Annotated in this window: 82 protein-coding genes, 2 tRNA genes and 1 riboswitch (2 of these 85 running past the window's edge); of the genes, 39 read left to right on the top strand and 45 right to left on the bottom strand. The window is 58.9% G+C overall.

Annotation, left to right across the window (positions count from 1 at the left end):
• The 3 genes in view from C1N62_RS02300 to C1N62_RS02310 are tightly spaced (each overlapping or abutting the next) and all read left to right on the top strand, a layout consistent with a single transcriptional unit that may run on beyond the window.
• A protein-coding gene (locus tag C1N62_RS02300) for a class I SAM-dependent DNA methyltransferase (protein ID WP_137762102.1) crosses the window boundary here: on the top strand, positions 1–1,459 show its 3' portion. 899 nt of this gene lie to the left of the window's left edge; only the last 1,459 of its 2,358 coding nucleotides appear in the window; its start codon lies beyond the left edge, outside the window; its stop codon occupies positions 1,457–1,459.
• Entirely contained in the window at positions 1,459–2,820 is a 1,362-nt protein-coding gene (locus C1N62_RS02305) for a restriction endonuclease subunit S (protein WP_137762103.1), read from the top strand. The genes C1N62_RS02300 and C1N62_RS02305 overlap by 1 nt, the downstream gene beginning before the upstream one ends.
• Positions 2,817–6,065, top strand: coding sequence for a type I restriction endonuclease subunit R (locus C1N62_RS02310; protein ID WP_137762104.1), 3,249 nt, complete (start codon positions 2,817–2,819; stop codon positions 6,063–6,065). Before C1N62_RS02305 ends, C1N62_RS02310 begins: the two co-directional genes overlap by 4 nt.
• A gap of 170 nt (positions 6,066–6,235) precedes the next feature.
• Here C1N62_RS02310 and C1N62_RS02315 read toward each other — a convergent pair.
• Positions 6,236–6,311 (bottom strand) — tRNA-Ile (locus C1N62_RS02315).
• Positions 6,312–6,452: 141 nt separating this feature from the next.
• Between C1N62_RS02315 and mug the strand changes: the two genes are divergently transcribed.
• Positions 6,453–6,953 (top strand): G/U mismatch-specific DNA glycosylase, encoded by a 501-nt coding sequence (mug, locus tag C1N62_RS02320; RefSeq protein ID WP_137762105.1) that lies wholly within the window; start codon positions 6,453–6,455, stop codon positions 6,951–6,953.
• A gap of 67 nt (positions 6,954–7,020) precedes the next feature.
• Here the strand turns inward: mug and rpoD are convergent, their stop codons facing one another.
• The 3 genes from rpoD to rpsU all read right to left on the bottom strand — a co-directional run bounded on the left by rpoD (position 7,021) and on the right by rpsU (position 11,120).
• Entirely contained in the window at positions 7,021–8,862 is a 1,842-nt protein-coding gene (rpoD, locus tag C1N62_RS02325) for an RNA polymerase sigma factor RpoD (protein ID WP_137762106.1), read from the bottom strand.
• Positions 8,863–9,019: 157 nt separating this feature from the next.
• Positions 9,020–10,768, bottom strand: coding sequence for a DNA primase (dnaG, locus tag C1N62_RS02330; RefSeq protein ID WP_137762107.1), 1,749 nt, complete (start codon positions 10,766–10,768; stop codon positions 9,020–9,022).
• A 136-nt stretch (positions 10,769–10,904) separates the two neighbouring features.
• Complete coding sequence (gene rpsU / locus C1N62_RS02335; protein ID WP_001144069.1) at positions 10,905–11,120, bottom strand: 30S ribosomal protein S21; 216 nt, start codon at positions 11,118–11,120, stop codon at positions 10,905–10,907.
• 353 nt (positions 11,121–11,473) lie between these two features.
• On the opposite strand from rpsU, the gene tsaD reads away from it, so the two are divergent.
• Positions 11,474–12,487: a tRNA (adenosine(37)-N6)-threonylcarbamoyltransferase complex transferase subunit TsaD gene (gene tsaD, locus C1N62_RS02340; protein ID WP_137762108.1), complete on the top strand. Its 1,014-nt coding sequence runs from the start codon at positions 11,474–11,476 to the stop codon at positions 12,485–12,487.
• 109 nt (positions 12,488–12,596) lie between these two features.
• On the opposite strand, the gene mqo is transcribed toward tsaD, so the two are convergent.
• From mqo to galB, 5 genes are all read right to left on the bottom strand, one after another.
• Complete coding sequence (mqo, locus tag C1N62_RS02345) at positions 12,597–14,240, bottom strand: malate dehydrogenase (quinone) (RefSeq protein ID WP_137762109.1); 1,644 nt, start codon at positions 14,238–14,240, stop codon at positions 12,597–12,599.
• A gap of 422 nt (positions 14,241–14,662) precedes the next feature.
• A complete protein-coding gene (locus tag C1N62_RS02350) occupies positions 14,663–15,553 on the bottom strand; it encodes an NAD(P)-dependent oxidoreductase (RefSeq protein ID WP_137762110.1) in 891 nt (296 codons plus the stop codon).
• Between the two features lie 2 nt (positions 15,554–15,555).
• Entirely contained in the window at positions 15,556–16,644 is a 1,089-nt protein-coding gene (locus tag C1N62_RS02355) for a 4-oxalomesaconate tautomerase (RefSeq protein ID WP_137762111.1), read from the bottom strand.
• Between the two features lies 1 nt (position 16,645).
• Positions 16,646–17,359: a 4-carboxy-4-hydroxy-2-oxoadipate aldolase/oxaloacetate decarboxylase gene (locus C1N62_RS02360; RefSeq protein WP_137762112.1), complete on the bottom strand. Its 714-nt coding sequence runs from the start codon at positions 17,357–17,359 to the stop codon at positions 16,646–16,648.
• Positions 17,356–18,093: a 4-oxalmesaconate hydratase gene (gene galB, locus C1N62_RS02365; protein ID WP_137762113.1), complete on the bottom strand. Its 738-nt coding sequence runs from the start codon at positions 18,091–18,093 to the stop codon at positions 17,356–17,358. Before galB ends, C1N62_RS02360 begins: the two co-directional genes overlap by 4 nt.
• A gap of 128 nt (positions 18,094–18,221) precedes the next feature.
• Here galB and C1N62_RS02370 point away from each other — a divergent pair, with 128 nt between their 5' ends.
• Complete coding sequence (locus C1N62_RS02370; protein WP_137762114.1) at positions 18,222–19,457, top strand: LysR family transcriptional regulator; 1,236 nt, start codon at positions 18,222–18,224, stop codon at positions 19,455–19,457.
• On the opposite strand, the gene C1N62_RS02375 is transcribed toward C1N62_RS02370, so the two are convergent.
• The 3 genes from C1N62_RS02375 to plsY all read right to left on the bottom strand — a co-directional run bounded on the left by C1N62_RS02375 (position 19,454) and on the right by plsY (position 23,049).
• On the bottom strand, positions 19,454–20,716 hold the full coding sequence (locus tag C1N62_RS02375) for a gallate dioxygenase (RefSeq protein ID WP_137762115.1): 1,263 nt from the start codon (positions 20,714–20,716) through the stop codon (positions 19,454–19,456). The genes C1N62_RS02370 and C1N62_RS02375 overlap by 4 nt on opposite strands.
• Before the next feature lie 14 nt (positions 20,717–20,730).
• Positions 20,731–22,110: an aromatic acid/H+ symport family MFS transporter gene (locus tag C1N62_RS02380; protein ID WP_137762116.1), complete on the bottom strand. Its 1,380-nt coding sequence runs from the start codon at positions 22,108–22,110 to the stop codon at positions 20,731–20,733.
• A 303-nt stretch (positions 22,111–22,413) separates the two neighbouring features.
• On the bottom strand, positions 22,414–23,049 hold the full coding sequence (plsY, locus tag C1N62_RS02385) for a glycerol-3-phosphate 1-O-acyltransferase PlsY (RefSeq protein ID WP_137762117.1): 636 nt from the start codon (positions 23,047–23,049) through the stop codon (positions 22,414–22,416).
• A 107-nt stretch (positions 23,050–23,156) separates the two neighbouring features.
• Between plsY and folB the strand changes: the two genes are divergently transcribed.
• Together folB and bacA are read left to right on the top strand one after the other, a co-directional pair.
• Positions 23,157–23,516, top strand: coding sequence for a bifunctional dihydroneopterin aldolase/7,8-dihydroneopterin epimerase (folB, locus tag C1N62_RS02390; RefSeq protein ID WP_137762118.1), 360 nt, complete (start codon positions 23,157–23,159; stop codon positions 23,514–23,516).
• Between the two features lie 132 nt (positions 23,517–23,648).
• Positions 23,649–24,470: an undecaprenyl-diphosphate phosphatase gene (bacA, locus tag C1N62_RS02395; RefSeq protein ID WP_137762119.1), complete on the top strand. Its 822-nt coding sequence runs from the start codon at positions 23,649–23,651 to the stop codon at positions 24,468–24,470.
• Between the two features lie 57 nt (positions 24,471–24,527).
• On the opposite strand, the gene C1N62_RS02400 is transcribed toward bacA, so the two are convergent.
• Together C1N62_RS02400 and C1N62_RS02405 are read right to left on the bottom strand one after the other, a co-directional pair.
• Complete coding sequence (locus tag C1N62_RS02400) at positions 24,528–25,769, bottom strand: multifunctional CCA addition/repair protein (RefSeq protein ID WP_137762120.1); 1,242 nt, start codon at positions 25,767–25,769, stop codon at positions 24,528–24,530.
• A 139-nt stretch (positions 25,770–25,908) separates the two neighbouring features.
• Positions 25,909–26,529 (bottom strand): TIGR04211 family SH3 domain-containing protein, encoded by a 621-nt coding sequence (locus C1N62_RS02405; protein ID WP_137762121.1) that lies wholly within the window; start codon positions 26,527–26,529, stop codon positions 25,909–25,911.
• Positions 26,530–26,894: 365 nt separating this feature from the next.
• On the opposite strand from C1N62_RS02405, the gene C1N62_RS02410 reads away from it, so the two are divergent.
• From C1N62_RS02410 to hldE, 3 genes are all read left to right on the top strand, one after another.
• Positions 26,895–28,211, top strand: coding sequence for an inorganic triphosphatase (locus C1N62_RS02410; protein ID WP_137762122.1), 1,317 nt, complete (start codon positions 26,895–26,897; stop codon positions 28,209–28,211).
• Positions 28,212–28,268: 57 nt separating this feature from the next.
• Positions 28,269–31,097: a bifunctional [glutamate--ammonia ligase]-adenylyl-L-tyrosine phosphorylase/[glutamate--ammonia-ligase] adenylyltransferase gene (gene glnE / locus C1N62_RS02415; protein WP_137762123.1), complete on the top strand. Its 2,829-nt coding sequence runs from the start codon at positions 28,269–28,271 to the stop codon at positions 31,095–31,097.
• Positions 31,098–31,243: 146 nt separating this feature from the next.
• A complete protein-coding gene (gene hldE / locus C1N62_RS02420; RefSeq protein ID WP_137762124.1) occupies positions 31,244–32,671 on the top strand; it encodes a bifunctional D-glycero-beta-D-manno-heptose-7-phosphate kinase/D-glycero-beta-D-manno-heptose 1-phosphate adenylyltransferase HldE in 1,428 nt (475 codons plus the stop codon).
• A gap of 49 nt (positions 32,672–32,720) precedes the next feature.
• On the opposite strand, the gene C1N62_RS02425 is transcribed toward hldE, so the two are convergent.
• On the bottom strand, positions 32,721–33,095 hold the full coding sequence (locus tag C1N62_RS02425; RefSeq protein WP_137762125.1) for an accessory factor UbiK family protein: 375 nt from the start codon (positions 33,093–33,095) through the stop codon (positions 32,721–32,723).
• 196 nt (positions 33,096–33,291) lie between these two features.
• A riboswitch (FMN riboswitch) is annotated at positions 33,292–33,458 on the top strand.
• Between the two features lie 119 nt (positions 33,459–33,577).
• Here C1N62_RS02425 and ribB point away from each other — a divergent pair.
• On the top strand, positions 33,578–34,231 hold the full coding sequence (gene ribB, locus C1N62_RS02430; protein ID WP_137762126.1) for a 3,4-dihydroxy-2-butanone-4-phosphate synthase: 654 nt from the start codon (positions 33,578–33,580) through the stop codon (positions 34,229–34,231).
• Positions 34,232–34,285: 54 nt separating this feature from the next.
• On the opposite strand, the gene zupT is transcribed toward ribB, so the two are convergent.
• The gene (gene zupT, locus C1N62_RS02435; RefSeq protein ID WP_137762127.1) at positions 34,286–35,053 is read right to left on the bottom strand and encodes a zinc transporter ZupT; all 768 of its coding nucleotides are present in this window, start codon (positions 35,051–35,053) and stop codon (positions 34,286–34,288) included.
• Between the two features lie 223 nt (positions 35,054–35,276).
• Between zupT and ygiD the strand changes: the two genes are divergently transcribed.
• A complete protein-coding gene (ygiD, locus tag C1N62_RS02440; RefSeq protein WP_137762128.1) occupies positions 35,277–36,062 on the top strand; it encodes a 4,5-DOPA dioxygenase extradiol in 786 nt (261 codons plus the stop codon).
• A gap of 14 nt (positions 36,063–36,076) precedes the next feature.
• Here the strand turns inward: ygiD and C1N62_RS02445 are convergent, their stop codons facing one another.
• From C1N62_RS02445 to tolC, 3 genes are all read right to left on the bottom strand, one after another.
• Positions 36,077–37,237 (bottom strand): glutathionylspermidine synthase family protein, encoded by a 1,161-nt coding sequence (locus tag C1N62_RS02445; protein ID WP_137762129.1) that lies wholly within the window; start codon positions 37,235–37,237, stop codon positions 36,077–36,079.
• Position 37,238: 1 nt separating this feature from the next.
• Positions 37,239–37,880 carry a DUF1190 family protein gene (locus C1N62_RS02450; protein ID WP_137762130.1) on the bottom strand — a complete coding sequence of 214 codons (642 nt, stop codon included), beginning with the start codon at positions 37,878–37,880 and terminating at the stop codon, positions 37,239–37,241.
• 168 nt (positions 37,881–38,048) lie between these two features.
• Positions 38,049–39,521: an outer membrane channel protein TolC gene (gene tolC / locus C1N62_RS02455; RefSeq protein WP_137762131.1), complete on the bottom strand. Its 1,473-nt coding sequence runs from the start codon at positions 39,519–39,521 to the stop codon at positions 38,049–38,051.
• Between the two features lie 229 nt (positions 39,522–39,750).
• On the opposite strand from tolC, the gene nudF reads away from it, so the two are divergent.
• The 6 genes from nudF to C1N62_RS02485 all read left to right on the top strand — a co-directional run bounded on the left by nudF (position 39,751) and on the right by C1N62_RS02485 (position 45,209).
• Positions 39,751–40,392 (top strand): ADP-ribose diphosphatase, encoded by a 642-nt coding sequence (gene nudF, locus C1N62_RS02460; RefSeq protein WP_137762132.1) that lies wholly within the window; start codon positions 39,751–39,753, stop codon positions 40,390–40,392.
• Positions 40,385–40,810, top strand: coding sequence for a DUF1249 family protein (locus C1N62_RS02465; protein ID WP_137764880.1), 426 nt, complete (start codon positions 40,385–40,387; stop codon positions 40,808–40,810). Before nudF ends, C1N62_RS02465 begins: the two co-directional genes overlap by 8 nt.
• A gap of 27 nt (positions 40,811–40,837) precedes the next feature.
• Complete coding sequence (cpdA, locus tag C1N62_RS02470; protein ID WP_137762133.1) at positions 40,838–41,665, top strand: 3',5'-cyclic-AMP phosphodiesterase; 828 nt, start codon at positions 40,838–40,840, stop codon at positions 41,663–41,665.
• Positions 41,665–42,246, top strand: a complete 582-nt coding sequence (gene yqiA, locus C1N62_RS02475; RefSeq protein ID WP_137762134.1) for an esterase YqiA — start codon at positions 41,665–41,667, stop codon at positions 42,244–42,246. The genes cpdA and yqiA overlap by 1 nt, the downstream gene beginning before the upstream one ends.
• A 102-nt stretch (positions 42,247–42,348) precedes the next feature.
• Entirely contained in the window at positions 42,349–44,244 is a 1,896-nt protein-coding gene (gene parE / locus C1N62_RS02480) for a DNA topoisomerase IV subunit B (RefSeq protein ID WP_137762135.1), read from the top strand.
• A 68-nt stretch (positions 44,245–44,312) separates the two neighbouring features.
• Positions 44,313–45,209 carry a LysR substrate-binding domain-containing protein gene (locus tag C1N62_RS02485; protein WP_137762136.1) on the top strand — a complete coding sequence of 299 codons (897 nt, stop codon included), beginning with the start codon at positions 44,313–44,315 and terminating at the stop codon, positions 45,207–45,209.
• Positions 45,210–45,254: 45 nt separating this feature from the next.
• Here C1N62_RS02485 and C1N62_RS02490 read toward each other — a convergent pair whose 3' ends face one another.
• Together C1N62_RS02490 and C1N62_RS02495 are read right to left on the bottom strand one after the other, a co-directional pair.
• Entirely contained in the window at positions 45,255–45,560 is a 306-nt protein-coding gene (locus C1N62_RS02490; RefSeq protein WP_137762137.1) for a putative quinol monooxygenase, read from the bottom strand.
• Between the two features lie 110 nt (positions 45,561–45,670).
• Positions 45,671–46,255 (bottom strand): NAD(P)H-dependent oxidoreductase, encoded by a 585-nt coding sequence (locus C1N62_RS02495; RefSeq protein WP_137762138.1) that lies wholly within the window; start codon positions 46,253–46,255, stop codon positions 45,671–45,673.
• Between the two features lie 304 nt (positions 46,256–46,559).
• Between C1N62_RS02495 and parC the strand changes: the two genes are divergently transcribed.
• From parC to C1N62_RS02520, 5 genes are all read left to right on the top strand, one after another.
• On the top strand, positions 46,560–48,836 hold the full coding sequence (gene parC, locus C1N62_RS02500; RefSeq protein WP_137762139.1) for a DNA topoisomerase IV subunit A: 2,277 nt from the start codon (positions 46,560–46,562) through the stop codon (positions 48,834–48,836).
• 294 nt (positions 48,837–49,130) lie between these two features.
• A complete protein-coding gene (locus C1N62_RS02505) occupies positions 49,131–49,874 on the top strand; it encodes a 1-acylglycerol-3-phosphate O-acyltransferase (RefSeq protein WP_137762140.1) in 744 nt (247 codons plus the stop codon).
• Between the two features lie 108 nt (positions 49,875–49,982).
• On the top strand, positions 49,983–51,398 hold the full coding sequence (ftsP, locus tag C1N62_RS02510) for a cell division protein FtsP (RefSeq protein ID WP_137762141.1): 1,416 nt from the start codon (positions 49,983–49,985) through the stop codon (positions 51,396–51,398).
• 128 nt (positions 51,399–51,526) lie between these two features.
• Positions 51,527–53,962 (top strand): DmsA/YnfE/YnfF family dimethyl sulfoxide reductase, encoded by a 2,436-nt coding sequence (locus C1N62_RS02515; protein WP_137762142.1) that lies wholly within the window; start codon positions 51,527–51,529, stop codon positions 53,960–53,962.
• Between the two features lie 341 nt (positions 53,963–54,303).
• Positions 54,304–55,635 (top strand): PTS sugar transporter subunit IIC, encoded by a 1,332-nt coding sequence (locus tag C1N62_RS02520; RefSeq protein ID WP_137762143.1) that lies wholly within the window; start codon positions 54,304–54,306, stop codon positions 55,633–55,635.
• Between the two features lie 45 nt (positions 55,636–55,680).
• Here the strand turns inward: C1N62_RS02520 and dkgA are convergent, their stop codons facing one another.
• The 7 genes from dkgA to C1N62_RS02555 all read right to left on the bottom strand — a co-directional run bounded on the left by dkgA (position 55,681) and on the right by C1N62_RS02555 (position 63,405).
• Entirely contained in the window at positions 55,681–56,514 is an 834-nt protein-coding gene (gene dkgA, locus C1N62_RS02525; RefSeq protein WP_137762144.1) for a 2,5-didehydrogluconate reductase DkgA, read from the bottom strand.
• Positions 56,515–56,909: 395 nt separating this feature from the next.
• On the bottom strand, positions 56,910–58,112 hold the full coding sequence (locus tag C1N62_RS02530; protein WP_168195795.1) for a porin: 1,203 nt from the start codon (positions 58,110–58,112) through the stop codon (positions 56,910–56,912).
• A 301-nt stretch (positions 58,113–58,413) separates the two neighbouring features.
• A complete protein-coding gene (locus C1N62_RS02535) occupies positions 58,414–59,076 on the bottom strand; it encodes a DedA family protein (protein ID WP_137762146.1) in 663 nt (220 codons plus the stop codon).
• Positions 59,077–59,171: 95 nt separating this feature from the next.
• On the bottom strand, positions 59,172–60,365 hold the full coding sequence (metC, locus tag C1N62_RS02540) for a cystathionine beta-lyase (RefSeq protein ID WP_137762147.1): 1,194 nt from the start codon (positions 60,363–60,365) through the stop codon (positions 59,172–59,174).
• A 193-nt stretch (positions 60,366–60,558) separates the two neighbouring features.
• Entirely contained in the window at positions 60,559–61,848 is a 1,290-nt protein-coding gene (locus C1N62_RS02545; protein ID WP_137762148.1) for a TRAP transporter large permease, read from the bottom strand.
• A gap of 15 nt (positions 61,849–61,863) precedes the next feature.
• On the bottom strand, positions 61,864–62,376 hold the full coding sequence (locus tag C1N62_RS02550) for a TRAP transporter small permease (RefSeq protein ID WP_137762149.1): 513 nt from the start codon (positions 62,374–62,376) through the stop codon (positions 61,864–61,866).
• Positions 62,377–62,427: 51 nt separating this feature from the next.
• On the bottom strand, positions 62,428–63,405 hold the full coding sequence (locus tag C1N62_RS02555; RefSeq protein ID WP_137762150.1) for a TRAP transporter substrate-binding protein: 978 nt from the start codon (positions 63,403–63,405) through the stop codon (positions 62,428–62,430).
• A gap of 485 nt (positions 63,406–63,890) precedes the next feature.
• Here C1N62_RS02555 and exbB point away from each other — a divergent pair, with 485 nt between their 5' ends.
• From exbB to C1N62_RS02575, 4 genes are all read left to right on the top strand, one after another.
• Positions 63,891–64,838 carry a tol-pal system-associated acyl-CoA thioesterase gene (exbB, locus tag C1N62_RS02560; RefSeq protein WP_370465592.1) on the top strand — a complete coding sequence of 316 codons (948 nt, stop codon included), beginning with the start codon at positions 63,891–63,893 and terminating at the stop codon, positions 64,836–64,838.
• Positions 64,839–64,844: 6 nt separating this feature from the next.
• Positions 64,845–65,270, top strand: a complete 426-nt coding sequence (gene exbD / locus C1N62_RS02565; RefSeq protein ID WP_137762152.1) for a TonB system transport protein ExbD — start codon at positions 64,845–64,847, stop codon at positions 65,268–65,270.
• A 141-nt stretch (positions 65,271–65,411) separates the two neighbouring features.
• Positions 65,412–65,891 (top strand): cold-shock protein, encoded by a 480-nt coding sequence (locus C1N62_RS02570; protein ID WP_137764881.1) that lies wholly within the window; start codon positions 65,412–65,414, stop codon positions 65,889–65,891.
• 190 nt (positions 65,892–66,081) lie between these two features.
• Positions 66,082–67,116, top strand: a complete 1,035-nt coding sequence (locus C1N62_RS02575) for a TerC/Alx family metal homeostasis membrane protein (RefSeq protein WP_137762153.1) — start codon at positions 66,082–66,084, stop codon at positions 67,114–67,116.
• Between the two features lie 94 nt (positions 67,117–67,210).
• On the opposite strand, the gene C1N62_RS02580 is transcribed toward C1N62_RS02575, so the two are convergent.
• The 6 genes from C1N62_RS02580 to C1N62_RS02605 are packed head-to-tail and all read right to left on the bottom strand — an operon-like array spanning position 67,211 to position 74,716.
• On the bottom strand, positions 67,211–68,644 hold the full coding sequence (locus C1N62_RS02580; protein ID WP_137762154.1) for an amino acid permease: 1,434 nt from the start codon (positions 68,642–68,644) through the stop codon (positions 67,211–67,213).
• Positions 68,645–68,651: 7 nt separating this feature from the next.
• Positions 68,652–69,635 (bottom strand): succinylglutamate desuccinylase, encoded by a 984-nt coding sequence (gene astE / locus C1N62_RS02585; RefSeq protein ID WP_137762155.1) that lies wholly within the window; start codon positions 69,633–69,635, stop codon positions 68,652–68,654.
• A 9-nt stretch (positions 69,636–69,644) separates the two neighbouring features.
• Positions 69,645–70,988, bottom strand: a complete 1,344-nt coding sequence (gene astB, locus C1N62_RS02590; protein WP_137762156.1) for an N-succinylarginine dihydrolase — start codon at positions 70,986–70,988, stop codon at positions 69,645–69,647.
• A 15-nt stretch (positions 70,989–71,003) separates the two neighbouring features.
• Entirely contained in the window at positions 71,004–72,473 is a 1,470-nt protein-coding gene (gene astD / locus C1N62_RS02595; protein ID WP_137762157.1) for a succinylglutamate-semialdehyde dehydrogenase, read from the bottom strand.
• Entirely contained in the window at positions 72,470–73,495 is a 1,026-nt protein-coding gene (gene astA / locus C1N62_RS02600; protein ID WP_240775756.1) for an arginine N-succinyltransferase, read from the bottom strand. The genes astD and astA overlap by 4 nt, the downstream gene beginning before the upstream one ends.
• Before the next feature lie 18 nt (positions 73,496–73,513).
• Entirely contained in the window at positions 73,514–74,716 is a 1,203-nt protein-coding gene (locus tag C1N62_RS02605) for a bifunctional succinylornithine transaminase/acetylornithine transaminase (RefSeq protein ID WP_137762159.1), read from the bottom strand.
• Between the two features lie 556 nt (positions 74,717–75,272).
• Between C1N62_RS02605 and C1N62_RS02610 the strand changes: the two genes are divergently transcribed.
• Entirely contained in the window at positions 75,273–76,547 is a 1,275-nt protein-coding gene (locus tag C1N62_RS02610) for a Glu/Leu/Phe/Val dehydrogenase (RefSeq protein WP_137762160.1), read from the top strand.
• Positions 76,548–76,588: 41 nt separating this feature from the next.
• Here the strand turns inward: C1N62_RS02610 and aldA are convergent, their stop codons facing one another.
• The gene (gene aldA / locus C1N62_RS02615) at positions 76,589–78,028 is read right to left on the bottom strand and encodes an aldehyde dehydrogenase (RefSeq protein ID WP_137762161.1); all 1,440 of its coding nucleotides are present in this window, start codon (positions 78,026–78,028) and stop codon (positions 76,589–76,591) included.
• A 396-nt stretch (positions 78,029–78,424) separates the two neighbouring features.
• On the opposite strand from aldA, the gene C1N62_RS02620 reads away from it, so the two are divergent.
• The 6 genes from C1N62_RS02620 to C1N62_RS02645 all read left to right on the top strand — a co-directional run bounded on the left by C1N62_RS02620 (position 78,425) and on the right by C1N62_RS02645 (position 101,330).
• Positions 78,425–81,313 carry an RHS repeat domain-containing protein gene (locus C1N62_RS02620; RefSeq protein WP_137762162.1) on the top strand — a complete coding sequence of 963 codons (2,889 nt, stop codon included), beginning with the start codon at positions 78,425–78,427 and terminating at the stop codon, positions 81,311–81,313.
• 274 nt (positions 81,314–81,587) lie between these two features.
• Positions 81,588–84,488: an RHS repeat-associated core domain-containing protein gene (locus C1N62_RS02625; protein ID WP_137762163.1), complete on the top strand. Its 2,901-nt coding sequence runs from the start codon at positions 81,588–81,590 to the stop codon at positions 84,486–84,488.
• 239 nt (positions 84,489–84,727) lie between these two features.
• Positions 84,728–89,149, top strand: a complete 4,422-nt coding sequence (locus C1N62_RS02630) for a SpvB/TcaC N-terminal domain-containing protein (RefSeq protein ID WP_240775716.1) — start codon at positions 84,728–84,730, stop codon at positions 89,147–89,149.
• A gap of 279 nt (positions 89,150–89,428) precedes the next feature.
• Positions 89,429–93,685, top strand: coding sequence for a Tc toxin subunit A (locus C1N62_RS02635; RefSeq protein ID WP_137762164.1), 4,257 nt, complete (start codon positions 89,429–89,431; stop codon positions 93,683–93,685).
• Between the two features lie 35 nt (positions 93,686–93,720).
• On the top strand, positions 93,721–98,250 hold the full coding sequence (locus C1N62_RS02640; protein WP_137762165.1) for a neuraminidase-like domain-containing protein: 4,530 nt from the start codon (positions 93,721–93,723) through the stop codon (positions 98,248–98,250).
• Positions 98,251–98,498: 248 nt separating this feature from the next.
• A complete protein-coding gene (locus C1N62_RS02645) occupies positions 98,499–101,330 on the top strand; it encodes an RHS repeat-associated core domain-containing protein (RefSeq protein ID WP_137762166.1) in 2,832 nt (943 codons plus the stop codon).
• A 319-nt stretch (positions 101,331–101,649) separates the two neighbouring features.
• Here C1N62_RS02645 and C1N62_RS02650 read toward each other — a convergent pair whose 3' ends face one another.
• Positions 101,650–102,039, bottom strand: a complete 390-nt coding sequence (locus C1N62_RS02650) for a M15 family metallopeptidase (protein WP_137762167.1) — start codon at positions 102,037–102,039, stop codon at positions 101,650–101,652.
• On the bottom strand, positions 102,032–102,403 hold the full coding sequence (locus tag C1N62_RS23550) for a putative holin (RefSeq protein ID WP_137762168.1): 372 nt from the start codon (positions 102,401–102,403) through the stop codon (positions 102,032–102,034). Before C1N62_RS23550 ends, C1N62_RS02650 begins: the two co-directional genes overlap by 8 nt.
• A 231-nt stretch (positions 102,404–102,634) precedes the next feature.
• Between C1N62_RS23550 and C1N62_RS02660 the strand changes: the two genes are divergently transcribed.
• Entirely contained in the window at positions 102,635–103,480 is an 846-nt protein-coding gene (locus C1N62_RS02660) for a LysR family transcriptional regulator (RefSeq protein ID WP_240775757.1), read from the top strand.
• A gap of 944 nt (positions 103,481–104,424) precedes the next feature.
• On the opposite strand, the gene C1N62_RS02665 is transcribed toward C1N62_RS02660, so the two are convergent.
• A tRNA-Phe gene (locus C1N62_RS02665) sits at positions 104,425–104,500 on the bottom strand.
• A 549-nt stretch (positions 104,501–105,049) separates the two neighbouring features.
• Between C1N62_RS02665 and speF the strand changes: the two genes are divergently transcribed.
• A complete protein-coding gene (speF, locus tag C1N62_RS02670) occupies positions 105,050–107,221 on the top strand; it encodes an ornithine decarboxylase SpeF (RefSeq protein WP_137762170.1) in 2,172 nt (723 codons plus the stop codon).
• Positions 107,222–107,272: 51 nt separating this feature from the next.
• Here the strand turns inward: speF and mltC are convergent, their stop codons facing one another.
• From mltC to mutY, 3 genes are all read right to left on the bottom strand, one after another.
• Entirely contained in the window at positions 107,273–108,355 is a 1,083-nt protein-coding gene (gene mltC / locus C1N62_RS02675) for a membrane-bound lytic murein transglycosylase MltC (RefSeq protein WP_137762171.1), read from the bottom strand.
• 65 nt (positions 108,356–108,420) lie between these two features.
• Positions 108,421–108,693 carry an oxidative damage protection protein gene (locus C1N62_RS02680; protein ID WP_137762172.1) on the bottom strand — a complete coding sequence of 91 codons (273 nt, stop codon included), beginning with the start codon at positions 108,691–108,693 and terminating at the stop codon, positions 108,421–108,423.
• 2 nt (positions 108,694–108,695) lie between these two features.
• Positions 108,696–109,790, bottom strand: a complete 1,095-nt coding sequence (gene mutY, locus C1N62_RS02685; protein ID WP_137762173.1) for an A/G-specific adenine glycosylase — start codon at positions 109,788–109,790, stop codon at positions 108,696–108,698.
• A 189-nt stretch (positions 109,791–109,979) separates the two neighbouring features.
• Between mutY and trmB the strand changes: the two genes are divergently transcribed.
• Positions 109,980–110,699, top strand: coding sequence for a tRNA (guanosine(46)-N7)-methyltransferase TrmB (trmB, locus tag C1N62_RS02690; protein ID WP_137762174.1), 720 nt, complete (start codon positions 109,980–109,982; stop codon positions 110,697–110,699).
• On the top strand, positions 110,699–111,025 hold the full coding sequence (locus C1N62_RS02695) for a YggL family protein (protein ID WP_137762175.1): 327 nt from the start codon (positions 110,699–110,701) through the stop codon (positions 111,023–111,025). The genes trmB and C1N62_RS02695 overlap by 1 nt, the downstream gene beginning before the upstream one ends.
• Positions 111,026–111,072: 47 nt before the next feature.
• On the opposite strand, the gene cysG is transcribed toward C1N62_RS02695, so the two are convergent.
• The 4 genes in view from cysG to nirB are tightly spaced (at most 48 nt apart) and all read right to left on the bottom strand, a layout consistent with a single transcriptional unit that may run on beyond the window.
• On the bottom strand, positions 111,073–112,443 hold the full coding sequence (gene cysG / locus C1N62_RS02700; RefSeq protein ID WP_137762176.1) for a siroheme synthase CysG: 1,371 nt from the start codon (positions 112,441–112,443) through the stop codon (positions 111,073–111,075).
• Between the two features lies 1 nt (position 112,444).
• Positions 112,445–113,245 carry a nitrite transporter NirC gene (nirC, locus tag C1N62_RS02705; protein ID WP_137762177.1) on the bottom strand — a complete coding sequence of 267 codons (801 nt, stop codon included), beginning with the start codon at positions 113,243–113,245 and terminating at the stop codon, positions 112,445–112,447.
• 48 nt (positions 113,246–113,293) lie between these two features.
• Entirely contained in the window at positions 113,294–113,620 is a 327-nt protein-coding gene (nirD, locus tag C1N62_RS02710; RefSeq protein ID WP_137762178.1) for a nitrite reductase small subunit NirD, read from the bottom strand.
• Positions 113,617–115,343, bottom strand: the 3' portion of a protein-coding gene (nirB, locus tag C1N62_RS02715; RefSeq protein ID WP_137762179.1) for a nitrite reductase large subunit NirB. 823 nt of this gene lie beyond the right edge of the window; only the last 1,727 of its 2,550 coding nucleotides appear in the window; the start codon falls outside the window, past its right edge; the stop codon is at positions 113,617–113,619. The genes nirD and nirB overlap by 4 nt, the downstream gene beginning before the upstream one ends.

The raw sequence follows: 115,343 nt of genomic DNA on the forward strand, positions 1-115,343 counted from the left end.
CGAGATCAACGACGAGCACCAACTGAAGGGCCTTAATGGCCGCTTTGGTCCGGGCCTGCCGCGCGTTTCTGATGGCTCGCTGCTGTTTCTGTTGCATCTCATCAGCAAAATGCGCGACAGCCACACGGATGGCGCGGCGAGCGGTGGCGGACGTATCGGGATTATTCTCAACGGCTCCCCACTGTTTACCGGTGGGGCGGGTAGCGGTGAGAGTGAAATCCGCCGCTATATTCTGGAAGCCGACTTGCTGGAGGGCATCGTCGCGCTGCCAACCGATATGTTCTACAACACGGGCATCGCGACCTATGTCTGGATTTTGTCGAACAAAAAATCAGAAGAGCGCAAAGGCAAAGTGCAGCTGATCGATGGCACCAACTTGTACGGGAAAATGCGTAAATCGCTAGGCTCGAAGCGTAACCTGATGGGTGAAGACGATATCAGGCTGATTACGCAGACCTTCGGCGATTTTGAAATGGTTGCTACGACTTCGTTGGAAAAACGTGGACTGGAAAAAGCATCCGAACAGACATCCAACCGTGGCCGCCAGTCTGCCACGACGAAAACTGAAACCTCGAAAACCTTCGCCAGCAAAATCTTCAACACCACCGATTTCGGTTATCGCCGCCTGACCATTGAACGCCCACTGCGGTTATCTGCACAGGTGACGGATGAAGCCATTGCCACCCTACGCTTTGCACCAAAGCCGTTTAATGCGCCGATGGAACGTCTATATGAAGCGTTTTCTGCGCAGTGGCAGAGAGATAACTACGGTGATTTCTCTGAGCTGGAAGTAGAAGCGCGCGCCATTATCAAAGCGGAATTTGCTGAGCTGAAAGATAAGCAAATCAAGGGCCTGTTAGACAGAGAGCTGTGGCGGACACAACGCGCGTTAATGGATAAAGCACAGCAAATTCAGACGGCATTGGGTGCGCAGGCGGGGGGTAAAGCGGTTGTCAGCCATGACTTCAACCAGTTCCAGCTCACGCTCAAAGAAGCGATTAAAACCGCGGGCGTGAAGCTGGATGCCAAAGAGAATAAACAGTTCATTGACGCCATCACCACTAAAAATCCGAATGCCGAACCAGTAATCAAAAAGGTGCTGAAAGAAGCCGCCCAGCCGCTCTACGGCGCATTTGAGTACCAAGGCAAAGTGGTGGAATTTGAGCAGGATGGCGATCTGCGGGATAACGAGAACGTACCGCTAAACCCGGCGGTCTCCACCAGCGACCTGATTGAAAACTATTTCGAGTCTGAGGTACTGCCGCATGTAGCCGATGCGTGGATTAATGCCGATAAGCGTGATGCGAAGGATGGTGAAGTAGGGATTGTTGGTTACGAGATTCCGTTCAACCGGCACTTCTATGTTTACCAGCCGCCACGCCCGCTGGAAGAAATTGATGCCGATCTGGATGCGGTCAGCGCCGAGATTATGAAGCTGCTGCAGGAGGTACATTCGTGATGGCTAAGTATAAGGCGTATCCGGAGTATAAGGATTCTGGGGTGGAGTGGTGTACTGTGCTACCTCGTGGCTGGAAACGGGTTAATTTGAGGTGGTTATCCAATATCTATGCAGGAGGCACTCCTTCCAAAAATATTATGGATTACTGGGAAAATGGCACAGTACCTTGGATTAACTCGGGAGCAGTAAACCAAAGTTATGTAACAGAGCCGTCCACATTTATTTCAAAAGCTGCGTTTGAAAATAGTAGTGCCAAGTGGATACCAAAAGGAGCTCTGGTTGTCGCTTTAGCTGGACAAGGGAAAACTAAAGGTATGGTTGCTCAGCTTGGTATAAATACCACATGCAATCAGTCAATGGCTGCAATCGTATTACACAGTGAGATGCAATCCAGTTATATATTTTGGTGGCTTACATCTAACTATCAAAATATACGCAATATGGCGGGCGGAGATCTAAGAGATGGATTAAACCTTGAACTATTGGGAAATGTACAATGTCCTCAGCCGTCTGATTATGAGTGTACTAAAATTTCCATGTTCCTCGACCACGAAACTGCAAAAATCGATAACCTAATCGAGAAGCAACAGCAACTGATTGAACTGTTGAAAGAAAAACGTCAGGCAGTGATTAGCCATGCCGTTACCAAAGGGCTAAACCCTAATGTGCCGATGAAAGATTCTGGTGTTGAATGGTTGGGGGAAGTTCCGGAGCATTGGAGTTTAAAAAGTTTCCGATATGCTTGCTTAATTTATAGAGGTAAATTTGGCCACCGTCCTCGAAATGACCCTTCTTTATATGATGGTGACTACCCTTTTATTCAAACAGGGGATGTTGCTCGAGCAAGTAAATTCATTGAGACATATTCACAAACACTCAATGAAAAGGGAAAGGCTGTAAGTCAATTATTCCCATCTGGAACGTTGATGATGGCAATTGCTGCAAACATTGGGGATACGGCTATTCTTGGATTTGAGGCATACGCTCCAGACAGCGTTGTTGGATTCAAGCCCTATCAAAACCTTCATCTGGAATTCTTGCGCTACAGTTTTATGGCTGCGTTACCCGCGTTAGAACAAACATCGACACAAAGCACCCAAGCAAATTTGAATATTGATAGAATTGGTGCGGTTAAAGCAGTTTTTCCTTCCTTGGAGGAACAGCTAGATATCATCGATTATTTAGATAATATGTTGTGTTCGTATGATTCAATTGAAGAAAATGCCAACCAAGCCATCCAACTCCTTCAGGAACGCCGCACCGCCCTGATCTCCGCTGCCGTCACCGGAAAAATCGATGTGCGCGATTGGGTTGCCCCGGACACGCAAGAAGTTGAGGAGCCAGAGGAGATCACCGCATGAGCATGGACAGCACCAAGGAACTGATTTTCCAAAATGAGATGATTGCGCAGATGGTTGATCGCGGCTGGATTGTCGGTAAAGCTGACGGCTACGATCGCGAACGCGCGCTCTATTCACAGGATGCGCTGACTTTCGTCCAAACTACGCAGCCGCAGGAGTGGGAGAAATTTACCAAAATCTATCCCACCGACACCGAGCGCCATTTTCTTGATGTGCTGGTTGCACAGCTAAAGAAAGCGGATATCAACGCCACTGATAGGCTGTCGCGCACTTACGGCACGCTCGGTGTATTGCGTCACGGCATCAAGAGCCATAGTGCGCGTTTTTCGTTGTGTCAGTTTAAGCCGGAGCATAACCTCAACCTGGATACGCTGGCGCGCTATAAACAGAACATCTGCCGTATTGTGCCGGAGCTGGTTTACAGCCCGCACGCCTCAACAGCGGCGTTTGAAGAGACGGCGATCAAGGCGAAAAAGTGGCGCATCGATCTGGTGTTATTTGTGAATGGTCTGCCCATTGCGACGCTGGAGCTGAAGTCTGAATTTAAGCAGGCGGTACAAAGCGCCATTACCCAATATAAAAAAACACGTCTGCCAAAAGACCCCGGGACGAATAAAGCAGAACCGCTGCTGACATTCAAACGCGGTGCGTTGGTGCATTTTGCTGTCAGTCAGTATGAAGTCTTTATGACGACCAAACTGGACGGCAATAACACCCTCTTCCTGCCGTTTAACAAAGGCACCAAAGAGGGCGGGGCCGGCAATGACATCCCAGAGAATGAAAACGACTACGCCACCAGTTACCTGTGGAATGAGGTCCTGCTGCCGGACAATCTGCTTAAAATCCTCGCCAGCTTTGTGCATCTGCAAATCGAAGAGAAAGAGGACTGGCAGGGGCTGAAGTATAAAAAAGAGAGCCTGATCTTTCCGCGTTATCACCAGTGGGATGTGGTGAACAAACTGATCACGGCCACGGCAGTGGAAGGCACAGGCAATAAATACCTGATCCAGCACAGCGCGGGTTCAGGAAAATCTAACTCGATTGCCTGGACTGCCCATCAGCTTTCCCGTTTATACGATGAGAAGGGTGAGAAGCAATTTCACTCGGTGATTGTCGTTACCGACCGCACTGTGCTGGACGATCAGCTTCAGGACACCATCTACCAATTTGAGCATCAGGATGGCGTGGTCGGGCGCATCAACAAGAAAGAGGGTGAGGGTTCAAAATCGAAAAAGCTCGCCACTGCCTTGGAAAACGCACAGCCTATTATCATCGTTACCATTCAAACCTTCCCATTTGTGCTCGATGAGATTGAAAACAGCGTCAGCCTCAAGGCGCGTAAATACGCGGTGATTGCTGACGAAGCACACTCTTCCCAAAGCGGCTTAACGGCAAGTCAGCTCAAGAAAGTGTTAATGACCGAAGAGGCTGAGCGCGAGGGCGTGAGTTCATCACAAGATAGGCTGAACGAGAACATTGCGGCACGCAAAGGCAGCGGCAATATCAACTACTACGCATTCACTGCAACACCAAAGGCGAAAACGCTGCAGTTGTTTGGCCGTCGCCCTCATCCGCTTGAGCCTGCCTCCAAAACTAACAAGCCGGAAGCGTTCCACGTTTACTCCATGCGACAGGCTATCGAAGAGGGTTTTATTCTTGATGTCCTGAAGAATTACACCAACTACAAGGTGGCCTACAAGCTGTTGCAAAAGTTGGGCGATCCAGATCGAGAAGTAGACAGTAAAAAGGCGAAAGTCAGGTTGAATCAGTGGGTGGCGCTGCACGACCACAATGTTTCGCAAAAAGTGAAAGTGATTGTGGAGCACTATCGCAAGCATGTGATGCACTTGCTGGGCGGGCAGGCCAAGGCAATGGTGGTGACCAGTTCCCGTAAAGCAGCCGTGCGCTACAAACTCGCCTTCGATAACTATATTGCCGAAAATAAATACAATAAGATCAGCGCAATGGTGGCATTTTCCGGTGAAGTAGAATTCCATGAAAATGACCATAACAGCCTGGCATTACTCAATAAAACCTTTACCGAAATCAATATGAACCCCAGTCTCAAAGGTCGGGATATGCGTAAAGCGTTCGATAGCGATGACTATCAAATCATGCTGGTGGCCAACAAATTCCAGACTGGTTTTGACCAACCCAAGCTCTGTGCCATGTATGTTGATAAAGCGCTAGGGGGCGTGGAGTGCGTGCAAACGCTTTCCCGGCTTAACCGCACTTATCCGGGCAAAGCAGAGTCAGGCACATTCGTGCTCGATTTCTGGAACGATCCAAACGACATTCTCTGTGCTTTCCAACCCTACTACCAAACGGCGGAATTGACCGATGTCAGCGATCCTCAATTGGTATTCGATTTATTTGAAAAACTGCGCACCAGCGGTATTTTCCTGTGGGATGAGGTTGAGCAGTTCTGTGAAGCGTTCTTTATTAAAAACAGATCCGGTGCCGCGATCAGTAATATTTGTAAGCCAGCGGTAGAGCGCTGGAGGCAGCGTTATGCCTCTGCAATTGATGCTTATGCGCTGGCAAAAGAGATGTTTGAGCGGACAAAAAAATGCGGCGACGTAGTGTTGATCACTAATGCAGAAAACAGCTTCAAGGCTTGTAAGCAGGAAAAAGACAAACTGGATATCTTCAAAAAGGATCTTGGCAGCTTTGTTCGCTTTTATGAGTTCATGTCGCAGATTGTCGATTACGATGATAGGAATCTTGAGAAATTGAGCCTGTTCGCCCGCCACCTGCGCCCGCTGCTCCATGAGCAACAAGTGGAAGAGGATGAGGTTGATTTAAGTAATGTGGAGATGAGCCATTACCGGTTATCCAAGCTCCATGAGCAGCACCTGAAATTACAAGAATCCTCTGAAGAATATAAAATAAATCCAGTCAATGACGTAGGTACAGCAAAACCAAAAAATACAAAAGAAGAGTTTTTGTCGCAAATTTTGGCACGTTTAAATGACCTGTTTATCACCGACAATCTTACTGATAAAGACATGATCAACTACGCCTTCACCGTGCGGGATAAATTATCAGAAAACCAGGCGGTAATGACGCAGATTGCCAACAATACGCGCGAGCAGGCGATGCTAGGGGATTTCCCGAAAGCCATTGATGATGCCGTGATGGACAGCAACGATGCGCAACAGGAGATGATGATGCAGTATCTGTCGAATCCGGAGCTTGCCAGAGGCTTTGCCCGCGTGGTGTTTGATATGTTGAAAGGGGCTTAGACAATGAAGGGCTGATAGAACCCTTTTAATCTGCTGTAGGAAAAGCGTTCAGTGTGAATGAATTCTTATATGTGTCATCAAGAGTGAATTTATATAGCCTCATATCTCTCTTACAGCGAATCCAAACGAAAAGGACTTAGCCAGTTTCCTGTCTAAGTCCTTGATAAATTTGGTGGCCCCTGTTGGGTTTGAACCAACGACCAAGCGATTATGAGTCGCCTGCTCTAACCACTGAGCTAAGGGGCCGGGCGGCGTGATTATACGGCAGTTGGGCGCGGCAGGTCTACTGTCCACTGCCCGGATGGCGGTTTTCTGCACAGAATAGCGTGTTGTATTCCCTGCAACTTTTTGCGATAACCGGGGATTATGTCTTACTGTGGGAGCATCATGATGAAGGATATCCTGGACGATCACTTGCAGGTGCTGTTCTGCGGCATCAATCCCGGCCTGTCGACCGCGCACCACGGCTTTCACTTCGCCAATGGCAATAACCGCTTCTGGAAAGTGATTCATCTGGCAGGCTTTACTGAGCGTCAGTTGAAGCCTGAGGAGGAGCAGCATCTGCTGGATACCGGCTGCGGCATCACCCGTCTGGTGGATCGGCCGACGGTCGAGGCCACGGAGCTGTCGCGCGCGGAGCTGCGGCAGGGTGGGGAGGCGTTGCGGGAGAAGGTGATGCGCCACCAGCCGCGGGCGTTGGCGGTGCTGGGCAAGCAGGCTTATGCCAGCGCCTTCGGCGTGCGCAAGGCACCCTGGGGGCGTCAGGAGATTATGCTGGGTGACACGCAAGTGTGGGTGCTGCCCAACCCCAGCGGGTTGAACCGCGCTACGCTGGAGGAGCTGGTAGAGGCCTACCGCGCGCTGAAACAGGCGCTGGCGGAAGCATAAGGCCAGCAGCAGACAGGCATAAAAAAAGCCCCTCGCGGGGCTTTTTTATTGGCGGGGCAGCGGGCGATTAATCGTCCAGGAAGCTGCGCAGCACTTCAGAACGGCTCGGATGACGCAGTTTACGCAGCGCTTTCGCCTCAATCTGGCGAATACGCTCACGGGTTACGTCAAACTGCTTGCCGACCTCTTCCAGCGTGTGGTCGGTGTTCATGTCGATACCGAAACGCATACGCAGGACTTTCGCCTCGCGCGCGGTCAGGCCGGCCAGCACGTCGTGGGTGGCGGAACGCAGGCTCTCTGAGGTAGCAGAGTCCAGCGGCAGCTCCAGCGTGGTGTCCTCAATGAAGTCGCCCAGATGCGAATCTTCATCATCACCGATCGGGGTCTCCATCGAGATCGGCTCTTTGGCGATCTTCAGTACCTTGCGGATCTTGTCTTCCGGCATCAGCATACGTTCAGCCAACTCTTCCGGCGTCGGCTCGCGGCCCATCTCTTGCAGCATCTGGCGTGAAATACGGTTGAGCTTGTTGATGGTCTCAATCATATGCACCGGAATACGGATGGTACGCGCCTGATCGGCGATGGAGCGGGTGATCGCCTGACGGATCCACCAGGTGGCGTAGGTCGAGAACTTGTAACCACGACGGTACTCGAACTTGTCCACCGCCTTCATCAGGCCGATGTTGCCCTCCTGGATCAGATCCAGGAACTGCAAGCCACGGTTGGTGTACTTTTTGGCGATCGAGATAACCAGACGCAAGTTCGCTTCAACCATCTCTTTTTTCGCACGGCGGGCTTTCGCTTCACCGATGGACATACGACGGTTGATGTCCTTGACCTGCTCGATGGTCAGGCCGGTCTCTTCTTCAATCTGACGCAGTTTTTGCAGGCTGCGTTCCACATCTTCGCTGACGTCGCGCAGCTTCTCAGACCACGGCTTGGCCATGGCGATCGCCGCTTCGAACCAGACGTCGCTGGTCTCGTTGCCGGTGAACAGGTTGACGAAGTTCTTCTTCGGCATTTTGCACTGCTCAACGCACAACTTCATGATGATGCGTTCCTGGGTACGGACGCGATCCATCATGGAGCGCATGCTGTTGACCAGGAAATCGAACTGCTTCGGCACCAGACGGAACTGCTTGAAGATCTCGGAGAGCTTCAGGATCTCTTCCGTGGCGGTCGCGTGGCTGCGGCCCTTGGTCTTGATGACGGTGCGGGTGACCTCATACTGCTCGCGCAGTTCGGTGAACTTCTGGCGCGCCAGCTCTGGGTCGATGCTGTTGTCATCGTCCGAGTTGTCGTCATCATCCTCTTCGTCATCATCTTCGTCGTCCAACTCTTCGTTGGGCAGCTCAGAACCGACGTGGGTGGCGGTTGGCGCGATGTCCTCTTCCGCATTCGGGTCAACGAAGCCAGTGATCAGGTCAGAGAGGCGGGTCTCGCCAGCCTCAACGCGATCGTACTGCTCCAGCAGGTAGGTAATGGCTTCCGGGTACTCGGCTACCGAGCACTGTACCTGGTTGATGCCATCCTCAATGCGCTTGGCGATGTCGATTTCGCCTTCGCGCGTCAGCAGTTCAACGGTACCCATTTCGCGCATGTACATGCGCACCGGATCGGTCGTACGACCAATCTCAGACTCAACGCTGGACAACACCTGTGCGGCAGCTTCCGCGGCATCTTCATCGGTGTCGTTGGTGTTTTCGGCCAGCATCAAATCATCGGCGTCCGGTGCTTCTTCCATCACCTGGATGCCCATGTCGTTAATCATCTGGATGATGTCTTCGATCTGGTCGGAGTCGACGATATCTTCCGGCAGATGGTCATTGACCTCAGCATAGGTCAGATAGCCTTGCTCCTTACCACGGGTGACAAGAAGTTTGAGCTGTGACTGCGGGTTTTGCTCCATAAGACGGTATCCACACTTCAGAGTATTGGGGTTGGTGTCGGTCGGCGAAACCGCCAACGATAACATTTGGGGCGTTTTTGTTGTTGCCGCGGCCCGCTATGGCGGCATCGCGCGGGGCGTCGCCCCGCTATATATCGGCACTTAAGCCGTCAGAGATTCACTTTTTTTTCGCCAGCACCTGGTTGAGAGACTGAACTTCTTCCCGCTCTTCGGTGCTCAAACCGTGCGTCCGGGCGCGCGCAATGAGCGTCTCCAGCCGCTGCTCCAGAATGGAGTCATACAAGCTGGCTAACGTATCCACAAATGTTTGCTCAACCATATCCTCTACGATCATGTGGTTCCATGTCGCCAGGATTTCAAGTTGCTGGCTGTACTTATTGTCGCGGTACTGCTCGAGTAACTGGCCAGTGGTCAGGCCCGGCTGCGCCAGACAGGTCTCCACCAGTTCGATAAACAGATCCAGCCCCGCGAGGCCAGCCTGCTCCACGCCCTCAAGGGAGGGGATCAGCGTCGCCAGCCGGGGATTCTGTACCAGTAATCCTATCAGTATACGCATGGTTGTGCGTTTTAGCTGGGGCGCCTGATAGCTATTTGCGCTCTCCGCCTGTTTGGGCAGCAGCTTCTCCAGCTGGCTGTCGTCCAGAATGCCCAGCTTGTGGCCGAGCTGCTGGCGCAGGTAGAGCCGCAGGGTTTCGCCCGGCACTTGCCCAATCAGCGGCAGCGCCAGGGTGCTCAACTTGGCACGCCCGTCAGGGCTGCTCAAGTCCACCTGCGGCAGCAGCGTCTCAAACAGGAAAGTGGAGAGCGGCTGGGCCTGCTCCATACGCTGCTCAAACGCCGCCTTGCCCTCTTTGCGGATCAGGGTGTCCGGGTCTTCGCCATCGGGCAGGAACATAAAGCGCAGCTGGCGGCCATCGTTCAGGTAGGGCAGGGCCGTCTCCAGCGCACGCCAGGCAGCCTCACGGCCCGCGCGGTCACCGTCATAGCAGCAGACCACGTTATCCGTGGCGCGGAACATCAGCTGGATATGGTCGGCGGTGGTGGAGGTGCCAAGCGAGGCCACGGCATAGTCGATGCCGAACTGCGCCAGCGCCACCACGTCCATATACCCCTCGACGACCAGCAGCCGCGACAGGGTCGGGTGGCTCTTCTGCGCCTCATACAGGCCGAACAGCTGGCGGCCCTTATGGAAAATCTCGGTCTCCGGCGAGTTGAGATACTTCGGCATCCCGTCGCCCAGCACCCGGCCGCCAAAGGCAATGACGCGGCCGCGCTTGTCGCGGATCGGGAACATCACCCGCTCGCGGAAACGGTCGTAGGTGCGCCCCTGATCATTCTTGACCAACATGCCAGCGTCATTCAGCGCGGTACGGCTCTCGCTGTCGCGGCCAAAGCGTTTGAGGGCGTTGTCCCAGCCGGCGGGGGCGAAACCGATGGCAAAGTGCTGCACGATCTCCTGGCTCAGGCCGCGCTGTTGCAGGTAGTCGCGTGCGGCTTGCCCGTTGGGCTGGCCCAGAGCGTGCTGGTAGAAGGCGCTCAGCTGCTCCATCAACTGGTAGAGGCTCTGGCGCTGGTGGCGCTCAATCTGGCTTGGGCCGGAGCCGGCCTCGTAGGGCACTTCCAGCCCCTGCATGGTCGCCAGCTCCTCAATGCTCTCGACAAACTCCAGCCTGTCGTAGTTCATCAGGAAGTCGATGGCGTTGCCGTGCGCGCCGCAGCCGAAACAGTGATAGAACTGCTTGTCGCCGTTGACGGTGAAGGAGGGGGTTTTCTCATTGTGGAACGGGCAGCACGCGTGGTAGTTCTTGCCCTGCTTTTTGAGCTTCACCCTGGCATCGATCAGATCGACGATGTCAACGCGCGCCAGCAGGTCATTGATAAATACACGCGGAATTCGTCCAGCCATAAGCCCCTTGCTCACCAGCCTATAAACGAGAACAAGCCGCGCATTCCTTTCGGAAAGCACGGCCTTAAGATACTACTACTCAGTCTGCGCGTTTTTCGTAATGACTAAATCACGCTGGGGAGTGATCCCCAAAAACTTAGTACAGACGAGTACGGCGTGCGTTTTCGCGAGCCAGTTTCTTCGCGTGACGTTTCACAGCAGAAGCTTTAGCGCGTTTACGTTCGGTAGTCGGTTTTTCATAGAACTCACGACGACGAACTTCAGCTAAAACACCCGCTTTTTCGCAGGAACGTTTGAAACGACGCAGAGCTACGTCGAACGGCTCGTTTTCACGTACTTTAATTACCGGCATGTGCCTCTCACCTCAATAAAATCGGTTTGTCGCTGGCCTGTTGGCGCCAGCCATTTTCAAAATGGTGCGGAATTTTACTTCAATGGATGCTGCTTTGTAAAGCACCACAGCAAATTGGAATGGGCCGGGCAGGCCAGCGGATGCGCGCATTTTTGCGCAAGGCGATGATTATATACCAATCAATCCGTAAAGCCCGCGATTAATCGATTTTGGCCGCTGATTTCTGCCGCCCCGGCAGGGCGCTCAGGCGGGGCGGGCAGGGGCTGGCGGGGTGTTGGCGGCGGGCGGATAGTGGTAAACTGCCCGCCGCGCCGCCCGCGTCGGGGCGCCGTACGAAACAGGTGGAAGAGGCAATGCGCGTATTAGGTATCGAAACGTCCTGCGATGAGACCGGCATCGCAATCTATGATGATCAACAGGGCCTGCTGGCCAACCAGTTGTACAGCCAGGTGAAATTGCATGCGGACTACGGCGGCGTGGTGCCGGAGCTGGCTTCGCGTGACCACGTCCGCAAGACGGTGCCGTTGATTCAGGAGGCGCTGCGTGAGGCTGGGCTGGAGGGCCGTGACATTGACGCGGTAGCCTACACCGCCGGGCCGGGGCTGGTGGGCGCGCTGCTGGTTGGGGCGACCGTCGGCCGCTCTCTTGCCTTCGCCTGGAATGTGCCGGCAGTGCCGGTACACCACATGGAGGGCCACCTGCTGGCGCCGATGCTGGAGGATAACCCGCCCTCGTTCCCGTTCGTGGCGCTGCTGGTCTCTGGCGGCCATACCCAGCTTATCAGCGTGACCGGCATTGGCGAGTACCGCCTGCTGGGCGAATCGATTGATGACGCGGCGGGTGAGGCTTTCGACAAGACCGCCAAGCTGCTGGGGCTGGACTACCCCGGTGGGCCGATGCTGTCGAAGATGGCACAGCAGGGCGAAGCGGGGCGCTTCACCTTCCCCCGGCCGATGACCGACCGGCCGGGGCTGGATTTCAGCTTCTCCGGCCTGAAGACCTTTGCCGCCAACACCATCCGTGGCAATGGTAGCGACGACCAGACGCGTGCCGACATCGCCCGCGCCTTTGAGGACGCAGTGGTGGACACCCTGGCGATCAAGTGCAAACGGGCGCTGGATGAGACCGGCTTCTCGCGGCTGGTGATGGCCGGTGGCGTGAGCGCCAACCGCACCCTGCGCGCCAGGCTGGCGGAGATGATGCAGAAACGCCGTGGTGAGGTGTTCTACGCCCGTCCGGAGTTCTGCACTGACAACGGCGCGATGATTGCCTACGCGGGCATGGTGCGCCTGAAGGCGGGCAACACCGGCGGGCTGGGCATCAGCGTGCGCCCACGCTGGCCGCTGGCGGAGCTGCCGCCGGTCTGATTGCCATAAGGTGCCGCCACGTTGGCGGCCGCCCAAAGAAAAAGCGCCGGGCTTTCGCACCGGCGCTTTTTTTATGCCCCAACCGCGTGGGCTGGGGCAGGGGGTTGGCTTACAGCGCCATATCTTTGGCAGCGCTGTCAGGCACTGGCGCGCTGTTGGTCGCCGCGGCCGGGGCAGTTGCCATGCCTTGCGGGATCATCGGCGGCGGATCCAGTTGCAGGGTCTGGCTGGTGTACTGCCACTCCTGCTCGGTCAGCTGCGGGTTACCGTTCAGCTTCTGGCCGTAGGTCGGGATGATCTGGTGCATCTTGGCCTGCCACTCCGGCGTAGCCAGCTTGTCTTTGAAGACGGTTTGCAGCAGTTTCACCATGATCGGCGGAGCAGTGGAGGCACCCGGAGAGGCACCCAGCAGCGCGGCGATGGAGCCATCCTGCGCGCTGACAATCTCGGTGCCCAGACGCAGCACGCCGCCTTTCTCTTCGTCACGCTTGATGATCTGCACACGCTGGCCAGCCTGCCACAGGCGCCAATCTTCTTTGCGCGCTTCCGGGAAGTACTCTTTCAGCGCTTCATAGCGGTCGTCGTCAGAGAGCATCAGCTGGCCCGCCAGGTACTCCACCAGGGAGAACTCGTCGATGCCCACGTGCATCATCGGTACGACGTTATGCATGTTGGTGCTGCGCGCCAGATCCCACAGGGAGCCTTGCTTCAGGAATTTGGTGGAGAAGGTCGCGAACGGCCCGAACAGCAGCACGCGCTTGCCATCCAGCATACGGGTATCCAGGTGCGGAACGGACATCGGCGGGGAGCCAACGGATGCCTTGCCATATACCTTCGCCAGGTGCTTGTTCACCACGTCCGGGTTCTCGGTCACCAGGAAGGAGCCGCCGACCGGGAAGCCCGCGTAGTTCTTGGATTCCGGGATGCCGGATTTTTGCAGCAGCGGCAGGGCCGCGCCGCCGGCACCGATGAAGACGAACTTCGCATCGATCGCGCGCTCTTCGCCGTCATGCTTCAGGTCAGCCACGGTGACGTGCCAGGTGTTATCCGGGTTGCGCTTCAGGTCACGCACTTCGGTGGAGAGGTTCAGCTTAAAGTTCGGCTTCTGCTCCAGATTGTGCACGTACTGACGGGTAATTTCGCCGAAGTTGACGTCGGTGCCGATCGGCATCCAGGTCGCGGCCACTTTCTGTTTCGGGTCGCGGCCATCCATCACCAGCGGGATCCACTTCTGGATCTGAGCCGGATCGTCAGAGTACTGCATGCCCTGGAACAGGGTGCTCTTTTGCAGCGCAAGGTAGCGCTTGTGCAGGTAGTCGACGTTCTCGTCGCCCCAGACAAAGCTCATGTGCGGCGTGGAGTTAATAAAGGAGTGCGGGTTTTTCAGCACGCCCTGCTTAACCTGCCAGGAGAAGAATTGACGGGTGATCTGGAAACCTTCGTTGATCTCGACGGCTTTGGAAATATCGATCTCACCGTTATCTTTTTCCGGTGTGTAGTTCATCTCTGCCAAGGCAGAGTGACCCGTACCGGCGTTGTTCCAGCCATTGGAACTCTCTTGCGCCACGCCATCCAGGCGCTCGACCATGGTCATCGACCAATCTGGCTCCAGCTCATTCAGGAAGGTACCGAGGGTGGCGCTCATAATACCGCCGCCAATCAACAGCACGTCCACTTTCTGAGTTTCAGCTGCCATCAGGCTGCTGCTGAACAGCATGGAGGAACACAATACCGCAACAACTTTTCTTTTCATTACCGCTACCTTGCCAGAACCTATTCAATAAAAAGCTTACTTATCAATAGCATGAAAACGACCCTCAAGGCAGGAGGGGCCTTTTGAAGATATGATAACGACGAAGCAAATGTGTAACTTTTTTACAACGCGGCGGAATATATCATTTAACAGGTGAAGAATTAAAGCGGCTTTGCATTTAAAAAACGCAATAAGTCAATAAACATTCAGTAAATAAGGTTAATTAAGGAAGGGGTATGTCACTTTGATAAGCGAAATAATTAGAACAGAATAGGGCATATAGTGAAAGAGAAGATGAAAATAACGCAGAAATAAAGGTTAACGTTTGCGGCGACTATTTCACCAGTGGCGGCGGCCCGCCAAAATATAGCGTCCGCCGTCAGGTTAATCTAATGTTATTTTAATGTGAAATAATGTTGCGCTTATTTGGGCGGATAGAGGGCGTCGATTGCCTGTTGCCAGGTAAAAGGCAGCAGGGCCGCGTAGTCCAGCCCGCTCTCCGCCAGCGCCTCCACCATGCCGTACTGGGTTTCCGCGGTGGCCGCGCTCATCAGCGGCGGCACGCCAGCGTCCGTCAGGGTTTTCACCACCTCGCGCATCTCTTCGGCACGGCGGCGGCCATGCTCTGCCACCCGGCTGATCAGGTAGTGCGGCAATTCGCCATCCCAGCCCAGTGACGGGAAGCTGGCGTGCAGCGAATCCAACACCGCCTGCTCCACGCCATACTGGCGCGCCGCGCTCAGACACTCGGTGGTCAGCGCCTCCAGCCCCTTGATCATCACGCTGCGGCACATCTTGATGGCGGACGCCTCGCCCACCCGCTGGCTCCAGACGCGGCAGTGAAAGCCGAGGCGGGTCAGCAACGGGCCAATCTCCTCCGCCCGTCGCCCACCCACCAGCAGCGGGGTAGCGAGGCGCTGCGGTGGCACCGGGGCCATCACCGCCACGTCCAGATAGTCCGCGCCGTGGCGCTCCACCTGTGCCGCTGCCGCCTGCTTGGTGTGGGGCGCGACGGAGTTGAGATCCAAAAACACCTGGCCGGGCGACAGCAGCGGGGCGCACTGCGCCGCGACGGCGAAGGCGTTGGCGGCGGTCACGGTGGAGAAGATGAGCGAAGCGCCAGCCAGCGCCTCTGCCAGTGACAGCGCCGGGCGTACGCCAGCACGAGCCGCTTTCGCCAGCATGGGGCCGCGTGCCTCGCCCAGCAGTTTGCTGTCCCAGATGGTGACCTGCACGCCGCGCGCCTGCATCTCCTCAGCCAGAATGCCGCCCGCCTCGCCAAAGCCAATCAGCGTCACGCGTAAAGTTTCCATGGTTATGCTCCTTCAAAGGGCCACAGGGTGGCCGGGATCAACACCTGGCCGTCGAAGATCAAGCGGGCGGTGCGCAGCAGGCCGCAGCCAGCCAGTTGCCCATCCTCGAGGTGCAACAGCACGCTAAATTCGCCGCTGGGGTGCTCAACGCTGATGCGCTGCGGGTTGCGCCCGGCCGCGACCTGCGCCACGCCCTCCGCAATGGAGCCGGGGATCAGGCAGGCGCTGGCGACGCTCACCGCGCCCAGCACGCCAATCGAGGCGTGGCAGCGGTGCGGTATAAAGGTGCGGCTGGCGAGGGTGCCGCCGTGGCGCGGCGGGGAGATCAGCGCCATCTTCGGCACCGTGCGCTGGCTGACATCGCCGAGGTTCATCTTCGGCCCCATCTGCAACCGGATGGACTCCAGCCGCTGCTTCAGCGGCTCGTCAGCGTCGAGTTGCTCGCGGCTCTCATCGCCGCTGCGCCCCAGATCGGCAGCGCGTACCAGCACCACCGGCATCCCGTTGTCGATGCAGGTCACCTCGATGCCATCCACCCGGTCACGCACCGCGCCGGTGGGCAGCAGCGCGCCACAGCTTGAGCCAGCGATATCCTGGAAGGTCAGCACCACTTCGGCCGCGTAGCCCGGCACGCCATCAATGTGTAGATCGCCCTCATAGTTGACCGCGCCATCTGGCGTGGAGACCTGCGCCACCGCCACCTGCCCGGTGTTCTCCATAAAGATGCGCACGGCCGTGACGCCGGGCCGGGCCGCCACCAGCCCGCGCTCAATGGCGAAGGGGCCGACGGCGGCGAGGATGTTGCCGCAGTTCTGGCCGGTGTCCACCACCGCCTTATCGACGTTCACCTGGGCGAACAGGTAGTCAACGTCGGCATCCGGCCGGGTGGAGGGGCGCACGATCGCCACCTTGCTGGTGAGCGGGTCGGCGCCGCCGAGGCCATCAATCTGGCGCGGATCGGGCGAGCCCATCACCGCCAGCAGCACGCGGTCGCGCAGTGCCGGATCATCGGGCAGATCGTCTGCCAGAAAGCAGGCGGCCTTGGAGGTGCCGCCGCGCATCAGCAGGCAAGGAATTCGGCGCTGGCGCATATCACTCCTCCAGTTCATCCAGACTGTTAACGTAGCGCAGCCCCTTCTCCGCCAGACGCGGGCGCATCTGGTAGATGTCCAGCCCCAGCTCGCCAGCGGCCATCCGCGCGCGCTTGCCCTCTTCGGCATCGGCCCGCTGGCGGCTGGCGGCCACCACGGCGGCGGCCTCGGCGTGACGTACCACCACCACGCCATCGTCATCCGCTACCACTACATCACCGGGCATCACCAGCTCGCCGCCGCACACCAGCGGCACGTTAACCGAGCCGAGCGTCTCTTTCACCGTGCCTTGGGCATAGACCGCCCGTGACCAGACGGCAAAGCCCATCTCGCGCAGGGTGCGGGTGTCGCGCACGCCGAGATCCGCCACCAGCCCGCGCACGCCGCGCGCTTGCAGTGAGGTCGCCAGCAGGTCACCAAAATAGCCATCCTGACAGGGGGAGGTGGGCGCGACCACCAGAATGTCGCCCGGCTGGCACTGCTCCACCGCCACGTGAAACATCCAGTTATCGCCGGGGGCCACCAGCACCGTCACCGCACTGCCAGCAATGCCGCGATCCTGCTGGATCGGGCGGATCGCCGGATCCAGCAACCCCTTGCGCCCCTGCGCCTCATGCACGGTGGCGACGCCAAATTCCGACAACGCATCAATCAGTGGGGTATCGGCACGCGGGATGTGGCGCACCACCACGCCTTTTCTGCCAATCAGGCTCATGCCAGATCCTCCGTCACACGCGGGAAGAGGCTCTGGTAGCCCTCGCCATAGGTGATGTCACGCGCCGTGGCGATGCCGACATTGCGTTTGGCCTGCACGCCGCGCTGTTGCGCCACGCGGGTGTAGTACTCCCACAGGTGCTCCTGCCCGGCCATGCACTGGATGGCGCGGTACTTCTTCTCCCAGACGCGGGTGATGTCCAGCAGGACGTCCGGTTTCCAGTCGCACTGCTCCGGCTGGTGCGGCTCAAAGCAGTAGACCGGCGGCGCACCAATGATCGGCTCGCCGGGGCGATAACCCTCCGCCTGCGCGATGATGCGCGCCTCCTGGGCGAGGTGGCTGGCGAGCGGATGGTCGTAGTTGTAAGGGTCGTTCAGGGAGTGGGTCAGCACGAAGTGCGGCTGCACGCGGCGGTAGACATCCGCCAGCCGGAACAGCGCCTCTTGGTCGGCGCGCAGCGGGTAGTCGCCCATGTCGAAGAACTCGACGCTGGCCCCGAGGATCTCGGCGGCGGCCTGAGCCTCGGTGCGGCGCGCCTCTTTCACCTTCTCCTCGGTCATCGCGCCCTTGCGCCATAGCTTGGCGGATTCGCCGCGCTCGCCGAAGGAGAGGCAGACCACATGCACGGCGTAGCCCTGCTCATGGTGCAGGGCGATGGCGCCGCCGGCGCGCCAGACGAAATCGGCGGAGTGGGCGCTGACGACCAGCGCGCTTTTGCTTGGATTGGTGCTCATGGATAACCCTCCTCGGTTTTTTTCCATGCTGTCACGCTGGCCGCCGTGGCGATAATTCATTCGATTGCAGCAGGTATGCGTTTTATTTATATTGCCGATCGGGATCGCGGAATGGGGTGGGGAACGCCATGCAAGAAGAGAGCGGGCAGGAGTGGGTAAACCTGATGCAGATCAGGGCCTTCAGCCAGGTGGTGGAGCAGGGGAGCGTGTCGCGCGCTGCCGAGGAGCTATTCCGTACGCAGTCTGCCGTCACCCGCGCCATCCGCGATCTGGAGCTGCGGCTCGGCGTGCCGCTGTTTGAGCGTCACGCTGGCGGCATGATGCTGACCGACTTTGGCAAGTGCGTGCTGCCTCGCGCGCGGCGGGCGCTGGCGGAGCTGCGGGAGACGCCGCTGCGGCTGGCGCGCCTGCGTGGTCGGCCCGCGCCGCCGCGCGGCGAGGCAGAGCCGCTCTGGCTGTTCAACGTGCGGCGGTTGCAGATCTTCATCACCCTCTGCCAGACGCGCCACATGCAGACCGTGGCCGCGCACCTTGGCCTGAGCCAGCCGGCGGTCAGCGCCGCGCTGAAAGTGCTGGAGAGCGGCGCGGGCATCGCGCTGCTGGAGCGCACGCCGCACGGCATGATGCCGTCGCTGGCCGGGCGCGAGATGGAGCCGGGCATCCGCCGGGCGCTGAATGAGCTGCGCCACATCCCGGCGGACATCGCCGCCCGGCGCGGCGTGCTGACCGGCACCGTGCGCATTGGCGCACTGCCGCTGGGGCGCACCCGGCTGCTGCCGCAGGCGATTATCCTGCTGCTGTCGCGCTACCCGGCGCTGAAGGTGATGACCAACGAGAGCGCCTTCGGCATGTTGGCCTCGGAGATGCGCGCTGGCGACATCGACTTCATCTTTGGCGCGCTGCGCAACAGTGAGGAGGCGGCGGACATCACCCGCGAGACGCTGTTCCGGGAGGATATGGTGCTGCTGGCACGGCGCGGCCACCCGCTGGCGGCGCAGGGCGCGACACTGGCGGATCTGCAACGGGCGCAGTGGGTGCTGCCGCGCGCCGATACACCGGCGCGGCGGCTGCTGGAGGGGTGCTTCCAGTCGATGGGGCTGCCCGCGCCGTCGCCACAGGTGGAGAGCGGCGATCTGGCGCTGGTGCGTGGGCTGCTGCTGCACTCTGACATGCTGGCGGCAGTCTCCGCCCACCAGCTGGAGCATGAGCTGGCGCGCGGGGAGTTGGTGCGGCTGGCGCCAGCGCTAACCGGTACTGGCCGTGACATCGGCCTGACCTGCCGCGCTGGCTGCCTGCACTCACCGGCCGCACAGGCGATGATCGACTGCCTGCGCGAGGTGTGCGCCGCCGCGCCAACCGGCTAGGCCCCTTTTTTGCCCGCCACTGAGTAGAGCACCTGCTGGTTGCGGGTCTTCTGGAACTCCTCCAGCGTCTGGCCGCGCATCGCCGAGTAGATGTGCAGGTTGGAGACGCCGACCACTGCCCCCAGCTTCTCCAGCAGGAAGAAGCTGACGCCGTAGTGAATCAGGCCGCGCCAGTCGCGCGCCTCCAGCAACTGCTGCTCCTCCGCCGTCAGCCCGCCCTCGGCATACAGCGCCTGTGGCTCATGCAGGAAGCGCTCACGCCACGCTGGCTGGATCAGCCGGTGCAGGAAGCGGTTGATGCGGATCGCCTTCAGACTGCGCGCGTGGGTGAAGGGGTAGGTGCCCGGCAGCGACTCCACACCGGCCAGCTGGGCCTGAATCTTGTCGCGCTGGCGCTGGTGGACATCCACCGGTGCCTCGCGGGCGCGGTTCTCCAGAATCAGCGTGGCGATGCCGGTCATGGAGGGGAGGTAGTACGCCTCATGCAGCTTCTCCACGTTGGCCGACAGCGCGCCGCGCATCACCAGCCACATGATCACCTCCGCCCCCTCCAGCCCGCCAAGGGTGGCGTACTCCGCCAGCGTCATCTCAGTCAGCCGCTCCGGGTCATTGACCAGCATGTCGATGAATTGTGCGTCCCACTCCGGGTTGTTGAAGCCGCAGCGCTCACCGTGCACCTGATGGGAGACGCCGCCGGTCGCCACCACCGCCACCTTCAGATCCTCCGGGAAGCTCTCAATCGCCCGGCGCAACGCCTGCCCCAGCCGGTAGCAGCGGCGGGCGGTAGGGATCGGAAACTGCAACACACCAATCTGCAACGGCACCACCGGCACCGGCCACCCCTTCTCCCACGGCAGCAGCGCGGAGAGCGGCGAGAACAGGCCGTGATCCAGCGCCTTGTCCTGGAAGAAGGCCATGTCGAACTCATCGGCCATCAGGCTTGCGCCGATGTGCTGCGACAGCGCCGCGTGGCCCTGAATGGGCGGCAGGTCACGCGGGCCGCCGCCCTCATCCGCCACCTCATAGTGATCGTCAATCCCCAGCACAAAGGTGGAGTAGTGGTCGAAGAAGAAGGAGGTGACGTGGTCATTGAAGATGTAGAGCAGCACGTCGGGCTGCTTCTCCTCCAGCCAGCGCTGCATCGGCGCGAAGCCGTCAAAAATCGGCGCCCAGGCGCTCTCCTGCTGCTTGTGGTGATCGACGGCGAAGCCGATGGTCGGCGTGTGTGACACGGCGAGCCCGCCAATTATCTTTGCCATAGGTGACCTCGTGGTTAGCGGTTGTTCATGGTGCGGGAGAGGGCCGGCAGATCGTCGAGATCAATGCCTTTTACCTGCTCCGGTGGATGGGCCTTCTGGTGCCGGGTGATGGCGATGGCCGCCAGCAGGGCAGGAATGGCCAGGATAATAAAGATGCTGGCCGCGCCGGGGAAGGCGACCAGCAGCACGCCGCCCAGCGAGGAGCTGAGGATCGCGCCGGAGCGGCCGATGCCATGCATCCAACTGACGCCGGTGGCGCGCATCTCGGTGGGGTAGAAGGCCGGGGAGAAGCCCTGCAAGCCATTCTGCGCGCCGTTGATGCAAAAGCCGCTGAAGAACACCAGCACTGCCAGCGCCGTCGGGCCGAAGTCACCCAGCCCCTGTGACAGCAGGCAGGCCGCGCCGACCAGATAGAACAGTCCGATGATATATTTGGCGGCGAAGCGATCCATCAGGTAGCCCACCAGCAGGCCGCCGAGTGGGCCACCCAACTGGAACAGGCCGGAGATCATCGCCGCCCGCTCCAGCGAGAAGCCGCTGGTGCGCATGATGGTCGGCAGCCAGCCATTCAGCAGGTAGATGACGAACAGCCCCATAAAGTAGGTCAGCCACAGCACCAGCGTGCCGCGCGCGTAGCCCTTGCTGAAGAGTTGCAGCACCGGTGCCTGCTTGCGGATCACCGGCGTGTTGAGCACAAAGGTGGTCTCCGGCGCGAAGTGGCCGCCAGCGCGGCGCAGCACCGCGGCAATCTTCTCGCGGCTGACGCGGCGCACCACCATGTACATCGCCGACTCCGGCAGCATCACCATCAGCACCGGCAGTAGCAGCAGCGGCACCAGCCCGCCAAACAGCAGCACCGACTTCCAGCCCCAGTCAGGCAGCAGCCCGGCGGCGATAAACCCGCCCGCGCCGGAGCCAATATTAAAGCCGCTGTACATCAGGGCGATGGTCAGGCCACGCCGCCGCGCTGGCATATACTCCGACACCAACGTCACGCAGTTGGGCATCACCGCGCCCAGCCCCAGCCCGGCGAGGAAGCGCAGCAGCGCCATCTCAAACGGGGTGCGGGCGAAGGCGCACAGCAAACTGAACAGCGCGAAGCCAGCCACCGACACCAGCAGCACACGCTTGCGCCCGAGGCGATCCGACCACGGGCCAGCAATCAGCGCGCCAAGGGCGACGCCAAACATCGCCGCGCCCAGAATCGGCCCCATCTGCGCGCGCGAGATGCCCCAATCCTCAATCAGCGCCGGGGCGATAAAGCCCATCACCGCCGCATCGTAGCCATCAAACATGATGATGATGAAACACAGCGCCAGCACCAGCCACTGGTAACCGGAGATCGGGCGGGCATCGATCCAGCCCTTCACATCGACAATCGGGTGGTTGTTCATCGGGTACGCTCTCTGTTTTTTTTATCAATACGTGATCAGGTTAAAATTTTCAGTGGGCATGGCCCAGCGAAAAGCACGCGGCGGGTGGGTTTTCCGGCGGGCTGTTTTTATTTTTTATAGGTAAATCAGACGATTAATTATGGGTGATTCGGTGGTGCAGCTACCAAGGTAGGGAGGCGGGCAGGGTTTGTCTGCCATAAAATAGTTATGCAGGTATGAGTTTTCTTTATTTGTTGAGCGCGGTCAGAAATTTGGTAGGTGCGGGGAGGGGGGAGCCATGCGCCAGTGGCACATGGCAAAAAGTCAGGGGGCTTTGCGGGCGGCGTCTTTGCGCGCGTCACGTTTCTTGCGCAGCTTGTCCCAGATTTTGGTCTCTTGCCCACGCCACAGGCGCTGGATATTGTCGTGGTGGCGCATCAGGATCAGGCAGGAGAGCATGGCAACCGGGAAGGTGTACTGGGGCTTGAACCACCAGACGTAGAACGGGGCGATCAGCGCACTGACGATGGCGCCAAGCGAGGAGTAGCCACTGAGCAGCATGGTCAGCAGCCAAGTGCCGGTCATCAGGCCGGTTAAGTCCCAGCCGATGGGCGCGATGGCACCGAATGCGGTGGCGACGCCCTTGCCGCCGCGAAAGCGGAAGAAGACCGGGTAGATGTGGCCGAGGCAGGCAGCGATGGCGGTCAGGCCGAGGTAGAAGGGCGCGACGTTGGATTTGTAGGCCAGCCAGACCGGCAGCATCCCTTTCAGCACGTCAAACACCAGCACCGCGGCGGCGGCAACGCGGCCACCGATGCGCAGTACATTGGTGGCACCGGGATTGCCGGAGCCATGCAGGCGCGGGTCGGGCAGGCGGGCCAGGCGGCAGACCAGGATGGCACTGGAAATTGAGCCACATAAATACGCGAGGATGATCATCCCAAGCGCGGTAGCACTCATAACAGGGTTCCGTTCAATAGAGGTCGTGTTAGACGCGGCATCTGTGGATAATACGCACATTCCGCCGGAAGTGGTATCCGGCAGGGCCAAAAACAGAGAATGACGTAATGGACATTGTATTTATAGAACAATTGACGGCGATCACCACCATTGGCGTGTACGACTGGGAGCAGACCATCCAGCAAAAGCTGGTGTTTGACATCGAGATGGCGTGGGACAACCGCCCGGCTGCCGCCAGTGACGACGTAAAAGATTGCCTGAGTTATGCCGATGTCAGCCAGGCGATCCTGCAACACGTTGAAGGTGGGCGCTTTGCGCTGGTGGAGCGGGTGGCAGAGGAAGTATCTGAATTGTTGCTCCAACGCTTCAAATCCCCGTGGGTCCGTATTAAGGTCAGTAAGCCCGGCGCGGTGGCTCAGGCCGCACGGGTTGGGGTGATCATTGAGCGTGGCACGCGCCCGCACTGACCTTACGCGTCAGAATTAATGTCACTGGAATGAAACCAAAGACCGGTAACTTGGTCATACGTAACGAAATGTTAAGCGGCAACTTTTTTGCCGCTTTTTTATGACGTTAATTCTAGGGGTAAGGAACATTTCATGACGGATCTCCATTCGTTAGTGGTTGCGTTTATTCTTGGCGTGGTCGAAGGCTTGACCGAATTTCTGCCGGTATCCTCTACCGGGCATATGATTATCGTGGGCACCTGGCTCGGCTTTACCGATGATAAAGCGAAGTTCTTTGAGGTCATTATCCAGCTCGGCTCCATCCTCGCGGTGGTGGTGATGTTCTGGCGTCGCCTGTTTGGCCTGATTGGCATCCGTTTCGGTGAGGTGCCGCACGAGGGCATTACCACCGGCCGACTGTCGCTGATACACATTTTGCTGGGGATGTTCCCGGCCGTAGTGATTGGCCTGACGCTGCATGAGCAGATCAAGGCGTTGTTTGAGGTGAAAAACGTGGTGTACGCGCTGGTGGTCGGGGGCTTCCTGCTGCTGGCCGCTGAGTGGCTGAAGCCAAAACAGCCGAAATCACCGGGTCTGGATGACCTGACCTACCGTCAGGCGTTCATGATTGGCTGCTTCCAGTGTCTGGCGCTGTGGCCGGGCTTTTCCCGTTCGGGTGCCACCATCTCCGGTGGGATGCTGATGGGCGTCAGCCGCTATGCGGCGTCGGAGTTCTCCTTCCTGCTGGCAGTGCCGATGATGATGGGCGCCAGCGCGCTCGATCTCTATAAAAGCTGGCACTTCCTGAGCCTGTCGGATCTGCCGATGTTCGCCGTGGGCTTCATCACCGCCTTCGTGGTGGCGCTGATCGCCATCAAGACCTTCCTGGCCGTGATCAAACGCTTCTCCTTTGTACCGTTCGCCATTTACCGCTTCATCGTGGCTGGCGTGCTCTACTTTGTCTTCTTTGCCTGATCGTGGCCGAGAAAAAAAGCCCCGCTTCGGCGGGGCTTTTTTATGGGCGAACGCCACTCACTCGACTGGCAGCAGTTGCTGGTGGGCCTTCCACGCCGCCAGCGCCACGGTACGGCGGCGGCGCAGCTCCTCGCGAATCTCCGCGCCCTTGAAGCCTGCGTCCAGCACCTCCTTGATCGACACCCCCAGCGCCGTCTGGTAGGCGGCACGCAGGTAGTCGCCCTGAATGTAGGGGCGATCCTCGAGGCCGGTGCGCCCGCGCGCGTCCGCCTCACTGGTCATGATCATCTGCTCCAGCCGCTCCGGCTTGCGCCAGACGTCAATCGCATCCAGCAGCGCCAGCAGCGCCTCCGGCTGTAGCCGGTTAATGGTGTGGATCAGGTCGTGGTGCTCCGCCACCAGCAGCGCCAGATCGCGCACCGGGTTGGGCACCCGCAGGCGCTGGCACAGTTCCGCCACCAGCGTCACGCCCGCCGGGCCGTGGCCGGGGTGGTGCGGCCACTTCTCACGCGGGGTCAGCCCCTTGCCGAGGTCATGCACCAGCGCCGAGAAGCGCACATCCACCGCCGGGCTGAGCTGGGCGGCGATGCGCAGCGTCATCAGGGTGTGGATGCCGGTGTCGATCTCCGGGTGCCACTTCACCGGCGCGGGCACGCCGAACAGCCGGTCAATCTCCGGGAACAGCACCGCCAGCGCGCCACAGTCGCGCAGCACCTGGAAGTAGACCTGCGGCTGTTGCGTCAGCAGCGCCTTTTCGGTCTCTTTCCAGACGCGCTCCGGCGTCAGGTGCGCCAATTCGCCCCCTTCCGCCATCTCCGCCATCAGGGCCTGCGTCTCTGGTGCGACGGTAAAGCCGAGGTGGGCGAAGCGGGCGGCAAAGCGCGCCACCCGCAGCACCCGCAGCGGATCCTCGCCAAAGGCCGGCGAAACGTGGCGCAACAGGCGGTCATGCAAGTCCTGCACGCCGTGGTAGGGGTCAACCAGCGCGCCGTCGGCGTCACGGGCGATGGCGTTGATGGTCAGGTCACGGCGCAGCAAATCCTGCTCCAGAGTGACGTCCGGGTCGGCATGGCACTCAAAGCCGGTGTAGCCCTGGCCCGATTTGCGCTCGGTGCGCGCCAGCGCGTACTCCTCGCGGCTCACCGGGTGGAGGAAGACCGGGAAATCGCGGCCAACCTGCTGGTAGCCCTGCGCCAGCAGCTGCTCCGGCGTCGCGCCGACCACCACCCAATCCTGTTCGGTGACGGGAAGGTGCAACAAAGAATCACGGACAGCGCCGCCCACCAGATAAATCTTCACGGTTCAACTCCTGAAAAGGGTACTGCCGGACACGGGCAACCCGCGCCGGATAAACACAGACTGTGTTGAGTGTAGCGTGGTGCGCCGGGGAAAGACAAAAGGGCACGGGCGTGCCCTGTGGGAGGCGGGCGGCGGGAAGTTAGCTCATCCAGCGATCTTTTTTCTTGCGGCGCGGCACCAGATGCGGCAACAGCAGGCCCAGCACCAGACCCGCGCCCAGCACGCCACCGCCATACATGAACCACTGCAGAATGATGGTGCGCTGCTTGTCATCCAGCTGCACGTTGACCGCGTTCACCTTCTTGTCCGCCACGATCAGCTGGTCTTTCAGCTTCTGGTTCTCGCTTTTCAGGCCGTTGATGATGCCGTCACTGGCCGCCACTTTCTGCTGCATCTCGGCGGTGCGCTGGTTCCAGCTGTTGTCGATGTTGGTCAGCTTGTCGGTCAGGGTTTTTACCTGCTGCTCCAGATTGGGCACGCGGGTGCGCAGGCTTGGCTGGTCGCTCAGCTGGTCGAGGGGGATCCAGGTGGTGCGCCCTTTGGCGTCGAGGATCTGGCCGTAGTGGGTACTGTCATTGACGCTCAGGAGATTCACTTCGTCGCCGGCGTTCAGCGTGCCAACAATGCGGTATTGATTGCCGGGGCCACTGTGGACGTAGGTGTTGAGTTCGTCAGAGATATAACGCTTTTCGTCAGCGTGGGCGGCCCAGGTCACGCTCAAAGTGAGCAAAGTAAGGGAGATCAGGCGTAATTTCTGCATTATTCCATCGTATTTGGCTAAATTTAGGGGAAAGATACTAATGAGTTAAGTGTGACGGCGCAACGCATAAACCGGAATGAGAACTATCTTACTATCCCGGCCGCGTGCCCGCGCGTCTCCTGCCCGCGAGGGGCAGGGGCGCACCCTCTCTTGCCCTAAGTGAAATCGCCGCGATGTTCATGTGGCTGGCAAGGTGCGTCACCAACAACGTCTGACAGCAGGGAGCGCGGAAAAGTTCGCGAGGCGTGCCGCAAGCTTGCCGCACGGCACAAGACTTCATTGCGGCTATTGCGATACTATTCAGCGCTATAATTGATGGTGCTTATTTCCCGGCAGCGCGCCGGCAAACTTTGGTGTGAAAAACGATGACTGTAGAGATTGAACTGAAATTCATTGCCGCGCCTGCGGCGGTAGCGGCATTACCGGCCAAAGTTTCTTCCCTGAAAAGCCAGCACAGTGCGCCCCAGCACCTGACCAACATTTACTATGAAACCCCGGACAACACCGTGCGCGGCATGGACATGGGGCTGCGCATCCGTGGTTTTGATGGCCGCTATGAGATGACCATCAAGACCGCTGGCAAGGCGATGGGCGGCCTGCACCAGCGCCCGGAGTACAATGTGGAGCTGGAGGAGCCGACGCTCGATCTGGCGCGCTTCCCGGCGGAGATCTGGCCGGAGGGGTGTGACGTGATGGCCCTGCAAGGCGAGCTGCAACCGCTGTTCCAGACCGACTTTATGCGTGAGAAGTGGCTGGTGACCTTCCAGCAGAGCGAGATTGAGATTGCCCTCGACCAAGGCAGCGTCAAGGCTGGCGAGCTGAGCGAACCGCTCTGCGAGATTGAGCTGGAGCTGAAAACCGGCAACACCGACGACCTGCTGGCGCTGGCGGCCTGGCTGGGTGAAGAGGGCGGCCTGCGTCAGGGCGGCCTGAGCAAGGCGGCGCGCGGCTACCATCTGGCGAAGGGCAACGAGCCACGCAAAATCCGCCCAATCCCGGTCTGGACGCCACCGGCCAAGGCCACCGTCGAGCAGGGGATGGCCGGGGTGCTGGAGCTGGCGCTCGGCCACTGGCAGTACCATGAGGAGCTGTGGCTGCGCGGCGACAAGCAGGCGCGCCATGCGGTGATCGAAGCGCTGGTGATGGTGCGACAGGCGCTGGCAATCTTTGGCGGGCTGGTGCCGCGCAAGGCGACCAGCGACCTGCGTAACCTGTTCAACGACCTGGAGCCGCAGATTGCTGACCCGGCCGTCGAGGGGCAAACGCTCTGCTTCAGCCCGGCCTACCTGAAGTGTAAGTTAGCGCTTACTTCTTATCTGGCGACCGCTGGCTGGAACGCGCACGTCGATGCCAAGAGCCGCCAGAAGCTGGATGGCTCCTTCAAGCGTTTCGCTGACATCATGCTGGGCCGCACGGCGGCAGACATCAAGGAGGCGTTCAGCCGCCCGCTGACCGACGAGGGCTACCGCGACCAGCTGCCGCGCCTCAACCGCCAGATTATCGCGCTGCACCTGCTGGCCGGTGCCTACCCGCAGAGCGCGTGGCAGGGCTACATCGAAAACTGGCAGGCGCTGCAACAGTCGATTGTCCAGCAGCAGCAAGCCTGGCTGGAGGCGGCCCGCAAGCACGCGGTGCAGCAACCGGCCTTCTGGCTCAACGGCACGCCCACCAAAAACGCCTGATCCCTGACCCTCATTTAGCCCGCGCTCGCGCGGGCTTTTCTTAATAAGGACCCTGAGATGTTACCACTGCCTCCCCCGCTGCTTGCACAGGCCGATAGCCAGACGAGCCGCCTCGCCCCTGATGCCGACCTGACACAACAGGCGCGCGCGGTACTGGCGCTGAGTGACTTTGTCAGCGACAGTCTGGCGGCCCACCCCGCGTGGTTGGCGGCGTTGCAGGACGCACCGCCGCAGCCCGAGGAGTGGCGGCACTATGCTGACTGGCTGGCGGAGGCGCTGGCGGAGGCCGGGGATGAACCGGCGCTGATGCGCGTGCTGCGCCAGTTCCGTCGCCGCATCATGACGCGCATCGCCTGGGCGCAGGCGATTCAGGCGAGCAGCACCGAGCAGACGCTGCAACAGCTCAGCGTGCTGGCGGAGACGCTGATCGTCGCGGCGCGGGATTGGCTCTACGCGGCCTGCTGCCGCGAGTGGGGCACCCCCTCGGGCGCGGAGGGCACGGCGCAGCCGCTGCTGATCCTCGGCATGGGCAAGCTGGGCGGCGGCGAGCTGAACTTCTCCTCCGATATCGACCTGATCTTTGCCTACCCGGAGAATGGTGAGACGCGCGGCGGGCGGCGGGTGCTGGACAATGCCCAGTTCTTCACCCGGCTGGGGCAGCGGCTGATCAAGGCGCTCGACCAGCCGACGGTGGATGGCTTTGTCTACCGTGTGGACATGCGGCTGCGGCCCTTTGGCGACAGCGGCCCGCTGGTGATGAGCTTCCCGGCGCTGGAGGATTACTATCAGGAGCAGGGGCGCGACTGGGAGCGCTACGCGATGGTCAAGGCGCGGCTGATGGGCGACACCGGCGATGCCTATAGCCGCGAGCTGCACCAGATGCTGAAGCCATTCGTGTTCCGCCGCTACATCGACTTCAGCGTCATTCAGTCGCTGCGCAACATGAAGGGGATGATCGCCCGCGAGGTGCGGCGGCGTGGGCTGACGGACAACATCAAGCTGGGGGCGGGCGGCATCCGCGAAATTGAGTTTATCGTGCAGGTGTTCCAATTGATCCGCGGCGGGCGCGAACCGCAGTTGCAGCAACGGGCGCTGTTGCCGACGCTACGCACGGTGGGCGAACTGGGGCTGCTGCCGCCGGAGCAGGTGGCGCAGCTGGCGGAGGCCTACCTGTTCCTGCGTCGGTTGGAGAACCTGTTGCAGGCGATTGCCGACGAGCAGACCCAGACTTTGCCAGCCGACAGCCTCAACCGCGCGCGGCTGGCGTGGGGCATGGGCTTTGCAGGCTGGACGGCGCTGTCGCAGGCGCTGGAGGCGCAAATGCGTGCGGTGCGTGCGGTGTTCGACCAGCTGATTGGCGACGACACCCCTGAGCCGGGCGAAACCAGCGATCAGGAGCTGTATGTCAGCCTGTGGAACGACGCGCGGGAGGAGGGCGATCTCGCCCCGCTGACGCCGCCGCACCTCTCGCCAGAACAGCAGGCGGAGCTACTGCGCAACCTGCGTGCTTTCCGTCAGGACGTGGATAAACGCACCATTGGCCCACGCGGCCGTGAGATGCTCGACCTGCTGATGCCGCGCCTGCTGGCGGAAGTGTGTGCTCACTCTAAAGCCGAGGTGACGCTGGTGCGCGTGACCGGGCTGCTGCTCGGCATTGTCACCCGTACCACCTACATCGAGCTGCTGGTGGAGTATCCCGGCGCGCTCAAGCAGTTGGTGCGGCTGTGTGACGCCTCGCCGATGGTGGCGGAGCAGCTGGCGCGCTACCCGCTGCTGCTCGATGAACTGCTCGATCCCCAGACCCTCTACCAGCCGATTGCGCTGGACGCCTACCGCGATGAGCTGCGCCAGTACCTGATGCGCGTGCCGGAGGAGGATGAGGAGCAGCAACTGGAGGCGATGCGCCAGTTCAAGCAGGCGCAGCACCTGCGCATTGCCGCGGCGGACATCGCTGGCGTGCTGCCGGTGATGAAAGTGAGCGATCACCTCACCTATCTGGCGGAGGCGATGATTGAGAGCGTGGTGCAGCAGGCGTGGGGGCAGATGGTGCGCCGCTACGGCGAGCCAGCGCATTTGGCCGGGCGCGAGGGGCGCGGCTTCGCGGTGATTGGCTACGGCAAGCTGGGCGGCTGGGAGCTGGGCTATAGCTCCGATCTCGATTTGGTCTTCCTGCTCGACTGCCCGGATGACGTGATGACCACCGGCGAGCGCAGCATCGATGGCCGCCAGTTCTACCTGCGGCTGGCGCAGCGCATCATGCACCTGTTCAGCACCCGCACCTCCTCCGGCATTCTGTATGAGGTGGATGCGCGCCTGCGCCCCTCCGGCGCGGCCGGGATGCTGGTCAGCACCGTCAGCGCCTTCGCCGAGTACCAGCAGCAAGACGCCTGGACTTGGGAGCATCAGGCGCTGGTGCGCGCGCGCATGGTGCACGGCGACCCGCTGATCCGCCAGCAGTTCGACGCCATCCGCCGTGATATTCTGTGCCGCCCGCGTGACGCCGCCACCCTGCAACAGGAGGTGCGTGAGATGCGCCAGAAGATGGTGACGCACCTCGGCAGCAAGCAGGCGGATCGCTTTGACATGAAATCCGACCCCGGCGGCATCACGGATATTGAATTCATCGCCCAATACCTTGTCCTACGCTATGCCGCCCAGCAACCGGCACTGACCCGCTGGTCAGACAATGTGCGGATTTTCGGCCTGATGGCCCAGCACGGCATCATGGAGGAGCAGGAGGCAGCGGCGTTGACCCACGCCTACGTCACCCTGCGTGATGAGATCCACCATCTGGCGTTGCAGACCCTCTCCGGCAAGGTGGCGGGCGAGGCATTCGCGGCGGAGCGCAATCAGGTCACAGAGAGTTGGCGGCGTTGGCTGGGGTAACCCGTCGGCGTCGTACACGGGAATCGCCACGTGCGTGGGGTTCCCGGCAAGGGCGTCAGTAAGAAGCATACGCATGGGTGGGAAGCATTCACGCTTATGATAATATCACGCACAAATTTTCAGTATTTATTAGTCTGGAGTATGGGATGAAAGTAACACTGCCTGATTTTCGCCGCGCCGGCGTACTGGTGGTTGGCGATGTCATGTTGGATCGCTACTGGTATGGGCCGACCAGCCGCATTTCACCGGAAGCCCCGGTGCCGGTAGTAAAAGTCGATACCATTGAGGAGCGGCCCGGCGGTGCGGCAAACGTGGCGATGAACATCGCCTCGCTCGGCGCGGCCTCGCGTCTGGTGGGCCTGACCGGTGAGGACGATGCGGCACGCGCGCTGAACGCCAAGCTGGATGAGGTGAATGTGCAGTGTGACTTCGTGGCCGTGCCGACTCACCCGACCATCACCAAGTTGCGCGTGCTGTCACGCAACCAGCAGCTGATCCGCCTCGATTTCGAGGAGGGGTTTGAGGGCATCGACCCGCAGCCGGTGCTGGAGCGCATCCGCCAGGCACTGCCGACCAGCGGCGCGCTGGTACTCTCCGACTACGCCAAGGGCGCGCTGGCTGACGTGCAGCCGATGATCGCGCTGGCGAAAGCCGCTGGTGTGCCGGTGCTGGTTGACCCGAAGGGTAATGACTTTGAGCGCTACCGTGGCGCGACCCTGCTGACGCCGAACCTCTCCGAGTTTGAGGCGGTGGTCGGCCGCTGCAAAGATGAAGAGCAGCTGGTGGAACGCGGGATGCGCCTGATTGCGGACTTTGATCTCTCTGCGCTGCTGGTGACCCGCTCCGAGCAGGGCATGACGCTGCTTCAACCGGGCAAGGCACCGTTGCACCTGCCGACCGAAGCGCAGGAAGTGTATGACGTGACCGGTGCCGGTGACACGGTGATCGGCGTGCTGGCGGCCTCGCTGGCGGCTGGCAACTCGCTGGAGGAGTCCTGCTTCCTTTCTAACGCTGCCGCAGGCGTGGTGGTGGGCAAGCTCGGCACCTCCACCGTCTCGCCGATGGAGTTGGAGAACGCCATCCACGGCCGCGCCGAGTCCGGCTTTGGCGTGATGACCGAGGCACAGCTCAAGCAGGCAGTGGCCGACGCGCGCAAGCGTGGCGAAAAGGTGGTGATGACCAACGGCGTGTTCGACATCCTCCATGCTGGCCACGTCTCCTATCTGGCGAATGCCCGCAAGCTGGGCGACCGTTTGATTGTGGCGGTCAACAGCGACGCCTCCACCAAGCGCCTGAAGGGCGAGTCGCGCCCGGTCAACCCGGAGACGCAGCGCATGATCGTGCTAAGCGCGCTGGAGGCGGTGGATTGGGTGGTGCTGTTTGAAGAGGACACCCCGCAGCGCCTGATCGCTGGCATCCTGCCTGACCTGCTGGTGAAGGGCGGCGACTACCAGCCGCATGAGATCGCCGGCAGCGAAGAGGTGTGGGCCGCGGGCGGTGACGTACGTGTGCTGAACTTTGAGGATGGCTGCTCCACCACCAACATCATCAACGTGATCAAAAACCGCGGCTAATTGCCGCGGCCAAAGAAAAAGGACACCGCGGTGTCCTTTTTTTATGGGGTTATTGCGCTTCCGGCGGGGTAGTGCTGACCGGCGGCGTAACGGTGCTGGCCGGGGCAGAGGCCGGTGCGGACGCGGAGCCGGTGATCGGGGTGGTCACCGGGTCAGTGATAATGGCCGGGGCAGCGGGGGTCGGCTGGCGGCCCTCCAGCGCTTCCAGACGCTGTTCCAGCAGCGCCATCTTTTCGCGGGTGCGCAGCAGGACTTGGGTCTGCACGTCGAACTCTTCGCGGTTGACCAAATCAAGGCGAGTCAGCTGGGATTGCAGCACCTGGCGGATCTTCTTCTCGATATCTTCCCCGAAGTCGCGGATGCCTTTCGGCATCGACTCATGCACCTGGCGTGCGATCTGTTCTATTTTTTTCGGGTCAATCATGATCTTTCCCTTGTTTGGATAAAAGTTTCTTAAGCGTAGTGTAATCCGAGTTGGGTGTCGTATAAACCCTTGTTGCCGATTCGTGACGGGAATCAGATAAAGAGGGTTTTTTGTACAGCCGGGCGGGCGAAAAAACGGCAAAGCTTAGCCAAAAACGAGAATTGCCCTGCTAACCCATTGGCGCTATAGTAAACACGCTTATTCTCAGGGCGGGGTGAAACTCCCCACCGGCGGTAAACCTCAGGCGCGGCCAACTGGCCCCTGTGGAAGCCCGCGAGCGCTTGGGCCGGCAACGGCGCAAGGTCAGCAGATCCGGTGCAATTCCGGGGCCGACGGTTATAGTCCGGATGGGAGAGAGTAACGGCTTTTGTCGGGCATGACGCCCACATGCGTTATCTTTTGAATTGCGCCCCTTGGGCGTGATGACCTCCTCAAGATCGCCCTGATTCTGGTAATCCATAATTTTAATGAGGTTTTTTACCATGAATCAGACGCTACTTTCCGAATTCGGTACCGCTTTTGAGCGCGTTGAACGCGCACTCGAGGCCCTGCGCAATGGGCGCGGGGTGATGGTGCTGGATGATGAAAACCGCGAAAACGAAGGTGACATGATCTTCGCCGCCGAAACCATGACCGTTGAGCAGATGGCGCTGACCATTCGCCACGGCAGCGGCATCGTCTGCCTCTGCATGACCGAAGAGCGCCGCCAGCAGCTGGAACTGCCGATGATGGTGGAGAACAACTCCAGCCAGTTCCAGACCGCCTTTACCGTGACCATTGAAGCGGCGAAGGGCGTGACCACCGGCGTCTCCGCTGCCGACCGCATCACCACCATCCGCGCTGCCGCCGCCGATGACGCCCGCCCGAGCGACCTGAACCGCCCCGGCCACGTCTTCCCGCTGCGCGCGCAGAATGGCGGCGTGCTGACCCGCCGCGGCCACACCGAAGCAACCATCGATCTGGTGTCGCTGGCGGGCTTCAAGCCGCTGGGCGTGCTCTGCGAGCTGACCAACGATGACGGCACCATGGCCCACGCGCCAGAAGCGATCGTGTTCGCCAAGCAGCACGACATGCCAGTGGTGACGATTGAGGATCTGGTGGCCTACCGCCAGAACGAAACCCGTCAGGCCAGCTGATTGCTGCCATAAAAAAGGGCTGCCGATGGGCAGCCCTTTTTGTTTGCGTCGCCGTCAGCCGACCCCGCCGCTCTGCAACAGCGTCAGGCTGAAGCCCATCACCGACATGCCGCACAGCACGCCGTAGCTGGGATTGTTGTTCGGATCGATCTCTTTCGCCAGCGGCATCAACTCATCCACCGACAGCGCCACCATGATGCCAGCCACCGCCGCCATGATTGAGGCCATCATCACGGGCGACACCAGCGGCCCCAGCAGCGAGAAGGCCAGCAGCCCGCCGAGCACCTCCGCCATGCCGGAGACCCCCGACCAGAGCAGCGCCTTGGACTTGGAGCCGGTGGCGGCGTACACCGGGCCAGCCACCGCCAGCCCCTCAGGAATGTTGTGGATGGCCACCGCCAGCGCGATGCCCAGCCCCAACTCCAGATCGGCGCTGGCCGTGACGAAGGTGGCGATCCCCTCCGGGAAGTTGTGCAGGCTGATGCCCAGCGTCAGCAGCAGCGCGGTGCGCTTCAGGCTACGCGGCGTGAGCTGCCCCTCCATTAAATCCTGCGGGTGGGCGTGCGGCAGCATCCGGTCGAGGGCAAAGTAGCCCAGCAGGCCGAGCATGAACATGCCGTAGCCGAGCAGCGGCGACATGCCTTCGGTATGCAGCGCGGCAGGCAGCATCTCCATCAATGAAATTAACAGCATAATCCCGGCAGCAAAGCCGAGCGCAAAGGCCAGCAGCCGGTTGGAAGGCTTCTGTCCGATGATGCCCAGCAGCGCGCCCAAAAACGTGGCGCCTCCGGCCAACAGGGTAAGGATTAACGGTACTGACATGATGGCTCCTTTCATGTAATTCCATCGACAGCGGGTGGGGTCATACCCGGTAACACGCCTGATGCGCACAGGTGTCCTGACCTGAATATTCAAAATTTCTGAATATCTTCTTCATGGTTATCAGGCTGTCACCTCCTGGGAAAGAGAGTAACGTATTTTATTACCGGCGGCAGGGGCTTTTGCCTTTTGCTGCATTCAAAGTATACCGCAGCAAGGATAAATTATGACCACTTCCCGTATGCCAGCGCTGTTTCTGGGCCACGGCAGCCCGATGAATGTGCTGGAAGAGAACCTCTATACCCGCACCTGGCGCGCGCTGGGTGAAACCCTGCCCCGGCCCAAGGCAATTCTGGCGGTCTCCGCCCACTGGTACACCCGTGGCACCGCAGTGACAGCGATGGCCGCGCCGCGCACCATCCACGATTTTGGCGGCTTCCCGCAGGCGCTGTTTGATACCCGCTACCCGGCGCCCGGTTCACCGGCGCTGGCGGCGCGCGTGCAGCAGTTGCTGGCCCCGACGCCGGTCATCGCCGATCAGGGCGAGTGGGGGCTGGATCACGGCTCATGGGGCGTGCTGATCAAGATGTACCCGGAGGCCGATATCCCGGTGGTGCAACTGAGCATCGACGGCACCCAGCCTGCGGCCTACCACTACCAGCTTGGCCAGAAGCTGGCGGCGCTGCGTGATGAGGGGGTGATGATCGTGGCGAGCGGCAACGTGGTGCACAACCTGCGGCTGGCGAAATGGCAGGGCGGCGGCGAGCCATACCCGTGGGCGACGGCGTTCAATGACTATGTGCGTGAGAACCTGAGCTACCGGGGCGAGCACCATCCGCTGGTGGACTTCATGGCGCATGAGGGCGCGGCGCTCTCCAACCCGTCGGTGGAGCACTACCTGCCGCTGCTCTATGTGCTGGGCAGTTGGGATGGCGAGGAGCCAGTAACGGTGCCGGTGGACGGCATTGAGATGGCGTCGTTGAGTATGCTGTCGGTACAGGTGGGGGGCTGACCCCCACCCGGTATTTAGCCAACAATCACATGCGGGTAGAAGCGTGACAGATCCTGGGTAATCAGCGCCCGATCCTCACGCACGCCCATGCCGCAGGGCTGGTCATCCACCAGCCAACTGCCAATCAGCGCGTAGCTGTCGCCAAATTTCGGCAGTGGGTGGAACTGCTGGACGATCATGCCCTCCTCACCATACGGGCCGTCCACGCGCTCCAGCTCCTGACCATCCTTAATAATGCGGATGTTGGCCCCCTCGCGGGAGAAGAGCGGCTTGACCACGTAGTGATCCAGCGGCGGGTGCGGCGCATCGGCAAAGTAGGCTGGCAGCAGGTTGGGGTGGTTGGGGAACATCTCCCACAGCAGCGGCAACAGCGCCTTGTTGGAGAGAATGCCCTTCCACGCCGGTTCCAGCCAGCGTACCCCGGCATCCTCCAGCTTGGTGGAGAAGACCTCGCGGAACATGAACTCCCACGGGTAGAGCTTGAACAGGTTGCCAATCACCTGATCGTCCAGATCTGTGAACTGCCCGCGCTCGCCAAGGCCAATCTCATCAATGTAGAGGAAACGGCTGGGCAGCCCGGCCTCCTGGGCGCAATCCTGCAAATACTGCACGGTGCCGCGATCCTCATCGCTGTCACGGTAGCAGGTGAAGTGCAGCTGGCTGAAGCCGTGGCGCGCCTTCAGGTCAGCGAAGCGCTCAATCAGCCGCTCCTGCAAACTGTTGAACTGATCCGCGCCCGCTGGCACTTTGCCAGCCGCCAGTTGATCCTCCAGCCACAGCCACTGGAAAAACGCCGCTTCATACAGCGAGGTGGGGGTGTCGGCATTATTCTCCAGCAGCTTCGGCGGGTTGACGCCGTCGTAGGCCAGATCGAGCCGCGAGTAGAGCGACGGCTGGCCGGTGCGCCAGGAACTGCGCACAAACTCCCGGCAGTGCGCCGGAATCTGGCAGCGCGCCAGCAACTCGTCGCTGTTTACCACCCGCTCGACCACCTTGAGGCACATCTGGTGCAGTTCGGCAGTGGCCGCCTCAATCTCCTCCACCTGTTTCAGGGTGAAGGCGTAGCAGGCGTCCTCACACCAGTATGGTTCGCCATACATGGTGTGGTACTGAAAGCCGAACTCTTCCGCTTTGGCGCGCCAGTTGGGGCGCTCCGGCAGGGTAATGCGTCTCATGTTATCCCCCGTACGAGCGGTGGGAGCCGCTGCTCATGCTGCTGCGCTGAGCGGAGTTCTGCTTGGCGACGCTCTCACCAAAGCCGCCACGGGTGATGGTGCTGGTGGTGGCCGGTTTCGGTGCCATTGCGGAGGGCGGCACGTTGACGGTGCGGCCCGGCGTGGCGCTGCCATAGCTGCGGCCACTGGCATCGACAAACTGTCCGTTGGCCGGGCTGGCCGCCGAGCGCGGGGTAAAGAGCGGCTGCTGGCGGTAGCCGCCGCCGCCCATCATCCGGCCCATCATGTAGCCGGCCATCAGTGGCATCCAGAAGCTGCCGCTCTCCTGGGGCGCGGCGCTGGCCTGCGCAGGTGCCTGTGTGCACTGCCCCTCGCCAAACTCGGCGACGCAATCCTCACGGCTGGCGTACTTGGGCGCGGTGCGCGCCGCCTCTTTCTGCGCTTCGTTAAAGGCGGTTTTGCACTGCTCGGCATTGGATGGATTGGCTTTGCTGCAGTCGTCGGCATTTTGGTACATCGAGACCGTTTCATCGGCCTGCTCACAGCCGGCCAGGGCAAAGGCCGCGCCGATCGCCAGCGCCAGCGGTGCCATGCGGCACGACTTGCGGAACGCCGGCAGGTTGATGCTTCTCGTCCGTTTCATTGTGATATCTCCCCTTTTATATAGGGCGGAACGCCCTCCCAGAGGGCATAAGGATAGGCGAAAGCTGATTACGTTTAAAGCAAGCGTACGCCACAATCAGGGTGAACGCCCGCTTATGGGGCCAGAAAGAGAGACGGCGCCACAGGGGCGCCGTCAGGGGGCAGGGGATCAGTGCCGGAACGGGTTGGCCGAGGCTTTCGCTGGCTGGGTGCGGGCCTGATTTTGGCCCTGCATCTGCACTTCGCCGCTCTCTGGCTTCACGCCGCCATCCACCGCCGCATCCTGTGCCGCGTTCTCCGGGGCGACCGCTTCTGGCGTGGTCGGCACCGGCTTGCCCAGTGCGCCGTTCAGCATCTGGAGGTCATTCTCATTCAGCGTGCCGAGGGCTGATTTCACGTTCAACTGGTTGATCAGGTAGTTGTAACGCGCGCTGGAGAGTTGCTGCTTGGCGTTGTAGAGCGTGGTGGTGGCATCCAGCACGTCAACAATGGTGCGCGTCCCCACCTGATAGCCAGCTTCCGTCGCATCCAGCGAGCTTTGCGCCGACACCACTGCCTGTTTGTAGGCGTTGATGCTGCTGATGGAGGCAGAGATATTGTTGAAGGAGGAGCGAACGGTCTGCACCACGCTGCGGTGCGCGCTCTCCAGCTGCTCGCTGGCGCTGACGAAGTTGTACTGCGCCTGCTTGACCTGCGAGGTCACCGCGCCACCGCTGTAGAGCGGCAGGTTGAAGCTCAGGCCAATCTGGTTCTGGCCAGCGTCGGTGTCGCTGTTGAGGTTGCGCGAGCCGCTATATTTGCTGTTGCTGATGCCGGAGGAGGCATTCAGGTCGAGGGTCGGCAGGTGGCCAGACTGGTAGTAGCGGATCTGCTCACGCGCCAGATCCTGCGACAGGCGGGCGGAGAGCAGGTTGAGGTTGCGGCTCTCGGCCTCTTTCAGCAGGCTGCTGACCGGCTGCGGGCGCTGGGTATTGAAGGTGTCGATGTTGAGCGACGACAGCTCCGGGTAGTACTGGCCGGTCACCTGGCGCAGGGACTCCAGCGCGTTGTCCAGGTCGTTGCGGGCTGTGACTTCATTGGCCAGTACGCTATCATATTGGGCGCGGGCGTTCTGGACATCGGTGATCGCCACCAGCCCCACGTTGAAGCGCTGGGTGGTCTGGTCGAGCTGGCGGTAGATCGCCTGTTTCTGCGCTTCAATATAAGAAAGCGTATCAATCGCGCTCAACACATTGAAGTATGCCGTCGCGGTGTTTAAGATCAGGTTCTGCTGCGCCGTCTGGTAGGTGACATCCTGGATGCCTGCCTGCTTCTCCTGCAACGTCAGCGCACGCCATTTGGACATATCAAACAGGGTCTGGGTCAGTTGCAACGCGCCGCTGGTGACATTGCTCTCCGTATCCCGGGCATCCTTGAAGCCGCTGGTATAGGTGTAATCCGCACCCAAACCGAGTTGTGGCAGCAACGGACTGCGAGTCTCATTAATCTTTTCAAAGGCAGCATCGCGCTCTGCGGCAGACTGACGCAGGTCTGGGTTACTTTGGCGCGCCTGCTGATAAACCTGGAGAAGGTTCTCGGCGTGGCCCAGTTGACTCAGGCCAGACAGGCTCAGGCCAATAAGAAAGGGGAGCAGTTTCTTCATTTGCATTCCTTGTAATACAGCAGCGTTGCTTATTATGTATGGGCTGTCGATAACGAAAATTTTGCCGATTCTATCAGAGTATTAGATACAGGCGAGGTGGCTTAACGTGCCATCGCCCTTGAATCCTGTCAATCTACCACAACTATGTCCGAGTATAATTTATGAACATTCACGGTATTGACCTAAAACCGGTCAATAGCGCCATTATACTCACCAGAGAGGGATCATCATGGCTTCATCCAACAACCCGTCGCCCGTCACCTTCACCAAAAATGATGTAGAAATTATTGCACGTGAGACACTCTACAGTGGTTTTTTTTCGCTCACCGCCTATCGTTTCCGTCACCGTCTGTTCAATGGCGAAATGAGTGGTGAAGTGCGGCGTGAGGTGTTTGAGCGCGGCCATGCCGCGGTGCTGTTGCCCTATGATCCCAAGCGCGACGAAGTGGTACTGGTAGAGCAGTTGCGTTTCCCGGCGCTGGAGACCAGCGACACGCCGTGGTTGCTGGAGATGGTGGCCGGCATTATTGAGCCAGGCGAAAGCCCGGAGCAGGTGGCCCGCCGTGAGGCGGTGGAGGAGGCCGGCCTGACGGTCGCGCGTTGCAAGCCGGTGCTGAGCTACCTCGCCAGCCCCGGCGGCACCAGCGAGCGTCTCTCCGTGATGGTCGGCGAAGTGGATGCCAGGACGGCGGAGGGTCTGCATGGACTGGCAGAGGAACATGAGGATATCCGGGTACATGTGGTCAGCCGCGAGCAGGCCTGTCGATGGGTGGAAGAAGGAGCTATTGATAACGCGGCCTCAATCATTGCCCTGCAATGGCTGGCGCTGCACCATGAATCGTTACGAAAAGAGTGGTCAACTGATGATTAAGCGCTATATCCCTGATTTCCCTGAAATGATGCGGCTGTGCGAAACCAATTTCGCGCAATTACGACGGTTGCTGCCGCGCAACGACGCCGCCGGTGAGACAATCAGCTATCAGGTGAATGGCGCCACCTACCGTTTGACGATTGTCGAATCCACGCGCTATACCTCTTTGGTGGAGATCCAGCAGACGGCCCCGGCGGTGAGCTACTGGAGCCTGCCGGCCATGACCGTGCGGCTCTACCACGACGCGATGGTGGCGGAAGTGTGTTCCAGCCAGCAGATCTATCGTTTCAAAGCACGTTATGATTATCCTAATAAAAAGTTGCATCAACGCGATGAAAAGCATCAAATTAACCAGTTTCTTGCTGATTGGTTGCGCTACTGTTTAGCGCATGGAGCGATGGCGGTTCCGGTTTGTTAGACAGAGTGAGATAACAAAGGACACCATTTGGAAAGCCTGTTTACGCTGCCTGTGGCCGGTGACGCCAAGGTCAGGATATTACAAATAACCGATACGCACCTGTTTGCCGGCGAGCACCAGACGCTGCTGGGCGTCAATACGCTCCGCAGTTACCACGCCGTGCTGGATGCGATTGCCGCCGAACAGCGGCCGGTTGACCTTATCGCGGCCACGGGCGATCTGGCGCAGGATCACTCGCTGGCGGCCTACCGCCACTTCACTGCCGGTATCCACCGTTTTCAGGCGCCCTGTCTCTGGCTGCCGGGCAACCACGATTTCCAGCCAGCGATGGTGGATGCGCTGGCCGAGGCGGGCATCGCCCCCTCTAAACAGGCGCTGTTGGGCGATCACTGGCAGGTGGTGCTGCTCGACACCCAGGTGTTCGGCGTGCCGCACGGTGCCCTGAGCGAGTACCAGCTGGAGTGGCTGGAGCGCTGCCTGAAGGCTTACCCTGAGCGCCACACCCTGCTGATGCTGCACCACCACCCGCTGCCCTCCGGCTGCACCTGGCTTGACCAGCACAGCCTGCGCAACGCCCATGAGCTGGCGGCGCTGCTGGCACGTTACCCACAGGTCTCCACACTGCTGTGCGGCCATATCCATCAGGAGATGGACGAGGAGTGGCATGGCCGCCGCCTGCTGGCGACGCCCTCCACCTGCGTCCAGTTCAAGCCGCACTGCACCAACTTCACCATCGACAGCGTGGCGCCCGGCTGGCGCTACCTCGATCTCTGGCCAGATGGCCGGCTGGAGACCGAGGTGTGCCGTCTCACCACGGATGAGTTCAGCCCGGACATGGATTCGGACGGTTATTGATGAACACCTTACTCTACCTGCACGGCTTTAATAGCTCCCCCCGTTCGGCAAAGGCCAGCGCCATGAAGGCCTGGCTGGCGGAACACCACCCGCACATTGAGATGCTGGTGCCGCAGCTGCCGCCCTTCCCGGACGCGGTGGCGGAGCTGCTGGAGAGCGTGGTGATGACGCGCGCTGGCGAGCGCATCGGCATTGTCGGCTCCTCGCTCGGCGGTTACTACGCCACCTGGCTGTCGCAGTGCTTCGCCATTCCGGCGGTGGTGGTCAATCCGGCGGTGCGCCCTCATGAGCTGCTGATCGACTATCTGGGGCAAAATCAGAACCCCTACACCGGCCAGCAATATGTGTTAGAGTCTCGCCACGTCTACGACCTGCGCGTGATGCAGGTCGATCCCCTGGAGTCGCCGGATCTGATCTGGCTGCTGCAACAGACCGGAGATGAGATCCTCGATTACCGCCAGGCCGTGACCTACTACACGCCTTGCCGCCAGACGGTGGAAACGGGCGGCAACCACACCTTCGTCGGTTTCGAACGCTTCTTCTCTCCGATTATCGATTTTCTCGGGCTGGCGTCTGACTGACGCCCTGTGCCACACCGCCCGCCACCAACCGGGCGGTGCGCCGCGCCAACCGGCCGGCGTCCGCCAGCCCACCAACCACTGGCCACGAATAGTAATCAAACGATGAGTCAATCAAGTTATAACGCAGATTCCATTGAGGTACTCAGCGGCCTTGAGCCGGTGCGCCGCCGTCCCGGCATGTACACCGATACCTCGCGCCCCAACCATCTGGGGCAGGAAGTCATTGATAACAGCGTCGATGAGGCGCTGGCTGGCCATGCGCGCCGCGTTGAGGTGATCCTCCATGCCGACCAGTCGCTCGAGGTGATCGACGACGGCCGCGGTATGCCGGTGGACATCCACCCGGAAGAGGGCATCCCGGCGGTGGAGTTGATCTTCTGCCGCCTGCACGCTGGCGGTAAGTTCTCCAACAAGAACTACCAGTTCTCCGGCGGCCTGCACGGCGTGGGGATCTCGGTGGTGAACGCGCTCTCCACCCGCGTGGAGGTGACGGTCAAGCGGGGCGGCAACGTCTATGAGATGGCGTTTGAGAATGGCGAGAAGGTGCAGGATCTGGCGGTCACCGGCAGCTGCGCCAAACGCGTCACCGGCACCCGCGTCCAGTTCTGGCCGGATGGCAGCTTCTTCGACAGCCCGCGCTTCTCCATCAGCCGCCTGTCGCACCTGCTGAAAGCCAAGGCCGTGCTCTGCCCCGGCGTGGAGATCCTGTTCAAGGACAAGCTCAACAACACCGAGCAGCGCTGGTGCTACGAAGATGGCCTCACCGACTACCTGATGGAGTCGGTCAACGGCCTGATCACCCTGCCGGAGAAGCCGTTCGTCGGCTCTTTCGCCGGTGACACCGAGGCAGTGGATTGGGCGCTGCTCTGGCTGCCGGAGGGCGGCGAGCTGCTGGCCGAGAGCTACGTCAACCTGATCCCGACCATGCAGGGCGGCACCCACGTCAACGGCCTGCGTCAGGGGCTGCTGGACGCAATGCGCGAGTTCTGCGAATTCCGCAACATCCTGCCGCGCGGCGTCAAGCTGTCGGCGGAGGATATCTGGGATCGCTGCGCGCATGTGCTGTCGGTCAAGATGCAGGATCCGCAGTTTGCTGGCCAGACCAAAGAGCGCCTCTCCTCGCGCCAGTGCGCGGCCTTCGTCTCCGGCGTGGTGAAAGATGCCTTCAGCCTGTGGCTCAACCAGAACGTGCAAGCCGCCGAGCAGCTCGCGGAGCTGGCCATCTCCAGCGCCCAGCGCCGGATGCGCGCCGCCAAGAAAGTGGTGCGCAAAAAGCTGACCAGCGGCCCGGCACTGCCCGGCAAACTGGCGGATTGCACCTCGCAAGACCTGAGCATGACCGAGCTGTTCCTGGTGGAAGGGGACTCGGCGGGCGGCTCCGCCAAGCAGGCGCGCGACCGCGAGTATCAGGCGATCATGCCGCTCAAGGGCAAGATCCTGAACACCTGGGAGGTCTCCTCCGACGAGGTGCTGGCTTCGCAGGAGGTGCATGACATCTCCGTCGCCATCGGCATGGACCCGGACAGCGAGAACCTCTCCCAGCTGCGCTACGGCAAGATCTGTATCCTCGCGGATGCGGACTCCGATGGCCTGCACATCGCCACGCTGCTCTGCGCGCTGTTCGTACGCCACTTCCGCTCGCTGGTGAAGGGCGGCCACGTCTACGTGGCAATGCCGCCGCTCTACCGCATCGACCTGGGCAAAGAGGTCTACTATGCGCTGGATGAGGAGGAGAAGGCCGGGGTGCTGGATCAGCTCAAACGCAAGAAGGGCAAACCCAACGTCCAGCGCTTCAAGGGGCTGGGCGAGATGAACCCGATGCAGCTGCGTGAGACCACCCTCGACCCGAACACCCGCCGTCTGGTGCAGTTGACCATCAATGACGAGGATGTGGAGCAGACCGTCGCCATGATGGACATGCTGCTGGCCAAGAAGCGGTCGGAAGATCGCCGCAACTGGTTGCAGGACAAGGGCGACAAAGCCGAACTGGCAGTCTGATGTGCTGATGTGATGATACCGGCCGCCCCCAGGGGCGGCCGGATGCGTTTCTGCTGCGGGGGAGATGGATGAAGATCACCTTGGATGAGTTGCTTGCCTTTACCGTCGTCACGGACAGTGGCTCGATTACCGCCGCCGCCGAGCAGCTGGGGCAGACCACTTCGGGCATCAGCCGCGCCCTGAGCCGGTTGGAGAGCAAGCTGGACACCACGCTGTTGCGCCGCACCACCCGTCGGCTGGAGTTGACGGAGGAGGGGGCGCTGTTCCTGAACCACGCCCGGCAGATCGTGCAGTCGGTGGAGCAGGCGGAGGAGCAGATCGCCCTGCGCCGCGAGATGCCAGCCGGGCGGCTGCGGGTCAATGCCGCCGCGCCCTTCATGGAGCATGTGATTGTGCCGCTGGTGGGCGGTTTCCGCCGTCGCTACCCGCAGGTGGAGCTGGAGCTGAACAGCGACAACCAGATTATCGATCTGCTGGAGCGGCGCACGGATGTGGCGATCCGCATCGGCGAGCTGCGCGACTCCTCGATCCACGCCCGGCTGCTGGGGCGCAGCCAGCTACGTATCCTCGCCAGCCCGGCCTATCTGGCACGCCACGGCGAGCCGCAGCAGGTTACGGATCTGGCGCGCCACAGCCTGCTGGGCTTTACCCAGCCGGAGTCACTCAACCAGTGGCCGCTGCGTGCCGCCAACGGCGAACGGCTGACCATCACCCCGGCGCTCAGCGCCTCCAGCGGCGAGACGTTGCGCCACCTGGCGTTGCAGGGCGAGGGGATTGTGCAACTGGCGGATTTCATGACCCGCGAGGATTGCCGACAGGGGCGGCTGGTGCCGGTGCTGGCGGAACTGACCGAGACGGAGACGCAGCCGATCCACGCGGTCTACTACCGCAACACCCAGTTGGTGGCGCGCATCACCTGCTTTTTGGACTACATCAGCGAGCAGATGGCGCACGACTGGCTGTAGCGCGCAGAAAAAAGGCCGCGTCAGCGGCCTCAGGTGGGGGGCGGGTCAGGGCTTCTCAAGGATATGGATCACCACATCCTCGACATCCTGCTTGATCGCCTCCCGGTGGTGATCCATGTGCGCCTGCTGCTGGTGCTGCTCGAGGTGGCTCAGGCTCTCCCACTCCTCATACATAAAGATGGCGTCCGGCGCGGTCTTGCGCCACGGCACCTGCGCGTTGAGGTCAACCAGCGGCTGGTAGCAGCCACAGCCCGCCTCGGCGCGCACCGTCGGCAGCAGCGCCTCGATCTGCGCCAGCACGGCGTCGCGGCGGCCGGGCTTAACCTGGATTTCAGCAATAACAGTGATCATCGTTACCTCGTAGCGTCCATACGGCGGGGAAGGGGCGGCCAGCAGGCGGCCCGGTCAGCCATCAGAGTGTGGCCGCTGGGGCGCCACGGCGCCAGCGGCCATTGTCTGATTTAGCCGTTGAAGACGTTGTCGAGGTGCGCGCGGTAGCGAACGATGTCGTTCTCAATGTCCGGCTGCTTGATCACGTCGTTGCAGATAAAGGTCGGCAGGCCCGCCATGCCCAGGAACTCGTTGGCCTTGTGGAAGTGCATGTAAACGCCATCGACGCCCACGCCGTGGAAGAACTGCTCCTGGTCGGTGAAGGCCTCCAGCGGGGCATTCCAGGTCAGGGAGAGCATGTAGGTCTTGCCCTGCAACAGGCCGCCGGAGCCATATTTTTTCGCCGCGTCGGCGCGGGTGCGGCCATCGCTGGCATATAATTTACCGTGACCCTCGGTAAAGACCTCATCGATGTACTTTTTCATGATCCACGGTTCGCCCATCCACCAGCCCGGCATCTGGTAGATCACGGTGTCTGCCCACAGGTAGTTCTCCACCTCGGCGGGCACCTCATAGCCCTGGTCGATGTTGACCACACGGACGTCATGGCCGCTGTCACGCAGGAAGGAGGCCGCCACTTCAGTCAGGGTGTCGTTCAGTGCGCCTTTGGAGTGGGCAAAGGTTTTTGCCGCATTCAGAATCAGGATGTTGCTCATTTATTATTCGCCCTATCAATAGACATGGTGGGCAGTATAGCGGCGCAACCGGATAGAAAAAATGTGCGATGGCGCACAACACTCTTGACTAAAATGCAACAAAGCAGCGGATTTAGCGAGCCTGCGTCCATATTTCACCCGGATAGCCGGGCCGCCCCGCCTGGCACGCCGGTGGCTGTGACAGTGCCATGCCAGATGTTGTACTATCGCCGCATCATGCGCCCCGCGCCGGGATCTACCCGCCGGCCGTGGGCTGATGCTTCAATGCAGAACAAAACGCTACGGGTGTAAGGATAAACATTTAATGAGCGACATGACTCATGACGGTGCTGAGCGCTTAGCGCTGCACAAGTTTACTGAGAACGCCTACCTCAACTACTCCATGTACGTCATCATGGACCGGGCGCTGCCCTTTATCGGCGATGGCCTGAAGCCAGTGCAGCGCCGCATCGTCTATGCGATGTCAGAGCTGGGCCTGAACGCGAGCGCCAAATTCAAGAAGTCGGCCCGTACCGTCGGCGACGTGCTGGGCAAATACCACCCGCACGGCGACAGCGCCTGCTATGAGGCGATGGTACTGATGGCGCAGCCCTTCTCCTACCGCTACCCGCTGGTGGATGGGCAGGGCAACTGGGGTGCGCCGGACGATCCGAAATCCTTCGCCGCGATGCGTTACACCGAATCCCGCCTGTCAAAATATGCCGAAGTGCTGCTGCGCGAGCTGGGGCAGGGCACGGTGGAGTGGATCCCGAACTTTGACGGCACGCTGGACGAGCCGAAAATGCTGCCAGCGCGCCTGCCCAACATCCTGCTGAACGGTACCACCGGCATCGCGGTGGGCATGGCCACCGACATCCCGCCGCACAACCTGCGTGAAGTGGCCGCCGCCGCCGTGATGCTGCTGGAGAAACCCGCCACCGGGCTGGATGAGCTGCTGACCCACGTGCAGGGGCCGGACTTCCCGACCGAGGCGGAGATCATCACGCCGCGTGACGAGATCCGCAAACTCTACCAAACCGGGCGTGGCTCGGTGCGGATGCGCGCGGTATGGAAAAAGGAAGAGGGCGACGTGGTGATCACCGCGTTGCCGCATCAGGTCTCCGGTGCCAAGGTGCTGGAGCAGATCGCCAGCCAGATGCGCGCCAAGAAGCTGCCGATGGTGGAGGATCTGCGTGACGAGTCAGACCACGAGAACCCGACCCGTCTGGTGGTGGTGCCGCGCTCCAACCGCGTGGACATGGATCAGGTGATGAACCACCTGTTCGCCACCACCGATCTGGAGAAGAGCTACCGCGTCAACATGAACATGATCGGCCTCGACGGCCGACCAATGGTCAAGGGGCTGGTGGAGATCCTGACGGAGTGGCTGGCGTTCCGCCGCAACACCGTGCGCCTGCGCCTCAACCACCGTCTGGAGCGGGTGCTGAAGCGCCTGCACATCCTTGAGGGGTTGCTGACCGCCTTCCTCAATATCGATGACGTGATCCACATCATCCGCAGCGAAGATGAGCCGAAGCCGGTGCTGATGGCACGCTTCGCGCTGAGCGAGACGCAGGCCGAGGCGATCCTTGACCTGAAACTGCGCCACCTCGCCAAGCTGGAAGAGATGAAGATCCGTGGCGAGCAGGATGAGCTGGCCAAGGAGCGCGACCAGATCCAAGCGACGCTGGCCTCCGAGCGCAAGATGAACACGCTGATCCGCAAGGAGATCCAGGCGGATGCCGAAGCCTACGGCGACCCGCGCCGCTCGCCGCTGCATGAGCGCAGCGAAGCCAAGGCGCTGAGCGAAACCGACATCCTGCCCTCTGAGCCAGTGACCGTTGTGCTGTCGCAGATGGGCTGGGTACGCAGCGCCAAGGGGCATGACATCGACCCGACCGGCCTGAGCTACAAGGCCGGGGATAGCTTCCTCGGCGCGGCGCGCGGCAAGAGCAACCAGCCGGTGGTGTTTATCGACTCCACCGGCCGCAGCTACGCCCTTGAGCCGACCACGCTGCCCTCCGCGCGCGGGCAGGGCGAGCCGCTGACCGGCAAGCTGACCCCGCCGCCGGGTGCGGTGGTGGAGCAGGTGCTGATGGCGGCAGACAACCAGAAGCTGCTGATGGCCTCTGACGCTGGCTACGGCTTTGTCTGTACCTTCAACGATTTGGTGGCGCGCAACCGCGCTGGCAAGGCGATGCTGACCCTGCCGGAGAATGCCAAGGCACTGACGCCGCTGGAGATTCATGGCGAGGATGACATGCTGCTCGCCATCACCGCGGCGGGCCGGATGCTGATGTTCCCGGTGGCGGATCTGCCGCAGCTGTCGAAGGGCAAGGGCAACAAGATTGTCTCCATCCCGGCGGCACAGGCCGCGGCGGGTGAGGATCGGCTGGCCTGGCTGTTCGTGCTGCCGCCGCAAACCTCCCTGACGCTGCATATCGGCAAGCGCAAGCTGACGCTGCGCCCGGAAGATTTGCAGAAATACCGCGCCGAGCGTGGCCGCAAAGGCACGCTGCTGCCGCGTGGCCTGCAACGCATCGACCGGGTTGACGTGGATGCACCGGCACGCCCGGAAGCGGCCGCCAGCAGCGACGAGTAACCCAGCCACGGCCCGGTGCCCCGGTGATGCCGGGACGCCGGGCATGGGCGCGGCCGCACAAAAAGTGCCAAGCCTCTCTAATCCGTCGTTTTTCTCGGTGAATATTCACCGTTTGCATTAATATAGCCGTTGTATCACCCGGCCTGAGGATTTCGCAGGACGGGTGAGCAAGGGTGAGCAGGGCACCTTTGTCTCTATAAAACAGCCTGTGAGGGTTTGTCAGGAGCAAGGAGACCGGCGTCGGGGCGGCACAGTGGTGCGCCTGGGGCTGGCGTTTCGCTAACGAGGTTTTTTATGTTGTTGATTTTACGTGCCATCATTGTCACGCTGTTTTCGCTACTGATCTGTATCTTCGGGTCAATTTTCTGTCTCTTCAGCCCGCGTAATCCCCGCCATGTGGCGCGGTTCGGCCACATGTTTGGCCGCCTCTCCAAGGTGTTTGGCCTGAAGGTGGAGCAGCGCATCCCGCCTGAGGCCGCGCACTATGGCAACTGTATCTACATTGCCAACCACCAGAATAACTATGACATGGTTACCGCCGCCAACGTGGTGCAGCCGCGTACCGTGACGGTGGGCAAAAAGAGCCTGCTGTGGATCCCGTTCTTCGGCCCGCTTTACTGGCTGACCGGCAACCTGCTGATTGACCGTGACAACCGCGCCCGTGCGCACGGCACCATTTCGCAGGTGGTGGAGCAGTTCAAAAAGCGCAACATCTCCATCTGGATGTTCCCGGAGGGCACCCGCAGCCGTGGCCGCGGCCTGATGCCTTTCAAAACCGGTGCGTTCCATGCGGCGATTGCCGCGGGCGTGCCGATTGTGCCAATCTGCGTCTCCAACACCCACGGCAAAATCAACCTGAACCGCTGGTCAAATGGTTTGGTGATTGTAGAAATGCTGCCGCCCATCGATACCACAGAGTATGGAAAAGAGCGGGTTCGTGAGCTGGCCGAGCACTGCCGCACGTTGATGCAGGCTAAAATCAACGAGCTGGATGCGGAAGTGGCCGCCCGAGAAGCGGCCGCCAAACGCAAGAAGTAACCGCTTTCCGGCCTGGGATTCAGGCCGCTGCCCGGTGCGCCGGGCCCTTTTCACCCTGCCTCCGGGCGGGGTTTTGCACACAGTCATATTGCTTGTCATGGAGAAGATATGTCACTCAGTCGACGTCAGTTTTTACAGGCATCGGGCATGGCGCTGGCTGCCGGGGCGATGCCGCTGAGGGCAGAGGCGAACGGAACGCAGACCGCCCTCCCGGTTCCGCCGCTGTTGGAGTCGCGCCGTGGGCAACCGCTGTTCCTGACCCTGCAACGCGCCCACTGGTCATTCAACGGTGGCGCGAAGGCCAGCGTCTGGGGCGTCAACGGCCTCTATCTGGGGCCAACGGTGCGCGTCTACAGCGGGGATGACGTCAAACTGATCTACAGCAACCGGCTGAGTGAGCCGGTCGCCATGACCGTCAGTGGCCTGCAAGTGCCGGGTACACTGACCGGCGGGGCAGGGCGCATGATGTCGCCGGGCGTTGACTGGGCGCCGGTACTGCCCATCCGCCAGCCAGCCGCCACCTGCTGGTATCACGCCAACACCCCCAACCGGATGGCCCCGCACCTCTACAACGGGCTGGCCGGGCTGTGGCTGGTGGAGGACAGCGTCAGCAAATCCCTGCCGCTGCCGAGCCACTACGGCGTGGATGACTTCCCGCTAATCCTCCAGGACAAGCGCCTCGACAACTTCGGCACCCCGCAATATGACGCGCCCGCGCAGGGCGGCTTCCTCGGCGACACGCTGCTGGTGAATGGCGTGGAAAGCCCCTACGTCGAGGTGTCACGCGGCTGGGTGCGCCTGCGCCTGCTGAATGCCTCCAACTCGCGCCGCTTCATGCTAAAGATGAGCGACAACCGCCCGTTCCACGTGGTGGCCGCCGATCAGGGCTTCCTGCCCGCGCCGGTGGCGGTGCCGCACCTCTCGCTGGCCCCCGGCGAGCGGCGCGAAATTCTGGTGGATATGTCGCAGGGCGATGAGGTGTCAATCACCGCCGGTGAGGCGGCGGGCATCATGGATCGGCTGCGCGGGCTGTTTGAGCCGTCGAGCATTCTGGTCAACACGCTGGTGCTGACGCTGAAACCCACCGGCCTGCTGCCACTGGTGACGGATAACCTGCCGATGCGCCTGCTGGCCGACCAACTGCTGGAGGGGAGCGTAGTGCGCACGCGCGATTTCCGCCTCGGCGACAATCAGGCTGGCATCAATGGCGCGGTGTGGGACATGAACCGCACGGACGCGCAGGCGGTGCAGGGCACCTGGGAGCGCTGGACGGTACGCGCCGATCTGCCGCAATCCTTCCATATTCAGGGTGTCTCCTTCCTGGTGAAGAGCGTCAATGGCGGGCCGCCGCTGGCGGAGGATGCCGGTTTCAAGGATACCGTCTGGGTGGATGGCCAGGTGGAGCTGCTGGTCTACTTCAACCAGCCCTCGTTTGAGCACTTCCCCTTCCTGTTCTACAGCCAGACGCTGGAGATGGCCGATCGCGGCTCCGCCGGCCAACTGGTGGTGCAACCCGCCAACTGAGAGAGGGCAGGGCGCCCGCCCTGCCTGCTTTTCCTTTCCCCTCCCGGCCTGTTGCTTGATAAAGAGCAAGGCATTCGCACGCGCTTTTTGTTACTCCAGCCTGTGGTTAACCATCAGGAGGGGAGAGTATGAGCGACAACAGTGCGACGCCCAGCCAACGGGGCGGTATCACACGGCGCGGCTTGCTGAAGGGCAGTGGGCTGGCGCTGGCGGCGGGCGCGGTGCGATTGCCCTTTGGCACGGCAGGGGCCACGCCCACGCCAGCACGCGAACCGGAGGAGCGGGTGGTTTGGAGCCTCTGCTCCGTCAACTGCGGCAGCCGCTGCGCCCTGCGGCTGCATGTGCAGGATGAGTGCGTCACCTGGGTGGAGAGCGACAACACCGGGGCCGATGCGTGGGGCGATCACCAGATCCGCGCCTGTTTGCGCGGTCGCTCGATCCGGCGGCGGATGAACCATCCGGCGCGCCTCAACTACCCGATGAAGCGGGTCGGCAAGCGCGGTGAGGGCAAATTCAAGCGCATCAGCTGGGAGGAGGCGCTGGACACGCTGGCGCAGCGGCTGAAGCAGACCGTCGAAACCTATGGCAACGAGGCGGTCTATCTCAACTATTCGTCCGGTATCGTCGGCGGCAACCTGACGCGCTCGTCCCCCTATGCCTCGCTGGTGGCGCGCCTGATGAACTGCTACGGCGGCTTCCTCAGCCACTATGGCACCTACAGCACCGCCCAGATCGCCGCCGCCATGCCCTACACCTACGGCGGCAACGACGGCAACAGTCCCTCGGATATCGTCAACAGCGAGCTGGTGGTGATGTTCGGCAACAACCCGGCGGAGACGCGCATGAGCGGCGCGGGCGTCACCTACCTGCTCCAGCAGGCGCGGGCGCGCAGCGGCGCACGGATGATAGTGATCGATCCACGTTACACCGACACCGCCGCCGGGCGTGAGGATGAGTGGATCCCGATCCGTCCCGGCACCGATGCCGCGCTGGTCAGCGCGCTGGCCTATGTGATGATCACTGAGGATCGTGTCGATCAGGCGTTTCTGGATCGCTACTGCGTTGGCTACGATGAGAAGACCCTGCCAACCGGCGCGCCCGCCAACGGCCACTACAAAGCCTATATTCTGGGGCAGGGGGAGGATGGCACCGCCAAAACGCCGCAATGGGCGGAGGCGATCACGGGCATCCCGCAGGATCGCATCGTCGCGCTGGCGCGTGAGATCGCCACTGCCAAGCCAGCCTGCATCATGCAGGGCTGGGGGCCGCAGCGGCAGGCCAATGGTGAGCTGACCTCGCGCGCCATCGCCATGCTCGCCATCCTGACCGGCAACGTCGGGCTACCCGGCGGCGGCACTGGCGCGCGCGAGTCGAGCTATACCTGCACCATCGAACGGATGCCAGTGCTGGAGAACCCGGTGCGCACCAGCATCCCGGTGTTCGCCTGGACGGACGCCATCATCCGCGCCCAGGAGATGACCGAGCTACGCGACGGCGTGCGCGGCAAAGCCCGACTGGAGACGCCGATCAAGTTCATCTGGAACTACGCTGGCAATACGCTGATCAACCAGCACTCTGACATCAATTGCACCCATGAGATTTTGCAGGATGAAAGCCTGTGTGAAACCATCGTGGTGATCGACAATTTCATGACCTCTTCGGCGCGCTACGCTGACCTGCTGCTGCCGGATCTGATGACCACCGAGCAGGAGGACATTGTTGCCAATGAGTCCGCTGGCCACATGGGCTACCTGATCTTCGGCCAGCCAGCCACGCCCGCCAAATTTGAGCGGCGCGGCATCTATGAGATCCTGAGCGGCGTGGCGGCGCGGCTCGGGCCAGAGGTGCTGCAACGCTTCACCGAGGGGCGCAGCCAGTCGGCGTGGCTGCACTGGCTCTATGACAAGATGCGCGCCCGCGATCCGCAGCTCCCGACGTATGAGGCGCTGCGGGCGGCTGGCATCTACCGTCAGCGCGACCCGGCTGGCCACTTCGTGGCCTATCGCGCCTTCCGGGAAGACCCCGAGGCTAATCCGCTCGCCACTCCCTCCGGCAAGATTGAGATCTACTCCAGCGCGCTGGCGGAGATTGCCGCCCGCTGGACGTTGCAGGCCGATGAGGTGATCAGCCCGCTGCCGATCTACCATCCCGGTTTTGAGGGCTGGGATGACCCACGTTTTGCCCGCTACCCGCTGCAACTGTTTGGCTACCACCACAAGGCACGCACCCACTCCACCTACGGCAACATCGACGTGTTGCAGGCGGCGGCACGGCAGGAGGTGTGGATCAACCCGCTGGATGCGGCGGCACGCCAGATCAGGGATGGCGACCGGGTGCGGGTGTTCAACGATCGCGGCGACGTGCGGCTGGTCGCCAAGGTCACGCCGCGCATCATGCCGGGCGTGACGGCGATGGGGCAGGGCGCATGGCATCAGGCGAATATGCAGGGCGACAGGGTCGATCACGGTGGCTGCATCAATACCCTGACCTCACACCGCCCCTCACCGCTCGCCAAGGGCAATCCGCAACACAGCAATCGGGTAGAGATCGAGAGGGTACAGTGACGCAGGCGGTGCCATCGCCGGGAATATGCGAGCCGCACCGCACGCTGAAAAAGCTGGCCGCCACGCCCTTCAATTCAATTCTGGATCTGACTCACAGAACCTGACAAAAACTGCAACCGGTTACTGTAACCGGTTGCAGTTACGCATTTTTCTTGCCCATACTTGAGCGCGCCCTCCTCCGTTTCCTCAATGATCCAGGGAGCGTCGGATGCACGAAACACACTATTGGCCAGCCGTTGGCTGGCATTGGCAATGAAGCAAAAACAGCACCTAACTACAGGATGCCGCGCCGCCTGTGCGGTGGCATCACGTTTCTCTCTGACCGGTTCAAGGGGTGGAAAATGAGCGTCAGCCAGTCGATCTTCAACTTCATAGAGATGCGCATCAGCCCGATAGCGGGCCGGCTCTCTACCCAGCGGCATGTGATGGCGATCCGCGACGGCTTTATCTCCGCGATGCCGTTCATGATCGTCGGATCCTTCCTGCTGGTGTTTGCCTACCCGCCCTTCTCCGCCGAGAGCGGCTGGAGCCTGGCGCGCTGGTGGCTGGCGATTGCTGGCAACTATGAGACGGAGATCCTGACCCCCTTCAACATGACGATGGGCATCATGTCGATCTACATCACGGCTGCCATCGCCTATAACCTGGCGCAGAGCTACAAGCTCGATCCCTTTATGGCGGCAATGCTCTCGCTGATGTCCTTTTTGCTGGTGGCCGCGCCGCAGGTGGACAAGGCGCTGCCCACCGCTGCGCTAGGTGGCATCGGCATCTTCACTGCCATTCTGGTGGCGCTCTATACCACCGAAATGGTGCGCCTGCTGAAGCACTACAACATTGGCATCAGCCTGCCTGATCAGGTGCCAGCGAAGATCAAACAGTCGTTTGACCTGCTGATCCCAATTTTGGTGGTGGTGCTGACCCTCTACCCGCTCAGCCTGCTGATTCAGGATCAGTTCAATATGCTGCTGCCACAGGCGATCATGGCCATCTTCCAGCCGCTGATCTCCGCTGCCGACTCCCTGCCGGCCATCCTGCTGGCGGTACTGCTGGCGCACCTGCTCTGGTTTGCTGGCATTCACGGCGCGGTGATTGTCTCCGGCATGTTGCAGGCCTTCTGGCTGACCAACTTGGGCGTCAACCAAAGCTCGTTGGCCGCCGGGCTGCCGATGCCGCACATCTTTATCGAGGCGTTCTGGTCATTCTTCATCGTGATTGGCGGCTCCGGTGCCACCTTCGGGCTGGTACTGCTCTATCTGCGCAGCCGCAGCGCGCACTTGCGCTCCATTGGCAAACTGAGTCTGGTGCCGAGCGCCTTCAACATCAATGAACCGGTGATTTTCGGCACGCCAATTGTGATGAACCCGACCTTTTTCCTGCCGTTTATCATCGCGCCGCTGGTGAACTCCGTGATCGCCTATGCGGCGGTGAAGATGGATCTGATTGACCGGGTGATCTCCGTGGTGCCCTGGACGGCCCCGGCACCGATTGGCGCAGCGTGGGGCACCGGCTGGGATTTCCGCGCCGCGCTGCTGGTGGTGCTGCTGGCGGTGGTGTCGGCAGTGGTCTACTACCCCTTCTTCAAGGTCTATGAGCGCCAACTGCTGGCGCAGGAGGCGGAAGAGGCGGCCTCACAGGAGGAGGCCAGCCCGGCAGGGACTACCGTGGCCCCATAAGAAACGCAGCATAAAAAAAGAGCCTCCTAGGAGGCTCTTTTGCTGTCAGGGTTGCGCATCCGGGTCTGGGTGCGGCCCCAGCCGCTGGCCAGCATCCAGTTTCGCCAGCTCGCTTAGCTCCTCACGCTCCAGCCGGAAATCAAACACGTCAAAGTTCTCGACAATGCGTTTCGGCGTAACGGATTTCGGGATCACAATCAGCCCGCTATCCAGGTGCCAGCGAATGACAATCTGCGCCGGGCTTTTCTCATACTTCTCAGCCAGTTTTACGATGGTCGGGTGATCAAACACCCCGTCGCCGCCCTGTGCAAGTGGGCTCCAGGACTCCGTAATAATGTGGTGGGTGGCGTTCCAGGCGTGCAACTGGCGCTGTTGCAGCAGCGGGTGCAGCTCAATCTGGTTAATGACGGGCGCGGTGCCGGTCTCATCCAGCAGGCGTTGCAGGTGGGAGATCTGGAAGTTACAGACGCCCACGCTTTTCGCCAGCCCTTGCTCTTTCAGGGACAGTAACTGCTTCCAGGCATCGACATAGTGGCCCTGCTGCGGCACTGGCCAGTGGATCAGGTAGAGGTCAACATAATCCAGTTTCAGCCGGCTCAGGCTCTGTTCCAGAGCTTGCTGGGCGTGCTGCTGGTCATCGTTCCACAGCTTGGTGGTGATAAACAGATCCTCACGCGGCAGGGCGGCGGCCTCAATCCCTTTGCCGACGCCCTCCTCATTTTTGTAGATCATCGCCGTATCAATGTGGCGGTAACCGGTCTCCAGCGCCTTGGCGACGGCAGCGGTCGCCTCTTCATTACTGGCCTTCCAAACGCCAAGGCCCAGTTGCGGCATCAGGTTGCCATCGTGCAGTTTGATGATGGGTTGCTGCGTTGCCATTAGGCTCTCCTTATACGGGTTTTCCGTGCCGGGCACGGTCAGAGTACGGATTGACCTATTAGTGTAGCCAAGATGTGGTGACTTGCCGTTGCTGCGAGGATTTTATATTGGGAATTTAAGTGCAGGATGCGCGTTATCCATTGGCGAAAATAGCGGCGGGTATATATGCAGGCAGGGAAGCATGGACAACCATTGCGGGAAATAACGTCACACTTGCTCTATTAATAATATGCTTATTTATTTCTCTCCTAAATGCCAAAAGACATTAAATAAAAAAACGGCGCTATAAAAGCGCCGAAATAGATAAAAAACAACAGTGGCATTGTTAATTCCGCTATGAGGGGAACGGAAAATAACAGGGTGTGCCCCCTGATATAACAGGGGGCGAAAGACTATCAGAAGTAGATACGCATACCGGCCGCGATGCGGTTGTCATCACCAACGCTGGCGAAGTCGCGTTTGACATTAGCACTGTCAACCCACTTGTCGGCACGGACGTCGATGTAGGCGTATTCGCCCCAGACCACGACGTTTTTGGTGAAGTAGTAGTCAGTACCCACTACGAATTTCTGCTCTTTCCAGTTGTACAGCTCTTCGTCGGCATCTTTCATGTAGTAGCCGCCGTAGATGCTGTTGTCATCTTCGTAAGCCCATTTCATGCCCACACCGAACAGGTTGACGGTTGCGGTGTCGCCTACGTAGAACAGCGCTTTATCAACAGCCTGGCTGCCTTCATAGTTCACGTCGCCGGAGACCACGTTATCCATGTAGAGCTGGCCGATATCCAGGGAGAAGGAGAGGTTGGTTGGCTTGTGAGTGAACTTGCCAGACAGGCCCCAGATTTGCTCGGTGCCATCTTCGCCGTCATATTCGCTGCCGTTGCTGATGCTGTTGAAGCTGCCTTGGTCAGTCAGGCCATTGATGCCGTTCTGCTCCAGGTGCGCATAGCCATAACCTGCGCCGAAGGACATTGCCAGGTTATCGGTTTCGGTTTTGTAGAAGGCAGCCAGGCTGTAGGCGTTTTGCAGGGCGGCGGCATTGTCGTCGCCTTCGGTTTGCAGGGTGTAGCTGCCACCGAAGCTGAAGCCGTTGTAGTCGGCGCTCATCACGCGGATAGAGTTGGAGACACGGCCGATGAAGTTGTCATCGCCAGCGTCGGAGCCGCCGGTACGGCCGATGAAGCCGTTGTTGTAGGCGCCGAAGTCCATCACGCCGCCATACTCGTAGCTGAAGTCAGACTGCGGCATGTCATCGAAGGGTGAGGTGATACGGCCGAAGGTCAGGTCGCCCACGTCATCAAGACGGAAGCCGGCCCAGCCCTGGCGGTTATTCATTTCGAAGTCGCCTTCACCCTGTTGGGTGTTGTTGCCGAACTCCAGGTAACCGATGCCGTGAGCAGTGCCTTGATTGAAGGCATGGTCAAAGCCGAAACCGAAACGGGAGTCCTGGTCACGCAGAATGACGGAGTCCTGGCCTGGGTTATATTGGCCGCGTGAATCGGAGTTTTCCATCATCAGACGGATAGAGCCAGTGAAGTCAATTTTAGTGCCTTCGTTATCATACAGGGTCGCTGCTTGCGCCCCAGCAGTCAACAACATGAAAGGCAGCGCCATTGCTATCAAATTTTTTTTAAACATGAGAGGTCCTTTCTTAATCGAGTTGGGTTTTTTAATTAGCCAAATAAGAAAATAAGGAATCAAATGGAACTTTTCGCGCTTTATATAATCGCTATTTTCAAGGATTATCAATTTATGCTTTATTAAAGAGAGATTAATAAATAATTAAATGATCGATTTAATAATTAATCATTGAATATATTATTTTGCAGGGAAATAAATAAAACCCGCCGGGGCAATGCCGCCAGCGGGTTAAAAGGGGAACTGCGATTACGCGGAGTGCTTACTTGGCAGCGGCGCGGCGCTTTTTAATCACCATGCAGATAACGCCAGCGAGGCCCAGCACCAGCAGCAGCATCGGCAGCACCATCAGCGCGGCCATCACCGCATCCTCATGGCGTTTCACCAGCGGGATCTGGCTGAAGGCAAAGCCCAGCGACACCACCACGCCCACCCACAGCGCGCCGCTCAGCCAGTTGAAAAACTGGAAGCGGGAGTTGCTCAGGCCAGAGATGCCAGCCATGGTCGGCAGCAGGGTGCGCACAAAGGCCAGAAACCGGCCGCCCAGCAGGGCCAGCAGCCCGTGGCGGTTGAACAGGGCATAGGCGCGCTGGTGATAGTGGGCCGGCAGTTGCAGCAGCCAGCGGCGCACAATGCGCGTATCCCCCAGCCAGCGCCCCTGAAGGTAGCTCAGCCAGCAGCCGAGGCTGGCGGCGGTGGTCAGGATCAATAGCGTCGGCACGAAGCTCATCACTCCCTTGGCCACCAGTGCGCCAGCCAGCAGCAGCAGGCTGTCGCCCGGCAGGAAAGAGGCGGGAAGCAGCCCATTCTCCAGAAACAGGGTGGTGAACAGGATGGCATAAATGATCCAGATCACGCCCGGATCGGCCAGCGCGCTAAAATCTTGCTGCCAGAGCGCATGAAAAATATGTGTCAGTACTTCCATTATTCTTCCCGTTGCGAATGGAACATCCCTCATCAGAGGCCGTTACGGCCCCTGATGAGTATAGTGCGCCGCCGCGCAGGATGGGATGCCGAGACTCAGGAGAGGCACAGCCGGCCAAAGCCGGCCGTCAGATCCTCAATCAGATCGTCGCAATCCTCCAGACCAATGTGCAGCCGCACCAGCGTGCCGCTAAAGGTCAGGCGCTCCGCCGGGCGGATGGCCTGCAACTCCTCCGGCTGGTTCGCCAGAATCAGCGACTCAAAGCCGCCCCAGGAGTAGGCCATGCTGAAGTGGTGGAAGTGGTCGAGGTACTCCGCCAGCGCCTCATCGCTCAGGCGCGCCTTGAGGATAAAGGAGAAGAGGCCGCAACTGCCGTGGAAGTCGCGCATAAAGGCCTCGTGGCCGGGGCAGCCGGGCAGTGCCGGGTGGCGCACCTCTGCCACTTCCGGGCGTGTCGCCAGCCAGCGGGCGATGCGCAGGCTGCTCTCCTCGTGCTGCTTCAGGCGCACGCCAAGGGTGCGCAGGCCGCGCGCCGCCATGTAGGCGGTGTCGGCATCCACCATCTGTCCCATCAGGTAGGAGTGCTCGCGCAGTTGCTCCCAGCAGCGGGCGTTGGCGACCGCGGTGCCAATCATCGCGTCGGAGTGGCCGATGATGTACTTGGTGCCAGCCTGAATGGAGATGTCGATGTCATGGGCCAGTGCGTCAAACAGCACGCCCGCCGCCCAGGTATTGTCGAGCATGATCACCGCCTCGGGGGCCACGGCGCGCACCGCTTGCACCATCGCCGGGATGTCCGGCACCTCCATGGTGATGGAGCCGGGCGCTTCCAAAAACACCACCTTGGTGTTGGGCTGCACCAGCTCGGCGATGCCCGCGCCAATCAGCGGCGGGAAGTAGGTGGTCTCGACGTTCATCTTGGCCAGCACTTTCGAGCAGAAATCCTGCGTCGGCTCATAGGCGGAGCCAATCACCAGCAGGTGATCGCCAGCGCTGACAAACGACAGGATGGCGTTGCTTACCGCGGCCGCGCCGCAGGGATAGAGCACGCAGCCAGCGCCGCCCTCCAGCTCGGTCATGGCGTCCTGCAGGGCAAAGTGGGTCAGGGTGCCACGGCGGCCGTAGAACAACTCGCCGTTGGCGCGGTGGGCGGTGGCGTGCTTTTTCGCCGCCACCGACTCAAACACCAGCGAAGAGGCCCGCTGGATGACGGCATTGACCGATCCCTGGGTATAACGCTTCTGCCGCCCGGCACTCACCAGCACGGTATCCTGTTTTTTTCCTGCCATCGTTGCCCTGTTACCTGTTGTGTTGTGAATGTTACTTACCGGATAACTTACCACGCGGCCAGCCGGCAGGGGGGAGGCTTTTGCCAGCCAACGGGAAAAACAGCAGAATCCGACGCCATTGCGTGGGGCGAAAGGAAAAAAAACCAATAAAAAAGCCCGCCATGCGAGCGGCGGGCAAGGGAGGAACAAACCACTAACCGTGAACGCCGAACACCCCCGGCAGCCAGAGCGAGATGGCCGGGACGTAGGTCACCAGCATCAGCACCAGCAGCAGTACGAAGTAGAAGGGCAGCATCGCCTTCACCACCTCCTCAATCTTGCGTTTGCTCACCGCGCTGGCGACGAACAGCACCGAGCCAACCGGCGGGGTAATCAGGCCGATGCCGAGGTTGACCATCATGATCATGCCAAAATGCACCGGGTCGATGCCGAGGGAGTTGGTCACCGGCAGCAGCACCGGCGTCAGGATCAGGATGATGGGGGCCATGTCCATCAGGGTGCCGATCAGCAGCAGCATGATGTTGATGCACATCAAAATCACATACTTATTGTCAGAGATGGCGGTGAAGAACTCGGTGATGCGGGTCGGCAGCTGCATGTAGGTCATCACCGCGCCGAAGCAGGCGGCGAAGCCAATCAGGATCATCACAATGGTGACGGTCTTCACCGTGCGGTACATCAATTTCGGCAGCTCTGACCATTTGTAGTCGCGATAGATGAACATGGTGACGAAAAACGACCACAGGCAGGCGATGGCGGCAGATTCGGTGGCGGTGAAGATGCCACTCAGAATGCCGCCCATAATGATCACCACCGTCATCAGCCCCCACAGGGTATCAACGAAGATCTTCAGCGCCTGACGGAACGGGATACGCTCACCCTTCGGGTAGCCGCGCTTGTGGGCGAAGCCGATGCACATCCCCATCAGTGACAGGCAGAGCAGCAGGCCGGGCAGCACGCCAGCGATGAACAGCGCGGCGATGGAGACGGTGCCACCGGCCGCCAGCGAGTAGATGACGGCATTGTGGCTGGGCGGGATCAGGATGGCCTGCACCGATCCGCTGGCGGTCACGGCGGCGGCGAAGTCACGCGGGTAGCCCTTTTTGTCCATCTCCGGGATCATCACCGAGCCGATGGAGGCGGTGTCCGCCACCGAGGAGCCGGAGATGGCACCGAAAAAGGTGGAGGCCATGATATTCACCAGTGACAGGCCGCCGCGGATAAAGCCGACAAAGATGTAGGCGAAACTCACCAGCCGGCGGGCAATGCCGCCCTCGGCCATGATCGCGCCCGCCAAAATAAAGAAGGGGATGGCCAGCAGGGAGAACTTATTCACCCCGTTGGTGAGCTGGATCATGATTGCCTCCAGCGGCAACTCGATCCAGAACGCGCCGACCACGGCGCTCAGCCCCACCGCATAGGCCACCGGCACCCCAATCGCCAGCAGCACGGCCAGCGAGAACAGCAGAATAAACGCATCCATCAGAGTTGCCCCACATCAGGTTTCCGAGGTGCCGAATGCCACCACCTGGCGGTGGTGCTGCGGCCCCATCAACAGCCGTTCCAGAATGAACAGCAGGGTGATCGCCGAGCCAATCGGCAGCGGCAGGTAGCTTGCGCCCGCGGTCAGCAGCGGGAAATCGGCCACCGGCTGCTCCCACAGGTCGCGGCAGAGCGTGATGCTATAGACCAGGATAAACAGGCTCAGCGCCAGCATCAGCAGGTCAGCGAGGGTGGAGGCTACCTTCTGCCACAGCGGCGGCAGGCGATCCGTCACCATCGCCACCGCGATGTGCGAGCCAGCGCGGTAGCTGACCGCCGCGCCGATAAAGGTGAAGGTCACCATGCAGAGGATGGAGATTGGCTCCGGCCAGGAGAGCGCCTGATTGAGCGCATAGCGGTAGAAGATGCCGACGGGAATGACCGCCACCATCAGCAGCAGGGCGATGCCAGAGATCCACATCGCGATGCGGTAGAGAATATCCATGGATGAGAGGTAGTAACGGGCCATAACTCCCCCGGTTATCAGGCTGAAACGCCCGGCGGCCAGGCCGCCGGGGGCTTATTTGACGTCGCTGATGCGTTGCATCAGATCCTGGTGCGCCTTGCCATACTGGTCGCGCACCGGTTGGGTAGCGGTGTAGAAGTACTGGGTATCGATCTCCTGGAAGGTCACGCCGCCACTCTTCATGGTTTGCAGGGCCTTCTCGTTATAGGCGGCCCACAGTTGGCGCTGCTCCGCCTGCGCCTCTTTCGCCAGCTTCAGGATCAGTTGCTGATCCTCGCTGCTCAGCTTGTCCCAGCGCGCCTTGGAGTAGAGGAACAGCTCCGGGATGATGAAGTGGCGGGTAAGGGTGTAGTACTTCGCCACCGGCAGGTAGTTGTGGGCGACGAAGGTCGGCGGGTTGTTCTCGGTGCCATCGATCACGCCGGTTTGCAGGCCGCTGAACACTTCGCTCACGCCCATTGCCACCGAGTTGGCCCCCATCGCCTTCAGCGTCGCCAGCGCCACCGGGCTGCCCTGCACACGGATCTTCATCCCTTTCAAATCTTCCGGTTTGGTCAGCGGTGTTTTGGTGATCATGTTGCGGGTGCCGGAGTCCATCCAGCCAAGGAACACCAGCCGCGATTTGGGATCGTTGGTGATTTTATTGCCGATCTCCTGGCCGATCTGGCTGTCGAGCACCTTGTGCAGGTGATCCTCGTCGCGGAACACGTAGGGCAGGGTGAAGACCTCAATCTCCGGCAAGATGGCGGCGACCGGTGCCATTGAGACGCGGATGATATCGATGGCGCCAATCTGCGCCTGCTCAATCATCTGCTTCTCATCACCGAGCACGCCGCCGGGGAAGGTTTTGATCTCCAGCCGCCCATCCGTCGCCTTCTCCAGCTTCTCACCCATGTGCTGCACCGCCACCACATTGGGGTAACCCTGCGGATGGACGTCGGCGGCCTTGATGGTCTGGGCAACGGCCTGGCCGCTGAGGAACAGGCTGGCGGAACAGAGGCTAAGCGCCAGCAGGGATTTACGCACGTTCATAGGACTCTCCAGGGATCGGGCGCATCGCCGCGCCGCTATTGTTCGTCAGACACAGGGTGGTATCTTGCGGTGGTGAAGTGCTGGATAAGCGAGGGCTTGAATAGAAGTAAGCACCAACAAACCAGCGATTTTGAAACACTTTATTAACACGATTATACGCTTTGAAATGATATTGAAAATTTGTTGAAATGGCTTTTTAAAATAAATCGGATCTGCATCACGGCCTGTGCCGGGGCAGATGTGGGAAGTGTGATGCGGCTAAAAAAACACCGCTTGCCGCCGCCTGCTTTCGCCGGGCGCGGGTGGCTCGCTTGCCCGCTACATATGGATATTCCTATTGTTTCCGCCCTGATCTATCGGTAACGTAAATAATAATGAGAACTACTATCAATCCCCGCTGCGTTTGATATGATCCCGCACTGATTAATTCCTCAACATTGACGATTTTTGGTTGGAGGCGCAGCGTGAATACGGCTCGCATGAAAATGAAATCTGCCCTGTCCACAACGGCGGCACAGCACTCTCCTCGCCGCTGGCGTATGGCATTCGTATCCCTGTTTTTGTTGGCGGGCCTGAGCGGGCCAGCACTGGCCGCGGAAAGCGGTGACGCCGCCGCTGCCCCGGTGGCTGCTACTGCCCCGGCATCAGATGCCCCGGCCACACCTGCCCTCATCACGGGCAGCCAGCCCGCTGCCTCCAGCGCCCAGCCGGTTATCCCACAGGATCTCTCGGTGCTCGGCATGTACCACCACGCTGACGCGGTGGTGAAAACGGTGATGATTGGCCTGCTGCTGGCCTCCGTGGTGACCTGGGCGATCCTGTTCGCCAAGGGCAGTGAGCTGTTTGCCGCCAAACGCCGCCTGCGCCGCGAGCTGAGCGCGCTGGCCCCGGCCACCTCACTGAACGAGGCCGCCGCCATTGTTGAGAACTTCGACGAGAAGAGCATCAGCGCCCGCCTGCTGGCTGACGCGCAAAACGAGCTGGCGCTCTCCGCCGAGTCCACTGACAACGCTGGCATCAAAGATCGCACCGGCTTCCGCCTGGAGCGCCGTGTTGCGGCTGCTGGCCGCCACATGGGGCGCGGCAACGGCTTCCTGGCGACCATCGGTGCCATCTCGCCGTTTATCGGCCTGTTCGGCACCGTGTGGGGCATCATGAACAGCTTTATCGGCATCGCCGAAACCCAGACCACCAACCTGGCCGTCGTGGCACCGGGCATCGCTGAGGCGCTGCTGGCCACCGCCATCGGTCTGGTGGCCGCGATCCCGGCCGTGGTGATCTACAACATCTTTGCCCGCCTGATCGCCTCCTATCGCCACCTGATTGGCGACGTCGCTGCGCAGATCATGCTGTTGCAGGGCCGTGACCTGGATCTGGCCGCCAGCGCTGGCAGCAAACCGGCGAAGGCCAATCCGCAGTGGCGGGTGGGGTAATCTGTTATGGCCATGCGTTTAAACGAAGATCTGGACGAAAGTGGTGAGATGCATGAGATCAACGTGACGCCGTTCATCGACGTCATGCTGGTTCTGCTGATCATCTTCATGGTGGCCGCGCCGCTGGCGACGGTGGATGTGCGGGTCAACCTCCCGGCCTCCACCTCCAAGCCAACCCCGCGCCCGGAGAAGCCGTTGTTCGTGACCGTGAACGCCGAGAAGCAGCTGTATGTGGGCGAAACGCCGATCGCGCGCGATCAGCTGACGGCGCAACTGGCCGCCCAGACCAATGGCGACAAAGAGACCACCATCTTCTTCCGCGCGGACAAATCCGTGGACTACGAAACGATGATGGGCGTGATGGACACGCTGCGTCAGGCAGGCTACCTGAAGGTGGGGTTGGTCGGCATGGAGCAGAGCGGCGGGCAGTAAGCCAGCGCACGCCACGGCGGCCCCCTCGGGGGCCGTTTTTTTTGGCCGCTGCCCTGCCACCCCGCATGGCAAAGCAGGCGACTTCTGCGCGTGGCTCGACTAAAATAGGCTTTTTACAGATTGGTCAGGCGGTAATTTATGATGCACGGTACGGTAACGACATATTTTGAAGAGAAAGGTTTCGGATTCATCAAGGATGAGAACGGCGACAATCGCTATTTTCACGTGGTGAAGGTAGCTAACCCGGAGCTGCTGAAAAAGGATGCCGCCGTGACCTTCGAGCCGACCACCAACAGCAAGGGGCTGTCAGCCTATGCGGTCAAGGTGGCGCCCGAGAGCAAGTACATCCACATCGCCGGTGAGCGCATCAAGATCACCAGCATCAAATCCTTCAACCGCTTCACCAAGCAGGTACCGGTTGAGACGCACATCGACAAAGAGAACACCATCCTCTCCGCGGGCCTGCTGATGGAGCGCATCCGCCCGAAAGCCGAAGTAGAGAAGGGCGCGACCCGCCCGCTGGAGATGCTGAACGTCACCACCTTCCAGAACAAGACCTACACCTTCTCCGAGCTGGAGATCGACATCGAAGAGACGGTCAAGGCGCTGAAAAACCTCTGATCCCTCTGCCGCCGCCCCACTCTGGGGCGGCGTGTGCCCCGTCCTGCTTCCCTCCCGCTTTTTTCTTGTACTTTTTTCATCAGGCACCGCACCCCCTGCTGTTACAATGGCCCGGCACGGCGCCCCGGCGCTGCGCACGATAATTAACAGGTCTGCCGTTCACGGCAGCGCATTTGATTGAGAAGAGATAATGGCGTCAGTTCATATTGGTTTTCCTCTGGAGACGGTCAGCGTATTCGTTGGCCTGTCAATTGCCGCGCTGCTGATTGACCTGTTTGCCCACCGTGGCAACCATGCCATCAGCCTGAAAGGCGCGGTGGGCTGGTCAATCTTTTGGGTGGCTACCGCCCTGGGTTTCGCCGGCTTCCTCTATATCCACCACGGCGCCGCCGTCGCCAACCTGTTTATCACCGGCTATGCACTGGAGAAGGTGCTGTCGGTCGATAACCTGTTTGTGATGATGGCGATCTTCGCCTGGTTCAAGGTGCCGGATGGCCTGCGCCACCGCGTGCTTTACTGGGGGGTGATTGGGGCCATCGTGTTCCGTGGCATCTTCGTCGCCTTCGGGACAGCGCTGCTGTCGCTTGGCCCGTGGGTGGAGATGGTGTTTGCGGTGATTGTGGCCTGGACAGCGGTAATGATGCTGCGCTCTGGCGAAGATGACGAAGAGATCGAGGACTACTCTGATCACTTCGCCAACCGTCTGGTGCGCCGTTTCTTCCCGGTCTGGCCGAAACTGGCGGGTGATCGCTTCATGCTCTCCTCGAGCGAGGTTAGCGCGGAGCTGGAGAAGCCGCAGAACAAGGGCTTCGCCTTTACGGTGAAGAAGGGCGTGCGTTATGCCACGCCGCTGCTGCTCTGTGTGGCGGTGGTGGAGTTGTCAGACGTGATGTTTGCCTTTGACAGCGTGCCAGCGGTGATTGCCGTCAGCCGCGAGCCGCTGATTGTGTACTCCGCCATGATGTTCGCCATCCTCGGTTTGCGCGCCCTCTACTTTGTACTGGAAGCGCTGCGCCACTATTTGGTGCACCTCGAGAAAGCGGTAGTAGTACTGCTGTTCTTCATCGCCTTTAAACTGGGCCTGAACGCCAGCGACCACCTCTGGCACCACGGTTATGAGATTGGCATCAACACCAGCCTCTACATCGTGCTTGGCGTACTGGCGGTTGGCATCATTGCCAGTATGCTGTTCCCCGCCAAAGAGGAGAAGGCCGAGGAGAAATAACTCCCCCGCCCACTCCCCCCAACCCCGGCCCTGGCCGGGGTTTTTTTATGGCTAAATCCCCATACACCGCCCTCCGTGGCGGTGGGGTATTGGCTTAGCCCTCCGTCTCCAGCTTGTAGGCGCGGGTGGCGTTTTCGCGTTTCACCTTCAGCCGCCAGACGATGGCGAGCAGCGCAAACCAGAAGGGCATTGCGCACAGCGCCAGCAGGGTATCGTGGTCAAACACCATGATCACGATGGAGAAGAGGAAGAACAGCAGGCTCAGCCAGCTCAGGGCGATGCCGGCGGGCATCTTGAAGATGGCCTGCGCGTGCAGATCGGGGCGGCGCTTGCGGTAGACCAGGTAGGCCACCAGAATCATGCCCCAGCTGTAGATCACCAGAATGGCGGAGAGCGTCGAGACGATGGTGAACAGCGTCATGACGTTCGGCACCAAAAACAGCAGCAGGGTGCCGCTCAGCATACAGAAGCAGGAGAACATCAGGCTGCGCACCGGGATGGCGGTGGCGCGCGACAGGATGCGGAACTGCCAGTGGGCGTGCTTCTCCATCGACAGGCCATACAGCATCCGGGTGCAGGAGTAGACGCCGCTGTTGGCCGACGACATCGCCGAGGTGAGGGCGACAAAGTTAATGATCGCCGCCGCCGCTGGCAGCCCAGCCTTGTCAAACAGTGTGACGAACGGGCTGGTGTCGGGTGAGATATGCTGCCAGGAGGTGACGGCAATGATCACCAGAATCGACATCACGTAGAAGATGATGATGCGCAGCGGGATGGCGTTGATCGCTTTCGGCAGCAGCTTCTCCGGGTTGCGCGTCTCGGCGGTCATGGTGCCGAGCAGCTCCACGCCGGTATAGGAGAAGATGGCGATCTGGAACCCGGCGAAGAAGCCCATCACGCCGTGCGGCATAAAGACCGCCGGGTCAGTGAGGTTGCCGAGGGAGGCGCGCACCCCGTCCGGCGATGTCCAGCCGCTGGCGATCATCCAGCAGCCGGTCAGGATCAGCGCGACGATCGCGATCACCTTGATGATGGCAAACCAGAACTCCGCCTCGCCAAACATCTTCACCGACAGCAGGTTGAACAGGCAGAGCAGGCCGAGGGTCAGCAGCGCCGGGATCCAGGGTGAGAGATCGGGCTGCCAGTACTGCATATAGCCGCCGCACACCACCACGTCGGCGATGCAGGTGACCACCCAGCTTAGCCAGTAAGACCAGCCAAGGAAAAAGCTGGCCTTTGGCCCGAGGTAGTCAGAGACGAAATCGGCAAACGAGCGGTAGTCGAGCCGGGTCAGCAGCAGCTCCCCCATCGCCCGCATCACCACAAACATAAAGAAGCCGATGACGACGTAGGTGATCAAAATCGAGGTGCCGGAGACGGCAATCGTCTTGCCCGCCCCCATAAACAGGCCGGTGCCGATGGCACCGCCAATCGAGATAAGCTGGATGTGGCGCTCGCTCAGGCCACGGTGCAGGCTCTGCGCCGTGGCCGGATCGCCCGGCCGTGATGGTACGGGTTGTTTGGTCATAGGCAGATCACTCAGGTAGGGAGAGGCGCGGCGTGCCCGGTGAAAGCAGCATCCCCGCTCGCAGGCCCGGCGCCACGTTGGCGTTCGGGAACAGGATGTAAGGTGCGGCCTCGCCAATCGTCCAGTGACGATCCTGCTGGCTGGCTAGGGTGTATCCCGCTGGCAGGCGGGTGAAGTTCTCGGTCTCTGGCGGCAGGTGGAGGGTAAAGCTCTCATCCCCTTTGATGATGCTCTCCGCCACCTCAAAGACCTGTAGCGGCGGCTTCTGCCGGGTTGGCAGCGGCTCACCGCCGACCAGCGCGCGGATCGCCCGGTCAATGGCGGCGAACTGGGCCAGATCGTTGTCACCGAACGGGCGCGCCTTGCCCAGCTCCAGCGTGCAGCTCTGTGCGTGGAACGCCTCGCTGACATAGTGGCTGTAGGTGCCGCCCGGCGCGGTGTGCTGCACCAGTGCATCCAGCTCGCCAGCGGCCAGCAGGTCGAAGAATGCCTGCGGGTAGGGGTGGCGGTGGTGGGGCACCAGCGCGAACTGTGGCAGCCGTGAGCCACGGATGGCGGTGTGCATGTCGAGGTGCCAACGCGGCAGGTCGCCGGTGATGGCGAAGAACGCCTCGGTAGCGCATTCAATCTCGGCGGCGCGCGCCGCCTCATCGCTGGGCGGCGACTGGCGGTGACGGCCGCCGAACAGCCGGTTCATGTCATGGTGCAGGTAGCGGCGGTTGGCGCGCATCGCTGGCAGGTTGCCGAACACCAGCAGCAGCGCCGCCCGGCTCGCCAATCGACCCGCGGCCAGATCCGCCAGCAGCCCCAGCAGCAGTTCGATCGGCGCGGTCTCATTGCCGTGGATACCGGCGGAGAGCACCAGCGCGCGCTGTGGCTCGGGCGGCGTCAAGTGCAGCACGCCCTCCGCCAGCCAGCGCGGTTGCAGGGCGTCGGGCAGCGACAGGTCGCGCAGCGCGTGCGCCAGCAGGGAGTCAGTCAATGGCTGCATCCGGCCCCCTTAGCGCTGGAAATCATAGACAGCGCCGAGCCGCAAAATCTGCGACAGCTCATCCAGCGCCACATAGACCTCGCGCAGCAGCTGCGGGTCGGCCAGGTCATTCGGGTGCAGCCGGTCGCGGTAGTGGCGCTCCACCCAGCGGGTCAGGCGCTGATAGAGCGCCTCATCCAGCAGGCTGCCGGGGTTGACCGCCGCCCGCTCCGCCTCGGTCAGCACTACCCGCAGCCGCAAACAGGCCGGGCCGCCGCCGTTGCGCATACTCTCGCGCAGGTCAAACACCTGCACCTCATCCACCGGCGAGTTGGCGCGCTGGGTCATCTCCGTCAGGTAGGCCCAGACGTTGTCGCGCTGGCGGCACTCCTCCGGCACCACAATCATCATTTTGCCATCGGCTTTGCTCAGCAACTGGCTGTTGAACAGGTAGGAGGCGACGGCGTCCGCCAAACTCACCTGTGCCGTCGGCACCTCCAGACTGGCGAAGGGCTGGCCGAGCGCCGCCAGCTTCTGCTCCAGTTGCGCCAGCACCGCCGCCTGATCGACAAACGCCTGCTGGTGGTGGAACAGCACGTGGCGGTTGCTGACGGCGATCACGTCGTTATGGAACACGCCGCTGTCGATGGCCTGTGGGTTCTGCTGCACAAACAGGGTACGCGCCGGGTCGAGCTGGTGGAGGCGCGCCACCGCCTGACTGGCCTCCAGCGTCTGGCGCGCCGGGTAGCGCTGCGGCTGCGGCCCGTCGCCAAAGGCGCGGCGGCCATAGACAAACATCTGCACGCCGGGCGTGGCGTAGTCGCCGCCGAGCCGGTTGTGGTTGGCCGCCCCCTCATCGCCGAAATCGCCATGCTGCGGCAGGGCGTCGTGGTGGCAGAAGTGCTCCCCCGCCGGGAAGGTGGCACGCAGGATCGCCGCGGTGGCCGGAGCCTCCAGCGAGCGGTGCAGTTTGTTGTTCAGATTGGCGACGGTAAAGTGCACCCGCCCGTCGGCGCTGTCGGCGGAGGGCGACACGGTGGCGGCGTTGGCCGTCCACATTGACGAAGCCGAACTGAGGGTCGAGAGCAACTGTGGCGCGCTGGCCGCCGCCTGCCGCAGCAACTGCTCATCGTTGCCGCTGAAACCCAGTGCGCGCAGCGCCGTGACATTCGGGCGCGGCTGGGGCGGCAGCACACCCTGCACAAAACCGGCGTCCGCCAGTGCCTTCATCTTCGCCAGCCCCTGCAAGGCGGCCTTGCGCGGGTTGGAGAGGCCATCCTTGTTGTGCAGCGAGGCCTCGTTGCCGACTGACAGCCCGGCATAGTGGTGCGTCGGGCCGACCAGACCATCAAAATTTGCTTCAAATCCAGACATAGAAACCTCAATAGGTTAGAAGTGCAGGCCAGGGCTGAGGGTGGCGGGCAGGGCCAGATCCTCACTGACCAGTGAGGCCATCGGCCAGGCGCAGTAGTCGGCGGCGTAAAAGGCACTGGGCCGGTGGTTGCCGGACGCGCCGACCCCGCCGAACGGGGCCTGACTGGAGGCACCGGTCAACGGCTTGTTCCAGTTGACGATGCCAGCGCGCGCCTCCGCCGCCAGTTGGTCGAAGCGTGCCGGATCCGGCGAGATCAAGCCGATCGCCAGCCCGTAGCGGGTCTGGTTGGCGAGGTCTATCGCCTCCTCAAATGTTTGATAGCGGATCACTGACAGCAGCGGGCCGAAGTGCTCCTCATCCGGCACTCCCGCCACGCCGGTCAGCTCAATGATGCCCGGCGTCAGCAGGGTGGCGTTGGCGTCCGGCTGGGTCATCTCCAGCAGGGTGCGGCCGCCCAGCGCCTGCAACTGCTGTTGCGCCTGCAACATCGACTCCGCCGCCTGCAAGGAGATCACGCCGCCCATAAAGGGCTGCGGATCGGCGTCCCAGCGGCCGACGCGGATCTGCTGGCTGACGGCCACCAGCCGGTCGATCAGCGCGTCGCCCTCCGGCCCGGCCTTCACCAGCAGGCGGCGGGCGCAGGTGCAGCGCTGGCCAGCGGAGATAAAGGCCGACTGGATAATGGTATGCACCGCTGCATCCTGATCCGCCACGCCATCAACGATCAGCGCATTGTTGCCGCCCATCTCCAGCGCCAGCATCTTCTCGGGCTGGCCCGCCAGCACGCGGTGGAAGTGGAAGCCCGCCGCCGCGCTGCCGGTAAACAGCACGCCGTCAATCTGCGGGTTCTCCAGCAGCGCCCGGCCAGTTTCGCGCCCGCCCTGCACCAGATTGAGCACGCCCGCTGGCAGCCCGGCCTGTTGCCACAGCGTGACCGTCATCTCGGCGGTGGCCGGGGTCAGCTCGCTCGGCTTGAACACCAGCGTATTGCCAGCAATCAGCGCCGGGATGATGTGGCCGTTCGGCAGGTGACCGGGAAAGTTGTAGGGGCCGAACACCGCCATCACGCCGTGCGGCTTGTGGCGCAGCAGCGCCTTGCCGTCGGCCATCGGCGTTTCGCTGTCGCCGGTGCGGCGCTGCCACGCCTCCACCGAGATGGCGGCCTTGCCTATCATCGACTGCACCTCGGTGCGCGTCTCCCACAGCGGCTTGCTGGTCTCCTGGCTGATCAGGCGCGCCAGCGGCTCCTTGTGATCCGCCAGCAGGGCAGCGAAGCGCTCCACGATGGCGATGCGCCCGGCAACCGGCGTGCGTGACCAGCCGCGGAAGGCGTCACGCGCGGCCTGCACGGCGGCCTGCACCTCGCTGGCCCCGGCGCTCTGCGCCTGCCACAGCACCTGTTGGTCATTGGGGGAGAATTTACTGAAGCGCGGGCCACTGCCGGGCAGCCAGTCACCGGCGATAAAGTGTGCGGCATGGGTCATGCAATCTGCTCCTCGGGAAGTAAACTGACCAGCCGGGCGTGGTCGCCGTCGGCCAGGTGCAGCGAGTCCATCATGGGGGCGCTGAGCGCCAGGGTGCCGGTATGGGCGTCGGTCTCCACCAGCAGCGCGCGGAAATCCTCAAACTGCTGGTTGGCGACGATGCAGGGGCGGCCGGTGGCCATCTCCCCCTGATGCACCGGCAGCACGCGGCTGGCGCGCACCGCACGGATGGCGTCGGTCTCGCCCTCCAGCACCGGGCCGGCGTCAAAAATGTCCACCGAGCCGCGCCAGTTCAGCCCCTCTTTCTCAAGGATGGCGCGCGCCGGGGCGGTGTGCGGGTGCACCTCGCCAATCACCCGCTGCGCCTCTTCCGGCAGCAGCGAGACATAGATCGGGTAGGAGGGCATCAGCTCGGCGATAAAGGTTTTGTTGCCGATGCCGGTCAGGTAGTCCGCCTCGGCAAACGGGATCTCAAAGAAGTGGTGGCCCAGCGCGTCCCAGAAGGCGGAGCGCCCGCCGCTATCCACGACCCCGCGCAGCTCGGCGAACAGGTGCGACGAGAAGATCTCACGGAAGGCGGCGATAAACAGGAAGCGCGCCTTGGAGAGGAACAGCCCGTTGCGGTTCTTCTGGTAGGCCGGGTCGAGGAACAGGGTGCACAGCTCGCTGTGGCCGGTGTGGTCATAGCTGAGAGTGAGCGTCTCCAGCGTTTTGTAGACCCCCAGATCGCGCGAGGCGCGCACCGTGCGCTGGATGCGGAAGTTGTAGAACGGCTCATCCAGCCCGACCGCCACCTCAATGGCGCTGACGCCCACCACCCGCGCCAGCTCGGTATCCTCCAGCACGAACAGGAAGCCCTGCTGCGCGCGCGGCCGCAGCCCGGCGAAGGTCTCCAGGCTGCGCGCAATGCGGGCGCGCAGGCGATCCGGGTGGTTCGGCAGTGAGGTCAACCCGACGCCAGCGCGGGCGGAGAGGTCGAGGATATCCTGTAGGTCAGTCTCCCTGACCGGGCGAAACAGCATCATGGCAACCTCCGCAACTCAGACAAAGCGGGCCACGGCGCGCGCCAGACGGGCAAACGCCTCGTCCAGATCGCGGTGGCTGATATCCAGCGCTGGCGCAAAGCGCAGCACGTCCGGCCCGGCGATCAAGGCGATCAGCCCCTCTTCGGCGGCCAGGTTGGTCAGGGCCTTGGCCTTGCCGCGCCACGGCTCCGCCAGCTCCGCGCCAATCAGCAGCCCCTTGCCGCGCAGCGCGCTGAACACGCCGTAGCGGGCATTCAGCTCCGTCAGGCGGCCCATCATCTCGTCGTGGCGCTCGCGCACGCCCTGTAACAGCGGCTCATCCAGCAGCGAGAGCACCTGCTCCGCCACCGTCGCTGCCAACGGGTTACCGCCGAAGGTGGTGCCGTGGGTGCCGGGCTGGAAAGCCTGTGCCCACGCCTCTTTCGCCAGCATCGCGCCAATCGGAAAGCCGCCGCCCAGCCCCTTGGCGCTGGTCAGCAGATCCGGCTCCACGCCGTAGGTCTGGTAGGCGTAGAGCATCCCGGTGCGGCCCGCGCCGGTCTGCACTTCGTCAAAGATCAGGGTGGCGTTGAACTTATCGCACAGGGTACGCAGCCCCTGTAGGAAGGCCGGGTCGGCCGGGATCACGCCGCCTTCGCCCACCACTGGCTCGACGATGATGGCGCAGGTCTTGTCAGAGATGTGGTTCTCCACCGCCTGCAAGTCGTTGTAGGGCAGGTGGGTGATGCCAGCTGGCAGCGGCGCGTAGTCGGCGGAGTATTTCGGCTGGCCGCCGACGGTAACGGTGAACAGCGTGCGGCCGTGGAAGGAGTTCTTGAAAGCGATGATCTCATGCTTGTGCGCGCCGTGGTGGTCATGGGCATACTTGCGCGCCAGCTTCAGCGCCGCCTCATTGGCCTCGGCCCCGGAGTTGCAGAAGAACACCTTGTCCGCGAAGGTGGACTCCACCAGCCGTTTCGCCAGCCGCAGCACCGGCTCGTTGGTGTAGCCATTGCCGATGTGCCACAGCTTGCTGGCCTGCTCGGTGAGGGCGGCGACCAGCGCAGGCTGCGCATGGCCAAGGGAGTTCACCGCAATGCCACCGGCCAAATCAATATACTCTTTGCCGGATTGATCCCAGACGCGGGAACCGGCCGCCTTGACCGGAATAAAGGGCGCAGGTGAAAAGCAGGGAACCATATATTTATCAAACCAGTCGCGCTGAATTTTTTCAGACATTACACCCTCTCCTGATCGCTATTTTTTTAAAGGCGAACTCATCCCGGCCCTTAATGTTTCAGGGCCTGCACGCAAGTTCATTTAAGCCAGCATGTTGTTACATCGTGCCAACGTGAGCATTAACAGCCACTTGGCGCGGCGCTGAAATGTATTTTTCTGAAAATAAAGGAATTTTTCCTGTATTCCTGATGGGTATGGCCAGGCTGGTGGCCCGTGAATGCTCTCAATGCTGGCCGCGTGCTTTAACAAAGTCAACACACGGAATCGCAAAATATTCACTTTTTGATCACATTCAAGCTTCTGAAAAATAGGAAAAATTCCTTTTTTATGCATTTTGAGTGCATAAAAACTGCATAAAAATCCCTTCCCTATGGGAGCGCAAAAAGATAATTATTTATTCACATTGGGCGGGTTTAATTTCCTGACGGGAAACTTTTTCGCAGAATTTAGCCATTTACCCCGGCTTTTTAAATGCTAGATTAATATCCGCATAGTGATATGCAGGTCACTTCCACGGTTCTAACAACATAAATAACTTTATTTAAAAAGGTTTGTTATGGAAAAGCTATCTTACGTCTCAGAGAGCAGCACGTCGGCATGGTCCACTTACCTTCAACAAATCGACCGCGTCGCACCCTACCTCGGCGACCTGTCACGCTGGATTGATACCCTACGCCACCCCAAACGCGCCCTGATTGTGGACATCCCGTTGCAGATGGATGACGGCACCATCCGCCACTTCGAGGGGTTCCGCGTGCAGCACAACCTCTCCCGTGGGCCGGGCAAGGGCGGCATCCGCTTCCACCCCGACGTGGATCTCAATGAGGTGATGGCGCTCTCCGCCTGGATGACCATCAAGTGCGCCGCGGTCAACCTGCCGTATGGCGGGGCGAAGGGCGGCATCCGCGTCGATCCCTTCTCCCTCTCCGAAGGCGAGCTGGAGCGGCTGACGCGCCGTTACACCAGCGAGATTGGCGTCATCATCGGCCCACAGAAAGACATTCCCGCGCCGGACGTCGGCACCAACCCGAAGGTGATGGCCTGGATGATGGACACCTACTCCATGAACCACGGCACCACCGTCACCGGCGTGGTGACCGGCAAGCCCATTCACCTTGGCGGCTCGCTGGGGCGTGAGAAGGCCACCGGCCGCGGGGTGTTTGTCACCGGCAAAGAGGTGGCGCGCCGCGCTGGCATTGGCATTGAGGGCGCCCGCATCGCGGTGCAGGGCTTCGGCAACGTCGGCAGCGAGGCCGCGCGGCTGTTTGCCGAGGCGGGCGCACGGGTGGTGGCAATTCAGGATCACACCGCCACGCTGTTCAACGCTGGCGGCATTGACCTGCACGCCCTGAGCGAGTGGCAGAACCAGCACAAGCAGATCGCCGGTTTCTCGGGCGCGAAAGAGATCGACAGCGAGGCCTTCTGGACGGTGGAGATGGACATCCTCATCCCGGCCGCGCTGGAGGGGCAGATCACCCGCGCCCGCGCCGAGTCACTGAGCTGCAAGCTGGTGCTGGAGGGGGCGAACGGCCCGACCTTCCCGGAGGCGGATGACATCCTGAAGGCGCGCGGCATCACCGTGGTGCCAGACGTGATCTGCAACGCCGGCGGTGTGACGGTCAGTTACTTTGAGTGGGTGCAGGATATGGCGAGCTTCTTCTGGAGCGAGGAGGAGATCAACGCGCGCATGGACAAGATCATGACTGACGCGATGGTGCACGTCTGGGATAAGGCGGTAGAGAAGTCCTGCACGCTGCGCACCGCGGCCTATATCGTCGCCTGTGAGCGCATCCTGATGGCGCGTAAAGATCGCGGCATCTATCCGGGCTGATACCCGTGGGTGCACGGGCGACGGCCCGTGCACCCGGTCGCTTACTGGTATTGCAGGTAGGCGACGTGGCTCTGCAAGTACTCCTCCAGCCCGTGGCGGCCATCCGCGCCACCGATGCCAGACTTACGCCACCCGGCGTGGAAGCCCTGCATCGCCTCAAAGTTCTCACGGTTGATGTAGGTTTCGCCGAACTTCAGCCCTTTTATCGCCTTCATCGCCACATTCAGATCGCGGGTAAAGATCGAGGAGGTGAGGCCATACTCGCTGTCATTCGCCAGCGCGATCGCCTCTTCCAGCGTGGAGAAGGCCATCACCGGCAGCACCGGGCCGAAGGTCTCCTCTTTCATTACCGCCATGTCAGCGCGGACATTGGTCAACAGCGTCGGCTCGAAGAAGTAGCCGCGCTCGCCGAAGCGTTTGCCACCAATCTCCACTTTCGCCCCCTGTTCCACCGCCTGCGCCACCTTCTGCTCGACGCGCTCCAGCGCCGCACGGGTGATCAGCGGCCCCATGTCCAGCTCGCTCTGCTGCGCCGGATCGCCCACCGTCACCTGGCGGAACGCTTCGGTCAGGCGGCTGACGAACGCCTCATAAATTCCCTCCTGCACATAGAGGCGCTCGGCGCAGTTGCACACCTGCCCGGTGTTGATGACGCGGGAGCTGACAATCGCCTTGACCGCCAGATCGACGTCGGCGTCATTCATCACGATGGCCGGTGCCTTGCCGCCCAACTCCAGCGACACCTTGGTAACGTTGTTGGCCGCCGCCTGCATGGTGGCGATGCCAGCGTTGACGCTGCCGGTCAGGCTGACCATGCCGACTTTCGGGTTGCCCGCCAGCTCCTGGCCGACCACCGGGCCATAGCCGGTGACGATGTTGAACACGCCAGCGGGCAGGCCCACCTCATCCACGATTTCGGCGAAGATCACCGCATTATTGGGGGTCAGTTCGCTGGGTTTCAGCACGATGGTATTGCCAGTGACCAGCGCTGGCGCGGCCTTGCGGGCGATCAGGAAGAACGGGAAGTTCCACGGCAGGATGCCAGTAGTGACGCCAATCGCCTTCTTGAACACCAAAATGTTCTCGTTCGGGCGATCGCTCTGCACGATCTCACCCTCATAACGGCGCGCCCAGCCAGCCATGTAGTCCAGATAGTCGGCGGTGAACAGCACCTCGGTCTTCGCCAGCGCCTGGGTTTTGCCGCCCTCCGCCACGATGGTCGCCGTCAGCTCAGCCTCGCGGCGGCGGATGCCTTCGGCAATCTTGATCAGCCAGTTGCCACGCTCCACCGCTGGCAGCGCCTCCCAACCCGCCTGCGCCGCCTCCGCCGCATCAATGGCGCGGCGCGCATCCTCGGCACTGCCCTCCGGCACCAGCGACAGCACCTCCTCCGTCGCCGGGTTCACCACCTCAATCCACTTGTCGCTGCGGTTCTCAACGAACTGACCGTTGATGTACATCTGTTGCTTCACTGGCGCCATGGTAGCCTCTCCGTAAACAGTATTTTATCGTCATGTTAATGAACAGGGCGTTTCCTGTTATTTGCCCGCCAACATGACCTACCTGGCCGGAAAACACCTTCATCTGGCTGCCATCTTCTGGCGCGCAGTGGCACTCACCAGAAGACCGGGATGACGCGGTTGGCATTTTTACGGTTTTTCGTGGGGGAGGGGGCAGATCGCCTTAATCCCATCAAAACCCACTCCGAACGTCACGACCTCGGACGGTCAGGCCGCCATATGACTCTTTTTACCTGGAGGTCATGCAAATTCTGCACACAGGCCACTGTTCTATTTATGTCACCCTTTTTTCTGGTTGCCAGCGGGCTGCTCGTTCAACGTCCCTGGTATTGAACATCAGACAAACTGGAAAATTTCATGACATACACTGTATTCACGGGGACGCCGGTTGTCACTGTAACGGATAACCGGGGCCTGACGGTACGCACGCTGGACTGGAATCGCACGCTGCCGGAGCAACCGCTGACGCTGTTGGTCACGCGTCTCACGGTCGCCGATCACGCCCTCTCCGGCTCCGCTGCCGACCCGCGTCTTTTCCGTCAGGGGAAAACCAATCTCATCACCTTTTCGACGCTCGCTGGCCAGACGGCCCGACGCGAGCATACGGACAGTGGCCAGCACGTTGCGGTTTTTAATGCCGCTGGTAGCCCGGTCTGGTCACGCGATCCGGCCGGCACGGTAACCCTCCAGCGCTATGACCCGCTCGGCAGACCCGAGTCCATCCGGCAGCAGAGCGGAAGTGTCACCCGCACCTCGGCCGGGTTTGTGTACGGCGATAATGACCCGCACACGCTGACGCCGCAGGAGCATAACCTGCGGGGCCAGTGCATCCGTCGCTATGATGAGGGCGGGCTGCTGACGACGGAGAGCGTGGCGCTGTGCGGGGTGCCGCTCGCCACCTCGCAACAGTTTTTCACCGATGCGGCCGCCCGCCCTGACTGGCCGCAGCCGTTCCCTCTGAGTTCAGATCTGCTGGAATCGCGGAGCTGGGCCACCACGCTGCGTGCCGATGCCCTCGGGCGGATCATTTGCCAGACGGACGCGGCCGGGCACCGGCGGTTACCGGGCTATGATGTCAGCGGCCGACAAACCCAACAGGCGGTGCAGTTGGCCGGGCAACCTGCGCCGAAGCCGCTGCTGGCGTCAGTGACGTGGAGCGCCGCCGGGCAGGTGCTGACCGAGGCGTCAGGAAATGGCGTGACCACCACTTACCGCTATGAACCGCAGACGCAGCGTCTGCAGGGCATTGTCGCCCGCCGGGAGCACGACGGCGTGGTGTTGCAGGATCTGAATTATCATTACGATCGGGTGGGCAATGTCACCTCAGTAATTGACAACACGACCCTGCCCAGCTGGTTCTGTAACCAGACGACCACCGGTGAACGTCGCTTTGGCTATGACGCGCTCAGCCAGCTCATCAGCGCCACCGGCAGGGAGGATGCCACCAACGGCGCGCAGAACAGCGGCCTGCCGTCGCCGAAGGGCATGGGGGCAGGCGAGGGCCGTTGCGTAAATTACACCCGCAGTTATGCCTATGATGACAGCGGTAACCTGAGCAGCCTGCAACATCTGGGGGCGGTCAGTCATACCGCTGGGATGGTGACCGATGTGGCCTCGAACCGCACGGTCTGCCGGGAAAATGGCAGCCAGACGCCGGATGACGTGGCATGGGACAATTGGTTTACGCCAGCCGGGCAGCTGCGCACGCTCCAGAACGGCGGGAGCAGCTCACCGCTCCAGTGGGATCCGAGCGGCTGGCTGCACACCGTGATTTTGATAGAACGCAGTGCGACAGAGGTAACCCAGAATGACCGGGAGGTGTATCAATACCGGGCGGGGATGCGGGTGCGCAAACAGACCCGCCGGCTGGTGAACAGCACCACCGGCGTGTGGCGCGTCGATGATGTGAAGTATCTCGACGGGCTGGAGATCCGTGACAGCTGGCAGGAAACCGCAGGCAGCAGCGCCGCGCCGACCTACCGCGAGCAACTGGAGGTGGTGACCACCCAGGCGGGGCGTCAAGCCATCCGTATTCTGCACTGGATCATGGGCCAGCCTGCCGGGCTGGGCAACGATCAGTTACGCTTCTCGGTAGACGATAATATCGGTTCCGCCTCGCTTGAGCTGGATGAGCAGGGGCAGGTGATCGGCAAAGAGGAGTATTTCCCCTACGGCGGCACGGCAGTGTGGTCAGCGCGCAGCAATGTCGAGGCGGACTATAAAGTCATCCGGTATTCAGGCAAAGAGCGGGATGGCACCGGGTTATATTATTACGGCTATCGCTACTATGCGCCGTGGCTGTGTCGCTGGACGGCGGCCGATCCGGGATTTGAAATCGACGGGCTAAATCTGTTTCGCATGGTGAGAAACAACCCCCTTACGCTACGGGATAATAATGGTTGTGCACCTTCCTCTGCGCAAAAGGCGTATGACCATATGGTGTCTGAGGGGGAGGCGTGGCACGAATTACCAAAAGAAGACGGCATTGCGGCAATCAGGAATTTATCACAGCAAAATCTGTCTCTCCTGAAAGCACAGCCGCTGACGAGACCAGAGGCAAACTTTATTCAGTATTTCCAAAAGCAGCCTGTCACATTAACACATTTCACCAACAGCGATTTTAGGGAAAACGGTAATCTTAGACTGCGGTCGAGAATTAATTTGCAGAAAAGAGGCGTTAAATTCTCCCAGAGTAATACGGTTCAGCTGGATTTAGATAGTTTTGCCACAGACAGCTTTGTTTTCTTTTCTGTCTCACTGGGTGAGAAGTCAACGAAAACCCGTAGCCGTTTTGGCAATATATCTTACAGCGTACCACTTGATAAAATTAAGAAAAAATCCAGGGACTATGCACATATTGAACTGACCGATCTCGCTCAAAACGATCAGCGGCCAACGACAAAAAGGCCCGAATGGCTGGAGCGTTCGGATAATGATACCTTTTTCCACAGCAGTGTCGAAAATAACAAAATAACCGATCTGATATTTTTTGGTGACGATATGATGGAGGGGATGGCATATAGAATTGTCTCCGATCTCCGTTGCTTCTCAGAAAAAACCAGAGACAGGGTGCTGGCGATGAGGGATACCAAGGACGTGGACAGCGTGATGAACTCATTGTACCGGCCACAGATACTATTCCCGAATTCGGTAAAAATTAAAGCCGCTGATCTTCACTTCGAGAATATGGCGCTTGCTGAACAACAGGGTGCCAGTACGTCGGCTGCAAAACAGTATTGGATCTGAACATTCATTGACTGTCATTAATTATCGTTGAAAACAGCACAGTGGTGCTTTCTGATATTTCAAACAGCATGGCCGTACCGGCCCCATGTTTTTGGTTCAAGAAATGCCACCACTCTGCAACCTTTGGGCCGTCATATCACCATTGTTTACCTAGAGGTCATGCAAATTCTGCACACAGGCCACTGTTCCACCTGTGTCACCCTTTTTTCTGGTTGCCAGCGGGCTGCTCGTTCAACGTCCCTGGTATTGAACATCAGACAAACTGGAAAATTTCATGACATACACTGTATTCACGGGGACGCCGGTTGTCACTGTAACGGATAACCGGGGCCTGACGGTACGCACGCTGGACTGGAATCGCACGCTGCCGGAGCAACCGCTGACGCTGCTGGTCACGCGTCTCACGGTCGCCGATCACGCCCTCTCCGGCTCCGCTGCCGACCCGCGTCTTTTCCGTCAGGGGAAAACCAATCTCATCACCTTTTCAACGCTCGCTGGCCAGACGGCCCGACGCGAGCATACGGACAGTGGCCAGCTGGTTACGGTTTTTAATGCGGCTGGCAGCCCGGTCTGGTCACGCGATCCGGCTGGCACGGTAACCCTTCAGCGCTATGACCCGCTCGGCAGGCCCGAGTCCATCCGGCAGCAGAGCGGAAGCGTCACTCGCACCTCGACTGGCTTTGTGTACGGCGATAATGACCCGCACACGCCGACGCCGCAGGATCATAACCTGCGTGGCCGGTGCATCCGTCGCTATGATGAGGGCGGGCTGCTGAAGACCGAGAGCGTGGCGCTGTGCGGGGTGCCGCTCGCCACCTCACAACAGTTTTTCACCGATGCGGCCGCCCGTCCTGACTGGCCGCAGCCGTTCCCCCTGGATTCAGACCTGCTGGAGCCGCGGAGCTGGGCCACCACGCTGCGCGCCGATGCCCTCGGGCGGATCATTTGCCAGACGGACGCGGCCGGGCACCGGCGGTTACCGGGCTATGATGTCAGCGGCCGACAAACCCGGCAGGCGGTGCAGCTGGCCGGGCAGCCTGCGGCGAAGCCGCTGCTGGCGTCGATGACGTGGAGCGCCGCCGGGCAGGTGCTGACCGAGGCGTCGGGAAATGGCGTGACCACCACCTACCGCTATGAACCGCAGACGCAGCGTCTGCAGGGCATTGTCGCCCGCCGGGAGCACGACGGCGTGGTGTTGCAGGATCTGAATTATCATTACGATCGGGTGGGCAATGTCACCTCGGTAGTTGACAACACGACCCTGCCCAGCTGGTTCTGTAACCAGACGACCACCGGTGAACGTCGCTTTGGCTATGACGCGCTCAGCCAGCTCATCAGCGCCACCGGCAGGGAGGATGCCACCAACGGCGCGCAGAACAGCGGCCTGCCGTCGCCGAAGGGCATGGGGGCAGGCGAGGGGCGTTGCGTAAATTACAGCCGCAGTTATGCCTATGATGACAGCGGTAACCTGAGCAGCCTGCAACATCTGGGGGCGGTGAGTCATACCGTCGCGATGGTGACGGATGTGGCCTCGAACCGCACGGTCTGCCGGGAAAATGGCAGCCAGACGCCGGATGACGTGGCATGGGACAATTGGTTTACGCCAGCCGGGCAGCTTCGCACGCTCCAGAGCGGCGGGAGCACCTCACCGCTCCAGTGGGATCAGAGCGGCTGGCTGCACACCGTGATTTTGATAGAACGCAGTGCGACAGAGGTAACCCAGAATGACCGGGAGGTGTATCAGTACCGGGCGGGGATCCGGGTGCGCAAACAGACCCGCCGGCTGGTGAACAGCACTACCGGCGTGTGGCGCATCGATGATGTGAAGTATCTCGACGGGCTGGAGATCCGTGACAGCTGGCAGGAAACCGCAGGCAGCAGCGCCGCGCCGACCTACCGCGAGCAACTGGAGGTGGTGACCACACCGGCCGGGCGTCAAGCCATCCGTATTTTGCACTGGATCATGGGCCAGCCTGCCGGGCTGGGCAACGATCAGTTACGCTTCTCGGTAGACGATAATATCGGTTCCGCCTCGCTTGAGCTGGATGAGCAGGGGCAGGTGATCGGCAAAGAGGAGTATTTCCCCTACGGCGGCACGGCAGTGTGGTCAGCGCGCAGCAATGTCGAGGCGGACTATAAAGTCATCCGGTATTCAGGCAAAGAGCGGGATGGCACCGGGTTATATTATTACGGCTATCGCTACTATGCGCCGTGGCTGTGTCGCTGGACGGCGGCCGATCCGGGATTTGAAATCGACGGGCTAAATCTGTTTCGCATGGCGCACAATAATCCCGTGACCCTGAACGATATTGACGGGCTGGCACCCGGCAGCCAAAGAGCCACGGAATTATGGCAAAAAGCCGCTTCCGTCTGGCTCCCTCCCCCTGATACAACGACCATTCGCAAACGAATAGATAAACGCTATTGGGGCGAACAATTCCGCGGTGTGACCTATTTAGACCCGGAAGAGTTATCATCGCGTAAAGTCATCTTTGGTGACCAGGTTAATGAAGAAGGAGAAGTGGTTAATGAAGAGGACATCCTTTTTTCGCTACATAATGGTATAAAAAAAGAGATCAATACATCCTCACTTGAGGAAAACCCGGTGAAGACATGGTGGGGCCGTCCAGGATGGGCGTCGTTTAAAGACGCACCTACATTGGCTCTTCAAGTGAGCGATTTTATGCATGCATATGTGATTGACCTGAATGGTGATATGTTTACAGAAGCGCATGCAACCCACTATTTTCACCATTCATCTTTTAAAAGCGGTGCACCGGTAAAGGATGCAGGAATGATCAATATCCTTAATGGTGTTGTGATCGGGATGTCAAATAAGAGCGGGCATTATATGCCATTGCTTGAACAGAAGGTTTTTTTACTGAAAAAACTCTACGATCGCATCCCTGCTTCTCGGGAGAATGGTTTGGGTGCGCTGGGGCATTTAGTTGTTCAAGACGCTAGCACGTTTAAATATTATTCGGCTGAAAAATTACTCTCTGCGTTTACCGGCAATAAGTATATGGATCCACAGACTAGAACAGCTCAATCGGTGGATACTATTGCTGAGGCGGAGGTTTCTGTCGAACAGGCTGCGACGATGATCCGTAATCGCTATAAAAACTATTACGTCCCTTATGCGCAAGCAAAAAATTACCCGTTACCAGAGTTATAAGCCTATAACAGGGAGCGTGAGGCACAAGGCCTCACGCAAAGTGTCTATTTTTTGCCCGGCTCTCGTTTAATTTTTGCCGTAAGAGATCTTTTCTCGTTGTTTACCATCAGCCTCAATGTGCGCAAGAACATTATTTGTCGAAAACAGGGCCGCATTTGATTGTCTGTTTTTACGTCATCCGTTCATTATCCTGACGATTGCCCCACTCGACAGGGTAATAATAAATTAGGAATATTATCATGCCAGAACCTATTAAAACGTCAGGAGCATTACCTGTCTCTGTCACTCAGCCTCAGCTACCCAAAGGGGGCGGCGCATTAACCGGAATGGGGGAAATGTGCGGTCAAGCCGGGCCGGATGGCGCGGCGACAATGACCATTCCGCTGCCAATAAGCGCCGGGCGAGGTTTTTCACCCTCTCTGACCCTCGGTTATAACAGTCAGGGAGGCAATGGTCTATTTGGTCTGGGCTGGAGCTGCGGAGCGCTGCGTATTAGCCGCAATACCCGCTATGGAACGCCACGCTACGATGAAACCGATCAATTTATCGGGCCGGAGGGGGAGCTTCTGGTGAAAACCGCCAGTACCGCCGCCCAGCCCAATCCGACGACCTGCCATCAATACGGTAATCTCAACCTGTCTCAAACCTATACCGTCACGCGTTATCAGCCGCGTATTGAGGGCGCATTTAATCGCCTTGAATACTGGCTGGGGAATATGGCCGCGGAGGCGTTTTGGCTATTACACGAAAATAACGGCAATCTGCATATGCTGGGTAAAACCGATGCGGCGCGAATTTACGATCCTGATAACCCGAACCATGTGGCCGAATGGCTGATCGAAGAGTCCGTAAACCCGGCTGGCGATCATTTATGCTGGTGCTATCAGGCTGAAAATGAGCAGGGTATTGACCTCTCCGGCCCGGAACAAAACCGCGATCACCGCGCCAACCGGTATTTATCTGAAGTACGCTACGGCAGCAAAAACAGCAGAAAGGATCTCTGGCTGTGGCAGGGCGAGATGCCGCAGGAGGAGTGGCTGTTCTCGCTGATCTTCGACTATGGGCAGCGAACCTTGTTGCCGGATGTCGCACCAGACGCACTCTCTACCGACGTCTGGAAGGTGCGCAGCGATCCTTTCTCTCGCTACGATTACGGGTTTGAACTGCGGACGCATCGGCTATGCCGACAGGTATTAATGTTCCATCATTTTCCACAGCAACTCTCGTCCAACCCGACGTTAATCTCACGTCTGCTGCTGGAATATGATGAGCAACCGGCCTTGACGCTGCTTACGGCGGCGCAGACGCTGGCCTACGAACCGGATGGCACGGTGCAGTCACTGCCGCCGGTTGAGCTGGCGTATACCCGCCCTGACAGTGCCGAGGATGCGCAACGCTGGCAGCAGATGCCCGCTCTGACAGGGCTGGACTGCGCACCCTACCAGCTTGTTGACCTGTATGGCGAAGGGGTGCCCGGCGTGCTGTTCCAGGAGGCGAAAAGCTGGTGTTACCGGGCGCCGGTGCGCGATCCCGCCGATAAAAACGGTGTGGTGTATGAGGCGTGGAAAGCGCTACCGGCCATCCCGTCGGTGCAGAGTGCCTCTTCGAAGTTGGTGGATATTGACGGTGACGGCCAGCTGGAGTGGATGGTCGCCAGCCCCGGCTTTGCCGGATTTTTTACCCGTAAATCGGATAACAGCTGGGGCGACTTCACCCCGTTCAATGCCCTCCCGATTGAGCTTTTCCATCCGCAAAGCCAGTTCGCACACCTGATGGGGACGAAATATGCCGATCTCGCGATGGTGGGGCCTAAAAGCGTGCGCGTCTATGCCAGCGAGGGGAGCGCGTTTGCACCGGCAATCAACGTTGATCAGGATACCCAGGTGACGCTACCCGTTGCCGGCAGGAACGCGCGGGAGATGGTGGTCTTTGCGGATATGCTCGGTTCAGGCCAGCAGCATCTATGCCGTATCCGTTACAACGAGATCGTCTGCTGGCCCAATCTGGGGCTGGGACGTTTTGGTAAACCCATCACCCTCTCGCTTCCGGCTACTCTGGACGACGAAATGGCGTTCAATCCAGAGCATCTCCTGCTGGCGGATACCGACGGCTCCGGTACCGTCGATATCCTCTATTTCTGCCACGATCGGGTGAATGTCTGGCTGAATTACGCTGGCAACCATTTTGCGCCGGGGGCGACGATCATGTTGCCAGAAGGGGTGAACTACGACCGGTTGTGCCAAATTGAAGCCGCAGATGTGCAGGGCAATGGAATGGCCAATCTGGTGCTGTCCCATTACGGCCAGACGCCGTCTCATTGGCGGTTTTGCTTCAGCGCGAATAAACCCTGGCTGCTCAGTTCCATTAACAACAACCTCGGGGCATCGCATACGCTGCAATACCGTAGTTCAGCACAGGAGTGGCTGGATGAGAAACGCGAAACGCCCTCTGCCATTGCCCATTTGCCGTTTGTGGTGAACTTGCTGGTCGGTCAGACCGTGATGGATGAGGTGACCGGAAATCGACTCAGCCAGCTTTATCGCTACCGTCAGGGGGTGTACGACGGCAAAGAGCATGAGTTTCGTGGGTTTGGCTATGTTGAAACGGTGGACACGAACGACATTGCCACGCCCGTAGGAGATGATACGCCGATCGCAGCGCCCTCGCTGACGAAATGCTGGTTCCACTGCGGGAGAGGGAGTGATGAGTTCGCACTCTACGGCCAGCCGTGGCAGGGTGACAGTGCTGCACCGACGCTGAATCCGACACGTCTGACAATGTGGCAAAACGACAAAGAGGTCGTCGCTGATACGCTCGCGCCCGACACACAGTGGTGGATGTTTCGCGCCCTGAAAGGCTCGCTGCTGCGCCGTGAAATATGGGGATTGGATGACACCGAGCAGGCGAACACCCCTTATAGCTGCACCTGGCTGCGTATGCAGGTTCGTCTGATGCAGGATGGCCCGCAGCCGATAGTCGTTCCTTGTGTGCTGGAACAGGTCGATGGACGCTATGAGCGTGTGGCCAGTGACCCTGCCATCACCCATCAGGTGCAACTGGAGATCGACCGCTATGGCGTTCCCCTGCATAGCGTGACTATCGCTTATCCGCGACGGCAGAAACATCTGCTGCCCTCCCTGCCGGATTACCTGCCCGATGATGCCTGGGAAAATACCTATGACGAGCAGCAGAACACTCTGCGTCTGGAAGAGCAGTTAGCGTCGGTGATGCATCTGGAGGGCGCGCAGGCGTGGCGGCTCAGGCTTCCCGCGCAAAATCGCAGTAACCACCTGGTTTATGATGCCTCAAAGGCGGCGGATGTGAGCTATGAAACGCTGAGTTCACCGCAGGGGTTGTTGGGTAAGAGTCAGACCCGCTATCTGGGCCAGCAAAATGAAGTGGTTTACCTGACCTCTCCGCCGGATCTCAGGGCGAAAGTCGCCTTTGTGCGCACGGCGGTACTCAATGACATCGCGCTACAGGCCTATGAAGGGGTGGATATTCCGCCTGAGTACCATTTCGATAAACTGGGGTATGTCTCTGTCCCGGCGCTTCTCTCTTTCAGCAACGAAGCGCCGCTGTGGGCGGTGGAGCACAACATCACGACCTACTACAGCGATGAACAATTTGGTGGTGTCAAAACGCAGCAAGAGACCTCGCTGACCGCCCCGATGACCTATACCTATGATGAATATGCGTTGTGTCTGGTGAGCCAGAAAGATGGTCTGGGAAACACCACAAGCGTGGAGTATGACTATCGTTTCCTGATGCCCTGGAGAATCACGGACATCAACGATAATCACCAGGAAGTGCAAACTGACGCACTAGGGCGCATCAAAGGAAGCAGCGTGTATGGCACCGAAAATGGCGGGCAAAACGTTGGTTTCAGCCCAATTAAAGATGCGCCAGTGCCCACCGCGCTAACCGTTACGCAGGCCATCGCGCAGGCGACGGCGGTGGGTTATCTCCAGTCGCTGGCAACTATTCACGCCACGGATATGTTCAGTTGGATGGGGCGTATCTCCACGCAACAGGCGAATGCTGCCGCGAATAACGGCTGGCAGACGTTGCTGGCAAAACGCGCCATCACCTTTGAGGGTTACGTTCGTGCGCCAGGATGGCGCTGGGCGACAGAAAATGCACAGCATCCGCTTGGTGCGCTTATTCTACAGACCGCCCGTACGCCACTGCATTCGGTCACCTTGACGGCAGATAACTATCCTGACACCCAAGATCCGCTGAATCCGGGCGTGCTGCTTCAGCAAACGCAAATACAGGTGGCGTTCAGCGACGGTTTTGGCCGTAGCCTGCAACAAGCCATGCGGGTACCCGATGGAGAGGCGTGGCATCTGGAGCCGGACGGTGAAGTGGATGTGACACCTCGCCCGGCCTCTCCTCGCTGGGCGATCTCTGGGCGGGTAGAATATGACAATAAAGGGCAGGTGGTGCGCAGCTATCAGCCCTATTTCCTCGATGCATGGTTTTATGTGATTGATTCATCGATGAGAACGCAGGGATACAGCGATACCCTTTATTATGATCCGCTGGGGCGTAATACCATCACCATGACCGCGAGTGGTTATATGCGCAGGGCCAGCTTCTGGCCGTGGTTTAACGTCATGGAGGATGAAAACGATACGGAAGGCTTGCCGATGGCGTAATGCGTTTTATAAACCGCAGTGATTGACTGCAACCGCATCCAATAACGGTTGCACAACCTATGGAGAGCCGCCATAAAATGAGGCTCTCCATTTTTTTATCTCCTCAACCTCTGTCTATCTTTTGCTTTATTTCCCGGCAAAAAAGAGTCTTTGAACTCTCCTCTTATTGTTTACTCTTCATCTTGATATATGGCCTGTGTGGGAATATTTCATCACAGACAAAGCGTGATAATTCTTTGTCACTGCTATTTTTTGCTGGCTTAAATTAATGAGGTTATTATGAGTGAAAGTAATCCCGTTCTTGCTCGAATTGAGAAGAAGCTCTGTCTCTCTCCCGGCATCTTTTCTGAATTAGGTTATCAGTCAGTATTTGATATTGTCTCAATGTCCAAAAAGAGCTTTATGGATAAACACCAGTGGCAGCTCGGCGAGGATTGCGAGGAGGCATATGCCCTGGCGGTCGGCGTCGCGCATTATGTTCGTCGGCAGTTTCTTAAATTTCGGGAACACAAAGCGGGAGACGCATCCCAACAGGAACCGATGCCACGGCTATTGCAGGGCAGTGAAAACGTGCTGATGGCGCAGGAGCAAGCCTCATTACCCCCAACCTGGAATAATCTGTTCAATGAAGAGTGGCTGAACTATTGCCAGGAGGAGGCACCAGAAGCGAATAATTCGCCTGTGGCTTATCTGACCTGGTTGTATCATCGGGCGCAAGAGTTTGAAAATGATCTGGGCGCGAATGATATTGTAACCCTTAATGAGCGCCGTCCCGACCTTGGCGCGATGCTGATTGATGACAATGCCATTAATCAGGTTGTTCCTGCGCTACAGCTGGTCAATGAAGTACTCGACAGCACCATCTCCCCGTGGGTTAAAGAGAAAACGCCTGATACAACGGTCAACAAAACGCTCTCTTCGACACGTTATCCCTCGCCGTTGCCTTACTATTTTCCTCACGATCAGGCTAAGCTGGCACTGGATAATGTCGATGTCTCGCTGAATGACATTATTTCGCAGAGCGACACTCAGTGGCCCTATTTTTTGAGCAACAGCAAAACTGGAGATAAAAGTGAACATGCTATTGAGCTGGAGAGTTACCTGTCACCCGCTCAGGTGACATTGCTCACAGAGAAGGTTTCCGCAGATTCATCATTTTATCTGAAAAACTTGGGGCTAGATACCAGCAGCTATACACCCTTTACCGACAGCGAAGTACTGTGCGCACAGACGAACATGACTCAGAATGGACTGGAGGAGCTTCTTTCCAGCACGCAGGGGGGGAGCCGTGTCGTTGCATCGCCTAACTGCATATCGGTATCGCCATCTTCAGCAACCTTTGCCTCTTCCTATATTAACGGTTATTTAGAGCCGGCATTGACTTTAAATTCCTCACCAGCCGTATGCCCGGATGATAATCAAGAGAGCCTGACAATTGTATTAAACGACAAAGTTGCACTGTGTACTGACGGCCGCTTCGGTGAGGGAATCACTCTCGATGCGCGGGAAAATGCACAAGCGTATATCCCGCTCAATCTGGGTTATGACAGAAATAAACTGAAGGACTTTTCACTGGCATTCTGGTGCAGACTGGAATCAGAGGTGAAAGATCTGGCGATTATTACTACTAATAAACTAAAATATTATGCGGCATCGGATATCGGTATTACACTGTTCGTGACGATGGGAACCGATAAAAAGGCAGCCCTCAAGCTGAATTGTAGTGATGGAAAGACGCAACTGGATGTTACTAGCAATGTTATTTGCCCACAGCATGAATGGTTTTTTGTGGCGATTAATCAAGATGCTGCGAAGAAAAAACTAGATTTATATTGCTCTGTTGATGGTAAGACGCTGAGCCATAGTGAACTTAACTTTGCGCAAATTAACACAATTGGTTATTCCGGCGCATTGCAAGGTTTTAATGGCAATAAAGATAATCAATATTATAACTATCTTTATTCGGAACGAAGAATGAGCATGTCCTTTGATGATATTACCACTTGGGACAAAGTTCTTATGGAAGATGAAATTATTAAATTTGTCACCAGTGGTATCCCCAAGGCGGGTTACTCCACGATGACGCATTACTATCCGTTGGATACAACGGATATCAACTTCCTTTCAAACGATCGTATGCAGCGCATTAATCGGATGGTGCGTTTACAGCGCTGGCTGGGGCTGCCTTATGATAAAGTCGATTTATTGTTGAATGCCTGTATTGCGGCGCAGGGTGTCAATAACAGTGATTACCAGCTGAATAATCATATTGTGCGCATGTTGGGGGTGTTCCGCCATTATCAACAGCATTACCAGGTCACACCTGAGCAGTTCTCCGCGGTAATCTATCAACTGACGCCCTATGCGGTTTCGCCTGAGGTGCCGTTCATCGATCGGGTGTTTAACTCGCCGTCCCTGTTTGAGACGCCTTTTACCCTCACTGACGCAACGTTTAATTATCGCTCCGATTCTGAAACCGACAGCCGTATTGTAAAACAGCTATGCGCTGGGTTAGGGCTGAACCAGGCCGAGTTTCTGGTGATTGCTGACGAAGTGGCCCGTAGCCAGGGCGACGTCAGTAAACATACGCTGGCCTGCTCGCTGAAGGTCGTATCGGCGTTGTATCGTCTGGCGATGCTGCCACGTTGGCTGGGCTTATCGTTTGCTGAAGGCATGTCATTATTTACCCTACTGGATTGTGTGACAACGCTGAGCGGTGTTCCGCAACTGGCCAAGCTGACAGGCAGCCCGGCGCAACCAGATAAAGGCGATCTGTTGGATATGTTAATGGCGCTGAGCCAGGCCGTAGAGTGGAGCAAAACACACTCCCTCTCCTGGATGACGGAATATTTGCAATTGCAACCTGCGTCAGATTCTCTGGTGCCGTCGTCTGAAACGGTGAATTTTATTACACAGATTAACCAGCAGCTTCCTGCAACGCTGTTAAGTGAGCAAAGTTTTACTGCACCGGGCATTCCTCAAAGCGGGCAAAACAGCAGCGGGGTATTTACCTGTAATGATTTTACACCGGTAGCGAAAGTGGTGAGTGCAGCCTACCAAATGGATTCGGCAAAAGGGCAGAAAGGCCAGTTTACCGCAGAGGCCAATGCGTTAACGAAAGGCAATAAAATTTATACCATTGGCGTATGGTTTTATGCTGATGATCCTCTTTCAACAAGCACGCCGTTAATTTCATGTCATGCCACAGGCACGCAAAAAGCTGCTACGGGGATTAATATCAGCTTTGAATCTGATTACCGTCTTAAGCTGAGAATTGAGGATAATAAAGGGCTTGCAATAACAGGAAACTCACTGATTTTCTCTAAGCGGATGTGGCACTACTTTGTTCTTTGTCTGGATACGCAGAATAAGAAATTAACTGCTTATTTGTGTAATTCCGCCAGGAAAATACAAACAGCGACGCTGGATTACTCCTCATTGTCCGGCTCGGTTGTCATTCCTGAGGGACAGGGGTGGTATTTAAACGACAATGGCTCAGGTAATTATTATCAAAACAATAAAAACTCCCATGCACTCTTGAGTTTCGATGAAGTGAGCATCTGGGATACGCTGTTAACGCAGCAACAGGTTCAGGAGATTTATGATGCGAAGAAACCGGCAAAAAACACGAAAACGCCTAAACTTTGCGGCCTGCAAGGGCTAAAAGATATCGCCTGGATGCAGATGCTGCCCGATCTGATTGATGAAAAAAGTGGTCTGGTGTTACCTGAAGCAAAAGACCTGCCCACCATTCAGGAACGGGTGGCCAACGACCTGGCAGGGTTTATATTCAGTGATAATGAAGAGACTGAACGGGTTATCGATGTCGTCGCTACCGTTATTTACCAGGCGCTACGCGCGCAAAACAGTATCGCTGATAGCGCGTTGTCACAACGTTTCTCGGTTGATCAAAGTGCGACGCCAAAACTATTCGCATGGAGTAATGATTCAGAATATCGCCTGCTCTCCGAGTGTCTCGCCTATGGCGACAACCTGGATATCACATCCATTCATCTTGAGTTCTTGAAAAAGCTGTATGAGCTTGGACGTCGTGCCTCTGTCGTTAATTCATTCCGCTTAACCGCATCATCCCTGGAGACGCTGTTGGCGCATCCCGAATGGTTTGCCCTTAACGATGTTTCATTAACGCTGAAGCTGCTGTATCGCCTGAGCCGCTATCAGGATCTGCTGGCACTCAGTCAAAGCGAAGACGCAGTCTGTGCCTATTTGCGTTCCGTGAACGCACCCACGCCTGACGCGACCACGGCGGCGTCGCAACTTGCGGAATTGGTGCAGTGGGACAGTAAAGAGGTGGCGATTGCAGCAGGGGTATTTGGCACCGGCGGCGTGGCGAAAACGCTTGAGAACATCGATGGAGTGATGCGTTTGCATACCCTCTGCAACAGTACGGGCCTCTCAGCAGCGCCGTTACTCAGCACGGCTGACCTGACGCTTGCCTCTGACTGGAATGACTGGCAGGCGGTGGGTGAAGCATTAATGGCTGCGCAATCACCTGTCGCGGTAATCAGCGAATAATCGCTTGGGTAAAATTTTATCTGAAAGGTTAAAATATGAATAATAATATTTCAGCGATGCTGAGCCAGCATCAACGTGACGCACTGCTCTCTTATTATATTGGGCAATATGTACCAAATAGTAGCAATCAGTATTTAAAGGATAATATTAAATCGGCAGAGGACGTTTACCAATATTTGCTGCTTGACCCACTGGTCACGAATGAAGTGCCGACCTCCTATGTCTCTTCAGGTATTGCAAGTATTCAGCAGTATATTAATAGTATGGTAATGAACGTTGAGCGAAACGTGAATACCAGTCAGCTCGATGCGGATATGGTGGAAATCTGGTGCAACGGTGCCAGCCAGTATAATATTTGGGCCAGCGAGGTCGAGCTGGATACCTATCCAGAGAACTACATTGACCCTACCCTGCGGCAGGGGCAAACGCAATATTTCAGGGAGTTGACTACCGATCTGAGCCAAAACGCACTCGGTGAGAACAGTGCGCAACAGGCAATAATGAGCTATCTGAATAAATTTGAACAGGTTGCCAACCTGGATATTATCAGTGGCTATTTTGATGGCACCGATCAACTGAGCTCTGTCTACTATTTGCTGGGCCGCACTAAAATGTCGCCTTATAAATATTACTGGCGCTCTTTTGATATGGCAAAAAATATCAACAATACGGTGCTCTCTGATGCATGGAGTGAATGGAAATCGATCAACGTTGCCTTTAACACAGAGGCGCTGGTGGGCACGATTCGTCCGGTGTTTCTAAATAACCGCCTCTATTTATTCTGGTTTGAAATGATCAAAGATGGCCAGACGACAGAGAGCCAGGAGAGTAGCACGTTTACCATCAACGCCTGGTGCGCATACTATGATCTGAGCGAAAAGTGGAGTGCGCCAATACTTCTTACTAGTGTTGATAAAGACGTGACAGCCGGGAATATTAGTGAGTTGATTGAATCACTGAAAAATGGCGATGCTCCTTCGACGGTCGTTGTCAATTGTATGCCGGAAGATGCCAGTAAACAGCCCTATATAGCACTGTCGTTGTATAGTAAAAATGATTCATTAACAGAAGGTTATGCTTTTTTCTCAGTAAAACTCGATTACTGGATGAATGTTGTTAGCATTGGTATGCCTGATCTGATGCCACTATATAGTAGATTTGATGGTGATAATCAGAAAGCGGTACAGCATATTTTTAGTCTTAATCAGAAGTATAATGTTTCGTGTACGAAACTGAGTTCCAAGGAGTGTAATCTGTTACTTGGCTTGATACCATCGTTGAATAGTAGCAATGTCGAAATTGATGAATCTACTGGTTATGTGAAAAACATATCTACATACATTAATTTCGATAAGGCCTATCATGCGAAACTTACAGGTATGAATAGCGAAGGATATTGGGGGCGCTTCTGGTTTAAGGACTACCCTGAGTTTCCTGCTACAGGATGTGATCAACGTGTAGGGTTAGTTGGTGAGAAGGGCAAAAATGACCCCATTCTATTGATTGGGTCAAAATTCAGGGCAATGATAGAGACTATAGAACCAAATCAAGACACTGCTGTTTTTAGTGTCTTGCATGATGCAGTGCTTACATTTGATAACCCGGATGGTGATCCTGGTCATGCATCGGTTTTTTATGGTAGTACCCTTGGGATAGGTGATTCAGGTGTAATTGAATGTAGCCGGTCAGAAAATAAGCTTTATCCTATTGACTTAAATCCAGGTACGCCTAGATTAAAATTTTCAGATGGCTATTTCGTGGATTATCTAGAGAGTGAAAACCTTAATACAAATGCCAAGTATGAATACCAGAATACAGAGTTACGTGCTTACCAGGATGCCTGGGGTAAAGGAAGCATCATCGGCAAGATTGGCCCCTCTGCAAATTTGGCCCCCTGCACCCTTACCGGGACGGCATCAGGAAGTTTTTCTACATTAACGTACAGCTATGGTATCTATGTTGATGATGAGCATGTCGCATGGCATAGTTATTATATAGAGGTCAGCGCATTCGATAGTATTAAGTCTCCAGTGATTACTACTGGCGTGGCTACGGTTGACGGTAGCGCCATTTATCTTGACTTTACAGACAGTCAATTTAGCAATGGAACCGCAGTGAACCCCATCCGCTTGAATACACTGTTTGCCAAGGAGTTGATTAATAAAGCCAGCATCAGTATTGACTCACTCCTGGACTGGAAAACACAGTTTACCAAAGAGCCGCCGTTATCGAAGAGCGAGGGTCAATCAGTTAGCATGGACTTTCATGGTGCCAACGGCCTCTATTTCTGGGAACTGTTCTTCCATATGTCGCATCTGGTTGCCTGGCGTTTGAATGAGGAAGGAAAGTACGAAGATGCGCAACGCTGGCTGCACTATATCTTTAACCCTGCGGCACAGGGGCGTATCAGTAATGACAGTACTATCCCGGCCCCACCTGATTACTGGAACGTTCGCGCTTTGGTTGAACAACCTGCCGCGGAAGCACAGGGCATGGCGCTGCGACTGACAACTGATGTCGATGCGCTGGCAAAAGCGGATCCGCAACATTATCAGAAGACGATCTTTATGGCCTACCTGCGCAATCTTATTGCCGCCGGGGACAATAGTTATCGTCAGTATACAAATGACGGACTCAGCCTGGCGCGCCTCTATTATCATCAGGCCAAAACCTTGCTTGGGCCGCGACCGGATACGCGTGTTGCCCAGTACTGGCAACCCGATACGCTGTCGTCAATTGAAGATAAAGCCAGTGAATCACGGGCGCTGCGTCAGTATGAGTGGTCACTGCCGGAATCGACGCTGTTGTTGGCTGGCAGTGTGAGTGCGACGATGAACTCCGATGGCACCATTTTCATGGCGCCGCTTAACACCCAACTGATCGGCTACTGGGACACGATTGATGCCCGTGTGTATAACCTGCATCATAACCTGACGCTGGAAGGGCTGCCGATGTCTGTTCCGCTGTTTGCCCAACCGGTTAATCCAACGCTGCTATTGCAGCAGGCTGCGCAGGGCGGCTCCTTAACCGCGACGATCAACCAGATCACCAGCAGTCTGCCACCCTATCGCTTCCGGACGATGTTGCAGAGTGCGAAAGAGGCGGCTGGAACGCTGGCACAAATGGGGCAGACGTTACTCAGCTATTGCGAACGTAAAGATGCCACGTCATTACAGGAACTGGATCAACAGCAACTGTTCAATTTGTCGAACTTCACCATTGCCCTTGAGCAAAGCGCAATGGATGCGTTGGACGCCGAAAGGGAAGCGCTGTATGCCAGTCGCACCAGTGCGATCAACCGTTACAACCATTTCAACCATCTGTTTGTAAGAGGGGTAACTGGCGGTGAAGCGGCGGCAATGGCATTGCAGACATCTGCCAGTATTCTGGCGATGACGGCAGCACCGTTCTATGCCGCGGGTATGATCTCGAAAACCATTCCCAATATTTTCGGTTTTGCCTGCGGGGGGCAGGAGATTGGTGCGCCGGTCCTTGGTGCCGGGGTTGCTCTGCAGATGAGTAGCGATGTGTTGGCGAGTAGCGCGCAACAAATCCAGACATCTGAAGGGTATAAACGCCGCAGTGAAGAGTGGGAGATCCAGAGTCAGCAGGCGCAGGACGAAATCAGCGTGATTGATCGCCAGTTGGACGCCCTGGCTGTTCGCCGACAGGCGGCGAACACATCGCTGAAACTGGCGCAGGCACAGCAGAAAAACCTGAGTAATACGCTGAATTTCCTGTCCAGTCGCTTTACGCGTGCCGAGCTCTATTCCTGGCTCTGCGGGCAGATTTCGGCCCTCTATTATCAGGCTTATGATGCGGTTCTTGCACTGTGCATGACCACAGAAGCGTGCTGGCAGTATGAAATGGGCGATATAACGACACGCTTCATTCAGACAAACGCCTGGAATGACAGCTACCGTGGGTTACTGGTCGGCGAAACCCTGCAACTGAATCTTCACCAGATGGAGTCTGCATGGCTGGGCCGCAATACGCGCCGGCTGGAATTAACCAAAACCGTCTCGCTGAAATCATTGATGGCTGACGACAATGCCTGGTCGCAATTTATCAGTACCGGTAAGATCGATTTTAATCTTAATGAGGCGCTGTATGATGCTGATTATCCTGGCCATTATCTACGCCAAATCAAAGCGTTGTCGGTAACCTTACCTGCACTGATCGCACCTTATCAGGATATTTGCATGATGCTAACGCAAACCGGCAGCAGCGTATTGTTGAAGCCAGATGTGGAGGGCGTTAAATACCTGGTTGATCCGAAGAAAGGATCGTCGGCGAATGTGCTGAAAAATCCACGTGCCAGCCAGCAGATTGCCGTCTCTTCTGGTCTCAACGATGCGGGCGTCTTTGAGCTTAATTTCGGTGATGAACGTTACCTGCCTTTTGAAGGCACCGGTGCCGTATCAAGCTGGCAAATTATGTTCCCGAACGCAACGTCTGCGAAGCAGAAGGCGCTGCTTGAGAGCCTGAACGATGTGATTATTCAGGTTCATTACACGGCAAAAAATGGCGGGGAGAATTTTTCACACTCTGTAATGGGGTTATGAGCATCTGAAAATAGTTAACTAACTGATAATGCCAGTCAGTGAAATCACTGACTGGCAGTTTTATCGGTTTTAAATGGCATTACCTCTCCTGAATAATTAACGGTAAATTTATTTTTATTCTGAAGATAATCAATAAATACGCGCACTGAAAACCGTCACTCTCTCTTTTTCTCAGATTTTTTGTCATCAAAGACGAATTTACCCCCTGCGTGTTATTTATTGAGGATTCTGTAATTCATGAGGAATTTATGACTCACTCTTTATTTACTCAAACGCCCACACTTACCGTGAAAGATAATCGCGGTATAACCATACGCACGCTGAACTGGAACCGAAATCAGGCAGGGCAGCCTCTTACGCTGCTGGTCAGCCGCACATCGGTTAACCATGGCGGTCTTTGCATGACAGCCTGCGATGCGCGACTGTTTCAACATGGCCAGGTGAATCTCTCCACGACCCGCTCTCTTGCCAGCCAAGTACTGCGTCGTGAGAGCGCCGACAGCGGTCAGGATATTATGCTATATGACGCTGCCGGGCACCTGGCCTGGGCCCAAAACCCGGCAGGCACGGTGACGCTGTGGGCCTATGATGAACTGGGCAGGCCACTTACCCGCAGGCTGCAAACACAGGGGGCACCCACGGCGACGACCGCCGCGATTCTGGTGTATGGAGAGAATGACGCGGTCACGCCTTTCCCTGAAAAAGATAATCTGCGCGGATGCTGTGTACGGCGTTACGACGAAGGGGGGCTACTGACGACCAACCGTGTTGCGCTCAGCGGGACGCCTTCGTCGTCGTCAGTGACCTTTCTTACCGATGCAGAACAGCTACCAGACTGGCCGACAGATTCGGCCCAGCGCAATGCCCTACTGGAAACTGACGCGTTTACGACCGTGGTACAGGCGGATGCGATGGGGCATCCTCTCGCGGAGACTTCTGGCTCGGGTCATATTGTCACGACCCGCTATGACGTCAGTGGTATGTCGGTGTCACAGTACGTACGGCTTCAGGGTGATGAACAAACCACGCCATTGCTGCTTAACCAAACACGAAATGCAGCGGGGCAGGTACTGACAGACGTCGCCGGCAATGGGGTGACGACAACCTATAGCTATGACACGAAGACGCAGCGTTTGAGTACGATATCGGCAGCACGTCATGGCGATGGGGAGGTTGTGCAGGCGCAGGAGTATAGCTGGGACCCGGTCGGAAATCTTACGGCGATCGCGGATGGCAACATCAGCACAGCCTGGTATCGCAACCAGATGACGAATGGAACCCGGTTATACACCTATGATGCGCTTTACCAACTGATCACGGCTACCGGGCGGGAAAACAGTTCGCATGGCGCACAGGGCAGTGGCCTGCCACCCATGATGGGTCTGGATAATAATCAGTATGTAAACTATTCACGTCGTTACACCTACGACAGCGGTGGCAACCTGATCGCGCTGACTCACAATGGGGTGACGAATACCACCCTGAATATGGTGACAGACAACGCTTCCAATCAAAGTATCCGACAAAACAGCGCGAATACTCTGACGCCGGAGACGGTGGACTGGGACAGTTGGTTTACTGCCGGCGGGCAACTGAAAAATCTACACACCGAAGGCGAGTCGGAGCAACTGAGCTGGGATGCCAATAACTGCTTACAAGCGGTGACGCTGGTGCAACGCAGCAGCACCGACTCAAGGCAGAACGATCGGGAAATCTACCAGTACCGGGATGGTATACGGTTACGTAAGCAGATGCGGACGCTAACCAACAAAACCACCGGGCTATGGACGATTAACGAGGTTCGCTATCTGCCCGGACTGGAGATATGCAATACATGGCAAGAGAACGAAGGCGTCGCAGATTCACCCATTGAACAACGGGATGTTTTAACGACGCAGGCCGGGCGGGCGGCTATTCGGGTACTGTTCTGGCATCGTGGAAAGCCAGCGAGCATCGCTAATGGCCAGATTCGCTACAGCATTGACGATAACATTGGCTCATCGCACCTGGAGCTGGATGGTGACGGGCTTATTATCAGCCGTGAAGAGTATTACCCCTTTGGCGGGACCGCTGTATGGGCAGGCCGTAACCAGACGGAAGCGGATTACAAGACCGTGCGTTACTCGGGGAAAGAACGGGATGGCACGGGGCTGTACTACTATGGTTATCGTTACTATGCGCCGTGGTTATGTCGATGGACGGCAGCAGATCCTGGCCGCGAGGTGGATGGCTTAAACCTCTACCGAATGGTAAGGAATAATCCACTGACGCTGCGTGATAATGACGGCAGAAATCCTGATGACCCGCTTTACGTGGAGTTGAAGAATCGGTTGCCCCACGCTATCGACATTGCGAAAGAAATGATTAATGGTGCAATGTCGGCGCTTGAACCACAGAAAAAATCAACTTTTTCCAAAAAGAAAACTCCTGATTCATCAAAAGAGCTGGTAAGGGATTTTATCGGTGATGATTCGGATGAAACCATCAATCATCTTAGAAATAAATTAAGTTCAATTAAAATACTGGTTAATAAACTGACACCTGAACATTTTAAAATTTATGAAGTCATTCCTGGAGTACCTAACGCAACAGCTTGTGTCACGACTTGGGATGGAGCATGTTATCGCAAGGGTAAACCGTTTATCATCAAATTTTCATACACGGAAGCAAAGTTTACTCATGTGGTTGGTATAGGTGCAGCCATTATTCATGAGGCAAGTCATCTTGCTGTTAATACTGAGGATCATGCATATCCTACACACCTTATGTCATATCAGGATGTGAAACATAACCAACTAGCCCCGCTTCACGAACTTGCTCGGCAAAATCCTGAAAAGGCTTTGGATAATGCAGAATCATTATCGACATTAACTTTGCTCCTTCACGCTTCATCGCATAGTAGTGTAAATTATATTAATTTTTTTGAAAAGTATGTGGAAACTAAAAAAAATGGGGCACCAGAGACACAGTTTGATATATTGCCTAATTATAAAGGAGAAGAACCGCAACGCCAGCCACGGCCACAGCCACAAGCTTCAGGCTCTGGGATTGTAGGAAAGAATGGGCGGGTATACATCTGAAATTTATAAACGGCTTTGTATTCTATAACATATAGCGTCAATGCATAACGATGGCGGCCCAGAGAGGCCGCCATAACTGAAAAAAGTTAACTAAATGCCAGGGATGTCCATAACAGAGGGCAGGGCGTCTGGCGGCATCATAAAATACTTCTCTCAAAGGGAAGATGTCTCTATTTATGACTCGATAAAATGGGGTGAGTTTTTTTCGCGGAGTTTCAACTGGCAAGATGAAATCTTCGGCTTTGTTAAAAAATGTAAGCCGAAGATTTCGTAACAATGTCTACATTATGACTTGTGACATTCATGTGGAACTTAATATTCAAAGCGGATAGTCCCGCCACGGGAGTTGAAAGTGTGCTCCATCTTTGAATGTTTTCCAATCTCCTCCCCACTCTATAGGAAGTTTGGTAATGACAGACGCTTTTTTGAATGCATCAGCAATCATCTCATAATAGGCAAAGTCCCAGCTACCTGAAGCGTCAGGATAGGCGAAAACATCAATAGCGTGACCAGAGAGGTGGCGGCTATTAAGCGTTTGTGACTTTCCCTGTTTGACGAGCAACTTTTGTTGTTCAATTGTCCGTAATCCTTCTGTAATGCAAAAGTCAACCGTGCTCAATTTCAGTGCCTGATGAGCAAGGGTGCCAAGATCGTTATGCACACCTACCAGATTATTCTTGCTGCGTTCGCTAAATATAAAATCACTCATCTCGATTACCCCTTTTAATAAAAAAATCTAAAAGTGACATTTTCTTGGCTGGTTTTATACATAAAAACATTAACAGTCGAACGGAAGCAACGGACGAGATCGTAGCACCAATCGATAAAGGGATTGCTGCCTCTACCACAAAAATGTTTACAATCCAATGGCTTACTATTGTTGTGGTAAATTCCGCTGATAAAATCCCAATGAAGAATGATGCTATAAAAAGTATTGTTCTTATATATATATTGAAATCATCAGCAGAGGTTACGAATATCATGCTACCCACGACTGCACCCAATATAACATCGGGTTCAGAAGAAGATACGGAACCCAATAATGTATTTAGTATTAATATAACGTCCTCCATATTTTCTTCAGTGCACTGATATCTCAAATGCTGATGTTAACACACCAGACATTTCCCACGTCAGGTATATTAAATGAGAGAAAGAGTGATCGTTAACTAAAAAATAGAAATAAATAGATTAAAAAATGACAAGATACAGATCGGTTTTTTTGTTTCAATGCTATTGTAAATTGACAATGTTTTAAATGTATACTTTTATGTGTTAATTAACAAGGTGCATGTCAAGTGAATATGTTAATATCAAAACAGATGAAGTATTTTATTACGACAGTTCAAGAGAGAAGTTTTACGCGAGCCGCGGAAAAGCTTTATATTACCCGTTCTCCTCTAACAAAAATAATCAGTGAAATGGAAGAGATATTGGGTCAGAAATTATTTCTGCGCAAATATAACGATCTGGAACCAACGCCATTTGCGCTTGAGTTGTTTTCAAAGATTCATTCCACTTACAATTATCTACTGGGTGTCGAAGAGTTTATCTTTAATAATCAAAATATCCCGGAAAAATTCAAGTTTGATTACAGTATTCCACAGTATATTTTTGAGCATATCTCTGCTGCAGTCAGCTTTGAGTTTCCCGGCGCCTTATGTATCAGAGAGCATCTTGCAACTCAACAATCTGAGATTGTTAATAACTTGCAAAATGATATCATCATTTCACACCGTCAGTTCAAAATATTCCCCTCTATTCAAGAAGAAAAGTGGCAGCATGATGGTTTTGTATTTGTTCGGAACAACAGTATGACGACGAAAGGACAACCCTCTCATCTGTTAATTTACAAAGATAAGTTCACCCATATGATAAAATCGAGTTTTTTATATTATTTCCAAAATGAATATGCCGTCACTGATTTAGTGGAGCATGACTTTGATATCACAAAACTTCTCTACTATATTAAAACAGGAAGATATCATTCAGTGATGTCTTTAAAAATGGCTTCCGCTTACCGAGGCATGGGGATTCGTTATGAACCCGCTGTTAACATTCCTCGGAATGTTTATATCTACTTCCAAAAAGATGGGCCTTCCAGACAGAAAATAGAAATGCTCAAGTACATAATCAATATGTATTTGTGAAGTGAGAACCTATTGTTGCATATAAAATCACCTTGCCAGTAGCAAGCGTGATGACATAAAGCCATCCTGCAACCACAATTCAGAACATTTTCTGCAAGACAGTTATTCACATTTAACCTCTGGTAAAATAGAAAAACATTGAGGCGGGCAAGATAACATCTCGATGTAAAATAAATATAAAAATGCACTACAAATTTTTACTTAAACAGCAGTGGTAATACTACATTACTGATTCCAAGATGTTCTTTTTAAGAAATTTTTTGGAAAAATCACTCATGCATAACAAGAAAGAGATTTTTTACACAACATCACGATTTTTCAGTGGGTTTTGTAGCTTGGAAGCGCTGCCCTAGGGCGAGCCGCAGGAGGCGGCGAGTGAATCGAGCGCAGTTCGATGGAGAGTCCGGACGCAGAAAAGCAAAAACCCGCCTTTTGGGCGGGTTCTTTAAATAAGTGGTGCCCGGACTCGGACAAAACGCCGGGAGCGTTTTGCACAGCGCGTTAGCGCTGCCCGTAGGGCGAGCCGCAGGAAGCGGCGAGTGAATCGAACGTAGTTCGATGGAGAGTCCGGACGCAGAAAAGCAAAAACCCGCCATAAGGCGGGTTTTCTGAATAAGTGGTGCCCGGACTCGGACAAAACGCCGGGAGCGTTTTGCACAGCGCGTTAGCGCTGCCCGTAGGGCGAGCCGCAGGAAGCGGCGAGTGAATCGAACGCAGTTCGATGAAGAGTCCGGACGCAGAAAAGCAAAAACCCGCCTTTTGGGCGGGTTCTTTAAATAAGTGGTGCCCGGACTCGGACAAAACGCCGGGAGCGTTTTGCACAGCGCGTCAGCGCTGCCCGCAGGGCGAGCCGCAGGAAGCGGCGAGTGAATCGAACGCAGTTCGATGAAGAGTCCGGATGCAGAAAAGCAAAAACCCGCCATAAGGCGGGTTTTCTGAATAAGTGGTGCCCGGACTCGGAATCGAACCAAGGACACGGGGATTTTCAATCCCCTGCTCTACCGACTGAGCTATCCGGGCAACGGGGCGCATTAAACCGTATTGGCTGGATGCCGTCAACGGGTTTTTCCTGCTTTGTGGTTCAAGCGTTGAATTTTATAGCAATGACCGGTTGGGTAGGGGGCTGCGCCGGGGATGAAGCTTGAACCCCTTAGGGAAAAGTGCCATGATTGCGCAAATTTTGACTTCCGTTATTGCGCGAAAGCGATGAGGGTTGCGGCATGACACTCTTCACACATTGCTCCTCCCCATGTTGCTACGTGGCGTCTGCCACGGCCTCGTCAATGCCTGTTCGCCGGTGCCCGGCGCTCTCCTGTTCGATACCCCTTGCTGAATTCACCATGCGGTGAAGCCAACCTGTGCTCGCGGTTAGCCATTATTAAAAACAGAGCCGCACTCTGGTTTTACTGATGTCTATCAACGGTGCTGATCCCAGTTATCGTCTGAATCCGACCCGCCGCGTTACCAGTGGGCAGGCATCACTTTGCCGGGATGGCACGCCGTGTGGTGCCTTCCCATTGCCGTGCCGACGTGGCACACCCTCATCCTTCACAGTTTGAGAGTTGAGATATGAAATCATTGAAAATAGCAGCAAGCGCCGGCGTGGCCCCACGTCTCGATACCGCCCGTGACATCATTGGGTTGGATGCCGCGGACTATACCGACGTCGCCGCGATCGTGGTGTCTGCCAGTGATCTGGCCGCCGGCCGGTTGGACGCCATTGAGCAGAGCGGGTTCGCCATCCCGGCATTTGTTGCTGTGACTGGGGAGGAGAGCGTCTCCCCGGACTATTTGCCACGTCTGAAAGGGGTCATTGCGCTGCATGACGCCAACCGGGCTTTCTACGGTGCCCAGGTGGAGGCCGCCGCCACCGCGTATGAGGAGGCGCTGTTCCCGCCGTTCTTCGACACGCTGAAAAAGTATGTCGAGATGAAGAATGCCACCTTTGCCTGCCCCGGCCATCAGGGCGGGGAGTTCTTCATGCGTCACCCGGCTGGCCGCCAGTTCTATGAGTTCTTCGGCGAGAACGTCTTTCGTGCTGACATGTGCAATGCTGACGTCAAGCTGGGCGATCTGCTGATCCACGAGGGCAGCGCCAAAGACGCGCAGAAACACGCGGCAAAGGTGTTTAACGCCGACAAAACCTACTTCGTGCTGAATGGCACGTCGGCGGCGAATAAGGTGGTGTGCAACGCGCTGCTGACGCGTGGCGATCTGGTGCTGTTCGACCGCAACAACCACAAATCCAACCATCACGGTGCGCTGATCCAGGCTGGGGCGACACCGGTCTATCTGGAGACGGCGCGTAACCCGTTCGGCTTTATCGGCGGCATTGACGCGCACTGCTTCGATGAGGCCTACCTGCGCCAGCAAGTTCGCGAGGTGGCGCCGCACAAGGCTGGCGCGGCGCGGCCATTCCGGTTGGCGATCATCCAGCTCGGCACCTACGACGGCACCGTCTACAACGCCCGGCAGGTGGTGGAGAAGATCGGCCACCTGTGTGACTACATCCTGTTTGACTCCGCGTGGGTCGGCTATGAGCAGTTTATCCCGATGATGCAGCAGTGCTCGCCGCTGCTGCTCGACCTGGATGAAAACGATCCGGGCATTATCGTCACCCAGTCGGTGCACAAGCAGCAGGCAGGCTTCTCCCAGACCTCGCAGATCCATAAAAAAGATAACCACATCAAGGGGCAGAAGCGCCACGTCAGCCACAAAAAGCTGAACAACGCCTTCATGCTGCACGCCTCCACCAGCCCGTTCTACCCGCTGTTCGCGGCGCTGGACGTCAACGCGCGGATGCATGCCAACGGCAGCGGCCACCACATGTGGCTCGAGTGCGTCAAAACTGGCATCGAGGCGCGCAAAATGCTGCTCAACCGTTGCAGCATGATCAAGCCCTTCGTGCCGGTGCAGGTGGATGGCACGCCGTGGCAGGATCACGACACCAACCTGATGGCCAATGACGTGCGCTTCTTCGACTTCGTGCCGGGCGAGAAGTGGCACGCCTTCGAGGGCTACGCCGACAACCAGTACTTCGTCGATCCCTGCAAGCTGTTGCTGACCACGCCGGGCATCGATGCGGCGACTGGCAAGTACACCCCGTTCGGCATCCCGGCCACCATCCTCGCCAACTACCTGCGCGAGAACGGCATCGTGCCGGAGAAGAGCGATCTCAACTCGATCCTGTTCCTGCTGACGCCCGCAGAGAGCATGGCGAAAATGACGCATCTGGTGGAGGAGCTGGTGCGCTTCGAGCGCTACATCGCCGAAGATGCGCCGCTCGAGGAGGTGCTGCCGACGGTCTACCGCAAGAACGAGGCGCGCTACCGCGGCTACACCCTGCGCCAGCTCTGCCAGGAGATGCATGACCTCTACGTCAGCTTTGACGTGAAGCAGTTGCAGAAAGAGATGTTCCGCCATGCCCACCTGCCACAGGTGGAGATGAACACCCAGGACGCGCACAACGAATTTATCCGCGACAACGCCGAGCTGGTGCCGATCGGCGAGGCTGCCGGGCGGGTGGCGGTGGAGGGGGCGCTGCCCTATCCGCCGGGGGTGCTCTGCGTGGTGCCGGGCGAGGTGTGGGGCGGGGCGGTGCAACGCTACTTCATGGCGCTGGAGGAGGGCATCAACCGGTTGCCGGGCTTCTCGCCGGAGTTGCAGGGCGTCTACGTCGAGAAAAAGCCAGAGGGGTGGCGACGCATCATGGGGTACGTGCTGGCGCAGCCGCCAGCCTGATCCCCGCCATAAAAAAAGGCCGCGCAATGCGGCCTTTTTGTTGGAGAGAGCTTAACCGCCGCGGCGGTAGCTCTTCTGCGCGGTGTTGACCTTGTAGAGGTAACGGCGCGACTCGCCAGAGGGGTGCTTGGTGGTCAGGGTGGTGTAGACATCCCCCGGCGCCATGCTGTTGATGATGTTCAACGCCCGCTCCTTGTCGCTGGAGAAGACGCGCAGCACGCTGCCCGCGCCGCCGTTGTAGGCGGTGATCACCGCATAACGGCGGGAGGTCGGGTTGCTGATGCCGCCCAGATAGTTGTTCTGCAAAATCGCCAGATAGGCGGTGCCGGTGTCGATGTTGTTCGCCGGGTCAAACAGGTAGCTGCGGCTCGGCTTGCCCCATTTCCCCTGCATCTTGAACACGTCCACGCCCGCGGAGTGCTGCACCACCTGCATCAGCCCCAGTGCGTCGGAGTGGCTGACCGCGTAGGGGTTGAAGCTCGATTCGGTCTGCATGATTGCCAGGATCAGCGAGGATTCGACGCCATACTTGGCGGCCGCCTGTCGCACCATCGGCAGGTATTTATGCGCACGCTTGTCGAGGTGGTTGGGTACCAGCTGGATGGTCACTGAGTAGATAACGCGCAGGCCGGACTCGCGCTTTTGCAGGCGGCTCTGCAACAGGTAGTCAGCAAAGCGCGCGGCGCGCCACTCCCAGCGGATCGGCTCGCCGGTGTTGTCCAGCACCTGGCCGTAGAGCAGCGGCTCCTTGCTGATCTGGATGTCGTTGGCGTCTGAGTAGAGATCGACGCCGCCCGGATCCTCGCCAATCAGCAGGGTGGTGATGATCGCCTGACGCAGGTGCGCCGCGGGATCGGTGCCAGCGATGGTCTCGATGGTGATGGTGCCGCTATCAAAGTTGATGTGGCTGCGGGTCTGGTACTGGTCGGAATATTTGACGTAATCCTTCGGCCCGGCGATCAGAACCTCGTTCATCCCCCAGATATTTTCGATATTGTTGGCGAACTGCCCCATCAGGATATCGAAGCCGTTGGTATCCTTCACAAATGCTTCATTGAATTCATTGCTGTTTTTTTTGCCGGAGCAAGACACCAGCAGAGGCGCGACAAGGAGCAGCGCTAAAATTTTCTTCATCTTCAAAGCCGTGTCGTGATGAAAGAAGCAGGGCCAATCCAGCCCTGAAAATGTGATGTCCCGGACTATTCGCTCGGCGGGGTGTAGCCTTCGATGTGGACGTCCTGTCCCTCAAACAGGAAGTTGATCATCTCCTGCTCCAGCAGTTTGCGGTCGGCCACGTTGATCATGTTGAGTTTTTTCTCGTTGATCAGCATGGTCTGCTTGGTCTGCCACTGCGCCCACGCCTCTTTGGAGATCTCGTTATAGATGCGCTTGCCCAGATCGCCCGGATAGAGCTGGAAGTCCTGGCCCTCGGCCTCGCGTTTTAAAAAGGTGCAATAGATGGTTCTGCTCATGCTTATTCCTCATCGGCGGCGTGATGGCCAAATAGTGTGTGCTGTGTGGGCGCGTGGCGCGCCAGCTGGGCCAACAGGCGCTCAACCGGGGCGGCCAGCCCCACAGAGGGCGGTTGCGCTAAGTTATACCAGAGACCGGAGCCGGCATCCATGCCACCCGGCGCGGATGCGCTGGTTATGTGCACCGGTACGATATCCAGGTGGAAGTGGCTGAATGTATGGCGAAAGGCGACCAGCTGCTCGCGCGGCGCGCCCTGGAGCTGGTGCCCGGCCAGCCACGCCACCAGCGCGCTCTCCTCCTCAAACTGCGGGAAGCAGTATAGCCCACCCCACAGCCCGGAGGGCGGGCGCTTCTCCAGCCAAACGTGCCCCTGCCGCTCCACCAATGCCAGCCAGCCGGTGCGCACCGGCAGCACTTTTTTCGGCTTCTTGCCGGGGTACTCGGCCCAGCTATGGTGGGCGTAGGCTTCGCAGCCACGGTTCAGCGGGCAGATCTCGCACTTGGGCTTGGAGCGGGTACAGACCATCGCCCCGAGATCCATCATCGCCTGATTGAACTTCTGCACGCCAGCGGCTGGCGTCACCTGTTCGCTAATCTGCCACAGGCGGTTCTCGACGCGCTTCTCGCCCGGCCAGCCAGCCACCGCGTAGCAGCGCGCCAGCACGCGCTTCACGTTGCCGTCGAGGATCGGGTAATGCTGCCCCAATGACAGCGACAGCACCGCGCCAGCGGTGGAGCGGCCAACGCCCGGCAGGGCCGCGACCGCCTCAAAGGTGGTGGGGAACTCGCCGCCGTGCAGCGTGACCACCTGCTGCGCCGCCTTGTGCAGGTTGCGGGCGCGGGCGTAGTAGCCCAGCCCGGTCCAGAGGTGCAGCACCTCATCCAGCGGAGCGGCGGCCAGATCGCGCACGTCCGGGAAGCGCGCCATAAAGCGTTCAAAGTAGGGAATGACGGTTGCCACCTGGGTCTGTTGCAACATCACTTCAGAGAGCCATACTTTGTAGGGAGTTTTTTCGAGTTGCCACGGCAGGGTCTTGCGGCCGTAGCGCTGGTACCAGTCAAGCACCTGGTGCGCGAACTGTTGCGCTTCCATCATAGGCGGGTTCGATAGTCATCAGATAATGAGTAGCCAGCGATTCCAGCACAGACGCTGGCCGGAGTAAACCGGAAGTTGCCGACTATGGGCACCATAACGGCGACAATCTCAACGCGGCGCTTGCTAAAGCAGGGTATCTTTGGATAATGCGCCTTTCTTTTATTCACAGCCAAACAGACGATAAGCACCATGATTAATGACGTCATTTCACCGGAATTTGATGAAAACGGCCGCCCGATGCGCCGTATCCGCAGCTTTGTCCGCCGCCAGGGCCGCCTGACCAAAGGGCAGCAACTCGCGCTGGACAACTACTGGCCGGAAATGGGCGTGGAGTACCAGACGTCGCCGGTCAGCCTGGAGACACTGTTTGGCCGTGAGGCACCGACGGTGCTGGAGATCGGCTTTGGCATGGGCACCTCGCTGGTGACCATGGCGCAGAACAACCCGCACCAGAACTTCCTCGGCATTGAAGTGCACTCGCCGGGCGTCGGCGCGTGCCTCGGCACCGCCCATGAGGCGGGTGTCAGCAACCTGCGCGTGATGTGCCATGACGCGGTGGAAGTGCTGGAGAACATGATCCCGGACAACTCGCTGACCATGGTGCAGCTGTTCTTCCCGGATCCATGGCACAAGGCGCGCCACAACAAGCGCCGCATCGTGCAGGTGCCGTTTGCCGATCTGGTGCTGCGCAAGCTGAAGCTGGGCGGCGTCTTCCATATGGCGACCGACTGGGAAGCCTATGCGGAGCACATGCTGGAGGTGATGAACCAGATCGCTGGCTACCGTAACCGCTCCGAGAGCGGCGGCTACGTGCCGCGCCCGGACTCCCGCCCGCTGACCAAATTCGAAGCGCGTGGCCACCGTCTCGGCCACGGCGTATGGGACTTAATGTTCGAGAGGAAGAAGTAATGGCCACACAACGCAGCCGCCGTTTACGCAAAAAATTACATATCGCGGAGTTCCAGGAGCTGGGCTTCTCCGTCAAGTGGGCCTTCCCTGAGGGCACGCCGGTGGATGAGATCGACCGCGCGCTGGATGCCTTCATTGATGGGGTGATCGAGCCGAATGGCCTGGCCTTTGATGGCAGCGGCTATTTGCAGTGGGAAGGGCTGGTCTGCCTGCAAAAGGTGGGCCGCTGCACTGACGAGCACCGCCAGCTGGTGCAGGCGTGGCTGGAGCAGCACAAGATGCAGGACGTGGTGGTCAGCGACCTGTTTGATATCTGGTGGGATTGAGTCCCGCCTGAAAAAAAAAGCGCCTGCGGGCGCTTTTTTTATGGGCGTCAGGCACCGAACCAGTTGAGCCGCTCACGCAGCGCCACCACCCGGCCAACGATGATCAAACTGGGGCTGCGCACCTCCTGCGCCAGCGCCGCCAGTTGCGCCAGCGTGCCGCTCACCACCCGCTGTTGCGTGGAGGTGCCGTTCTCCACCAGCGCCACCGGCATCGCCGGATCCATGCCGTGGTGGATCAACTGCTGCTGGATGGTGGGCGTCTGGCTCAGCCCCATGTAAAACACCAGCGTCTGCCGCTCTGCCTCCAGATTGGCCCAATCCAACTCCCCCTCACGCTGGGCATGGCCGGTCACCAGCCGGACACCCTGCGCGTAGTCGCGGTGGGTCAGCGGGATGCCGCTGTAGGCGGCGCAGCCCGAGGCGGCGGTGATGCCGGGCACCACCGAGAAGGGGATGCCCGCGTCGTGCAGCGTCTCCAGCTCCTCGCCGCCGCGGCCAAAGATAAAGGGATCGCCGCCTTTCAGCCGCACCACCCGGTTGCCGCTGCGCGCCTGATCCAGCAGGATCTGGTTGATCTGATCCTGCGGCACGCAGTGGTGGCCAGCGCGCTTGCCGACAAAGATCCGCGTGGCATCACGCCGCACCAGCGCCATGATCTCATCAGAGACCAGCCGGTCATACACCACCACATCCGCCTGCTGGATCTGCTGCAACCCCTTCAGCGTCAGCAAACCGGCGTCCCCCGGCCCGGCACCGACCAGCACCACCTCGCCGCGATCCTCCAGCGGCTGCTCGAACAGCGCCTCGGTCAGTTGCGTGACCTGCTGGGCATCATGGTTAGCCAGCGCCTGCGTCAGCCGACTGTGGCTCAGCAGCTTCTCCCAGAAGCGCCGGCGCTCGCCTAACGTTTTCCAGTGCGCCTTGGCCCGCTGCCGCAGGCGACCGGCGTGGCTGGCCAGTGCGCCGAGGTGCTGGGGCAGCAGCGCCTCCAGCTTCTCGCGCAGCAGCCGCGCCAGCACCGGTGCCTGCCCGCCGGAGGAGACCGCCACCATCAGCGGCGAGCGGTCAATGATCGAGGGCATGATAAAGCCGCCCTGTTGCGGCGCATCCACCACATTGCAGAAGATGCGCCGCGCCTCGGCGGCCTCGCTCACCTGTTGGTTGACCGCCGGGGTGTGGGTGGCGGCGATCACCAGCCAGCTTCCTGCCAGCAGCGCTTCGTCAAAGGGACGGGGCACCAGCGTCAGCTCGGCCTGTGCCGCCCAGTGGCGAATCTGCGGCGTGGCCTCTGGCGCGCAGACGGTCAGCCGCGCGCCAGCCTCCAGCAGCAGCCGGGCCTTGCGCTCGGCCACTTCGCCGCCGCCCACCAGCAGGCAGTCACGCCCGCGCAGCTGGCAGAAAATCGGCAGGTAATCCATCTCAGGCCACCCGGTGCTTGGTGGCGTTGGCGGAGTGCGGACGCTGGTCACGCGGGGTCACGTACCAGTAGCCCAGCCCCATAAATACCGCGCCGGAGAAGGTGTTGCCCAGCGTCACCCACAGCAGGTTGTGGCCGATGCCCGACAGGGTGTAGGCCTCGCTGTGGTGGCCGAGCCAGGAGAGGGCGAACAGCGTCATGTTGGCGATGGAGTGCTCATAGCCAGAGGCGATAAAGGCCAGCAAGCACCACCAGATGGCGATGAATTTAGCTGAGCCTTCCACCCGCAGCGCCATCCAGATCGCCAGACAGACCAGCCAGTTGCAGAGCGCGCCCTTGAAGAACAGCACCGAGGCCGGTGCGGTGGTCTTCGCCAGCGCCACGGTGTGCACCAGACTGGTGTCCACCGGCAACAGGCTGCCGCCGCCCCAGCTATAGAGCAGCGCGACCAGCACCGAGCCGAGCAGGTTGCCCAGCCAGGTTTGCGGCAGGATGGCCCACATCTGCCCGGCACTGAGGGTGCCAGCCTTCACGCCGAGCGTCAGGAACATGGTGTGGCCGGTATACAGCTCCGAACCGGCGATGATCACCAGCGTCAGCGCGATGCCGAAGGTCGCGCCCATCACCAGCGGGCGCATGGCCGGTTCCAGCAGGTTGCCGAGGGTGAAGATCAAGATGATCCCCAGCCCGACGTAGGCACCGGCCATCGCGGCGCTGATCCAGAAGCCGAACGGGTTCTCTTGGTTGAGGCGCGCAATGCGGGCGGCATTGGCGGCACACTTATTCAGGGTGTCAGTGAACATACAGCATTTTCTCAGGGTTAAAAGCGGGGCCTTGCGGCCCCAAAAAAGTCAGAGGTTAATCTCGATGCGGCCAGCGCGGACGCGCACCGGGTAGCTGGCGATGGAGCGGCTCTCCTCCTCCATGCACTGCCCGTCACGCAGCCGGAAGCGCTGTTTTTTCAGCGGGCTGGCGACCCACAGCTCGCCCTGATGCTCGGCGATGATGCCGCGCGACAGCACGCTCGCTTGGGCGAAGGGATCAATATTGCTAATGGCGAACACCCGCTCGTCACGCCACGGACGGAACAGGGCCACCTGCTCACTGCCAGCCAGCGCGCAGACGCCGCAGCCGGGCAGGATGGCTTCCAAGGGGCAGAGATCGATCCACTGGCTCATTTCGTCACCTCCTGATCCAGCAGTTGCACCGGGATACGCTCCTCCGGGCGCGCCGGGCGGTGCTGGTCGCGCTCCGGCGTCCACTGCACGTTCGGGTCGCGCAGCGGGCTATTGATAAAGTGGGCAAAGCGCGCCAGTTGCTCTGGGTGCGCCAGCGTTTCTCGCCATTCACAGCTCACCTGACCGCGCAGGCGCGCCATCTCCTCCTCCAGCTGCGCATTCAGCCCCAGCTTGTCGTCAATGATCACGCTGCGCAGGTAGCCGATGCCGCCCTCCAGGCTCTCCAGCCACAGGGAGGTACGTTGCAGTTTGTCGGCGGTGCGCAGGTAGAACATCATGAAGCGGTCGAGGTAGCGCACCAGCGTCTCGCGATCGAGATCGGCCGCCAGCAGGTCGGCGTGGCGCGGCTTCATGCCGCCGTTGCCGCAGACATAGAGGTTCCAGCCATTTTCAGTGGCGATGATGCCGACGTCTTTGCCCTGTGCCTCGGCGCACTCGCGGGTGCAGCCAGAGACGCCAAATTTCATCTTGTGCGGAGTGCGGATGCCCTTGTAGCGGTTCTCCAGCGTGACGCCGAGGCTCACGCTGTCACCGACGCCAAAGCGGCACCACGCGCTGCCGACGCAGGTTTTCGCCATGCGCAGCGCCTTGGCGTAGGCGTGGCCGGTCTCGAAGCCCGCGTCGATCAACCGCTGCCAGATGGCTGGCAGGTCATCTTTCTGCGCGCCGAACAGACCGATGCGCTGTGAGCCGGTGATCTTGGTGTAGAGCCGGTAGTCGCGCGCCACTTCGCCAATCGCCAGCAGCCCCTCTGGCGTGATCTCGCCGCCAGCGGAGCGCGGGATCACCGAGTAGGTGCCATCTTTTTGGATGTTGCCGAGGAAGATGTCGTTGCTGTCCTGCAACGGGGTGTGTTGCGGCGCCAGCACATAGTCGTTCCAGCAGGAGGCGAGCAGCGAGCCGACGGTCGGCTTGCACACCTCGCAGCCATAGCCGCGGCCATATTTCGCCAGCAGCGCGTCAAAGGAGGTGATGCCCTCCACGCGGATCAGGTGGTAAAGCTCCTGCCGGGAGTAGGGGAAGTGCTCGCAGAGGTGGTGGTTGACCTCGATGCCCTGTTTGCTCAGCTCGGCGTTCAGCACCTGGGTCACCAGCGGCACGCAGCCGCCGCAGCCGGTACCGGCCTTGGTTTCGGCCTTCAGGGCGGCGACGGTGTGGCAGCCAGCCTGTACCGCGCGGATGATGTCGCCCTTGGTGACGTCAAAGCAGGAGCAGATCTGCGCCGTCTCCGGCAGCGACTCCACGCCGATGGCCGGTTTGCCGCCGCTGGCGTGCGCTGGCAGGATCAGCGCGTCCGGGTGCTCTGGCAGCGGGATGGCGTTCAGCGCCAGTTGCAGCAGGTTGCCGTAGTCGCTGGTGTCGCCCACCAGCACCGCGCCGAGCAGCGTTTTGTTATCCTCGCTGACCACCAGCCGCTTGTAGATCTCCTGGCGCTCATCCAGATAGACGTAGCTGCGCGCGCCCGGCGTGCGCCCCTGCGCATCGCCAATGCCGCCGACATCCACACCAAGCAGCTTCAGCTTGGCGCTCATGTCCGCGCCGGTGAAGGCGTTGTCGCGGCCCAGCAGGTGATCGGCCGCCACCTGCGCCATCTTGTAGCCCGGCGCGACCAGCCCATAGACTTTTTCATGCCAGGCGGCGCACTCGCCGATGGCGTAGACGT

The organism is Nissabacter sp. SGAir0207 (genome assembly GCF_005491205.1).
Lineage (GTDB): Bacteria > Pseudomonadota > Gammaproteobacteria > Enterobacterales > Enterobacteriaceae > Chimaeribacter.

Bases quoted from the DNA above. Each gene is read 5' to 3' on its own strand.
- C1N62_RS02305 (WP_137762103.1), top strand. From the start codon at position 1,459: ATGGCTAAGTATAAGGCGTATCCGGAGTATAAGGATTCTGGGGTGGAG.
- C1N62_RS02310 (WP_137762104.1), top strand. From the start codon at position 2,817: ATGAGCATGGACAGCACCAAGGAACTGATTTTCCAAAATGAGATGATT.
- mug (WP_137762105.1), top strand. From the start codon at position 6,453: ATGATGAAGGATATCCTGGACGATCACTTGCAGGTGCTGTTCTGCGGC.
- rpoD (WP_137762106.1), bottom strand. From the start codon at position 8,862: ATGGAGCAAAACCCGCAGTCACAGCTCAAACTTCTTGTCACCCGTGGT.
- dnaG (WP_137762107.1), bottom strand. From the start codon at position 10,768: ATGGCTGGACGAATTCCGCGTGTATTTATCAATGACCTGCTGGCGCGC.
- rpsU (WP_001144069.1), bottom strand. From the start codon at position 11,120: ATGCCGGTAATTAAAGTACGTGAAAACGAGCCGTTCGACGTAGCTCTG.
- tsaD (WP_137762108.1), top strand. From the start codon at position 11,474: ATGCGCGTATTAGGTATCGAAACGTCCTGCGATGAGACCGGCATCGCA.
- mqo (WP_137762109.1), bottom strand. From the start codon at position 14,240: ATGAAAAGAAAAGTTGTTGCGGTATTGTGTTCCTCCATGCTGTTCAGC.
- C1N62_RS02350 (WP_137762110.1), bottom strand. From the start codon at position 15,553: ATGGAAACTTTACGCGTGACGCTGATTGGCTTTGGCGAGGCGGGCGGC.
- C1N62_RS02355 (WP_137762111.1), bottom strand. From the start codon at position 16,644: ATGCGCCAGCGCCGAATTCCTTGCCTGCTGATGCGCGGCGGCACCTCC.
- C1N62_RS02360 (WP_137762112.1), bottom strand. From the start codon at position 17,359: ATGAGCCTGATTGGCAGAAAAGGCGTGGTGGTGCGCCACATCCCGCGT.
- galB (WP_137762113.1), bottom strand. From the start codon at position 18,093: ATGAGCACCAATCCAAGCAAAAGCGCGCTGGTCGTCAGCGCCCACTCC.
- C1N62_RS02370 (WP_137762114.1), top strand. From the start codon at position 18,222: ATGCAAGAAGAGAGCGGGCAGGAGTGGGTAAACCTGATGCAGATCAGG.
- C1N62_RS02375 (WP_137762115.1), bottom strand. From the start codon at position 20,716: ATGGCAAAGATAATTGGCGGGCTCGCCGTGTCACACACGCCGACCATC.
- C1N62_RS02380 (WP_137762116.1), bottom strand. From the start codon at position 22,110: ATGAACAACCACCCGATTGTCGATGTGAAGGGCTGGATCGATGCCCGC.
- plsY (WP_137762117.1), bottom strand. From the start codon at position 23,049: ATGAGTGCTACCGCGCTTGGGATGATCATCCTCGCGTATTTATGTGGC.
- folB (WP_137762118.1), top strand. From the start codon at position 23,157: ATGGACATTGTATTTATAGAACAATTGACGGCGATCACCACCATTGGC.
- bacA (WP_137762119.1), top strand. From the start codon at position 23,649: ATGACGGATCTCCATTCGTTAGTGGTTGCGTTTATTCTTGGCGTGGTC.
- C1N62_RS02405 (WP_137762121.1), bottom strand. From the start codon at position 26,529: ATGCAGAAATTACGCCTGATCTCCCTTACTTTGCTCACTTTGAGCGTG.
- C1N62_RS02410 (WP_137762122.1), top strand. From the start codon at position 26,895: ATGACTGTAGAGATTGAACTGAAATTCATTGCCGCGCCTGCGGCGGTA.
- glnE (WP_137762123.1), top strand. From the start codon at position 28,269: ATGTTACCACTGCCTCCCCCGCTGCTTGCACAGGCCGATAGCCAGACG.
- hldE (WP_137762124.1), top strand. From the start codon at position 31,244: ATGAAAGTAACACTGCCTGATTTTCGCCGCGCCGGCGTACTGGTGGTT.
- C1N62_RS02425 (WP_137762125.1), bottom strand. From the start codon at position 33,095: ATGATTGACCCGAAAAAAATAGAACAGATCGCACGCCAGGTGCATGAG.
- ribB (WP_137762126.1), top strand. From the start codon at position 33,578: ATGAATCAGACGCTACTTTCCGAATTCGGTACCGCTTTTGAGCGCGTT.
- zupT (WP_137762127.1), bottom strand. From the start codon at position 35,053: ATGTCAGTACCGTTAATCCTTACCCTGTTGGCCGGAGGCGCCACGTTT.
- ygiD (WP_137762128.1), top strand. From the start codon at position 35,277: ATGACCACTTCCCGTATGCCAGCGCTGTTTCTGGGCCACGGCAGCCCG.
- C1N62_RS02445 (WP_137762129.1), bottom strand. From the start codon at position 37,237: ATGAGACGCATTACCCTGCCGGAGCGCCCCAACTGGCGCGCCAAAGCG.
- C1N62_RS02450 (WP_137762130.1), bottom strand. From the start codon at position 37,880: ATGAAACGGACGAGAAGCATCAACCTGCCGGCGTTCCGCAAGTCGTGC.
- tolC (WP_137762131.1), bottom strand. From the start codon at position 39,521: ATGAAGAAACTGCTCCCCTTTCTTATTGGCCTGAGCCTGTCTGGCCTG.
- nudF (WP_137762132.1), top strand. From the start codon at position 39,751: ATGGCTTCATCCAACAACCCGTCGCCCGTCACCTTCACCAAAAATGAT.
- C1N62_RS02465 (WP_137764880.1), top strand. From the start codon at position 40,385: ATGATTAAGCGCTATATCCCTGATTTCCCTGAAATGATGCGGCTGTGC.
- yqiA (WP_137762134.1), top strand. From the start codon at position 41,665: ATGAACACCTTACTCTACCTGCACGGCTTTAATAGCTCCCCCCGTTCG.
- parE (WP_137762135.1), top strand. From the start codon at position 42,349: ATGAGTCAATCAAGTTATAACGCAGATTCCATTGAGGTACTCAGCGGC.
- C1N62_RS02485 (WP_137762136.1), top strand. From the start codon at position 44,313: ATGAAGATCACCTTGGATGAGTTGCTTGCCTTTACCGTCGTCACGGAC.
- C1N62_RS02490 (WP_137762137.1), bottom strand. From the start codon at position 45,560: ATGATCACTGTTATTGCTGAAATCCAGGTTAAGCCCGGCCGCCGCGAC.
- C1N62_RS02495 (WP_137762138.1), bottom strand. From the start codon at position 46,255: ATGAGCAACATCCTGATTCTGAATGCGGCAAAAACCTTTGCCCACTCC.
- parC (WP_137762139.1), top strand. From the start codon at position 46,560: ATGAGCGACATGACTCATGACGGTGCTGAGCGCTTAGCGCTGCACAAG.
- C1N62_RS02505 (WP_137762140.1), top strand. From the start codon at position 49,131: ATGTTGTTGATTTTACGTGCCATCATTGTCACGCTGTTTTCGCTACTG.
- ftsP (WP_137762141.1), top strand. From the start codon at position 49,983: ATGTCACTCAGTCGACGTCAGTTTTTACAGGCATCGGGCATGGCGCTG.
- C1N62_RS02515 (WP_137762142.1), top strand. From the start codon at position 51,527: ATGAGCGACAACAGTGCGACGCCCAGCCAACGGGGCGGTATCACACGG.
- C1N62_RS02520 (WP_137762143.1), top strand. From the start codon at position 54,304: ATGAGCGTCAGCCAGTCGATCTTCAACTTCATAGAGATGCGCATCAGC.
- dkgA (WP_137762144.1), bottom strand. From the start codon at position 56,514: ATGGCAACGCAGCAACCCATCATCAAACTGCACGATGGCAACCTGATG.
- C1N62_RS02530 (WP_168195795.1), bottom strand. From the start codon at position 58,112: ATGTTGTTGACTGCTGGGGCGCAAGCAGCGACCCTGTATGATAACGAA.
- C1N62_RS02535 (WP_137762146.1), bottom strand. From the start codon at position 59,076: ATGGAAGTACTGACACATATTTTTCATGCGCTCTGGCAGCAAGATTTT.
- metC (WP_137762147.1), bottom strand. From the start codon at position 60,365: ATGGCAGGAAAAAAACAGGATACCGTGCTGGTGAGTGCCGGGCGGCAG.
- C1N62_RS02545 (WP_137762148.1), bottom strand. From the start codon at position 61,848: ATGGATGCGTTTATTCTGCTGTTCTCGCTGGCCGTGCTGCTGGCGATT.
- C1N62_RS02550 (WP_137762149.1), bottom strand. From the start codon at position 62,376: ATGGCCCGTTACTACCTCTCATCCATGGATATTCTCTACCGCATCGCG.
- C1N62_RS02555 (WP_137762150.1), bottom strand. From the start codon at position 63,405: ATGAACGTGCGTAAATCCCTGCTGGCGCTTAGCCTCTGTTCCGCCAGC.
- exbB (WP_370465592.1), top strand. From the start codon at position 63,891: ATGAAATCTGCCCTGTCCACAACGGCGGCACAGCACTCTCCTCGCCGC.
- exbD (WP_137762152.1), top strand. From the start codon at position 64,845: ATGGCCATGCGTTTAAACGAAGATCTGGACGAAAGTGGTGAGATGCAT.
- C1N62_RS02570 (WP_137764881.1), top strand. From the start codon at position 65,412: ATGCACGGTACGGTAACGACATATTTTGAAGAGAAAGGTTTCGGATTC.
- C1N62_RS02575 (WP_137762153.1), top strand. From the start codon at position 66,082: ATGGCGTCAGTTCATATTGGTTTTCCTCTGGAGACGGTCAGCGTATTC.
- C1N62_RS02580 (WP_137762154.1), bottom strand. From the start codon at position 68,644: ATGACCAAACAACCCGTACCATCACGGCCGGGCGATCCGGCCACGGCG.
- astE (WP_137762155.1), bottom strand. From the start codon at position 69,635: ATGCAGCCATTGACTGACTCCCTGCTGGCGCACGCGCTGCGCGACCTG.
- astB (WP_137762156.1), bottom strand. From the start codon at position 70,988: ATGTCTGGATTTGAAGCAAATTTTGATGGTCTGGTCGGCCCGACGCAC.
- astD (WP_137762157.1), bottom strand. From the start codon at position 72,473: ATGACCCATGCCGCACACTTTATCGCCGGTGACTGGCTGCCCGGCAGT.
- astA (WP_240775756.1), bottom strand. From the start codon at position 73,495: ATGCTGTTTCGCCCGGTCAGGGAGACTGACCTACAGGATATCCTCGAC.
- C1N62_RS02605 (WP_137762159.1), bottom strand. From the start codon at position 74,716: ATGTCTGAAAAAATTCAGCGCGACTGGTTTGATAAATATATGGTTCCC.
- C1N62_RS02610 (WP_137762160.1), top strand. From the start codon at position 75,273: ATGGAAAAGCTATCTTACGTCTCAGAGAGCAGCACGTCGGCATGGTCC.
- aldA (WP_137762161.1), bottom strand. From the start codon at position 78,028: ATGGCGCCAGTGAAGCAACAGATGTACATCAACGGTCAGTTCGTTGAG.
- C1N62_RS02620 (WP_137762162.1), top strand. From the start codon at position 78,425: ATGACATACACTGTATTCACGGGGACGCCGGTTGTCACTGTAACGGAT.
- C1N62_RS02625 (WP_137762163.1), top strand. From the start codon at position 81,588: ATGACATACACTGTATTCACGGGGACGCCGGTTGTCACTGTAACGGAT.
- C1N62_RS02630 (WP_240775716.1), top strand. From the start codon at position 84,728: ATGCCAGAACCTATTAAAACGTCAGGAGCATTACCTGTCTCTGTCACT.
- C1N62_RS02635 (WP_137762164.1), top strand. From the start codon at position 89,429: ATGAGTGAAAGTAATCCCGTTCTTGCTCGAATTGAGAAGAAGCTCTGT.
- C1N62_RS02640 (WP_137762165.1), top strand. From the start codon at position 93,721: ATGAATAATAATATTTCAGCGATGCTGAGCCAGCATCAACGTGACGCA.
- C1N62_RS02645 (WP_137762166.1), top strand. From the start codon at position 98,499: ATGACTCACTCTTTATTTACTCAAACGCCCACACTTACCGTGAAAGAT.
- C1N62_RS02650 (WP_137762167.1), bottom strand. From the start codon at position 102,039: ATGAGTGATTTTATATTTAGCGAACGCAGCAAGAATAATCTGGTAGGT.
- C1N62_RS23550 (WP_137762168.1), bottom strand. From the start codon at position 102,403: ATGGAGGACGTTATATTAATACTAAATACATTATTGGGTTCCGTATCT.
- C1N62_RS02660 (WP_240775757.1), top strand. From the start codon at position 102,635: ATGTTAATATCAAAACAGATGAAGTATTTTATTACGACAGTTCAAGAG.
- speF (WP_137762170.1), top strand. From the start codon at position 105,050: ATGAAATCATTGAAAATAGCAGCAAGCGCCGGCGTGGCCCCACGTCTC.
- mltC (WP_137762171.1), bottom strand. From the start codon at position 108,355: ATGAAGAAAATTTTAGCGCTGCTCCTTGTCGCGCCTCTGCTGGTGTCT.
- C1N62_RS02680 (WP_137762172.1), bottom strand. From the start codon at position 108,693: ATGAGCAGAACCATCTATTGCACCTTTTTAAAACGCGAGGCCGAGGGC.
- mutY (WP_137762173.1), bottom strand. From the start codon at position 109,790: ATGATGGAAGCGCAACAGTTCGCGCACCAGGTGCTTGACTGGTACCAG.
- trmB (WP_137762174.1), top strand. From the start codon at position 109,980: ATGATTAATGACGTCATTTCACCGGAATTTGATGAAAACGGCCGCCCG.
- C1N62_RS02695 (WP_137762175.1), top strand. From the start codon at position 110,699: ATGGCCACACAACGCAGCCGCCGTTTACGCAAAAAATTACATATCGCG.
- cysG (WP_137762176.1), bottom strand. From the start codon at position 112,443: ATGGATTACCTGCCGATTTTCTGCCAGCTGCGCGGGCGTGACTGCCTG.
- nirC (WP_137762177.1), bottom strand. From the start codon at position 113,245: ATGTTCACTGACACCCTGAATAAGTGTGCCGCCAATGCCGCCCGCATT.
- nirD (WP_137762178.1), bottom strand. From the start codon at position 113,620: ATGAGCCAGTGGATCGATCTCTGCCCCTTGGAAGCCATCCTGCCCGGC.